Source organism: Xanthomonas sp. A1809, assembly GCF_017746015.1.
GTDB classification, from domain to species: Bacteria; Pseudomonadota; Gammaproteobacteria; order Xanthomonadales; family Xanthomonadaceae; genus Xanthomonas; species Xanthomonas euvesicatoria.
Genome location: NZ_JAGHWZ010000003.1, coordinates 317,321 through 432,663, shown reverse-complemented (window position 1 = coordinate 432,663; position 115,343 = coordinate 317,321). Strand labels below are relative to the sequence as shown.

The 115,343-nt window shown below is 65.5% G+C and carries 95 protein-coding genes and 2 other RNA genes (1 of these 97 cut by a window edge); 43 read left to right on the top strand and 54 right to left on the bottom strand.

What is annotated here, in order from left to right:
- Window positions 1-92 precede the first annotated feature (92 nt).
- Together J7396_RS02970 and J7396_RS02965 are read right to left on the bottom strand one after the other, a co-directional pair.
- Complete coding sequence (locus J7396_RS02970; protein ID WP_014089715.1) at window positions 93-263, bottom strand: hypothetical protein; 171 nt, start codon at window positions 261-263, stop codon at window positions 93-95.
- Between the two features lie 162 nt (window positions 264-425).
- Window positions 426-1,637 carry an MFS transporter gene (locus J7396_RS02965; RefSeq protein WP_031421810.1) on the bottom strand — a complete coding sequence of 404 codons (1,212 nt, stop codon included), beginning with the start codon at window positions 1,635-1,637 and terminating at the stop codon, window positions 426-428.
- 219 nt (window positions 1,638-1,856) lie between these two features.
- Between J7396_RS02965 and J7396_RS02960 the strand changes: the two genes are divergently transcribed.
- Window positions 1,857-2,975, top strand: coding sequence for an alkene reductase (locus J7396_RS02960; protein WP_071117413.1), 1,119 nt, complete (start codon window positions 1,857-1,859; stop codon window positions 2,973-2,975).
- Between the two features lie 545 nt (window positions 2,976-3,520).
- On the opposite strand, the gene J7396_RS02955 is transcribed toward J7396_RS02960, so the two are convergent.
- Window positions 3,521-3,856 (bottom strand): zinc ribbon domain-containing protein YjdM, encoded by a 336-nt coding sequence (locus J7396_RS02955; RefSeq protein WP_011346848.1) that lies wholly within the window; start codon window positions 3,854-3,856, stop codon window positions 3,521-3,523.
- A 114-nt stretch (window positions 3,857-3,970) separates the two neighbouring features.
- Here J7396_RS02955 and J7396_RS02950 point away from each other — a divergent pair, with 114 nt between their 5' ends.
- The 5 genes from J7396_RS02950 to J7396_RS02925 all read left to right on the top strand — a co-directional run bounded on the left by J7396_RS02950 (window position 3,971) and on the right by J7396_RS02925 (window position 8,730).
- On the top strand, window positions 3,971-5,020 hold the full coding sequence (locus tag J7396_RS02950) for a cation diffusion facilitator family transporter (RefSeq protein ID WP_071117412.1): 1,050 nt from the start codon (window positions 3,971-3,973) through the stop codon (window positions 5,018-5,020).
- 313 nt (window positions 5,021-5,333) lie between these two features.
- Window positions 5,334-5,807 carry a peptidylprolyl isomerase gene (locus J7396_RS02945; protein WP_014089711.1) on the top strand — a complete coding sequence of 158 codons (474 nt, stop codon included), beginning with the start codon at window positions 5,334-5,336 and terminating at the stop codon, window positions 5,805-5,807.
- 152 nt (window positions 5,808-5,959) lie between these two features.
- A complete protein-coding gene (locus J7396_RS02940) occupies window positions 5,960-7,336 on the top strand; it encodes an Hsp70 family protein (protein WP_209260934.1) in 1,377 nt (458 codons plus the stop codon).
- A 189-nt stretch (window positions 7,337-7,525) separates the two neighbouring features.
- A complete protein-coding gene (locus J7396_RS02935) occupies window positions 7,526-7,711 on the top strand; it encodes a hypothetical protein (protein WP_008578219.1) in 186 nt (61 codons plus the stop codon).
- A 425-nt stretch (window positions 7,712-8,136) separates the two neighbouring features.
- On the top strand, window positions 8,137-8,730 hold the full coding sequence (locus J7396_RS02925; RefSeq protein WP_209261007.1) for a mechanosensitive ion channel family protein: 594 nt from the start codon (window positions 8,137-8,139) through the stop codon (window positions 8,728-8,730).
- Window positions 8,731-8,913: 183 nt separating this feature from the next.
- On the opposite strand, the gene J7396_RS02920 is transcribed toward J7396_RS02925, so the two are convergent.
- Window positions 8,914-9,180 carry a DksA/TraR family C4-type zinc finger protein gene (locus tag J7396_RS02920; RefSeq protein WP_029818991.1) on the bottom strand — a complete coding sequence of 89 codons (267 nt, stop codon included), beginning with the start codon at window positions 9,178-9,180 and terminating at the stop codon, window positions 8,914-8,916.
- A 173-nt stretch (window positions 9,181-9,353) separates the two neighbouring features.
- Here J7396_RS02920 and J7396_RS02915 point away from each other — a divergent pair, with 173 nt between their 5' ends.
- The gene (locus J7396_RS02915) at window positions 9,354-9,608 is read left to right on the top strand and encodes a DUF2789 domain-containing protein (protein WP_008578215.1); all 255 of its coding nucleotides are present in this window, start codon (window positions 9,354-9,356) and stop codon (window positions 9,606-9,608) included.
- Window positions 9,609-9,766: 158 nt separating this feature from the next.
- Here the strand turns inward: J7396_RS02915 and J7396_RS02910 are convergent, their stop codons facing one another.
- On the bottom strand, window positions 9,767-9,940 hold the full coding sequence (locus J7396_RS02910; RefSeq protein WP_003489471.1) for a DUF1328 domain-containing protein: 174 nt from the start codon (window positions 9,938-9,940) through the stop codon (window positions 9,767-9,769).
- 278 nt (window positions 9,941-10,218) lie between these two features.
- Between J7396_RS02910 and J7396_RS02905 the strand changes: the two genes are divergently transcribed.
- From J7396_RS02905 to J7396_RS02890, 4 genes are all read left to right on the top strand, one after another.
- The gene (locus J7396_RS02905; protein WP_011346840.1) at window positions 10,219-10,848 is read left to right on the top strand and encodes a M48 family metallopeptidase; all 630 of its coding nucleotides are present in this window, start codon (window positions 10,219-10,221) and stop codon (window positions 10,846-10,848) included.
- A 102-nt stretch (window positions 10,849-10,950) separates the two neighbouring features.
- Window positions 10,951-11,028: non-coding RNA, sX9 sRNA (locus J7396_RS02900), on the top strand.
- A 16-nt stretch (window positions 11,029-11,044) separates the two neighbouring features.
- Window positions 11,045-12,301: a 2OG-Fe(II) oxygenase gene (locus J7396_RS02895; RefSeq protein WP_209260933.1), complete on the top strand. Its 1,257-nt coding sequence runs from the start codon at window positions 11,045-11,047 to the stop codon at window positions 12,299-12,301.
- Between the two features lie 156 nt (window positions 12,302-12,457).
- Window positions 12,458-13,558: a Glu/Leu/Phe/Val dehydrogenase dimerization domain-containing protein gene (locus J7396_RS02890; protein WP_005924809.1), complete on the top strand. Its 1,101-nt coding sequence runs from the start codon at window positions 12,458-12,460 to the stop codon at window positions 13,556-13,558.
- Window positions 13,559-13,656: 98 nt separating this feature from the next.
- Here the strand turns inward: J7396_RS02890 and J7396_RS02885 are convergent, their stop codons facing one another.
- Window positions 13,657-16,494, bottom strand: a complete 2,838-nt coding sequence (locus J7396_RS02885) for an autotransporter serine protease (protein ID WP_136732502.1) — start codon at window positions 16,492-16,494, stop codon at window positions 13,657-13,659.
- 153 nt (window positions 16,495-16,647) lie between these two features.
- Here J7396_RS02885 and J7396_RS02880 point away from each other — a divergent pair, with 153 nt between their 5' ends.
- The 12 genes from J7396_RS02880 (at window position 16,648) to pdeM (ending at window position 28,181) form a co-directional block, all read left to right on the top strand.
- Window positions 16,648-17,823 (top strand): thiolase family protein, encoded by a 1,176-nt coding sequence (locus J7396_RS02880; protein ID WP_209260932.1) that lies wholly within the window; start codon window positions 16,648-16,650, stop codon window positions 17,821-17,823.
- Window positions 17,824-17,945: 122 nt separating this feature from the next.
- Window positions 17,946-18,287 carry a hypothetical protein gene (locus J7396_RS02875; protein WP_003489455.1) on the top strand — a complete coding sequence of 114 codons (342 nt, stop codon included), beginning with the start codon at window positions 17,946-17,948 and terminating at the stop codon, window positions 18,285-18,287.
- Between the two features lie 229 nt (window positions 18,288-18,516).
- Window positions 18,517-18,843 carry a hypothetical protein gene (locus tag J7396_RS02870; RefSeq protein WP_011346837.1) on the top strand — a complete coding sequence of 109 codons (327 nt, stop codon included), beginning with the start codon at window positions 18,517-18,519 and terminating at the stop codon, window positions 18,841-18,843.
- 107 nt (window positions 18,844-18,950) lie between these two features.
- Window positions 18,951-20,660 carry a diguanylate cyclase gene (locus J7396_RS02865; RefSeq protein ID WP_014089702.1) on the top strand — a complete coding sequence of 570 codons (1,710 nt, stop codon included), beginning with the start codon at window positions 18,951-18,953 and terminating at the stop codon, window positions 20,658-20,660.
- Window positions 20,661-20,893: 233 nt separating this feature from the next.
- Window positions 20,894-21,451 (top strand): polymer-forming cytoskeletal protein, encoded by a 558-nt coding sequence (locus J7396_RS02860; protein WP_014089701.1) that lies wholly within the window; start codon window positions 20,894-20,896, stop codon window positions 21,449-21,451.
- Window positions 21,448-21,813, top strand: a complete 366-nt coding sequence (locus J7396_RS02855; protein WP_008578205.1) for a hypothetical protein — start codon at window positions 21,448-21,450, stop codon at window positions 21,811-21,813. The genes J7396_RS02860 and J7396_RS02855 overlap by 4 nt, the downstream gene beginning before the upstream one ends.
- A gap of 61 nt (window positions 21,814-21,874) precedes the next feature.
- Window positions 21,875-21,949: non-coding RNA, sX9 sRNA (locus tag J7396_RS02850), on the top strand.
- A gap of 246 nt (window positions 21,950-22,195) precedes the next feature.
- The gene (locus J7396_RS02845; protein WP_014089699.1) at window positions 22,196-23,218 is read left to right on the top strand and encodes a ligase-associated DNA damage response exonuclease; all 1,023 of its coding nucleotides are present in this window, start codon (window positions 22,196-22,198) and stop codon (window positions 23,216-23,218) included.
- Window positions 23,215-23,448 carry a hypothetical protein gene (locus J7396_RS02840; protein ID WP_029818981.1) on the top strand — a complete coding sequence of 78 codons (234 nt, stop codon included), beginning with the start codon at window positions 23,215-23,217 and terminating at the stop codon, window positions 23,446-23,448. The genes J7396_RS02845 and J7396_RS02840 overlap by 4 nt, the downstream gene beginning before the upstream one ends.
- Window positions 23,445-25,049: an ATP-dependent DNA ligase gene (locus J7396_RS02835; RefSeq protein WP_209260931.1), complete on the top strand. Its 1,605-nt coding sequence runs from the start codon at window positions 23,445-23,447 to the stop codon at window positions 25,047-25,049. The genes J7396_RS02840 and J7396_RS02835 overlap by 4 nt, the downstream gene beginning before the upstream one ends.
- The gene (locus J7396_RS02830; RefSeq protein ID WP_209260930.1) at window positions 25,046-27,547 is read left to right on the top strand and encodes a ligase-associated DNA damage response DEXH box helicase; all 2,502 of its coding nucleotides are present in this window, start codon (window positions 25,046-25,048) and stop codon (window positions 27,545-27,547) included. The genes J7396_RS02835 and J7396_RS02830 overlap by 4 nt, the downstream gene beginning before the upstream one ends.
- A complete protein-coding gene (pdeM, locus tag J7396_RS02825) occupies window positions 27,537-28,181 on the top strand; it encodes a ligase-associated DNA damage response endonuclease PdeM (RefSeq protein WP_029818978.1) in 645 nt (214 codons plus the stop codon). Before J7396_RS02830 ends, pdeM begins: the two co-directional genes overlap by 11 nt.
- A 25-nt stretch (window positions 28,182-28,206) precedes the next feature.
- Here the strand turns inward: pdeM and J7396_RS02820 are convergent, their stop codons facing one another.
- The 10 genes from J7396_RS02820 to rlmD all read right to left on the bottom strand — a co-directional run bounded on the left by J7396_RS02820 (window position 28,207) and on the right by rlmD (window position 37,999).
- Complete coding sequence (locus tag J7396_RS02820) at window positions 28,207-29,475, bottom strand: NAD(P)/FAD-dependent oxidoreductase (protein ID WP_209260929.1); 1,269 nt, start codon at window positions 29,473-29,475, stop codon at window positions 28,207-28,209.
- Window positions 29,476-29,570: 95 nt separating this feature from the next.
- On the bottom strand, window positions 29,571-29,777 hold the full coding sequence (locus J7396_RS02815) for a cold-shock protein (RefSeq protein ID WP_003488188.1): 207 nt from the start codon (window positions 29,775-29,777) through the stop codon (window positions 29,571-29,573).
- An 87-nt stretch (window positions 29,778-29,864) separates the two neighbouring features.
- Window positions 29,865-30,617, bottom strand: a complete 753-nt coding sequence (locus tag J7396_RS02810; protein WP_209260928.1) for an S-methyl-5'-thioinosine phosphorylase — start codon at window positions 30,615-30,617, stop codon at window positions 29,865-29,867.
- A gap of 87 nt (window positions 30,618-30,704) precedes the next feature.
- Window positions 30,705-31,259, bottom strand: a complete 555-nt coding sequence (locus J7396_RS02805) for a hypoxanthine-guanine phosphoribosyltransferase (protein WP_003488192.1) — start codon at window positions 31,257-31,259, stop codon at window positions 30,705-30,707.
- Window positions 31,259-32,263, bottom strand: a complete 1,005-nt coding sequence (gene nagZ, locus J7396_RS02800) for a beta-N-acetylhexosaminidase (protein WP_014089694.1) — start codon at window positions 32,261-32,263, stop codon at window positions 31,259-31,261. The genes J7396_RS02805 and nagZ overlap by 1 nt, the downstream gene beginning before the upstream one ends.
- Window positions 32,264-32,369: 106 nt before the next feature.
- Complete coding sequence (locus tag J7396_RS02795; protein WP_209260927.1) at window positions 32,370-34,010, bottom strand: cryptochrome/photolyase family protein; 1,641 nt, start codon at window positions 34,008-34,010, stop codon at window positions 32,370-32,372.
- 117 nt (window positions 34,011-34,127) lie between these two features.
- Window positions 34,128-35,162, bottom strand: coding sequence for an FAD-dependent oxidoreductase (locus J7396_RS02790; RefSeq protein ID WP_209260926.1), 1,035 nt, complete (start codon window positions 35,160-35,162; stop codon window positions 34,128-34,130).
- 16 nt (window positions 35,163-35,178) lie between these two features.
- Window positions 35,179-35,862 carry a DsbA family oxidoreductase gene (locus J7396_RS02785; RefSeq protein ID WP_209260925.1) on the bottom strand — a complete coding sequence of 228 codons (684 nt, stop codon included), beginning with the start codon at window positions 35,860-35,862 and terminating at the stop codon, window positions 35,179-35,181.
- 225 nt (window positions 35,863-36,087) lie between these two features.
- Complete coding sequence (locus tag J7396_RS02780) at window positions 36,088-36,585, bottom strand: CYTH domain-containing protein (RefSeq protein ID WP_011346823.1); 498 nt, start codon at window positions 36,583-36,585, stop codon at window positions 36,088-36,090.
- A 79-nt stretch (window positions 36,586-36,664) separates the two neighbouring features.
- Window positions 36,665-37,999 (bottom strand): 23S rRNA (uracil(1939)-C(5))-methyltransferase RlmD, encoded by a 1,335-nt coding sequence (gene rlmD, locus J7396_RS02775; protein ID WP_209260924.1) that lies wholly within the window; start codon window positions 37,997-37,999, stop codon window positions 36,665-36,667.
- Window positions 38,000-38,157: 158 nt separating this feature from the next.
- On the opposite strand from rlmD, the gene J7396_RS02770 reads away from it, so the two are divergent.
- Entirely contained in the window at window positions 38,158-38,880 is a 723-nt protein-coding gene (locus J7396_RS02770; protein WP_008574276.1) for a response regulator, read from the top strand.
- Window positions 38,881-39,280: 400 nt separating this feature from the next.
- Here the strand turns inward: J7396_RS02770 and recO are convergent, their stop codons facing one another.
- The 9 genes from recO to rpoE form a co-directional block, all read right to left on the bottom strand.
- Complete coding sequence (gene recO, locus J7396_RS02765) at window positions 39,281-40,003, bottom strand: DNA repair protein RecO (protein ID WP_008574279.1); 723 nt, start codon at window positions 40,001-40,003, stop codon at window positions 39,281-39,283.
- A 232-nt stretch (window positions 40,004-40,235) separates the two neighbouring features.
- Complete coding sequence (gene era, locus J7396_RS02760) at window positions 40,236-41,135, bottom strand: GTPase Era (RefSeq protein ID WP_014089686.1); 900 nt, start codon at window positions 41,133-41,135, stop codon at window positions 40,236-40,238.
- Window positions 41,132-41,812 (bottom strand): ribonuclease III, encoded by a 681-nt coding sequence (gene rnc, locus J7396_RS02755; RefSeq protein ID WP_008574282.1) that lies wholly within the window; start codon window positions 41,810-41,812, stop codon window positions 41,132-41,134. Before rnc ends, era begins: the two co-directional genes overlap by 4 nt.
- A complete protein-coding gene (locus J7396_RS02750; protein ID WP_014089684.1) occupies window positions 41,802-42,209 on the bottom strand; it encodes a DUF4845 domain-containing protein in 408 nt (135 codons plus the stop codon). Before J7396_RS02750 ends, rnc begins: the two co-directional genes overlap by 11 nt.
- Entirely contained in the window at window positions 42,210-43,010 is an 801-nt protein-coding gene (gene lepB, locus J7396_RS02745) for a signal peptidase I (RefSeq protein ID WP_007970507.1), read from the bottom strand.
- A 105-nt stretch (window positions 43,011-43,115) separates the two neighbouring features.
- Entirely contained in the window at window positions 43,116-44,906 is a 1,791-nt protein-coding gene (gene lepA, locus J7396_RS02740) for a translation elongation factor 4 (RefSeq protein ID WP_008576898.1), read from the bottom strand.
- A gap of 190 nt (window positions 44,907-45,096) precedes the next feature.
- Complete coding sequence (locus J7396_RS02735; RefSeq protein WP_046931935.1) at window positions 45,097-46,674, bottom strand: DegQ family serine endoprotease; 1,578 nt, start codon at window positions 46,672-46,674, stop codon at window positions 45,097-45,099.
- 109 nt (window positions 46,675-46,783) lie between these two features.
- Window positions 46,784-47,680, bottom strand: coding sequence for an RseA family anti-sigma factor (locus tag J7396_RS02730; RefSeq protein ID WP_209260923.1), 897 nt, complete (start codon window positions 47,678-47,680; stop codon window positions 46,784-46,786).
- Window positions 47,677-48,297, bottom strand: coding sequence for an RNA polymerase sigma factor RpoE (gene rpoE / locus J7396_RS02725; RefSeq protein ID WP_003488227.1), 621 nt, complete (start codon window positions 48,295-48,297; stop codon window positions 47,677-47,679). The genes J7396_RS02730 and rpoE overlap by 4 nt, the downstream gene beginning before the upstream one ends.
- 236 nt (window positions 48,298-48,533) lie before the next feature.
- Here rpoE and J7396_RS02720 point away from each other — a divergent pair, with 236 nt between their 5' ends.
- On the top strand, window positions 48,534-50,612 hold the full coding sequence (locus J7396_RS02720; protein WP_209260922.1) for a 3-hydroxyacyl-CoA dehydrogenase NAD-binding domain-containing protein: 2,079 nt from the start codon (window positions 48,534-48,536) through the stop codon (window positions 50,610-50,612).
- Window positions 50,613-50,828: 216 nt separating this feature from the next.
- On the opposite strand, the gene J7396_RS02715 is transcribed toward J7396_RS02720, so the two are convergent.
- The 6 genes from J7396_RS02715 to J7396_RS02690 form a co-directional block, all read right to left on the bottom strand.
- A complete protein-coding gene (locus J7396_RS02715; RefSeq protein WP_029818966.1) occupies window positions 50,829-51,794 on the bottom strand; it encodes a cation diffusion facilitator family transporter in 966 nt (321 codons plus the stop codon).
- A 215-nt stretch (window positions 51,795-52,009) separates the two neighbouring features.
- Window positions 52,010-52,912: a 3-hydroxyisobutyrate dehydrogenase gene (gene mmsB, locus J7396_RS02710; RefSeq protein WP_031421779.1), complete on the bottom strand. Its 903-nt coding sequence runs from the start codon at window positions 52,910-52,912 to the stop codon at window positions 52,010-52,012.
- 150 nt (window positions 52,913-53,062) lie between these two features.
- Window positions 53,063-54,250, bottom strand: coding sequence for an enoyl-CoA hydratase/isomerase family protein (locus J7396_RS02705; RefSeq protein WP_209260921.1), 1,188 nt, complete (start codon window positions 54,248-54,250; stop codon window positions 53,063-53,065).
- Entirely contained in the window at window positions 54,250-55,047 is a 798-nt protein-coding gene (locus J7396_RS02700) for an enoyl-CoA hydratase (RefSeq protein ID WP_209260920.1), read from the bottom strand. Before J7396_RS02700 ends, J7396_RS02705 begins: the two co-directional genes overlap by 1 nt.
- Window positions 55,044-56,225 (bottom strand): acyl-CoA dehydrogenase family protein, encoded by a 1,182-nt coding sequence (locus J7396_RS02695; RefSeq protein ID WP_209260919.1) that lies wholly within the window; start codon window positions 56,223-56,225, stop codon window positions 55,044-55,046. The genes J7396_RS02700 and J7396_RS02695 overlap by 4 nt, the downstream gene beginning before the upstream one ends.
- Before the next feature lie 10 nt (window positions 56,226-56,235).
- Window positions 56,236-57,741, bottom strand: coding sequence for a CoA-acylating methylmalonate-semialdehyde dehydrogenase (locus J7396_RS02690; protein WP_209260918.1), 1,506 nt, complete (start codon window positions 57,739-57,741; stop codon window positions 56,236-56,238).
- Between the two features lie 138 nt (window positions 57,742-57,879).
- On the opposite strand from J7396_RS02690, the gene J7396_RS02685 reads away from it, so the two are divergent.
- The 4 genes from J7396_RS02685 to galA all read left to right on the top strand — a co-directional run bounded on the left by J7396_RS02685 (window position 57,880) and on the right by galA (window position 66,430).
- Window positions 57,880-59,265, top strand: coding sequence for a short-chain fatty acyl-CoA regulator family protein (locus tag J7396_RS02685; RefSeq protein ID WP_209260917.1), 1,386 nt, complete (start codon window positions 57,880-57,882; stop codon window positions 59,263-59,265).
- Between the two features lie 514 nt (window positions 59,266-59,779).
- Window positions 59,780-62,473: a TonB-dependent receptor gene (locus J7396_RS02680; RefSeq protein ID WP_029818958.1), complete on the top strand. Its 2,694-nt coding sequence runs from the start codon at window positions 59,780-59,782 to the stop codon at window positions 62,471-62,473.
- Between the two features lie 184 nt (window positions 62,474-62,657).
- Window positions 62,658-63,869, top strand: coding sequence for an arabinogalactan endo-1,4-beta-galactosidase (locus J7396_RS02675; RefSeq protein WP_122273149.1), 1,212 nt, complete (start codon window positions 62,658-62,660; stop codon window positions 63,867-63,869).
- Window positions 63,866-66,430 carry a beta-galactosidase GalA gene (gene galA / locus J7396_RS02670; protein WP_209260916.1) on the top strand — a complete coding sequence of 855 codons (2,565 nt, stop codon included), beginning with the start codon at window positions 63,866-63,868 and terminating at the stop codon, window positions 66,428-66,430. The genes J7396_RS02675 and galA overlap by 4 nt, the downstream gene beginning before the upstream one ends.
- A gap of 236 nt (window positions 66,431-66,666) precedes the next feature.
- Here the strand turns inward: galA and J7396_RS02665 are convergent, their stop codons facing one another.
- Window positions 66,667-67,020 carry a hypothetical protein gene (locus tag J7396_RS02665; RefSeq protein ID WP_031421772.1) on the bottom strand — a complete coding sequence of 118 codons (354 nt, stop codon included), beginning with the start codon at window positions 67,018-67,020 and terminating at the stop codon, window positions 66,667-66,669.
- Window positions 67,021-67,186: 166 nt separating this feature from the next.
- Complete coding sequence (locus tag J7396_RS02660; RefSeq protein ID WP_209260915.1) at window positions 67,187-69,115, bottom strand: alpha-L-fucosidase; 1,929 nt, start codon at window positions 69,113-69,115, stop codon at window positions 67,187-67,189.
- 942 nt (window positions 69,116-70,057) lie between these two features.
- Between J7396_RS02660 and J7396_RS02655 the strand changes: the two genes are divergently transcribed.
- Entirely contained in the window at window positions 70,058-72,319 is a 2,262-nt protein-coding gene (locus J7396_RS02655) for a methyl-accepting chemotaxis protein (protein ID WP_209260914.1), read from the top strand.
- A gap of 356 nt (window positions 72,320-72,675) precedes the next feature.
- Here the strand turns inward: J7396_RS02655 and J7396_RS02650 are convergent, their stop codons facing one another.
- The 6 genes from J7396_RS02650 to J7396_RS02625 are packed head-to-tail and all read right to left on the bottom strand — an operon-like array spanning window position 72,676 to window position 79,012.
- Window positions 72,676-73,812, bottom strand: a complete 1,137-nt coding sequence (locus tag J7396_RS02650; protein WP_008571138.1) for a pyridoxal phosphate-dependent aminotransferase — start codon at window positions 73,810-73,812, stop codon at window positions 72,676-72,678.
- 11 nt (window positions 73,813-73,823) lie between these two features.
- On the bottom strand, window positions 73,824-74,615 hold the full coding sequence (locus tag J7396_RS02645; protein ID WP_014089672.1) for an SDR family oxidoreductase: 792 nt from the start codon (window positions 74,613-74,615) through the stop codon (window positions 73,824-73,826).
- Window positions 74,612-75,847, bottom strand: a complete 1,236-nt coding sequence (locus J7396_RS02640) for an aminotransferase class V-fold PLP-dependent enzyme (RefSeq protein WP_014089671.1) — start codon at window positions 75,845-75,847, stop codon at window positions 74,612-74,614. The genes J7396_RS02645 and J7396_RS02640 overlap by 4 nt, the downstream gene beginning before the upstream one ends.
- Before the next feature lie 24 nt (window positions 75,848-75,871).
- Complete coding sequence (locus J7396_RS02635) at window positions 75,872-77,317, bottom strand: FAD-dependent oxidoreductase (RefSeq protein WP_014089670.1); 1,446 nt, start codon at window positions 77,315-77,317, stop codon at window positions 75,872-75,874.
- Window positions 77,314-78,429 carry a tryptophan 2,3-dioxygenase family protein gene (locus J7396_RS02630; protein ID WP_267884272.1) on the bottom strand — a complete coding sequence of 372 codons (1,116 nt, stop codon included), beginning with the start codon at window positions 78,427-78,429 and terminating at the stop codon, window positions 77,314-77,316. Before J7396_RS02630 ends, J7396_RS02635 begins: the two co-directional genes overlap by 4 nt.
- Before the next feature lie 55 nt (window positions 78,430-78,484).
- A complete protein-coding gene (locus tag J7396_RS02625; protein ID WP_209260913.1) occupies window positions 78,485-79,012 on the bottom strand; it encodes a VOC family protein in 528 nt (175 codons plus the stop codon).
- A gap of 1,447 nt (window positions 79,013-80,459) precedes the next feature.
- On the opposite strand from J7396_RS02625, the gene mutS reads away from it, so the two are divergent.
- The 3 genes from mutS (at window position 80,460) to katG (ending at window position 86,596) form a co-directional block, all read left to right on the top strand.
- Complete coding sequence (gene mutS, locus J7396_RS02620) at window positions 80,460-83,015, top strand: DNA mismatch repair protein MutS (protein ID WP_343237460.1); 2,556 nt, start codon at window positions 80,460-80,462, stop codon at window positions 83,013-83,015.
- 287 nt (window positions 83,016-83,302) lie between these two features.
- Entirely contained in the window at window positions 83,303-83,917 is a 615-nt protein-coding gene (locus J7396_RS02615) for a DUF937 domain-containing protein (protein WP_008571130.1), read from the top strand.
- Between the two features lie 432 nt (window positions 83,918-84,349).
- Window positions 84,350-86,596, top strand: coding sequence for a catalase/peroxidase HPI (katG, locus tag J7396_RS02610; RefSeq protein WP_209260911.1), 2,247 nt, complete (start codon window positions 84,350-84,352; stop codon window positions 86,594-86,596).
- Window positions 86,597-86,719: 123 nt separating this feature from the next.
- Here the strand turns inward: katG and J7396_RS02605 are convergent, their stop codons facing one another.
- From J7396_RS02605 to J7396_RS02595, 3 genes are all read right to left on the bottom strand, one after another.
- Window positions 86,720-87,127: an RNA-binding S4 domain-containing protein gene (locus J7396_RS02605; RefSeq protein WP_127167941.1), complete on the bottom strand. Its 408-nt coding sequence runs from the start codon at window positions 87,125-87,127 to the stop codon at window positions 86,720-86,722.
- A gap of 224 nt (window positions 87,128-87,351) precedes the next feature.
- Window positions 87,352-88,008: a glutathione S-transferase family protein gene (locus J7396_RS02600; protein ID WP_209260910.1), complete on the bottom strand. Its 657-nt coding sequence runs from the start codon at window positions 88,006-88,008 to the stop codon at window positions 87,352-87,354.
- A 58-nt stretch (window positions 88,009-88,066) separates the two neighbouring features.
- Complete coding sequence (locus J7396_RS02595; protein WP_031421633.1) at window positions 88,067-88,762, bottom strand: YafY family protein; 696 nt, start codon at window positions 88,760-88,762, stop codon at window positions 88,067-88,069.
- A 398-nt stretch (window positions 88,763-89,160) separates the two neighbouring features.
- Between J7396_RS02595 and J7396_RS02590 the strand changes: the two genes are divergently transcribed.
- Complete coding sequence (locus J7396_RS02590; RefSeq protein WP_029818941.1) at window positions 89,161-90,654, top strand: MATE family efflux transporter; 1,494 nt, start codon at window positions 89,161-89,163, stop codon at window positions 90,652-90,654.
- 268 nt (window positions 90,655-90,922) lie between these two features.
- On the opposite strand, the gene rplS is transcribed toward J7396_RS02590, so the two are convergent.
- The 7 genes from rplS to ffh form a co-directional block, all read right to left on the bottom strand.
- Window positions 90,923-91,330 carry a 50S ribosomal protein L19 gene (gene rplS, locus J7396_RS02585; protein ID WP_003484215.1) on the bottom strand — a complete coding sequence of 136 codons (408 nt, stop codon included), beginning with the start codon at window positions 91,328-91,330 and terminating at the stop codon, window positions 90,923-90,925.
- 144 nt (window positions 91,331-91,474) lie between these two features.
- On the bottom strand, window positions 91,475-92,233 hold the full coding sequence (trmD, locus tag J7396_RS02580) for a tRNA (guanosine(37)-N1)-methyltransferase TrmD (RefSeq protein WP_014089658.1): 759 nt from the start codon (window positions 92,231-92,233) through the stop codon (window positions 91,475-91,477).
- Window positions 92,234-92,298: 65 nt separating this feature from the next.
- Window positions 92,299-92,811, bottom strand: coding sequence for a ribosome maturation factor RimM (gene rimM, locus J7396_RS02575; RefSeq protein WP_008571121.1), 513 nt, complete (start codon window positions 92,809-92,811; stop codon window positions 92,299-92,301).
- Between the two features lie 43 nt (window positions 92,812-92,854).
- Window positions 92,855-93,112 carry a 30S ribosomal protein S16 gene (gene rpsP, locus J7396_RS02570; protein ID WP_003484223.1) on the bottom strand — a complete coding sequence of 86 codons (258 nt, stop codon included), beginning with the start codon at window positions 93,110-93,112 and terminating at the stop codon, window positions 92,855-92,857.
- 97 nt (window positions 93,113-93,209) lie between these two features.
- A complete protein-coding gene (locus J7396_RS02565) occupies window positions 93,210-94,007 on the bottom strand; it encodes an aminotransferase class IV family protein (RefSeq protein WP_209260909.1) in 798 nt (265 codons plus the stop codon).
- The gene (locus J7396_RS02560) at window positions 93,998-95,068 is read right to left on the bottom strand and encodes a nitronate monooxygenase (protein ID WP_041469502.1); all 1,071 of its coding nucleotides are present in this window, start codon (window positions 95,066-95,068) and stop codon (window positions 93,998-94,000) included. Before J7396_RS02560 ends, J7396_RS02565 begins: the two co-directional genes overlap by 10 nt.
- A 187-nt stretch (window positions 95,069-95,255) precedes the next feature.
- Window positions 95,256-96,632 (bottom strand): signal recognition particle protein, encoded by a 1,377-nt coding sequence (gene ffh, locus J7396_RS02555; protein WP_209260908.1) that lies wholly within the window; start codon window positions 96,630-96,632, stop codon window positions 95,256-95,258.
- A gap of 330 nt (window positions 96,633-96,962) precedes the next feature.
- On the opposite strand from ffh, the gene ccsA reads away from it, so the two are divergent.
- Complete coding sequence (gene ccsA, locus J7396_RS02550; protein ID WP_008571117.1) at window positions 96,963-97,754, top strand: cytochrome c biogenesis protein CcsA; 792 nt, start codon at window positions 96,963-96,965, stop codon at window positions 97,752-97,754.
- A 264-nt stretch (window positions 97,755-98,018) separates the two neighbouring features.
- Here the strand turns inward: ccsA and J7396_RS02545 are convergent, their stop codons facing one another.
- Window positions 98,019-99,068 carry an aldose epimerase family protein gene (locus J7396_RS02545; RefSeq protein WP_011346786.1) on the bottom strand — a complete coding sequence of 350 codons (1,050 nt, stop codon included), beginning with the start codon at window positions 99,066-99,068 and terminating at the stop codon, window positions 98,019-98,021.
- Between the two features lie 237 nt (window positions 99,069-99,305).
- On the opposite strand from J7396_RS02545, the gene J7396_RS02540 reads away from it, so the two are divergent.
- Window positions 99,306-100,889 carry an alpha-L-arabinofuranosidase C-terminal domain-containing protein gene (locus J7396_RS02540; protein ID WP_122272229.1) on the top strand — a complete coding sequence of 528 codons (1,584 nt, stop codon included), beginning with the start codon at window positions 99,306-99,308 and terminating at the stop codon, window positions 100,887-100,889.
- A gap of 224 nt (window positions 100,890-101,113) precedes the next feature.
- Here J7396_RS02540 and J7396_RS02535 read toward each other — a convergent pair whose 3' ends face one another.
- Together J7396_RS02535 and J7396_RS02530 are read right to left on the bottom strand one after the other, a co-directional pair.
- Window positions 101,114-101,482, bottom strand: a complete 369-nt coding sequence (locus J7396_RS02535; RefSeq protein ID WP_014089653.1) for a response regulator — start codon at window positions 101,480-101,482, stop codon at window positions 101,114-101,116.
- Window positions 101,475-102,638, bottom strand: coding sequence for a PAS domain-containing sensor histidine kinase (locus tag J7396_RS02530; protein WP_046937560.1), 1,164 nt, complete (start codon window positions 102,636-102,638; stop codon window positions 101,475-101,477). The genes J7396_RS02535 and J7396_RS02530 overlap by 8 nt, the downstream gene beginning before the upstream one ends.
- A gap of 159 nt (window positions 102,639-102,797) precedes the next feature.
- On the opposite strand from J7396_RS02530, the gene J7396_RS02525 reads away from it, so the two are divergent.
- The 6 genes from J7396_RS02525 to trxC all read left to right on the top strand — a co-directional run bounded on the left by J7396_RS02525 (window position 102,798) and on the right by trxC (window position 109,858).
- Window positions 102,798-105,977 (top strand): response regulator, encoded by a 3,180-nt coding sequence (locus tag J7396_RS02525; RefSeq protein ID WP_209260907.1) that lies wholly within the window; start codon window positions 102,798-102,800, stop codon window positions 105,975-105,977.
- Entirely contained in the window at window positions 105,950-106,798 is an 849-nt protein-coding gene (locus J7396_RS02520; protein WP_008571108.1) for a CheR family methyltransferase, read from the top strand. The genes J7396_RS02525 and J7396_RS02520 overlap by 28 nt, the downstream gene beginning before the upstream one ends.
- Window positions 106,795-107,379 carry a chemotaxis protein CheB gene (locus J7396_RS02515; RefSeq protein WP_011346781.1) on the top strand — a complete coding sequence of 195 codons (585 nt, stop codon included), beginning with the start codon at window positions 106,795-106,797 and terminating at the stop codon, window positions 107,377-107,379. The genes J7396_RS02520 and J7396_RS02515 overlap by 4 nt, the downstream gene beginning before the upstream one ends.
- Complete coding sequence (locus tag J7396_RS02510; protein ID WP_008571106.1) at window positions 107,376-108,506, top strand: hybrid sensor histidine kinase/response regulator; 1,131 nt, start codon at window positions 107,376-107,378, stop codon at window positions 108,504-108,506. Before J7396_RS02515 ends, J7396_RS02510 begins: the two co-directional genes overlap by 4 nt.
- Window positions 108,507-108,872: 366 nt before the next feature.
- On the top strand, window positions 108,873-109,238 hold the full coding sequence (locus J7396_RS02505; protein ID WP_008571105.1) for a DUF1428 domain-containing protein: 366 nt from the start codon (window positions 108,873-108,875) through the stop codon (window positions 109,236-109,238).
- A gap of 173 nt (window positions 109,239-109,411) precedes the next feature.
- Window positions 109,412-109,858: a thioredoxin TrxC gene (gene trxC / locus J7396_RS02500; RefSeq protein WP_029818931.1), complete on the top strand. Its 447-nt coding sequence runs from the start codon at window positions 109,412-109,414 to the stop codon at window positions 109,856-109,858.
- Window positions 109,859-109,975: 117 nt separating this feature from the next.
- Here trxC and J7396_RS02495 read toward each other — a convergent pair whose 3' ends face one another.
- Complete coding sequence (locus tag J7396_RS02495; protein ID WP_008571103.1) at window positions 109,976-112,345, bottom strand: TonB-dependent receptor; 2,370 nt, start codon at window positions 112,343-112,345, stop codon at window positions 109,976-109,978.
- A 257-nt stretch (window positions 112,346-112,602) separates the two neighbouring features.
- Here J7396_RS02495 and J7396_RS02490 point away from each other — a divergent pair, with 257 nt between their 5' ends.
- Window positions 112,603-114,288, top strand: a complete 1,686-nt coding sequence (locus tag J7396_RS02490) for a glycoside hydrolase family 43 protein (RefSeq protein WP_209260906.1) — start codon at window positions 112,603-112,605, stop codon at window positions 114,286-114,288.
- Between the two features lie 92 nt (window positions 114,289-114,380).
- On the opposite strand, the gene J7396_RS02485 is transcribed toward J7396_RS02490, so the two are convergent.
- Window positions 114,381-115,343, bottom strand: partial view of a response regulator gene (locus tag J7396_RS02485; RefSeq protein ID WP_014089647.1) — the 3' end only. It continues 993 nt past the right edge of the window; 963 of the gene's 1,956 nt are visible here — the last part of the coding sequence; the start codon falls outside the window, past its right edge — the gene reads right to left on this strand; it ends in the stop codon at window positions 114,381-114,383.

The window sequence follows — 115,343 nt, the reverse complement described above, 5'->3', positions numbered from 1 at the left end:
GCATAATCGATATGTGAGCGATGTGGGCATCGTCCTCACGCCATCATGCATGCGATGAATTGCAATTCATCCATGCCAACAGCGGATCAAGATCACTTCGGCTGGCGACTGGCCCACATGTTGTCGACCAGATTCGGATACGGCCGCCCCGCCTCTTCGGCGCGCTGCTTGGCGGCTGCTTTTTGCGCATCGGTCAACGGTGTCGACTTCGCCTTGCCCTTGGGATTGGAGCGCTTCCACGGCGGTGGAGTGAACTCGTTCATGGCACTGTTCGGTCCGCTTGATGGAACGCGAAGTCTCGCCGGCGCCCCGTGAGATGGCTGTCGTGATGGCACATGGGCCGTGCGAATCGCTGCATGGCGGCGCAAGCTGCCACCGGAGCGAAACGGCGCCGCGGGCGCTTGACGCATTGCGGCACCGGCAACTCAGCAATTCGTCAGCACTGCACGTTGCTGATGGCGTTCCTGCCACACCGCCGCTGCATAGACCAGCAACCCGCCGAGCGCGGTGGCCGCGCCGACGTAGCCGGTGGAGGTCCAACCCCAGCCTGCCGTGATCGCCATGCCACCCAGCCATGGACCCAATGCATTGGCCGTATTGAACGCTGCATGGTTGGACGCTGCGGCCAGGGTCTGCGCTTCTGCCGCCACGTCCATCAAGCGCGTCTGTAAGGCCGGCGCCAACGCCCCCATGGTGCCGACCGCCACGATCGAGACGAACACCCACACGCCTGACTGCGCTGCCAGCGGAAACGTCAACATCACCACCACCGACCACAGCAGCAACACCGGTACGGCGCGGAACTGCATGCGATCGAACAACCAACCGCCCAGGATGCTTCCCAGCACCCCGCCCACGCCGAACGCCACCATCGCCAACGGGATGCGCGCTGCGGTCACGCCGGTCACCGCAGTCAAGGTCGGCGCAAGGTAACTGAAGACGCAGAACATGCCGGAAAAACCCACCGCCCCGATCGCCAATGCCAGCCACACCTGCGGCTGATTGAACGCGCGCAATTCGCGCAGCGGCTGCTGGCGCGGCTCCTCCGGCTGCGGCGGCAACAGGACCGCCACGGCGGCGACCGTGCCCAGCGCAATCACCGACACCGACGCATAGGCCCAGCGCCAGCTCACGATTTGCCCCAGCCAGGTTGCCAGCGGGTTGCCCACCAGCAGCGCAACACTCAGACCCAACAACACGCGCCCCACTGCAGTGGCACGTTGATTGGGCGGGCTGATCGATGCGGCCACCAGCGACGCAACGCCGAAGTAGGCGCCATGCGGCAGTCCGGCGATAAAGCGGCACAGCAGCATGGCGTGGTAGCTCGGTGCCAATGCGCTGGCCACGTTGCCCAGCGCATAGAAGACCATCAACAGCAGCAACAAGGTGCGCCGCGGCCAGCGCGCGCCCAGGATCGCCAGCAAGGGCGCACCCACCACCACGCCCAACGCATACGCGCTGATGACGTGACCGACCTGCGGCTCGGTGATCTGCAGGCCCTGCGCAATCTGCGTCATCAGGCCCATGGTGGAGAATTCGCTGATGCCGATCGCAAAGCCGCCCATCGCCAGCGCAAGCAGGATCAGCACGTAATCGCGCCGGGACACGCGTGGCGAAGAAAGGTCGGTATCGGTCATGCCCGACTCCAGAGTGGCGGGGCGGCCTATTATTGTGCAATGCAGCAGAGCAGGAAAGCGCGACACCAGGGGCGGTTCAGCGCCAGCGCCCACTCCATCACAGTTGCCACGCTTTCGACGCGACAGGGACGCTGTGTCCTATCTGCATCGCTCGAATCTGCTTGAGTCCGCCACCATCGCTACCGGGCACCGCGATCGGCGCGGCGTCGCGCCTGGCGCGTGATCAATTTCGACTGGTTGCTGATGTCCAAATCCACTCAATCCCCCTTGTTCTCGCCGGTGCGCCTGGGCGCGCTGGAGCTTGCCAACCGCGTGATCATGGCCCCGCTGACGCGCAACCGCGCGGTCGCCGGCCAGGTGCCCTCGCCGCTTGCCGCTGAGTATTACGGCCAGCGTGCCACCGCCGGCCTGATCGTGGCCGAAGGCACCCAGATCAGTCCGCTGGGCCAGGGTTACCTCGATACGCCCGGCATCTACACCAAGGAACAAATCGAGGGCTGGCGCGCCGTCACTGACGAAGTGCATCGCCGCGGCGGCAAGATCGTGCTGCAGCTGTGGCACGTTGGCCGCGTCTCGCACACCAGTGTGCTGCCGCCGGGCGAAGTGCCGGTTGCGCCCAGCGCCATTCGCGCCGAAGGCAAGACCTTCACCAAGAACGGATTCGAGGACGTGTCCGAGCCGCGCGCGCTGGCATTGGATGAAATCCCCGGCTTGATCGAGGACTACCGCATCGCGGCGCGCAACGCGATCGATGCCGGCTTCGACGGCGTGGAAGTGCATGCGGCCAACGGCTATTTGTTGGACCAGTTCCTGCGCGACAGCTCTAACCAGCGCACCGATGCCTACGGTGGCGATATCGAAAACCGTACCCGCCTGCTTGCCGAAGTGGTGCAGGCGATTGCCGATGAAATCGGCGCCGAGCGCACCGGCGTGCGCTTGTCGCCGGTGACCCCGGTGTACGGCGCGCACGACTCCGACCCGCAGCCGCTGTTCGAACGTGCGGTCGAGCGCCTGAACCTGATCGGCGGGCTGGCCTTCGTGCACGTGATCGAGGGCGCCACCGGCGGCCCGCGCGACAACATCGCCTTCGACTATGCCGCGCTGCGCGCCAAGTTCGACGGCGCCTGGATCGCCAACAACGGCTACGACCGCGGCATGTCCGAACAGGCCATCAGCAGCGGCTACGCCGATGCGATCGCCTATGGCCGCCCGTTCATCGCCAATCCGGACCTGGTGCGTCGCCTGCGCGAGAACGCGCCGCTGGCCGAGATCGACCAGGCCACCATGTACGGCGGCGGTGCCAAGGGTTACACCGACTACCCCGCTTTGCCAAAGTAATCGCCTGATCAGCCGCTGACCACGCGACCGCACCTGCCGGCTGGCACGGTGCGGTTGCCGTGGGTGACGCCGATGCACTGCATGCCTGCTGTTGGCCGATAAGCAGCGACCGGTCTTGCACGCGCGCCGCTGGCCATGCGGCCGCTCGGTGATTGCCAGGCGGACCGCTGCCGGCATCCTGCGCATCGCCTGCGCGCACCTGGTCGTGCGTTATTGGCATCGAGTTTTTTGCCGGTTGCCATGCGCGCCCGACACTCGTCACCCTGCATCATCTGATCCGCAACGCCACCCCATCACCACACGTGATTTCGCAGCGGCGCATGCGCGCTAACCGTCGCGATTGCCAGTACGCCAACGCTGCCGATGATGCAGCTATCTCATTGCCAAGGCTCTCGCGCATGCGACAGGGCTGCATGGTGGCGGCGGTGTATCCGCGCGATTAGCGCAACGGGCCTGCACTGCCCATCCGCAGGTGCGCTGCGCATTGGGGCGAGCGCGCGCCGGCTTCCGCCAACGCACACTGCCGCGCCACGGGGTCACCGCGCTTACGCCTTGCGCAGGAAACAGGTCTTCAACACCAGGCCCTTGATCTTTTCCGAGTTGCCCTCGATGTGCTCGGCATCGTCTTCGACCAGGCGAATGTTGCGGATCACCGTGCCCTGCTTGAGCGGGATCGAAGAGCCCTTGACCTTGAGATCCTTGATCACGGTCACCGTGTCGCCGGCCTGCAGCACGTTGCCGTTGCTGTCGCGCACCACCGTCGTGTCTGCCGCGGCATCGCCTGCGCTCCATTCGAAGCCGCAGTCGGCGCAGATCGACATCGCGCCATCGGCATAGGTATTTTCCAGTCCGCATTGCGGACAGGCGGGGACGGTAGGCATGCAATTCCTTGATCGAAGCGGGCGTGGATTGTAGCCGCCCGGGTGCGCGATCACGCACCCGGCACGGGGATGGGGCGATAGTGCGGCGCTTGTCGAATGCCCCGCAGGTCGCGCGTGTCCAATCAGCCAGTGTCCACTCCCCCGCGCACAACGCCGCCCTCCCCTCACACCCAACAAAGCGACCCCGCCGCCAGCGACAATGGCCCAGGCAAGCCCAAGGGTTCGCACGTGGTGGTGTACGTGGCACTGGCGGGCAATCTGGCCATTGCCGTGGCCAAGTTCATCGCCGCCGGCATTTCCGGCAGCTCGGCCATGCTCAGCGAAGGCGTGCATTCGCTGGTGGACACCGTCAACGAAGTGCTGCTGCTGTATGGCTTGCGCCGCGCTGCGCAGCCGCCCACCCCGACCCATCCGTTCGGTTACGGGCGCGAGCTGTATTTCTGGAGTTTCATCGTCGCCCTGCTGGTCTTCGCGATGGGTGCAGGCGTGTCGCTGTACGAAGGCATCGTGCATTTACGCAACCCCGAGCCGGCCAAGAGCCACCTGATTGCCTACTGCGTGCTCGGCGTATCGATCGTGTTCGAAGGCATTTCATGGGTGGTGGCGGTGCGCGAATTTCGCTCCAAGAAAGGCCGCATGGGCTATTTCCAGGCATTTCGCCAGAGCAAGGACCCCACCACCTTCACCGTGTTGCTGGAAGACAGCGCTGCGTTGATCGGCCTGCTGATGGCGCTGCTCGGCCTGGCCGGTGCGCAATTGTTCGACATGCCCGAACTCGACGGCATCGCCTCGATCGGCATTGCCGGCGTGCTCGCGTTTACCGCGTTCCTGTTGGCGCGCGAAACCAAGGGCCTGCTGATCGGCGAGCCGGCGCATGCGCATGTTACCGACTCGCTGCTGCGCATCGCCGCCAGCGACCCGGACGTGCGTGCGGCCAATGGCGTGCTCACCATGCAAATGGGCCCCAACCAGGTGGTGGCGGCGTTGAGCGCCGAGTTCGAAGACAGCCGCACCACACCGCAGATCGAGGCCTGCGTCGGGCGGATCGAAGCCGCTGCCAAGCAGCAACATCCCGAGCTCACCGCACTGTTCATCAAGCCGCAGACCCCGGAAACCTGGCGTGCACGGCGTGCGCAGATCGAGAGCGGAGCAGCGCCGGACTGAGGGAGACCGAAGCGTGCGGCATGCAGATGTCGTGAAGCATGCCCGTGGGTCACCGCGTCGCTGCGCGTTGGTCCATTGCGCGCTGCAGACGGTCGGCCCAACGCACTCCACGCTCCACTCCGTCTTCGCGCTGAGGCAGCCGGCGCGAGCCTGGTCGTGGAGGTCGTGCCGCCAAGCTGATCCCCGCCTCAACCGCAAACCTGGCTGCGGTTGCATGATCCGGTGCGATTGCCTACGGTGTGCGTGCGGCACCTCTTCGCATCGTGAATCAGCCGATGCATTCCCCTCGATCACCCATTCATGGAGGTTTCCAATGGAAATCAGCCAGGGTCGCGTTGCGACCATCCACTACACCCTTTCCGACGACAACGGCCAAGTGCTTGACCGCTCCACGCCCGATACTCCGCTGAGTTATCTGCATGGCGCCGGCAACATCGTGCCCGGCCTGGAGCAGGCACTGGAAGGCAAGCGGCTGGGCGATACGCTCACCGCCGACGTCGTGCCCGAACAGGGCTATGGCCCGCGCCACGAGCAGCTCATCCAGCAGGTGCCGCGCGATGCGTTTCCGACCGATGTCGACGTGGTACCCGGCGTGCAGTTCGAGGCGCGCACGCAGCAAGGCCCGGTCCTGGTCACCGTGACCGCGGTTGGCCCCGATCAGGTCACCGTGGACGGCAACCACCCGCTCGCCGGGCAAACCCTGCACTTCGCGGTCGAGGTGGTGGCAGTGCGCGAGGCCACCACGCAGGAATTGAACGACGGTCACGTGGCCGAGCTGGCCGCCTGACCCGGCGCGCGCCGCGCGCCCTCCTGGCTGCGGCGCGGGCCAGTGCGCAACACAGCGCTCGCGCTGGGCCATGGCGTCACCGACGCTGCCGATCTCGACGGCAGGTGCGGCGGGCGTAGTAAAGTGCGCGGCCCGCTCCCAGGCCTGTCTGCATGAAACTCGGCATCGACTTCGGTACCAGCAACTCCGCCGCCGCGGCGATCGTCGATGGGCAAGTGGTGCCGGTGCGCTTCGGCGAGGCCTTGCAGTTCCGCACCACGGTGTATTTTCCCGAGATCATGCGCGACCCGGACGATTTCAGCCTGACGCCAGCGCTGGAGTACGAGGTTGAGCGGCTCATTGACTCGGGCCGCCGCGATGCATTGGCCGCCGGCCGCACCCCCAACACCGACCGCCTGCGCCGCGATGCGATCCGCATCGTGCGGCGGCAGTGGATGGAAGAGCAGGTGCGTGAGCCACGCAGTTCCGCCGCCCTGCTGCAAAACGCCGTCTACGGCGACGAAGCGCTGGATGCGTATTTTCTCGAAGGCGAAGGCAGCCTGGTGCAAAGCCCCAAGTCGATGCTGGGCTACAACCTGCATCCGCGCGCACGCCAGACCATTACCGGCATCGCCACCCATGTGCTGGAACACATCCGGCTGACAGCCTCGCGCCAGTTCGACATCAACATCCGTCACGCCACGCTGGGCCGGCCGGTGCAATTTCGCAGTTCGATCGGTGAGGCCGGCAATGCGCAGGCGCTGGAGATCCTGCAGACCGCCGCGATCGCCGCCGGTTTCGACAGCGTGGACTTTCTCGAAGAACCTGCAGCGGCGGCGATGCATTACCACGTCAGCCATGACAGCCGCCACGACACCGTGGTGGTGGATATCGGCGGCGGCACCACCGACATTGCCCATGCCAGCGTCGGTGGCAGCGCTGCGCCGCAGGTACACCGTGCCTGGGGCATCGCGCGTGGCGGCACCGATATCGATCTGGCGTTGAGCCTGGCGGCCTACATGCCCCTGTTCGGCCGCGGCATCACGCGCGTGCCCACCCACCATTACGTGGAGGCGGCGATGGTGCAAGACATGACGCGACAGCGCGAATTCCGCCTGCACAAGTACCAGGACGTGCCCGCCCCCTTCGACAAGCGCCTGCAGGCCTTGCAGGACACCGGCAACACCGCGCGCCTGTATCGCGGCGTGGAAACCTGCAAGATCGCGCTCAGCGAGCTGGATCGGCACCAGGCCGCGCTCGACTTCATTGAGCGCGGCCTGGGCGTGGAGGTGCACGCCAATGCATTGGTTGCGTCCGCTTCCAGTTATCTGGGCGAACTGGCAGGGCTGCTGGCACAGGTGCGCGCCGACATGGCCGCCGCACCGACGACGGTGTTCCTCACCGGCGGCATGTCGCGGGCGGGCTACATCCGCGAGACCGTGGCCGCTGCGTTCCCCGAATCGCGCCTGGTGCATGGCGATCCGTCATTCGGTGTGGTCCAGGGACTGGCCTGGGCTGCCGCGCAGGTAGCCCACTCGTCGGACGATTAACACGCACTGCAACGTCATCCCCTATAATGGGCGGTTGCTGCTCGACGCTCAGCCGTCTTGCCTGCAACGGCACGTACACCGTGCCGCCGCGACGGCGCACCGAACGCCGCCGCACTCTCGACACCGCTTCCGCGCGCGCCACCCTAGCCGCACGCGGTGTCACCGCACTTCCCCGCTACAGGAGGCCACATGGCACGTCCCGCGACCAAGCAGAAATCCCAGCCCAGCATCGCTCGCAGCGAAGGTAAGTCGCAGCCGCTCAGTCGTGAGCGCATCGCTGCCGACATCGCCGCGTTCCGCAAGACCGGCGGCCGGATCGAAGTGCTCACCACCAACTTCGGCCCGGCGCGCAACGACGGCGACAAGAGCGCCTAACGCCACCAACACCGCGGCAGGTTGCAATGCATGTTGCCGCGAAGTTGGATTGTTGTATCAACGTGCCACCGCAAGGTGGCATGTTTGTGTCTGGCGTCCGCCGATGTCATTCATACGCATCGCGCAGGACTGCAACTCCAATGCGACCTCGTGTCGCTTCTGGCGATGACCCGCACAATGACTTCGCACAGGCCGCCGATGCGTGGCAACCGAACGCTGCGGACGCGTCGGCGCCTTGCGCTGCATCCGCGCAAAAACTCCAGGCGTGTACCCACGACTCCATCTGCATGCGCGCGTAGGCATGCATTGAACGCATGCAACGTGCCGCACTTCTGCATTCGCAGACGAGCATGCATTCACTTTGCACACCGACAGCGCAGAGTTGGCCCGTTACAATGGATTCCCCTTTGATTCTGCACGCCGTGATGTCTGCCTCCGATGCGTTGCCCGCCATGATCCGCAGCCTGTTGCCCCATTGGAATCCCGAATGGCTGGCGATTGCGGTACCGACGGTCAAGATCGTGCTGATCCTGGCAGTTGCCGCGTTGGTCCGCCTGCTGCTCCGGCAGTTGCTGCGGCGGCTGTGCACGCGTTACAGCGTGCCCGCCGAAATGATGATCGGCATCCGCCGCGTCGGCAGCTTCGTCATTTCGGTCAGTGCCTTGCTGATGGTGCTACGGGTCATCGGCGTCTCGGGCGGCACGTTGTGGACCGCATTCACCGGGTTCGCAGCCGTCGGCGCAGTAGCGTTCTTCGCTGCATGGAGCGTGCTGTCCAATATCTTCTGCACATTCCTGATCATCACCACGCGGCCATTTCGCCTGCACGATCACATCGAGGTACTCGAAGGCGGCGACAAGCCCGGCTTGAAGGGACGTGTGATCGATATCAACGTGATCTACACCACGCTGGAAGAAACCGGCGAGCGTGCCGGCAGCGTACTGCAAGTTCCCAACAGCCTGTTTTTCCAGCGCACGACGCGTCGCTGGCGCGAGACCGGCAGCTTCAACGCCAACTAGGCGCAAGGCCAAAACGCGATACTGCGGCGAGTTCGCCAGTGGCAGAACCCATACACGGCGATGTCGGCAAGCGGCAACCTCCGACGACCGCAGCAGGCTCCACTGCGGCGCACGCTTGCGATAGCGGCGCCGTCTGCGGGGACCGCGGTCGCGGTCGCATCGCGGACATGACCCATCAGCCACTCAACGCAGCTGACTGTCCTTGCTGCCGCGACGGTTGTAGCCGCTTTGCCCAGCCTGCTCCAGGTCATGCGCCTCTTGGCAGTGCACGCACAAGTGCACGCCGGGCACCGCCTTGCGGCGCGCCTCGGGAATCGGTGCCTCGCAGTCTTCGCAGTGCGTTAGGCTCGGGCCGTGGTGCAACTGACTCCGCGCGCGCTTGATCGCATCGTCGACAGTGGCATCGATCTGGTCCTGTACCGCTCCATCACCCGCCCATCCGGTCGCCATGATCGCCATACCTCGCTGGTCTGGACACATATATGGTCACTCGCGCAAACAAATCCAAGCCGCGTGTGCACAGTACGCTCAAGCTGGTTCAACTAGCATCAAATCAACGCCACTGGCCGCCGCGCGCGTCAGTGACCAGGTACTCCGCCATCCGCACCCACGAAGGAACAGCAATGGAACAGCCCGTCCACCCGTTTTCCGAACTCTTCGCCCAGCTTGGCCTGCCGTCCGACGAAGCCAGCATTCGCAGCTTCATTGCCGAGCACTCCCCGCTGCCGGGCGATATGCGCCTGGAAGAAGCGCCGTTCTGGACGCCTGCCCAATCCCAGCTATTGCGTGAAGAACGCCTCGACGATGCCGACTGGATCGTGACCATCGATCAGCTCAATATCGCCCTGCATACCACTGCCGACGATACCGGCGTTTGAGCCAGGCACGCACTCACGTGCGCCACGCTTGAGATCGCCTGCGGCTGACATGCTTGCCAGCGCATTGGTGAAAAAAAAGGAGCGGCCAATGGGCCGCTCCTTTGCATCGCAGGCAGGACAGCGGGCAGCCACGCGCGTGCCCGGCCGTGCAACCTGCGTCAGGTCACTTTCTTGGCAATCGTCATGCCCAGCACGAACAGCACGATGGCGATGATGATGCCCGCCCAGAACAGGAATTTGGCGATACCCATCGCCGCGCCGGCCATGCCGCCGAAGCCCAGCGCACCGGCGATCAAGCCGATAATTGCGAAAATGATGGCCCACTTGATCATGATGTTGTCTCCTCATCGGCACCGTGCCGTTGTTCGATCGTGTGCTTGCGGCGCAGCGCCGCAGAACATGCACCGCACGCTACCGATTCGAATGTGCCGCACTCGTGAATACGCCTGACACACGCTGCAATACACGCGTTGCATTCAGAGAGGAAGCGCCGTGTCCACGCGAGCGCACGCGCCCGTGGAGGGATCATCGCAGCTGCGCGCGGGGCCGTCCTTGCACGACGAAACACCACATGCGCATGGCATCGTGCAAGCCGCACTGGGCGCAACAGATGCACGCGCTTGCCGCATCGACTCTCAGCGCGCATGCGCGACTGGTTCGTAGTCACGCATCTGCACGGATGGATTGGTCAGTGGCCGACACATCGGCGATCATGCGCGCCTGCCCGCGACAGATCGCCATGGACACTCTTCGCTACCTCACCGGCTACCCGCCCGCCGTTCTGGATCAGGTGCGCGAGCTGATCGCACAGGACAAGCTCGCCACCGTACTGGCGCGACGCTACCCCGACCGGCACGCGATCCGCACCGATCGCCATCTCTACGAGTACGTCAAGGCGATGAAAGAGCGCTACATGCGCTCATCGCCGACCCTGCACAAGGCGACGTACGACAATCATCTGCACGTGGTCAAGCACGCCCTGGGCACGCATACGGCGATCTCCCGCGTGCACGGCGGCCGCCTGAAGGCCAGCCGCGAGATCCGCATCGCATCGGTGTTTCGCGACGCGCCGGAGCCGTTCTTGCAGATGATCGTGGCGCACGAACTGGCGCACCTGAAGGAGGCCGATCACAACAAGGCCTTCTACCAGCTCTGCAACCACATGACTCCGGACTACCATCAGCTGGAATTCGATCTGCGCCTGTATCTGACGCAGTTAGCCTTGTCTGGCGATCGCTGAGCGTGCAGGACACGTGCAGGACTTGGCGCGGCTGACCGAACCACTGCGCTCACCGACAGGCGGGCGCGCACGCCGTCGGTGCCCGGAATCGGCAAGTCTCCTTCGCACACTCTCGTACACTGCAGTTCCGAGCGCGCCGCCCACCTCCACCTGACGACCGCTCGCTACGCGGTGTTGGCCACTTTAGGATGCGCGCATGCAGCCCTCCTCTCTTGCAGACCTCACCCGCGCGGCGCAACGCCAGCAACCCGGCGCGATCAACGCGCTGGCCCAGGCGCTGGTGCGTGCCGGCCAACCGGAAGAAGCGCTTGTCTGGTATTTGCGCAGCGCGGCCGCCGGCGATGCGCTGGCGCAGGTCGAAGCCGGGCGCATGCGGGCCTATGGCGTCGGTTGCGAGGTGGACGTCGGTCAGGCGCGTGCGTACTGGGAGCTGGCCGAGCGGCAGGGCGCTGCAGCAGCACGCTATTTGCTGGCGACCCTGGCTGTGGGAGAGCAGCCGCTGACCCTGGCCGGCACTGCGCAGGATCGACTGCAGTCGGCAGCCAATGCCGACTACCCGCCAGCACTACGCGCCATCGCCATCCAGCACGGACGTGTGGCGCATCCGGAGCGGCAACGGCAGTGCGTCGCCTTGCTGGAACGCGCGGCGGCCGGCGGCGATGCCGTGTCGGCCGCCCTGTTGGCCGAGCGCCTGCTGCGCGGCGAAGGCGTGCCGCCCCAGCCCGATGCCGCTGCACAGCTCTTGCAGCAGTTGCAGCCCCTGGGCATGACCGCGCTACCGCCGGTGGACGTCGCGCCGCCGGACCCCGCAGACGACACCGCCGGTCACCGCATCGCATTCGCGCCGCGTGTTGGCCCGGTGCGACGCCACACAGCCCCACGCATCGAAGAATATGCCGCAGTCCTGTCGGCCGACGAATGCCGCTTGCTCATGCTGCTGGCGCGACCGCATCTGCGTGCCTCGAAGGTGATCGATCCCAACGATGCCAGCACCGGGCGCGCGCCGGTCCGCACCAGCCACGGCGCGACATTGGACCCCATCATCGAAGACTTCGCCGCGCGTGCCGCACAGGCGCGGTTGGCGGCCTGCGCGCAGCTCCCGCTCGCCCACGCAGAACCACTCTCGGTGTTGTGTTACGCACCGGGCGAGCAGTACCGCGCGCACCGTGACTACCTGCCGCCCGGAACGATCGCCGCCGACCGCCCCACCGCCGGCAACCGCCAGCGCACCGTCTGCGTCTATCTCAACGACGTCGGCGCCGGTGGCGAGACCGAATTCCCGGTCGCCGGCGTTCGCGTGCGGCCACGTCCCGGCACACTGGTCTGCTTCGACAACCTGCATGCCGATGGCCGCCCGGACGCCGATTCGCTGCACGCCGGCCTGCCGGTCACGGCAGGCAGCAAATGGTTGGGGACGCTGTGGTTCCGCCAGCAACGCTACCGGGATTGGTGAACAGATTCATACACACCCCCCTGCCGACGTGGTTTAAAATGTTGCAGCGCGACGTGATCGGACAGGATCTGCAAACGTCGCGTTTTTTGTTTCCCACGGCACGGGTGCACGCCCGGCTTCAGGGAAGGCACATCACGCAGCCCCGCGGAGCCTTCGATGCTTTTCGAAACCCTCGATACCACCGGCCACGAGCAGGTGATTTTCTGTCACAACCGCGACGCCGGGCTCAAGGCGATCATCGCCCTGCACAGCACGCGCCTTGGGCCAGCGTTGGGTGGCGTGCGGATGCGCCCCTATGCCAGTAGCGAGGCGGCACTCAACGACGCGCTGCGGCTGAGCCGCACCATGACCTACAAGAACGCCCTGGCCGGCCTGAATGTCGGCGGCGGCAAGGCGGTCATCATCGGTGACCCTCGGACCGACAAGACCGAAGCGCTGTTCCGCGCGTTCGGCCGGTTCGTCGATACCCTCGGCGGGCGCTACATCACCTCCGAGGACGTCGGCACGGACGTCAATGACATGGAGCAGATCTACCTGGAAAGCGAGTACGTCACCGGTGTGCACCAGGTGCACCGCGGCTCCGGCGACCCTGCCCCGTTCACGGCCTACGGCGCCCTGCAGGCACTGATGGCCTCGCTCAACCGCAAGCTCGGCCACGAAGAAGTCGGCAAGGCCAGCATTGCGATCCAGGGGCTGGGCCATATCGGCATGGAGTTGGTGAAGCTGCTCAAGGAGCGCGGCGCAAAACTCTATGTGGCCGACCTGAATCAGGCGCTGGTGGACCGCGCAGTGGCCGAATACGGCGCAGAAGCGGTGCGCCCGGATGAAATCCATCAGGTATCGGCCGACGTATTTGCTCCCTGCGCGCTGGAAGGCGCCATCAACGAAGACACGCTGCCGCAGCTCAAGGCCAAGATCATCTGCGGCACCGCCAACAACCAGCTTGCCAGCGCCGCCATCGGCGAAGAGCTGCACCGGCGCGGCATTTTGTATGCACCCGATTACGTGGTGAATGCCGGTGGGGTGATGAATGTGTCGCTGGAGATCGACGGCTACAACCGTGAGCGTGCGATGCGGCTGATCCGCAGCATCTATCACAACCTGGAAAAGGTCTTCGATCTATCCACGCAGCTGGACGTTTCGCCGCAGCAGGCGGCCGATCAGATTGCCGAAGCGCGCATTGAGGCCATCAGCAAACTCAAGCTGCCGCTGGGTCGTACTGCGCCGCGCTTCCTGCACAAACTACGCGGCGAATAACTGGCAACAGATAGATTGGGCGTAGCGATCAGCGCAGTACGAGATTGCCGCTGAAAACGCCACGCCCGGGCATTGCGCCCGGGCGTCATGCACGCCGATCAGAAATCGGCGCTGTACTTCAGGCTCAACGCACGGTCGTCGCCGCGCTCGCCCACCCGCTGGTCGTAACCGAAACGCAGCTGGCTCTGCTGGCCAAGCGGTGCTGCAGCGGTGATGCCGAACAGACCACCCGAACGTGCCGGTTGCATGCCACGCAGCGGTGCCCACGCATCCACCCCCACGAAGCTGGCATCTAGCGTCAAGCCATCGCTGCTCAGCGCCTGCTGCCATTCCGCATAGCCGCCCAGCTGGATACCGCGCCAGCGATACGCCGATCGCACACCGGCGAGCGCCTGCGTGCGCGATGACGTACTCGCGTCGGCACGCAAGCCGAAGCCATCGCCGCCGCTTTCGCGGAAACCGTCGCTGCGCAAACGCACGTAATCCAGGCCCATATACGGCGTCAGGCTTGCATGCGCGCCACCCAGGCGGTACCCGGTTTCCAGATTGCTGCTGAGGTAACTGCCGCTGTAGTCGCTGAAGGCGCTGCTGCGGTCTTCGCCCAGCTGCAGGGTGCGCTCGATCTGCCGATTGACGTTGCCAAAGCCCACTTGGCCCAGCGTGTACGCAGCGCCCAATGTCGTGCCCCAATACAGCTGCGCCTGCACCTGACGATCGCGCCCGCGTGCCCCATCCAGGTCGCCCAGACTACTGGAGCGCGTTTCGCCGAACGCAAAACCGGTGACCGCACCGGAAGCCAGACGCACATCGTTGCCCATCATCCAGCCGGAGGTGGCAAAGCCCGAAGTGGTTGCACCGCCCTCGCCCGGCCCGCCGAGTGCCCGTTGCCAGTTGCCCAACAGACGCGGCTGTTGCGAGAGCCCATCGAAATGCGCTGCCAGTGCGCGGCGACCCAGATCGATGGTGTCGAAGGTCATCGCCGCAGAGTCGGCATGCGCACGGCCGGACAGGCTGCGCAGCGAATCCGCCGCGGCCTTGGCGGTTGGCGATTGTTGCAAGGCAGCTGCAGCTCGAATGAAGCCGCCGCTGAGCGCACCATTGCCCTGGAACTGCTGCGCATCGACCTGCTGGAACGCCTGCTCGACGCGGATGGCCGAATCCATCGACGCGGTGCCGATCGCGCCCAGCGACGCAGCGACCGCGGTGACATCCATGCGCTGCAGCGACACATACGCGGTGTTGGCGTCGTAGCTGCGCGTGGCGCTCAGAAAGGTCACCGCCGGCCCGCTGCTCAGCGTGTCGAATGTGCCTTGCAGACCATTGGTCGCCTGCAGCACCGCGTAGGTCGTGTTGTTGGCGACGTAGTCGCGCCGACCGAGCAATTGCAGGTCGCCGGCGATGGTCGCCGTGCCCGCGACATTCAACCGGTCACCGACATTCAGTGCCAGGCGACCATTGCTGGCCTGCGTGTAGTTGCCGGCAATGGAGGCGGTCGCGCCGTTGACCTGCAAGGTCCCGGCGTTGTCGACCCGACCACCGATGTTGCCCGCGCCAACCAGGCGCGCGCCATTGGCGACGCTCACTCGCGCGCTCTGCAAACTGGCGGTCTGCAAGGTGCCGCCAAGGACCTGGGTGTCGCCGCTAAACGTATTGGCCGTGCTGCTCAATACCAAGGTCCCGGTGCCGCGCTTGGTCAGGCCGCCGGTGCCACTGATGTCGTTGGCCCACGTCGAACGCAAGGTCGTGACATTGACATCCACCGTGCCCCAATCGAAGCGTGCCGGCCCCAATACTGCCTTGCCGACGTTGAGCAGGCCGTAGCCGAAGACCGGATCCACGCCCGCAGCCCCCAAGTCGGTGGCGGTTCCCAGCAGCGTCTGGCGCACCAGATCATTGTTGAAATACGGAAATGCCTGCCACACCAGCGCAGCCGCACCGGAGACCAGCGGCGCTGCGAACGAGGTGCCGCTGCCGTAGAAATAACGGATGTTGCCGGCAGTGGCGTCCGGGTCGATGAACAGCGAAGTGCCTGGCGCGACCAGGCAGTAGCGCATCGCCACACCACAGGCGTTGGAGTACGACGCCAGTTGCGTCGGGTTGGCGGTATCCAGCGCGCCGACCACCAACCAACCGCGCTCCAGATCGGCCGCCGGTAGCGTCCCGTTCGGGCCAGGCTGACTGGGCAGCGCCGCCGTATCGGAGGGCTGCGAGCGCGATTCATTGCCCGACGCGAACACCACCAGCCCATCGTTGCTGAGGATGAAAGGGCGGTATTCCTGGGCAATCTGATTGGTCACCGTCGGGTCGTTCCAATACAGGCCGCCCCACGAATTGTTCATGATGCGCACACCGGCACTGATCAGATCGGCATGCACCGGCCCCAGACCGAGCGGTCCATCGACCTCGTTGCCGTCGCCGCTGCCGTCATCGTCCGGCGCACGGTCGCTGATGATGCGCGCAGACACCAGGCCCGCACCCGGCGCGATGCCGCCGGGCCATTGCCCGACCGCACGCCCGGCGGCCAGCTCGGCCACCACGGTCCCGTGCCCGACCACATCGCCCACTGCGGTGTTGTTGGTGCGTGGATCCACATAGATGAAGCTGTCGCTGACGCGTCCCTGCAACGCCGGATGATTGGCATTGATGCCGGTATCGATGACACCGATGCGGTACCCCGCGCCGGTAAAGCCAAGCGCCTGTGCCGCACGCGCGTTGGTCAGCGCCAGATGCGCATCGATCGCCGGCTCCGGCGTCGTTGGCGTTGTCACCGGTGGCGGCGGTGATGTTGGCGGCGGAGGCGGTGGTGGCGAGGTCACCGGCGGTGCGGCCGGGGTGCTTGGACGGATACCACCTCCGCCACCACCACCGCCACACGCGGTCAACGCAACCGCCAGCGCCGAGGCCAGCACGGTCCTGGCGACGTCTTGCTTCTTCATTGGTGTTCTCCCCGAACCCATTCCATGGATGGGGCCCAATCGGGCCCGAATAACGCTTTGCTTACTTTAATCGGAAAGCGTGCACGTGGCGCGCGTGCTGGCGCGGCGCCGCCATGAGGCAGATAATCGTTTCACTTTAAACGGTATCTGCTCATGTCCGACATCGTCATTGTTGCTGCCAAACGTACTGCCATCGGCTCGTTCCTCGGCCAATTCAACGCGGTGCCGGCACCCACGCTCGCCGCGGCTGCTATCCAGGGCGCACTCGCGCAATCGGGCATCGCGCCTGCCGATATTTCCGAAGTCATCGTCGGCTGCGTGCTGCCGGCCAATCTGGGCCAGGCACCTGCGCGTCAGGCCGCGATCGCCGCAGGCATTCCTACCTCGACCGGCGCCACCACCATCAACAAGGTGTGCGGCTCGGGCATGAAGGCGATCATGTTGGGGCACGACCTGATCAAGGCCGGCTCGGCCAGCATCGTGGTGGCCGGCGGCATGGAGTCGATGAGCAATGCCCCGCATCTGCTGCCCAACTCGCGCACCGGCAACCGCTACGGCAATTTTCAGGCGGTCGATCACATGGCCTGGGACGGTCTGACCAATCCGTATGACGGCCAGGCCATGGGCGTGTTCGGCGAAGCCACTGCGGAGAAGTTCGGCTTCAGCCGCGCCGACCAGGATGCGTTCGCCATCGCCTCGGTGGAACGCGCGCAGGCGGCGCAGCGCAGCGGCGCGTTTGCCGACGAAATCGTGCCGGTGACGGTGACCACGCGCAAGGGCGAAGTCGTCGTGGACAGCGATGAGCAGCCGGGCAAATCCGACGTGGCCAAGATTCCGACGTTGAAGCCAGCCTTCAAGAAGGACGGCAGCGTGACCGCGGCCAGTTCCTCGAGCATTTCCGATGGCGCGGCAATCACCGTACTGATGAGCGCGGACGACGCGCAACGCCGCGGCGTGACGCCGCTGGCGCGCATCGTCGGCCATGTCACCCACTCGCAGGAGCCGGAATGGTTCACCACCGCACCGGTCGCTGCGATTCAATCGCTGCTCGGCAAGCTCGGCTGGCAATTGGACGATGTGGACCTTTTCGAAATCAACGAAGCCTTCGCCGTCGTGGCGATGGCGCCAATCAAGCAACTTGGCATCGCGCACGGCAAGGTCAATGTGCATGGCGGCGCCTGCGCACTGGGCCATCCGATCGGCGCATCCGGCGCGCGTTTGGTGGTGACATTGGTGAACGCGTTGCGCAGCCGCGGAGGCAAGCGCGGAATCGCAACGCTATGCATCGGCGGCGGCGAAGCGACCGCCATCGCTATCGAATTGATTTAATTATCTTTAACGGCGATTTTGCAAAACTGAATGCGCGTGCGCTTGACACTCGTCTTGTGGCCGTCATCATGTCGGGGGCGCGCAATAGCGCGTTGCCTAATCTAACGACGAGGATTGAAACAATGACCATCAACAAGCTGCTGATCGCAATGGCTCTGGGCCTGGCCCTGACCGCTTGCTCGAAGCCGGAACAGGCTCAGGACGCTGCTGCTTCGGCTAACGAAGCTGCTGCCGACGCTCAGACCGCTGCCGACCAGGCTGCTGCCTCGGGCTCGCAGTCGGCTGACGCCGCTCAGGCTGCTGCCAACACCGCTGCTGCTTCGGCCGACACCGCTGCTGACGCTGCTCAGGCTGCTTCCGGCGCCGCGACCGACGCTGCTGCTGACCAGGCTGCCGACGCTGCCAAGACGGCTGAAGACACCGCCAAGGCTGCTAAGGACACCGCAGAAGAAGCCAAGAAGTAATCACTTCTTGACTCCAAGCGAGTTCGGAAAAAGCCGCTGGTTTCCAGCGGCTTTTTCTTTGCCTGCGGTGCAAGCCTTGCACGCCGTACCTGCCGGCAAGACCACCGACAACCTGCACGATTGCGTCTGTCTCCCCGGCGGCTGAATGGCCAGCCACGCATTGACGCAGACTGCATCGCCTCCTACATAAGCTCCGGCTTCCAACACCGGAACAGGAACAGGACCACCCATGAAGACGATCCGCATGCTGTCGTTGAGCGCCATCGCCGCCCTCACCCTTGCTGCCTGTCAGGGCCCGGATGCCGAGCAGGCGCGCCGCGATGCCGCTTCTGCCGCCAAGCACGCCGCCGCCGCGACCGAACAGGCCGCCGACCGTGCGGCAGTGGAAGCGAAGGCCGCAACTGCCGATGCACGCGTGGCTGCGCGCGAGTTGGCCGCAGACGCCAGCCGTGCCACCGCCAATGCGGCCGATGCCACTGCCGACAAGACGCGCGAAATGGCCAACAAGGCCGAACAGAACGCCGACAAGCACGACGCCGACCACGCGCAGCACTGAGTCGCTCCCCTCTCACAGCACCCGCAACGCGCCGGCCATGTGCCGGCGCGCTTGTCTCGGCCGACGGGTGGCTCGTGTTGTCGAGGCCGGCAGGCTAGCATTCGCATATGTCCTCTTCTTTTACGTCGCGCCGGCGCAACCAGCTGGCGCTGATTTTTTCTGCGCTGATCTTCGTCGTCATCGGAATCGGCATCTTCGTCGGTGCCCGCCGTTCGCTGGCCGATGCCGCGCTGGTGTCGCACACCCACGAGGTGATCGGGCGGGTCGACGAGATCCAGGCGCGCCTGCTCGATGCCGAGTCGGCGCAGCGCGGCTTCCTGCTCACCGGCAACGACGCCTACCTGCTGGGCTACCAAACCAGTGTCGAACGTCTGCCGATCCTGCTGGACAACCTGCGCCGCCTGATCGTCGACAACCCCGCACAGGAGCAGCACCTGGCGCAGTTGCAACGGCTGGTGGAAACCCGCCTGCGGCAGATTCAGCACGTGCTCGACATTTATACGCAAAGTGGGCTGGAGCCGGCACGTGCCGACATCCGGCAGAGCGCCTTCCGCACCACCAGCGCGATCCGCGAGCTGGCATTGGCGATGGTGCAGCGCGAACAGGAGCTGCTGGCACAACGCGCGCGAAGCAGCGAACAAAGCGCCAACCTGTTGCTGGCACTGGCATTGGCCGGCATTCCGTTCGGGCTGTTGGTGGTGGGCATGGTCTATGCGCTGTTGATGCGCGAACTGCGCCACCGCGCGCAGGCAGAACAGCTGGCGGCGCAGGCCAATCGCGAGTTGGGCGAGAGCATCGAGGCACTGCAGCGCAGTACCGCCGATCTCAACCTGCTCAGCCGTTACACCGGCCTGCTGCAGAGCTGCATCAGTGCCGAAGAAGCGTTGATGGTCAGCAGCCGTACCCTGGCCGGCCTGCTGCCGGGCGTGGCGGGAAGCGTGTACCTGCTGCGCGCCTCGCAGGACCGCGCCGAGGCGATCAGCCACTGGGGCGAGCCGCTGGTGCGCAGCGCGCCGCATCTGTCGCCCGAGCAGTGCTGGGCGCTGCGCCGCGGCCAGCCGCATATCGTCCAAGACCTGGGCCGGGATGCGCTGTGTGCGCATATCGAAGAACCCGCACACGATGCATCCGTCACCACCGCGTGCCTGCCGATGTCGGCGCAAGGCACCCAGCTCGGGTTTCTGTTCCTGTCTGCCGCCGGCCCGGGGCCGATGCCGCGGCTGGAAATCGCCGAGGCGGCCGCCGAACAGTTGTCGTTGGCGCTGAGCAACCTGCGTCTGCGCGAGTCGCTGCGCCGGCAGTCGATCCGCGATGCGCTGACGGGGCTGTATAACCGCCGCTATCTGGAAGAATCGCTGAGCCACGAGTTGGCGCGGTGCGCACGGCGTGGTCTGCCGTTGTCGGTCTTGATGCTGGACGTGGACCATTTCAAGCAGTTCAACGACAGCCAGGGCCATGCCGGCGGCGACCTGTTGCTGGCAGCGGTGGGCGAATTGCTGCTGACCCGCCTGCGCGCCGAGGACGTGGCATGCCGCTACGGCGGTGAGGAATTCACCGTCCTTCTGCCCGAAGCCGATGGCGAAGAAGCCATGCGCGTGGCCGAGCAGATTCGCAGTTACATCGCCGCGCTGGCGGTCAGCGACGGTGCGCGCGCCTTGCCGAAGGTGACGGCCTCGATCGGCGTGGCCAGCTTCCCTGCCGATGGCGAACAGGGTGCGAGCCTGATCCAGAAAGCCGACGCAGCGCTGTATCGGGCCAAGCATGCTGGGCGCAACCGGGTCGAGCGATACGGTGCTGCTACGGACAGTGCGGACTGAAGGTAGCTGACAAGGCCACGGCGGGCAGCCAGGCGCGGCCGCGCACGAAGCCGGGAGGTAGCACGCGGAGACTGCGGCCCTGGTGCGCCGCGCGCACCCACTTGACGGCTGCTCGCAGCGTTTGCCGACAGCTTCGGCGCGCGCGTCGTCCATCCCGGTTTGCGGAGTTCGTCACACAAAAGATCCAGTTGCGCAGCGATAGTCGGCCTCGACCCCTAAAGCGAGGCAGTCCGATGTCGATGTGGCGCGATCAAGGTCCCAATAAGAAAGACGGCGTTCCGGTCACCCCCGAGGTTCCTGCGGCCGATGGCAGGCTCTTCACCGCCGAGGCCAGCCCCGCGCCGCCGGTGCCCGCCGCCGCAGCGCCCAGCGTCGCGCCGGCAGCTGTGGCCACGCAGCGTCACAGCGAAGCGAAAGAGTCGCTGATCGCTGCCGACATCAGCATCGAAGGCAAGATCGAAGGCGCCGGCCATGTGCGTCTGGCCGGCCGCTTCAAGGGCGATGTCAACGTCAAGGGCGATCTGACCATCGAACGCGGCGCCAAGCTCAATGGCGGCGTGCGCGCCAACAAGGTGATCATCGCCGGCGAGCTGGAGGGCAACATCGAATCTGCCGCGCAGGTCGAACTGCAGACGTCCGGTGTGTTGGTCGGCGATGTCAAGGCCGGCAGCCTCACGGTGGCCTCGGGTGCGCGCATGCGCGGCCAGGCCGATTTCGGCTGGGGCGATGATGGCGGCAAGCCGGTCACTGCCAGCAAGCCAGTGGTCAGCGGAGACAGCGACGCCACATGAGTGCACCTCGCCCGGGCACGCCCGGCGCCACGCGCAGCTGCCCGCACTGCAAGGCGACGATCCTGGAAAGCGCCAGCGTCTGCCCTGCGTGCAAGCACCACCTGCGCTTCGATTCGGCGGCTGCGCAACACGCGCAGCCGGCGCCGATCGTGCCGCTCAAAGTCGACGGCACCATCCGCCACCCGGCCGACGGCGATCCGTGGGAATACACGGTGGTGGTGGTGGTGCGCAACGGGAAGGGCGAGGAGATCCGTCGCCAGGTGGTCGATGTCGGCGCCATGCACGGCGGCGAAGAACGCGGCTTCACCCTGGCGGTGGAAGCGAGCGCGGTGCGTTCGCCCGGGCGGCGTACGCGGCATTGAGAACAGCTGACAAAACGACTGCGCAGCGGCCAGGCGGGCGCGGCCGGTGCTCGGAATCGGCATGTACCACGCGTACACCGCGGCTCCTTCGTACCGTCCACGCCACCTGACGGCCGCTCGCTACGTTTTGTTGGCCGCTCTGAGGCGTCCACGATCCACGCGGCTGCCAACACTCTAAACGCGCACTGCCGGACGAACGTGGCGGTGAGTTGATCGGCATGTGCCGTGCGTGCACCCGTAGCCTCTGTGCGCCGTCCACGGCCCGTCCGGCGGCTGCTCGCGAGGGAGTGGCACCTGCCGGTAAGCGCGCGCCGCGCGAAGGCACCGCCGCACGCGGTTCCCATTCTCAGGATCTGCACACCGGCTTGGCCAGAGTTGCCGCATGCGCAACGGCAACGATGAGACATCTCACACACGCGGCGATCTGGTGGTGCTCGGGCCGGAGGGCCTGTATTGCCCGCAAGGCGATTTCCATATCGACCCGTGGCGGCCGGTGCCGCGCGCGGTGATTACGCATGGTCACGGCGACCACGCCCGCAGCGGCATGGGCGAGTACCACTGCACGCGCGAGAGCCTGTCCATCCTGCAATGGCGCCTGGGCGAACAGGTCTATCACACGCATGCGGACGGTGAAGCGTTTCAGCTGGGGCGTGCGCGCGTGTCGCTGCATCCGGCCGGACACGTGCTGGGATCGGCGCAAGTGCGCATCGAAGTGGATGGCGAGGTCTGGGTCGCCTCCGGCGACTACAAGCGCCAACCCGACCCCACCTGCAAGCCGTTCGAAGTGGTGCCATGCGACACCTTCATCACCGAAGCGACCTTCGGCCTGCCGGTGTACCGCTGGCCCGACACCTCCCAGGTTGCGGCCGATATTTCTGCCTGGCGCCGCGAATGCGCCGAACGCGGCGAAGCGGCCATCCTGTACTGCTATGCGCTGGGCAAGGCGCAGCGCGTATTGGCCGAATTGCGCGCGTGGGAGACGCAGCCGGCGTTGCTGCATGGCGCGGTCGCGGTGGGTGTGGAGGTCTATCGCCAGGCGGGCATCCCGATGCTGGATACCCAGCCGGTCAGCGAGCATGCGCGCGGCGCCGACTATGCCGGGCAATTGGTCATCGCGCCGCCATCGGCGGCCGGCAGCGCCTGGATCCGCCGTTTTCGCAGCGCACAGCAGGGGTTTGCCTCGGGCTGGATGCGCATCCGCGGCAATCGCCGCAGGCGCAATTACGATCGGGGCTTTGTGGTCTCCGACCATGCCGACTGGCCCGACCTGCTGCGCACCATCGAAGAAACCGGCGCACAGCGCGTCATTGCCACCCATGGCAATACCGATGCATTGATCCAACACTTGCGGGAACGCGGCGTCGCAGCAGAAGCCTTCCGCACCGATTTCGGAGCCGAGGAATGAACCCGCTGCCCGCACGTCGTTATGTTCGCGCGCGTCCGCGCATTCGCTTGAGCGGTGCGCTCGCGTTCCGCCGTCATGCCTTGGCGTTTTGCGTGCATCGCAACGCGCCAGCGGCCACCATCGGCCCACCGCGACCGCTGCGGCGCCCACGCGTGCTTGCCGCGTTTACCCGACGCGCACTGGAGCTGCGTGCTGCCGACAGGCGCGCAGCGACACAGGCGCTGCCGTGAAGCGTTTCGCGGCGTTGTACCGCACCCTGGACCGCAGCACCGGCACGCTCGACAAGCGCGCTGCGTTGGTTGCGTATTTCCGCGATGCGCCCGCGCTGGACGCGGCATGGGCGCTGTATCTGCTGGCCGGTGGCAAGGTGGCCAGCGCGCGCATGCGCATTGCCAGCAGCGGCGAACTGCGCGAATGGATCACCGACACCGCCGGCGTTGCCGATTGGCTGGTCGCCGACAGCTACGACCATGTCGGCGATCTGGCCGAAACCCTGGCCTTGCTGCTGGACGACCCGGTCGCCGAGGCGGCCGATCTGCCATTGGCAGAATGGATCGAACAGCGGCTGCTGCCGATCGCCAACCAGGACGTGCAAGTCCGCAAGGCCTGCATCGTGCAGGCGTGGCGCAGCCTGGCCTTCGACGAGCGGCTGGTGTTCAACAAGCTGCTGACCGGCGCATTGCGGGTTGGGGTGTCGCAACGGCTCGTGCAGCAGGCGCTGGCCGAATTGTCGGGGGTGGATATCGCGCGCATTGCGCAGCGCATGCTCGGCAGTTGGCGGCCGCATCCAACCTATCTTGCAGACCTGTTGACCAGCGAAGAACTGCCCGGCGACCGCCAGCAGCCCTATCCGTTCTTTCTGGCATCGCCGCTGGAAGCGGAGGTCGACACGCTGGGCACCATCGACGACTGGCTGCTGGAATGGAAATGGGACGGCATCCGCCTGCAGCTGATTCGCCGCGCCGGCGAAGCGGCGCTGTGGTCGCGCGGCGAAGAGCGTCTGGATGGACGTTTCCCCGAAATCGAACACGCCGCACTGCAATTGCCGGACGGCACCGTCATCGATGGCGAGCTGCTGGCCTGGCAACCCGAACAGCCCCTGCCAATGCCGTTTACTGCGTTGCAGACGCGTATCCAGCGGCTCAAGCCCGGGCCCAAGACCTTGGCCGCCGCACCTGCGCGCGTGGTGGCCTACGACCTGCTGGAACTGGCGGGCGAAGACCTGCGCGAGCGCCCGTTGCAGGAGCGGCGCGCACTGCTGGAAGGCGTGCTCGCCACGCTGGCAGATCCGCGCATCGTTGCCTCGCCGCTGGTGCAGGTCAGCGATTGGCAGGCCGCAGCGCGCGTGCGCGTGGAAGCGCGCGAACGCGGCGTGGAAGGGCTGATGCTCAAGCGCGCCAGTTCGGTGTATCAATCCGGTCGCCGTCGCGGCGATTGGTGGAAATGGAAGATCGACCCACTGACCATCGACGCGGTGCTGCTGTACGCGCAGGCCGGCCACGGCAGACGCAGCACGCTCTACACCGACTACACCTTCGGGCTATGGCACGAGGGCCAACTGGTGCCGATCGCCAAGGCCTATTCGGGCCTGGACGACAAGGAAATTCTTCAACTGGATCGCTGGATCCGTGCCAACACCACCGAGCGCTTCGGCCCGGTGCGCGCGGTCACCGCCCATCATGTGTTCGAGCTGGGATTTGAAGCGGTGAACCGCAGCGCGCGGCACAAGTCCGGCATCGCGGTGCGCTTCCCGCGCATCCTGCGCTGGCGTCACGACAAGCCGATGGCCGAAGCCGATCATCTGAGCACCCTGCAGGCGCTGGCGCGGTGAGCGCCCCACAGCAAGCGCACGGCACGCCATTGCAACAGTGGCGTGCCTGGTTCGCGCAGCGCGGCTGGGCGCCACTGCCGTTCCAACGCGATGTGTGGAAGCGCTATCTCGACGGCGAATCGGGCCTGCTGCATACGCCCACCGGCAGCGGCAAGACGCTGGCGGCATTTGGCGGTCCGTTACTGGAGGCATTGGCCGCGCGTGGGCGCAAATCCCCGCGCAAACCGGGCAAACCCACCTCCCCTGCGCGCCGCCAGCCGCAACGCAATCTGCAAGTGTTGTGGATCACGCCGCTGCGCGCACTGGCCGCCGACACCGCACGCGCGCTGCGCGAGCCGGTGGACGCATTGGGGCTGGATTGGCAGGTGGGCTTGCGTACCGGCGATGCCAGCGCGCGCGACAAGCGGCTGGCACGCAGCGGCAAGCTCGACGTGCTGGTCACCACGCCCGAATCGCTGGCCTTGCTATTGTCGTATCCGGATACCGCGCCGCAGCTGTCGGCATTGCGCTGCGTGATCGTCGACGAATGGCACGAGCTGCTGGGCAACAAGCGCGGCGTGTTGCTGCAATTGTGTCTTGCGCGCTTGCGCGGATGGACGCCGCACCTGCGCATCTGGGGGCTGTCGGCAACATTGGGGAACTTAGCGCAGGCACGCGATGTGCTGTTGCCGCATCGCCCCGAGGCGGCGCTGGTCTCCGGCGTCAAACCGCGCACGATGACGCTTGAAACCTTGCTGCCGGACAGTGGCGAGCGCTTTCCCTGGGCAGGCCACCTTGGTCTGGCGCAACTGGCGCGCGTGCTGCAAAAGATCATGCAACAGCGCACCAGCCTGGTGTTTACCAATACGCGCGCGCAGGCCGAGTTGTGGCATCAGGCCTTGAGCGCGGTGTGGCCGGAGGAGTTGGCCACGCTGGCGCTGCATCACGGCTCGCTGGATCCATCGCTACGCGCGGCCGCCGAACGCGGGCTGGCCGACGGCAGCCTGCGCTGCGTGGTCGCCACCTCCAGCCTGGATCTGGGCGTCGACTTCCCGGCCGTGGATCAGGTGCTGCAGGTCGGCAGCCCGAAAGGCATCGCGCGCCTGCTGCAACGCGCCGGGCGCGCACGCCATCGCCCCGGCGAATCCGGGCACGTGGTGTGCGTGCCTTCGCATGCGCTGGAATTGGTCGAATACGCCGCGGCACGTCGCGCGCTGGTGCACGGCCATATCGAAGCGCGTCCACCGCCACGGTTGTCGCTGGACGTACTGGCGCAGCACTGCGTCACCCTCGCCCTCGGCGGCGGCTTCCACGCCGATGCGTTGTTCGAGGAAGTGCGCGGTACCGATGCCTTCGCCGCGCTGGATAAAACCACCTGGAACGCGGTGCTGGATTTCATCGTGCAAGGCGGCAGCGCGCTGGCGCATTACCCGGACTTCCACAAGGTGGTGCGCGACGACGAGGGTCTGTACCGCGTGATCGACCGACGCGTCGCGCTGCGGCACCGGCTGTCCATCGGCACGATCACCAGCGACGGCAGCGTGCGCGTGCAGTTCCTGCGCGGCGGGCGGCTGGGCGCGGTGGAAGAACAATTCATCGGCCGCCTGCGCCGCGGCGACCGCTTCCAGTTCGCCGGCCGCCTGCTGGAACTGGTGCGCCTGGAAGACATGACCGCCTACGTGCGCGTGGCCAAGGGCGGCAGTGGCGTGGTGCCGAAATGGATGGGCGGGCGCATGCCGTTGTCGTCGGCGCTGGGCCGCGAGGTGGAAGCGGTGTTCGCCGACCCTGGCGATGCGCCGGAGATGCAGGCACTGGCGCCGTTGCTGCACCTGCAGGCGTCGCTTTCTTCGCTGCCTGGGCCGGACCATCTGCTGGTGGAAAGCGTCAAGGCGCGCGACGGCCGCCACGTCTTCGTCTACCCCTTCGCCGGCAGGCAGGTCAACGAAGGCCTAGCCGCGTTGCTCGCGGCACGCTGGGGCCGGCGCCAACGCAATACCTTCAGCTTCGCTGCCAATGACTATGGATTTGTGCTGTCGCCGGCGCAGGATGTCGACATCGATGCCGATGTACTGCAAGCCCTGCTCTCGCCGGTGGGCCTGTTCGACGATCTGCGCGACAGCCTCAATCTGGGCGAGTTGGCGCGCCGGCAATTTCGCGAGATCGCGCGCGTGGCGGGATTGTTGTCGCCCTCGTTGCCTGGGCGTGCGCCGCGCAGCCTGCGTCAGCTGCAGGCCTCCAGCGGCTTGCTGTACGACGTGTTGCAGCGCTTCGACCCCGATCATTTGCTGCTTGCGCAAGCCGAACGCGAAGTGTTCGAAGGCCAGCTCGAACTGGCGCGGCTTGCACATGCGCTGGAAGACTGCGCGCGCCGCGCGTTGCGCCTGTGCAAACCGCGCAGCCTCACACCATTATCGTTTCCGCTGTGGGCAGAACGCGTGCGTGGGCAACTGAGTACCGAAGACTGGAAGGCCCGCGTCTTGCGCGCTGCCCAACAACTGGAGCGCAAGCATGGGCGATAGCGTGCAGCTGCAGCTGGCCGGCGAAACCGTGGAATTGCTCGGCGAACGCGCGTTGTATCGGCCGGCACAACGTGCGCTGTTGATCGCCGATCTGCATCTGGGCAAGGCCGATGTGTTCCGACGTGCCGGCATCGGCTTGCCGGCCGGCGGCACCGCGCACGATCTGGAGCGGCTGGATGCGTTGCTCGATCAACGCGATGTCCAGGCGCTATGGATTTTGGGCGACCTCTTGCACGGCCCTGCCCCACGCGCGGCCTGGCACCGACGCTGGAGCGCATGGCGCGAACGGCATTGCGCGTTACGCGTGATCGCCATTCGCGGCAATCACGACCGCGCCCTGGCCAGTGCGGAGTTGCACATCGAAGCGGCCGGCGAACAGGTCGAAGATGGCCCGTTCGTGCTGCGCCACGACCCGTTGCCGCATCCCAGCGGCCACGTGCTGTGCGGGCATCTGCATCCATTGGCCAAGCTACCGGGGCTGTCGCGGCGCTGGCCGGCGTTCTGGTTGCGCGAGCGCGTCACCATCCTGCCGGCGTTCTCGCAGTTCACCGCAGGCATCGTGCCGACGCTGGCCGAAGGCGAGCGCCTGGTTGCCTGCGTGGAAGGCGATGCGCTGGCACTACCGGTGCGTTAGCCAATGACGCACGCACCGGCCGATGCTACGACTGCGCAGCTGCTTCGGCGTTAGCGTCGGCCAGCGCGACTGGTCGCGCCAAAGCCTCGACGAATTCCGGCGCCAGCGCCAGCTTGCCGAACCAACCATGCTGGGTGCCGCTGAGCACGCGCAACATGTGCCCGCGCCCGCCCGGCACGCGTCCCATCGGGCGTAGCAGCAGGTCGCGGCCATGTGCCCACAGATCGCGTTCGGACTGGAACAGCGGCGTCAGCCAGCGGCTCCAGCGGTGATAGATCGCCACGTGCGCCTGGCGTTCGCGCTGGTAGCGCTGCAAGGCAGCGTCCAGATCGGCGCCGGCGCGCAAGGCATCGCGCATCGCCAACGCATCCAGCAGCGCCATGTTCACGCCCTGCCCCAACTGCGGGCTCATCGCATGCGCGGCATCGCCTGCAAGCACGAAACGGCCGCGATGCCAGCGCGACACCACCGCATCGCGATAGCTCGCGCGCGCCAGAGCTCCATGCACCTGCACCGTAGCAAGCCGCGCATGCGCCTCTGGCCACATCTGCGCCACCTCATCGCGCCAGGCGGCAATGCCGCGCTGTTCCCACGCAACGAAATCGCTGCATGGCAGGCTCCAGAAAAAACTCAGCCGCGGCGTGTCGTCGCCCGGGCGCGTGCCCACCGGCAACAGACCGATCATCTTGCGTGCGCCGATATAGCGCTGGCGCAATTCGTCTACAAACGGCCAGTCTTCGCGCGGCAGCAGGCACCACAGCGCCCCCCATGGATACACCCGATCCAGCTGCGTTCCCTGTGCCTGCGCACGCAACGTGGAAGCCGAGCCATCGGCGGCGATAATCAGATCGAAGGGGCCATGCCACTGCCCACGTTGATCCTGCACGCGCACGCCCGCGTGATCGATCGCGGTGATCTGCGTATCCACATGCAGTTGCGCGTGCTGCGGCCAGGCCTCGCGCAGCAGCGTAAACAACGCGCCGCGCTGCATGCCCACACCCATCAGGCGCGTATCCAGATCGCGGTACTGCATGTCCATCACCGCGCGCCCGCACGGCGTGTCGCCATACAAGCGGCGCACCGGCGCGCCATGCGCGAGCGCCTGCGGCAGCAAGCCGATGTTCCAGAGCACCTGCAACCCGCTGGGTTGCAGCAGAAAACCGGCGCCCACCGGCCCGGGTGCAGCTGCGCGCTCGAATACCTCCAGCTGATGCCCATCGGCGCCCAGCAGCACGGCCAATGCCTGCCCTGCGGTTCCGTAGCCCACCACTGCAATACGTAATGCTCGTTGCATCGTCCCTGCTCTGTTTGGCTATTGCTGCCCGCGCACAACCGGCGCAAAAAAAACCCCGCCGTGGCGGGGTTTTTCAACCGCACAATCGAGTCAGATTACTCGACCGGCGTGATGTTCGAAGCCTGGGCACCCTTGGGGCCCTGGGTCACGTCATAACTGACGCGCTGGCCTTCCTGCAGGCTGCGGAAGCCCTTGGAATTGATCGCGGAGAAGTGCGCGAAGACATCGGCGCTGCCGTCCTCCGGTGAGATGAAGCCAAATCCCTTGGCGTCGTTGAACCACTTGACGGTACCGTTCGGCATGGTGATGCGAGACCTTTGCAATAATTAATGGGTGGTGTACGGCGGTGCGTACGCGCCGAGTATGCAAAGCTTATGCCCCGATGACAATCACCCGCGTGCAAGTTCGCCAATCAGCTCGGGCAGCCCGGACGACGCCGCATCGACGTTGGCCAAGACTTCGGCCATGGTGATTTCCAGCGCGTCGCCACAGCCGGCCGCCCAGTTGGCCACGATCGCCAAACACGCATATTCCAGGCCTTTTTCGCGCGCCAGGCCCGCTTCGGGCATGCCGGTCATGCCCACCAGATCGCAGCCGTCGCGACGCATGCGTGCGATCTCTGCAACCGTTTCCAGTCGTGGTCCCTGCGTTGCGCCGTAGCAGCCGCCGGCCACCAGCGTGACGCCGGTCACTTTGGCTGCCGCAATGACCTTGCTGCGAAACATCGGCGAATACGGATGGCCGAAATCCACATGCTGTACCTCGCTGCCGGGCTCTTCGCAGAAGGTGGACACGCGGCCCCAGGTGTAATCGATCAACTGATCCGGGCACGCCAACACGCGCGGGCCAAACTGTTCGGTGATACCCCCCACGGTGTTGAGCGCCAGCACGCGCGAGGCGCCGATTTGCTGCAATGCAGCGATGTTTGCGCGGTAATTGACCTTGTGCGGCGGCAGCGAGTGGCCTTCGCCATGGCGTGCCAGGAAGGCGACGCGGTGGCCGAGCAGCATGCCAACGCGGATCGGCGCGGACGGCGCACCGTAAGGCGTTTGGATGTCGTGCGACTGCACATCGTCCAGCTGCGCGAGCTTGTAGACACCAGTGCCGCCGATGACGGCCAATGCGATGGAATTTGCGGACACAACCGACCTCTGCAGCGAAAGACATGATGGGGCGCGCAGGCGTGCGCGCCGGGCTGCCCGCAACGATGCGGGCATGGATTTGCAGCGTTACTGCTTCATCGCATAGATGGCAGGAATGCCGCGCAATTGCTCGTTGACGTCCATGCCGAAGCCGAACACGTAACGGTCGGGCACTTCCACGCCCACGTAGTCGGCAGTCACGCCCGGCACGCACCGGTCGTGCCGCTTGACGGTCAACACCGCCACGCGCACGTCGGTGGCGCCCTGCTCCAGGCACCACTGGCGCACGCCCTGCAGCGTGTAACCCTCGTCGAGAATGTCGTCGACCAGGATCACGCGGCGGCCGAACAATGCGGTGGCCGGGCGGTGCTTCCACACCAGTTCGCCGCCGGTGGTTTCGCCGCGGTAACGGGTGGCATGCAGGTAATCGAACTGCAGGTCCTGGCCACGTGCGCCCAGCTCCAGCGCCAGCTGGCCGGAGAACGGCAGCGCACCGTGCATGATGGTGAGATACACCGGCACTTCGCCGGCATAGTCGCGTGCGATCGCATCGGCGATGGTGGCAACGGCGGCATCGATGGCCGGACGGTCGACCAGCAGATCGGCTTGGGCCAGGGCCTGGGAAATGGTGAGCGTGGACATCAGGCAGTTGTTCCGAAATGGGCAGAAGGAGGAGTGGTAAATGAGGCGTCGGTGCCGGCAAGCAGGCCATCCCAGCCTAGTGCGCCGCGGCCGATCAGGCCGATCAATGCAGCGGTATTGAGGCTGCGGCCCTGCACGGCCTGCAGCGATTCGGCGACCAGCTCCGGATGGCACACCAGCACCACGTCGCAGCCGGCATCCAGATGCGCATGCACCCGGCCCGCCACCCCGCCGGCACTGAACGAGGCAGCCATGCCGATATCATCGGAAAAGACCACGCCGCGGAAGCCCATCTGGCCGCGCAGGATCTGCTCGATCCAGCGCTGCGAATAGCCGGCCGGCTCCGGCGCGACCTGCGGGTAGACCACGTGCGCCATCATCACGGCGTCGGCGCCGGCCTCGATCCCCGCCACGAACGGCACCAGGTCTTCGGCCTGCAGCACCTCCAGCGGCCGTGGGTCGCTGGCGTGATCGACGTGGGTGTCTTCCAGCACGGTGCCGTGGCCGGGAAAATGCTTGAGCGTGGCGGCCATGCCGGCGCCATGCAGCGCCTGTACATAGGCGCGCGTGAAGGTCGCCACGATCTGCGGGTCGTCGCTGAAGGCGCGATCGCCGATGGCGCGGTTGCCGCGCCCCAGGTCCACCACCGGGGCAAAGCTCAGGTCCACGCCGCTGGCGCGGACCTCGCTGGCCATCAACTGCGCATGCGCGCGCGCGGCGGCCAGTGCAGACTCCGGGTCTTGCGCGTACTGCGCACCGAAGCTTTGCAGCGGCGCCAGCGCGCTGAATCCTTCGCGAAACCGCTGCACGCGCCCACCTTCCTGGTCCACGCAGACCAGCACCGGGCGTGGCGCGGCGGCGCGAATGGCAGCCGACAGCTCGGCCACCTGGGTGCGCGAGGCGAAGTTGCGCTTGAACAGCACCACGCCGGCAACCGCATCGTGCTGCAGCCAATCGCGTTCCTGCGCGCTGAGTTCGGTACCGGCAACGCCGATCAGAAGCATGTTGGGGACTCCCGGGCCAGGCGCCACGGTGGCGCAGCGCGGCATTGTCGCAGATGCGCGTGGCAGCGTCAGATCGCGCATTCAGCTGCGGGCGCTGCCGGCAGGCTTACAGCACCTCGAGGTGGGCGCGCCAATGCGCGGCCTGGGCCTGCACCTGTGCCAGCACTTCGGGGGCCATACCGTCGAGCTGGCGGTACGGCAGCGCCAGGCGTTCGTTGGCGCCCAACAGCGGGCGCTGGCGCTGCAGAAAGTCCCAGTACAACGCGTTGTACGGGCAGGCGTTCGGCCCGACCCGCAACTTGCGCTGATACCGGCAGCCACCGCAGTAATCGCTCATGCGATCGATGTAGGCCGCACCGCTGATATACGGCTTGCTGCCGAGCAGGCCGCCATCGGCGAACTGGCTCATGCCCACCGTATTGGGCAGCTCCACCCACTCGAAGGCGTCGATATACACGCCCAGGTACCAGCGATGCAGCGCCTGCGGGTCCAGCCCCGCCAGCAGCGCAAAATTACCGATCACCATCAGCCGCTGGATGTGATGCGCATGCGCATTGGCCAACGAATTGCCGATCGCATCTGCCAGGCAGCGCATGCCGATCTGCCCGTCCCAGAACCAGTGTGGCAGCGCTGCATGCTGATCGAGATGATTCGATTCCGCGTAGCCGGGCATCTGCGACCAATACACACCGCGCACGTACTCGCGCCAGCCCAGAATCTGCCGGATGAAGCCTTCCACCGCCGCCAACGGCGCATGCCCTTGCCGCCATGCCGCTTCGGCGCGCGCGATCACTTCGCGCGGGTGCAGCATCTTGACGTTGAGCGCGAACGAAAGCAGCGAATGGAACAGGCGCGGGCTACGCGTGCTCATCGCATCTTCGTAGCGGCCGAAATTGGGCAATGCATGCGCGATGAAAGCGTCCAGATGCTGCAAGGCTTCGTCGCGATCCAGCGGCCATGGCAGGGCGTGCGCATTCGGTGCGCCAAAACTGCGCACCCCGGCGGCTTCGATCGTGCGCCACAGCGCGCTGTGGTCGTGGGTCGTGCGCCAATCCTGTGGGGCAGGCGGGTCGCCCGGCCACGGCGCACGGTTGTCGTGATCGAAGTTCCAGCGCCCGCCTTCCGGCTCGCCCGCGGCATCGAGCAGGATGCCATGCTGGCGCCGCATGCGCCGATAAAACACTTCCATGCGCCACGGGCTGCCGGCGCGAAAACAGCCGGCGACTTCACTGCGTGCGGTCAAAAAATGTTCGCTGCCGAGCATGCGCGTGGCAAAGGGCTGCGCGGCGCTCCAGTGCTGTAGTGCTTCGTCCAGCCGCCATTCGTCTGGGGCCTGGTATTCCAGACGGCCGGCGCGGTAATGCGCCATCAACGCCTCGAGGTTGTGCGGGATCGACTGCCGGTTGCTGGCATTGTCGATCGTCACATAGCGCACCCGATGCCCGGCACGCCGCAGGCCGGCAGCGAACGCGCGCATGGCCGCGAAGATCGCCAGGACCTTCTGCGCGTGATGCAGCACGTAGTCGGTTTCCTGCCGCACTTCCATCAATACATAGACCACGCCTGCATCGCGCGTCGCGAACCAGCTGTGTTGCGGATCGAGCTGGTCGCCCAGAACCAAACGCAGCGTATGGGCCGGCGTTTGTGGGGTGGTTTGCGCGACAAGTGCGCTGGAATCATGCATCAAAGTGACGCCCGATGATGCGGGGCGCATGGGCGCGTCCGTGCCGACGCGGCGCGTGGGCATGTCTTGGACCCGAAAAAAACACTCGAATCACCGGCAACGCATGCACCAACGACTGCCATGACCGCGGTATGGACTTGCATCGCACTGCCCTTTAGTTCTGCGCTGCCTGGCACAGCGTCAGTGGCCAGCGCTGTACAGCACATCGCCGGCAGACACGCGCCGGGCCAACGCCATTGCGCTCTGCCATGCGCCCTCCACCTTGCCGCCGGCCAGCCAGTCGCCGCACATGCCCAAGCCCAGCTGCGCATCCCAGACGCAGCCAAGCTGCAATGCCGGGTCGCTGCTGGCAACCTTCCAAAAAAAAGCATCGCAGGACTGCGGCACTGGCAACCCGAGCGCTGCAAGCTCCGGCACCAGGCTGGCGCTGACGTGCCCAGGCATGGCATCGCACTGCGCCTGGCTCCACTCGGCCGTTGCATGCGCCAGCCAGGTCTCCGCACCCGCACGCGCGGGCTTGCTGGAGTTGCGCGCCACCCAGCGTAACGCGCCGGCATTGACGAACAGCGCATCGTAGCCCGGATCGATGGGCGCATCGAAGTGCGCCATCACCGCCCACGCAGGCTGCATGCGCACCTGCTCGGCAATCGTCGCCAACGCAGGCGCAGCCTGCGCGAGTAACCCAGCCGCACTCGGCGCCGGGACGGCCAGCAACACCGTATCGAACAGATGCTCTGCAGCGGCTTGCGACACCGACAGGCGCCATCCCTGCCGGCTGCGCCGCAGCGCGCGCACCTCGGCACTCAGACGCACATCCAGCTGCGCGGCAAGCGTACGCGCCGGCGCGGTCATCTCGGGCACACCCACATAGCGCATCAGCGCGCTCTGGGATCGGCGCAACTGCGTGCCGTCCCAGCTTGCGATGCGCGCCTGCCAGGGCGCGGCAATACCGGCATCGATCCAGGCATCCACGACCGCTGCAAATGCAGGATCGCGCGCAGTGAAATACTGCGCTCCGTGATCGCATTGCCACTGCTCGGCGCTGTAGTGGCGCATGCGGCCGCCCGGGGTCTGCGCCTGATCGAACACCGTCACTGCATGGCCTTCCATCTGCAGTTGCTGCGCGCAGGCCAACCCCGCCAGCCCGGCGCCGATCACGGCGATCGTCTGTGCGCGGTCGGGCAGTGTCATGCCATCGCGCACATGCCGGTGCATGCGGCAGGCATGCGGGTCACACCGTGCAGCCGTCAGGCCCGCAGGCATCGGGCCCGCCGACTGGCGTCGATTCGGCCGCCAACTGCAGCAGCGCCTGCGCAAAACTTTCCGGCGGTTGCGCGCCCTGGATCAGCGCACGGCCGTCGATCACGAAACTAGGCACTGCACGGATGCCCAACGCGGCGGCCTGCGCTAGCTGCGCTTGCACCTCGACGGTGCCTTCGTCCGATTCCAGCATCGCCTGCACACGCGCCGCCGTAAGGCCACCGGCCTCACCGGCACGCACCAGCGTGTCGAACGCGCCCACGTTTTGGCCTTCGGCAAAATGCGCATGGAACAGCGCTTCCATGACCGCATCCACATCGCCCTCGTGGCTGGCCAGCCAGATCAAACGATGCGCACGCAGGGTGCTGACCTGCACCTGCCCTCGGCCGAAATCCAGCGGCAAGCCTTCCGCCTGCGCGGTGGCCTGGGTCTGCGCCAGGATCTGTTCGACGCGTGCCGTACCGCCGAACTTCGACGCCAGGGCCGCGCGCAATGGCGTGGGCTCCAGGCCGGCATCCGGATCAAGCTGGAACGCGTGGTAATGAATGTCCAAGGCCGGCGCCTGCGCGCCAAGTGCCGCAAGGGCGGCCTGGAAACGGCGTTTGCCGATCCAGCACCAGGGGCACACTACGTCGGACCAGATGTCGATGCGCATGAGCTGGGATTCGTTTGTGGGATGGGATTGGAATTTGCAGAGCATAGACGGGATTCTGCAATCGCAAAGCGTTCGCCAGTGCCGAAACCGGGGAGCGATGATCAAGCGTTGCAAGGCGGCCTGGCGCCGCGCACTCATCTGTTCTACGCATCAGCGATCCACCTCACGCATCAGGCCTCCAAGGCACCGGGCTGCGTGTCCGCCTTTGCGAGTCCAGATCCCGCATCACAAATCCTCTTTCCACTGCTTGAATGGATGCGAGGCCAGGGCCAGGTTGTAATAGCGCACGTCGTCGGTGACTTCGGTCCCAATCCATTCCGGCGTGGCGAATGCTTCGTCGGAGCGTTCGAGTTCGATCTCGGCCACGATCAGGCCGGCGTTGTCGCCGAGGAATTCGTCCACTTCCCACACATGTCCCTGGTAGGCGACCAGATGCCGGCGTTTGTCGATCAGGCCGCCTACGCACAGCGCCAGCAATGCGCGTGCATCAGCCAGTGGAATCGGATATTCGAACTCCTGCCGCGTATGCCCTACCTCGCGCGATTTCAGATTGAGAAATGCGCTTTCGCCCTGAATCCGTACCCGTACCGAGGCGTTCTGCGTGCCACTGCGCAGCGCCGCCTGGTCGTTGATATAGCCCTGCGCCATCGGAATCACCGCATGCGCGGCGTCGCGCCAGCCATCGCCGGTAACCAGGAATTTGCGTTCTATCTCTACAGGCATGGGAATCGGGAATCGAGAGTCGGGAATGGCAAAAGCATAAGCCGTTCGCCGTTACGATTCCCGATTGCCTCCTCCCGATTCACCGCCTCTCAAACACCGCAATGCTTTCCACGTGCGCGGTGTGCGGGAACATGTCCATCGCGCCTGCGCAGACCAGCGTGAAGCCCTGATCGTTGACCAGATAGCCGGCGTCGCGCGCCAGCGAGCCCGGGTGGCAACTCACATAGACGATGCGATCGAACGTTTTCAACGGCAGCTGCTGCAGCACTTCCAGGGCGCCGGAGCGCGGCGGGTCCAGCAGCAGCTTGTCGAAGCCCTGGCGCATCCAGGGTGCGCTGCGCTGATCCTGGGTCAGGTCGGCGGCGTGGAACTGCGCATTGTCCAGGCCATTGCGCTGGGCGTTCTCTTTGGCCCGTGCCACAAGTCCGGCGTCACCTTCCACCCCCACCACCTCACGCACCACGCGCGCCAGCGGCAGGGTGAAGTTGCCCAGGCCGCAGAACAGGTCCAGCACGCGGTCGTCGGGCTTGGCCTCCAGCAGTGCGACCGCATGGGCGATCATCTTCTGATTGAGCGACGCGTTGACTTGAATGAAATCCAGCGGCCGGAACGCCAGTTCCACCTCCCACTGCGGCAAGCGGAACGATAGCGGCACGTCCTGCGGCCACAGCGGATGCACGCTGTCCACCCCGCCGGGCTGCAGGAAAATCGCAAAGCCGTGCTCCTGGGCAAAGGCGACCCAGGCCTGGCGATCGCGCTCGCTGAGCGGCTGCATATGCCGAATGGTCAAGGCCACCGCATCGTCGCCGGCGATGAATTCGATCTGCGGAATGTCGCGCTTGCCGTCCATGCCTTCGATCAGCGCGGCAAGCAAGGGGATCTTCTCGCCGATCTGCGGAATCACCGTGTAGCAGACCGACAGATCGGCCACGAACCGCGGGTCCAGCTCACGAAAGCCGACCAAGGTCTTGTCCTTCTTCTCGACGCGACGCACCGAGAACCTGCCCTTGCGCCGATACCCCCAGTTGTCGCCGGTCAGCGCAGGCAGCACGGCGTGCGGAGTGACGTGACCGATACGTTCCAGGTTGTCCATCAGCACGCGCTGTTTGGCCACGATCTGCTGCGACTCCTCCAGATGCTGCAACACGCACCCCGCGCAGACGCCAAAGTGCGGGCAGCGCGGGGTGACCCGCTGCGGCGAGGCCTCCAGCACCTCCACGGTCTTGGCCTCATCGAAATGCCGGCTACGGGCGGTGGGTTCGGCGCGCACCAACTCGCCCGGCAAGGCGCCGCTGATGAAGGTGACCTTGCCGCCCTCGCCGTCGCGCCGGGCGACCCCGCGGCCGTCATGGCTCAGGTCGGTGACCGCGGTCTGGAAGGGGGTACGGTCGAGACGGTTTCTGGTTCTAGCCACGTGGCGGCAAGCTGCGGGCAAAAAGGGTGCGTATTGTCGCAGATGCGACCGACGGAGGCCGCGCCGGTCAGCGCAACAATTGTCGCGCCCCGCAAACACAGGCAAACTTCCGCTGCGCGCGACAAATCAGGACGCGGCATCGCTGACAAGGAGGCAGCATGAACATGGCCACACGCCAGGAACCCCACCCACGCCTACTGCTGGTGGAAGACGACCCGATCAGCCGCGGGTTCTTGCAGGCTGTGCTTGAAAGTCTCCCGGCCACGGTCGACTGTGCCGATTCCCTTTCTTCCGCACTCGACCGCGCGCGCGAACGTCGCCACGACCTCTGGCTGATCGACGTCAACCTCCCCGATGGCACCGGTAGCGGGCTACTGCGTGCATTGCGCCTGCTGCACCCGGACGTGCCGGCACTGGCGCACACCGCCGACGCGACCATGTCGATGCAGCACAGCCTGCAGTCCGACGGGTTCCTGGAAATGCTGGTCAAACCACTGACCTCCGAGCGCCTGCTGCAGGCGGTGCGGCGCGGCCTGGCACGCGGTCGCTATAGCGTGGCCCCGGTGGGCGTGCTGGACATCGCCGCCAGCGACTGGGACGAGACCGCTGCGCTGAGCGCGCTCAACGGCCAGCAGCATCATCTCAATGCCCTGCGCGAGCTGTTCCTGGCCGAGCTGCCGGGCACCCGGGATGCGGTGGATTCGGCCTTGCAGATCAGCGACGAACAGGCACTGCGCAGCCATCTTCATCGGTTGCAGGCCAGCTGTGGCTTCGTCGGCGCGGCGCGGCTTGCCGGCGCAGTGCGCCTGCTGCGCGGCGACCCGCACTCGCGGACCGCACGCACCCAATTCCACGCGGCGGTGGCTGCATTGCTGCATTGAGCGAATCGAGCGCAGCACCTTCTTGCCAGACGAAGTGTGCCGGACGCCGGCGTCGGTGCGCTTCCGGCTCGCCGCCGCGGTCGATGCATCGTCATCCTGTCGATCGAGCTGCGTATGGCAGGTAGCACCGGCTCCAGTTGCTGGCGTTTGACTGCCTGGATGATCTACAGCTCGACGCAGGGCATATGCAGTTGCTGCTCGCCCGGTCCATGTCGGTGACGAGAGTAGCGCTCGTGGTCGAGGGCAGGCGAAGGGCTTTCTAAACCGACGGGCACGGGTGCTGCCTGCCGGTTTTCCGAGCGCCCGCTTCGCTCAATTCGCTGCTGGCTCGTGGGATCGCCGGTCGCTGCTGGACTTTTGTCCAGCGCTATCACGCATGGGCCTCCAGCACTCCGCGCCATTAGCGGCGGCGCGCCAGGTCCTCGAGCATTTGCCAGGATTTCAGACCACGCCCGCCCAGATGGTGCAGCAGTACCCCGCGCATGCTGCGCCGCAGGCCTGGCATGTCGTCGGCATCCGGCATGACGTCTTCGCCCAGCGCCAGCAGCGCCGCACCGGTGACGGTTTCGCGGCGGTCCTGGGCTAGCCGTTCGCTCAACACGCGCAAGGCGCCCTCCTGCGGATCCAGCCGATACCGCGCCGCCGGGTCGATCGGCTGCCCGTCGCTGTCATGCTGCAGATCGAAGGCGAACCCCAGCCCGTCCAGCACGTCGCGCTCGAACCGGCGCAGCCCCCACGCCAACGGCAGATCGGACGCCAGGTAGGTGCGTGCCTGCGCATAACAGGCATAAAGTTCAGGCACCGGATCGTTACGCGGGGCCAGGCGCAGCAGCAATTCGCTGATATAGAAACCGGCCAGCATGGTGTCGCCGACCAGGCGCGGCGCGGTGTCCAGCGCTTCGGCCTGGCGCAGCTGGGCCAGCTCGCCGCGCTGCACGGCACTGAACTGGATGAGCTGCAAGGGCTGCAAGGCCGCGCGCAGCGCCTGCTTGCGCGGCCCCTGCACACCGCGCGCCAGCAGTCCCACCCGCCCGTGCTGCTCGGTCAGCACTTCCACCAGCAGGCTGGTCTCGCGCCAGGCCCGTACATGCAAGACGAACCCGCGCTCGTGCTCGATCAGCATGGGGGGAAGAGCCGGGACCGGGGACACGGGACCCGGGACCCGGGAAAAGCACCGGATCGGCCATCGGAGGGCCGCGCGGGGTAGCGACGGGGGGCCGAGCCAATGCCGTCAGCGCAGCACGCGAATCTGAAAAATGCGAAAAGCCGCCTCCCCCGCAGTATGCAGACCACCTGCCTGATCCAGCTCTTCCCGGGACCCTGGTCCCGGGTCCCGGGTCCCGGCCTTCCCGGCCTCATTCGTAGCCGAACGCCTTCAGCGCAGCCTCGTCGTCCGACCAGCCTTCGCGCACGCGCACCCAGGTTTCCAGGAACACCTTGGCACCGAACAGGCGCTCCATCTGCAGGCGCGCCTTGCCGCCGATTTCTTTCAAACGGGTGCCGCCCTTGCCGATCACGATGGCCTTCTGGCCTTCGCGCTCGACCCAGATCACCGCACCGATGCGCAGCAGCGCGCCATCTTCGGCGAAGCGCTCGATCTCGACAGTGGTGGCGTACGGCAGCTCTTCGCCGAGCTGACGCATCAGCTGTTCCCGCACCAGTTCGCCAGCCAAAAAGCGCTGGCTGCGGTCGGTGATCTCGTCTTCGCCAAACATCGCCTCGGCTTCGGGCACGAGCTTGAGCAGGTCGCCGACCAACGCGTCCAGGCCCTTGCGCTTGAGCGCGGACACCGGATGCACGGCGGCGAAGGTGCGCCCCTCGCTGACCTGGGCCAGGAACGGGAACAGCGCGGTCTTGTCCTTGAGCCGGTCGACCTTGTTGACCACCAGCACCACCGGCACGCCGGCGTCGCTGAGCACGCGGAACGCCAGCGTGTCTTCCTCGTCCCAGCGGCCGGCTTCAATCACCAGGACCGCCGCGTCCACGCCCTCGAGCGAGCCGCGCGCAGCGCGATTCATCACCCGGTTCATTGCGCGCTTCTGCTCGCGGTGCAGGCCCGGGGTGTCGACCAGCACCAGCTGCCCTTCCGGGAAGGTGGCGATGCCCAGCAACCGATGACGCGTGGTCTGCGGCCGGTTGGAGACGATGCTGACCTTCGCGCCGACCAGGGCGTTGGTCAGGGTGGACTTGCCGACATTGGGCCGGCCGATCACCGCAACGCTACCGCTGCGGTGGGGGGAAGAGGTTTCGCTCACGTGTTTGAATCCAGTTGTGCGATGACAAGAGTCGCCGCCTGTTGCTCTGCGAGGCGACGCGAAGTGCCCTGGCCCTCGGCGCGGGCGACGGGCTGCTCCAGAATGCAGGCGACGTGGAACTGCTTGGCATGCTCGTCGCCGCTCTCGCTGATCAGCGCGTAGGTGGGCAGCGGCAGTTGCCGTGCCTGCAGCCATTCCTGCAGCCGGGTCTTGGGATCCTTTTCTGCCTTGCCCACCGGCAATGCCGCCAGCGACGCTTCGAACCACGGCAGCACCACTGCACGGCAACGCTCGAAACCGCAGTCCAGATAGATGGCTGCGACGATCGCCTCGACCGCATCGGCCAGGATCGAATCGCGCCGGTGACCTCCGGACTTCAGCTCGCCTGGCCCCAGCGTGAGGCGCTCGCCGAGGTTTAACGTGCGTCCGATCACTGCCAGCGCACCTTCGCGCACGAGCTCGGCACGTGCACGGGTCAATGCGCCTTCGTCGGCCTTGGGCCACCGTTGATAGAGCGCCTCGGCGATCAGCAGGTTGACGATGCCGTCGCCGAGAAATTCCAGTCGCTCGTTATGCGGCGTCCCGGCGCTGCGGTGCCGCAGCGCCTGGGCGAGCAGAGCCGGATCGGCGAATGCGTGCCCGATCGGATCACCGCGTTGGAAGGTTCTATTCGACACCGCGCTTCGTCAGATCCTGTGCCGTATCGAACTTGCCGACCACATCCAGATTGCCAACCAGCTCGCGGCGGACTTCGTAATTGACCTTCATGCGCCAGCCACCTTCGATCCGCTCGAACTTGACGTTCTCGCGCTTCACGCTTTCGGACGCATTGATATCGAGCCGCTTGAAGAACATGTCCTGCAATTTGGAAGGATCCATGTCTGCACTGCCAGCCTCGTTGGCAAGGCCCTTCATCGAGGTACGCACTGCGTAATATTCCTGATACATCGGGAACAGCTTCATCCCGATGTACAAACCGAACCCCACTACCGCCAGCACCACCACGAACGACGTCAACGTCATACCGCTTTGCTTGCGCTTCATTGTGCTTCCCCTGGCACGCCGTGCGTGCATTTACTGGATTCCAGTCCCGATCCGCGATGGATCGAAACTCCCCTTGCAGAACCACCCTTCGCAATTGAGCCAGATCAGGAACGCCTTGCCGCGCAGATTGGCCTCCGGCAGAAAGTGCGTCTGGGTCCAGAACCGGCTGTCCTCGCTGTTGTCGCGATTATCCCCCATCACGAAATAGCTGTCCGCCGGTACGGTCCAGTCGCCCTGCCCGGCCGGCATGTTGCGGTCCAGCCATTCCAGCACGGTGTGCGTGCGGCCCGGCAGGTCCTCGACCAGCAGCGTGGTGCCGGTCATCTCGGCGCCCTTGCCCTTGCCGATGTACTCGCCCTTGACCGTGTAATGCATCGGCTTGTCGTTGATGTACAGCGTATCGCCGTGGAAGCCGATCTTGTCGCCCGGCAGGCCAACCACGCGCTTGATCCAGTTCTGGTCCGGCGCGTGCGGCGGCTTGAACACCACCACGTCGCCGCGCTTGGGCTCGCCGGTGGGAATGAACTTGGTATTGGTGATCGGCAGACGGAAGCCGTAGGCGAACTTGTTGACCAGGATGAAATCGCCGATCAGCAGGTTGGGCATCATCGAGCTGGACGGAATCTTGTACGGCTCGGCCACGAAGCTGCGCAGGATCAGCACCACCGCCAGCACCGGGAAAAAGGCGCGCGAGTAATCGATGATCGCCGGCTCGCTGTCCAGCAACCCGGCACGCGCCGCACGGCGCTTGGCCAGAAACAGCTTGTCCAGCAGCCAGATGAAGCCGCTGCCCAGCGTCAGGACAACCAGGATGATTTCAAACCATTTCATTGATGTTCCTTCGGAACGGGATTCGAGATTTGAGATTGGGGATTAGTAAGAGCAAGAGGATGGGCAAGCCGTTGCCAATCCCGAATGACGAATCCCGAATCCCTGCTACTTGTCCATCTGCAGGACGGCCAGGAAGGCTTCCTGTGGAATCTCCACGCGGCCGACCTGCTTCATGCGTTTCTTGCCTTCCTTCTGCTTCTCCAGCAGCTTTTTCTTGCGCGAAACGTCGCCACCATAGCACTTGGCCAGCACGTTCTTGCGCATCGCCTTGACCGTGGAGCGCGAGATGATCTGCGAGCCGATCGCGGCCTGGATCGCCACGTCGAACATCTGCCGGGGGATCAGGTCTTTCATCTTTTCGCACAGCTCGCGGCCGCGACGATCGGCGTGGCTGCGGTGCACGATCAACGACAACGCGTCGACCTTGTCGCCGTTGATCAGCACGTCCACGCGCACGAACGGGCCGGCATCGAACCGCACGAAGTGGTAATCCAGCGAGGCATAGCCACGGCTGACCGACTTGAGCTTGTCGAAGAAGTCCAGCACCACTTCGGCCATCGGCAGCTCATAGCTGATCTGTACCTGGCTGCCCAGGTAGTTGATGCCGATCTGGGTGCCGCGCTTTTCCTCGCACAACTTGATGATGTTGCCGATGTACTCCTCGGGCGTGAGGACGTTGGCGCGAATGATGGGCTCGCGGATTTCCTGCACCAGGTTCAACTGCGGCAACTTGGCCGGGTTGTCCATGTTGATGACCGTGCCATCGGTCTTGAGCACCTCATACACCACGGTGGGGGCGGTGCTGATCAGGTCCAGGTTGTACTCGCGCTCCAGGCGCTCCTGCACGATTTCCATGTGCAGCATGCCCAAAAAGCCGCAGCGGAAGCCGAAGCCCATCGCTTCGGAGCTTTCCGGCTCGAAGCGCAGCGCGGCATCGTTCAAGCGCAGCTTGTCCAACGCTTCGCGCAGATCCGGGTAATCCTCGGCATCGACCGGAAACAGGCCGGCGAACACGCGCGGCTGCATTTCCTGAAAACCGGGCAAGGCGTGCGGCGCCGGGTCGGCCGCCAGGGTCAGCGTGTCGCCGACCGGTGCGCCGTGCACGTCCTTGATGGACGCGTTGATCCAGCCCACTTCGCCGGCGCCCAGCGCGGGCAGCTCCTTACGCTTGGGGGTGAACACGCCAACCTTGTCGACCAGATGGGTGCGCCCGGTAGACATCACCAGGATCTTGCTGCCGGGCTTGATTTCGCCCTGCATCACGCGCACCAGCGAGACCACGCCCAGGTAGTTGTCGAACCAGGAATCGATGATCAACGCCTGCAGCTTGTCGGTCTCGCGCGGCTTCGGCGGCGGGATGCGATGCACGATCGCTTCCAGCACCAGATCGATGTTCAGACCGGTCTTGGCGCTGACAGCGACCGCGTCTTCGGCATCGATGCCGATCACCGCTTCGATCTCGGCCTTGGCGCGGTCGACATCGGCGGTGGGCAGGTCGATCTTGTTCAGCACCGGCACCACTTCCAGCCCCTGCTCCACCGCGGTATAGCAGTTGGCCACCGACTGCGCTTCCACGCCCTGCGCGGCATCCACCACCAGCAGCGCACCTTCGCATGCAGCCAGCGAGCGGCTGACTTCGTAGGAGAAGTCGACGTGCCCGGGGGTGTCGATGAAATTCAGGTGGTAGGTCTGCCCGTCCTTTGCCGTGTACGGCAGGGACACCGACTGCGCCTTGATGGTGATGCCGCGTTCGCGCTCGATCGGGTTGGAGTCGAGCACCTGGGCTTCCATCTCGCGCGCCTGCAAGCCGCCGCACAGCTGGATGATGCGGTCGGCCAGGGTGGATTTGCCGTGGTCGACGTGGGCAATGATGGAGAAGTTGCGGATATTCCGCATTGAATCAGAGGACATTGAGGTGGGCGCCGGCGCAGCCGTCGTCAGGGTAACGCAGCATTATCGCACGGCCGACCCCTCTGGGGCCGGGGATTGGGGAATCGGGATTCGGGAATCGCAAAAGCAGGGGGGCCGCGTAGCGCGGACCCGCTGCTGCCAATCCCGAATCCCAAATCCCCAATCCCGGCCGCCCTTAGCCGCCGGCCTTCAAGGCCACGTAGCTGGTTGCCTTGCCGTCAGTCACCAGCAGCATGACCACGTCGCCCTTCTTGTAGCTGGACAGGGCGCGGTTGAGTTCGGCGACGCTGCCGACCTTGGTCCGGCCGACGCGGGCGATGATCAGGCCCGGCGACAGCGGCGGCTGGGTGCTGCGCGCCGCCGCGCCGGTGACCGCCGCAATGCGCACGCCCTCGCCCGCCTCCAGGCCCAGGCGGCTGCGCTCGGCGGCGGTCAGGTCGGCAACTTGCAGGCCGAGCAATTCCACGCTGGCCGGAGCGCTGGGCTTGGCCTCATCGGCGGCGGTGCGCGGTGCGGCGTTCTCGCCGCCGTCCTGCAGCGGTGCAAGGGTGACCGTCACCTTGCGCGGTTTGCCGTCGCGCAAGACGTCCAGGGTTACCTTGGTGCCAGGCGCCATCAGCCCGATCATTGGCGGCAGATCGCTGGCGACGTCGATCGACTTGCCATTCACTGCACGGATCACGTCGCCCACCTCGATGCCGGCCTTGGCTGCCGGGCTACCGGCCGGGATGTCGTTGACCAAGGCACCACGGCTGTCCGGCAAGCCCAGGCCCTGGGCCTTGAGCGAGTCGATCGGGCCGACCGCCACGCCCAGCATGCCGCGACTCACGTGGCCGGTGGCCTTGATCTGCTCGGCCGCGCTGAAGGCCAGGTCGATCGGGATCGCGAAACTGATGCCCATGTAGCCGCCCGACGCGGAGAAGATCTGCGAATTGATGCCGACCACCTCGCCACGCGTATTGAGCAGCGGGCCGCCGGAATTGCCCTGGTTGATCGCCACGTCGGTCTGGATGAAGGGCACGTAGCGCTGGTCGGCGTAGGGATTGCTACGGCCGGTGGCGCTGACGATGCCGGCGGTGACCGAGTGATCCAGACCGAACGGCGAGCCGATCGCCACCACCCACTGCCCCGGCTTGAGCGTGTTGGAATCGCCCAGGCGCACGGTCGGCAGGCCCTTGGCCTCGATCTTCAGCAGCGCCACGTCGTATTGCTCGTCACTCCCCACCACCTTGGCCTTGAATTCGCGGCGGTCGGTGAGCTTGACGGTCACCTCGCTGGCGCCATCGACCACGTGGTGATTGGTCAGCACATAGCCATCGGCCGAGATGATGAAGCCCGAGCCCATCGACTTGCCGGCGATGCCGCCGTCGTCATCGCCGCCACCCGGCCCCTGCCGCGGACCGCCCGGCATCTGGAAATCCGGCCCGAAGAAGCGGCGGAAGAATTCCGGCATCTGATCGTCATCCGGCATCGCGCCACCACCGCGACCACCCGGGCCGCTGCGCTGCTGACGCGCCATGGCGTCCTTGCGGGTGATGGTGGTTTCGATATTGACCACGCCCGGGCCGACCTGCTCGACCAGATTGGTGAAGTCCGGCAGCCCCGCCACCAGCTGCGGCGCCGGCGTGGCACTGCGGTTGGCGGCAATCGGGGCGAGGTCCTTGGCAGCAGGTGCGGGCTGCTGCGCGCAGGCGGCCAGCGGCAGGGTCATGGCGATCAGGCCGAACATCTGGGTGCGGATGCGATGGTTCATCAGGTTGCCTCCGATGGCAGGGCGACAGGGGCCAGAACCCGCGTAGCAACACGGGCCCGGCACGATAACGGGAGGGAGATTGCCGAACGGATGAAGGCCGGCGACAGGGTCAGTCCTGCGGGGCCTGCGCCGGCGCCGGCCGGTTCGGCGCCGGGCTGGTCACGGCCTGTGGCGCGGGTTCGAACGGATAGAACGCCGTGCCGGGCTGGCTCTGGCGGAAACTGGCATTGAGCGAGCTTTCGCCAGCCCCGGACAGGGCCGCGCGCGGCCACGGGCGTGCCTGCAGCGTGGTATCCGGATGCGTGAACGGGTTGGACGGCGTCGCCGCAACCGCAGATGCAGTGCCCGTGGATGCCGGTGCTGCCGCAGCGACCATACGGGTCGGCGCCTGCTGCTGACGCGCAGCCGCACTGCGTGCGACTTGCTGATTGCGGGTTGCCGCGCCGCGCCGAGTAGACGCCAGCGCAGCGGCAGGCACGGCTGCAGCAAGCGCGGCCACCTCATCCGGCGCCCCAGGAGCCGGTGCGGCCGGCACCTTCGGTGCCTCAGGTCCCTGCGGCGCTTGCGAGGCGGGCGGAAGCTGCGCAGCGGTGGCATAGACGGGGGTTGTTGCAGCACCCGGCGCGGCGGTGTCTGGCAGGCGCTCGCGCGCCAGGAACAAGGCAATTGCCGCGACCGAGGCGGCAATCGCTGCACCGCCGCCCCAGCGCCAACGTGCGCCAGGGCGGGTCGCCGGTTGCGCTTGCGGTGCCGGCTCCTCGGCAATGGCGCTGCGCACACGCGCCGCAAAATCCAGCGGCGCCGGCGCACTGGCCGCACCGCGCAGCACATCGCCGCACAACTGCCAGCGCTCGTGGCAGCCGGCCAATTCTTCGTCGTGGGCCAGACGGCGCAGCAGGAAGCGCGACTCGTCGGCGCTCAACTCGCCGTCGACCAGCGCAGACAGCTGCTGGCGATAGTGAAGCTCGAATTTGTCGGTGGTGGACATGGCAGGGTTCTGGTTCATACGCGGTGTCGCTCACGGGTAGCGCTTTCGGTCTCCAGCAGAGGCCGCAGCTCGATGTCGATGGCCTCGCGCGCCCGGAAGATGCGCGAGCGCACCGTTCCGATCGGGCAATCCATCTTTTGCGCGATTTCGTCGTAGCTCAGGCCCTCCACCTCGCGCAGGGTGATGGCCAACCGAAGTTCTTCCGGTAGCGCTTGGACCGCGCGCATCACCGTTTGTTCCAGCTCCTGTCGCATCAATTCACGCTCCGGGGTATCGGTGTCGCGCAACCGGGTCGCTCCATCGAATTGCTCGGCATCGCTGATCTCGATGTCGTCGGTGGGCGGGCGGCGGTTGTGCGCAACCAGATGGTTCTTGGCAGTGTTGACGGCAATGCGGTGCAGCCAGGTGTAGAACTGGGCGTCGCCACGAAAACTGTTGATCGCGCGGTAGGCGCGCACGAACGTGTCCTGGGCAACGTCCTGGCATTCGCTCCAGTCGGCGATGTAGCGCCCGATCAAGGCAACGATCCGATGCTGGTATTTGCGCACCAGCACATCGAACGCCGCGCTTTCGCCGCGCTGCACGCGCCGGACCAGTTCCAGGTCCAGCTCCTGAGGTGTATCGACTTCGGCCATGTCGGGCCGCACTCCTGTCAGCCCACCGAAGTCGGGCAATGAGACCGCCGTTGAAAAGAAAAGTTCATACCGATCCGTACGACCGTCACGCATCAGGGTAGCGGCAGCGATGCACCGCTGGCGACGCCGCGCGCAACGCGCGGATCTCCCCTGTCGACAGGTATGGGTATTTGACGTGAAGGAAACAACCTCTGGATGATAACGACCTTTCCTTCTATTGCCGGACGGCCAGACGCATGCTTCCAGGTTTCGACGGGCTCCGATTCAGCCATTGGCAGGCCGATCTGCGCGAGGACGGCGTGGTGGTGCTCAGCCTCGATCGGCAGGGCGCACCGGTCAACGCATTTTCGCAGGAGGTGCTGCTGGAGCTGGGCGCCGTGGTCGAGCGGCTGGCACTGGATCCGCCAAAGGGCGTGGTGCTGCGCTCGGGCAAGCCCAACGGCTTCATCGCCGGCGCCGATCTGAAGGAATTCCAGGAATTCGATCGCAAGGGGACGGTCAACGATGCCATCCACCGCGGGCAGCAGGTCTTCCAGAAGCTGGCCGAACTGCCCTGCCCGACCGTCGCGGCGATTCATGGCTTCTGCATGGGCGGCGGTACCGAAATCGCGCTGGCCTGCCGCTACCGCGTGGCCTCCGATGACGGCAGCACCCGCATCGGGCTGCCGGAGACCAAGCTGGGCATCTTTCCCGGCTGGGGCGGCAGCGCCCGCTTGCCGCGCCTGATCGGTGCGCCGGCCGCGATGGATCTGATGCTCACCGGCCGCACGGTATCGGCCAAGGCTGCGCGCGCGATGGGGCTGGTCGACAAGGTCGCCGCGCCTGCCATGCTGGTGGATGTGGCAGCCAGCCTGGCGCTCGCCGGCACCACGCGTGCGTTCAAGCAGCGCGCCACTGCGTGGGCCACCAATACCTTGCTCGCGCGCAAACTACTGGCGCCGCAGATGCGCAAGCAGGTGGCGCGCAAGGCGCGCAAGGAGCATTACCCGGCGCCCTACGCCCTGATCAACGTCTGGGAGCGGGCGGGCGGCAGCGGCATCCAGGCGCGCCTGGCGGCCGAGCGCAAGGCGGTGGTCAAACTTGCCAGCACGCCGACCGCACGCAACCTGATCCGCATCTTCTTCCTGACCGAGCGCCTGAAAGCGCTGGGCGGCAAGGACGCAGCCGGTGCGGCGGCCCCGATTCGCCATGTGCATGTGATCGGCGCCGGCGTGATGGGCGGTGATATCGCGGCCTGGGCGGCTTACAAGGGCTTCGAGGTCACGTTGCAGGACCGCGAGCAGCGTTTTATCGATACGGCGCTGACACGTGGTGGCGAGCTGTTCGCCAAGCGCGTCAAGGACGATGCCAAGCGGCCGGCAGTGGCCGCGCGGCTGCGCGGCGACCTGGCCGGCGCGGGCGTGACGCAGGCCGACCTGGTGATCGAGGCGATCATCGAAAACCCGCAGGCAAAGCGCGATCTGTACCAATCGATCGAGCCGCAACTCAAGCCGGATGCCTTGCTGACGACCAATACCTCGTCGATTCCGCTGACCGAATTGCGTGGCCACATCCAGCGCCCGGCGCAATTTGCCGGCCTGCACTACTTCAACCCGGTGGCGATGATGCCGCTGGTGGAAATCGTGCAGCACGATGGTCTGGATCCGGCCAACGTCGCGCGCCTGGCTGCGTTCTGCAAGGCCTTGGACAAGTTCCCGGTGCCGGTGGCCGGCACGCCGGGATTCCTGGTCAACCGGGTGCTGTTCCCCTACCTGCTCGAGGCGGCCACCGCGTATGCCGAAGGCATTCCTGGCCCGGTGCTGGACAAGACGGCGGTGAAGTTCGGCATGCCGATGGGGCCGATCGAACTGATCGACACCGTGGGCCTGGATGTGGCGGCGGGCGTAGGCGCGGAGCTGGCGCCGTTCCTGCGTTTGCCCATCCCGGCGGCACTGGCGACCGTGGAAGCCGGCAAGCGCGGCAAGAAGGACGGCCAGGGCCTGTACAAGTGGGAGAACGGACGCGCCGTCAAACCCGAGGTTGCCAGCGGCTACACCGCACCGGCGGATCTGGAAGACCGCCTGATCCTGCCGCTGCTCAACGAAGCGGTGGCCTGCCTGCACGATGGCGTGGTGGCCGACGCAGACCTGCTGGACGCCGGGGTCATCTTCGGCACAGGCTTCGCACCTTTCCGTGGCGGCCCGATCCAGTACATCCGCAGCGTCGGCGCAGACGCGCTGCTGGAGCGCCTGCACGCGCTGCATGCACGCTATGGCGAACGCTTCGCGCCGCGCCCGGGTTGGGACTCGCCGTTGTTGCGGGAAGCGGTGGCCTGAGGCCGGCAGGCATCTATCGACAAGTCTGATTTGCAAGAAGGCTGCCGTTGGCAGCCTTCTTTTTTGCGCCAAGACCGCAGCGTGCAGATGCTGGCACCGATTACCTGGCAGTCGGAGTCGATCTGGATATGTCGCGCCAGGGCCGGACAGGTGCGGTGGATTGCGCAGGTCGAAACGCGCTGATTCGATGACCTGCCGACCTGCTGCTACCAGAGGTTAATGATGGGAATGCCCATGCGCATGACTGTGCCCATGGTGCGCGTCATGGCCAGCGTCTGCAGCCGGCTTTGGTGTGCCGCAGGGTTCAGTGCCGCAGTGGCCGCTTTCCACCTGCAAGGTGACGTGGGCGATGTCGAAGCGGTCGTGCAACAGGGCGCCGAGCGCATCACGCAGGCGGTCGCGGTCGGTGGCCTCGTTGACCACCACGTGCGCGGTGAGCGCGGGCGTGCTGGAGGCCAGCGCCCAGACGTGTAGGTCATGCACGTCTTCGACGCCGGGATGGCTGGTGAGTGCCTGCTGCACCTGGGCCAGGTCGATCCCCTTGGGCACGCCTTCGAGCAACACGTTGATCGCTTCGCGCAGCAACACCCAGGTGCGCGGCAATACCCACAGGCCGATCAGCACGGCCAGCACCGGGTCGATCCATTGCCAGCCGGTCCAGCGGATCAGCAGGGCACCGATGATCACTGCCACCGAGCCGAGCATGTCGCTCCAGACCTCCAGATAGGCACCCTTGACGTTAAGGCTTTCGCCGCTGCCGGCGTGCAGCAGCTTCATGGCGACCAGATTGATCACCAGGCCGAAGCCGGCGATCAGCAGCATGCCGCTGTACGCGATGTCCTGCGGAGCGCGGAAGCGTTGCGCGGCCTCCCACAGGATGTAGCCACCCACTACGAACAACAGCGCGCCATTGGCCAGTGCGCCAAGCGCTTCGAGCCGCACATAGCCATAGGTGCGACGCGCGTCGGCCGGACGACGACTCAAGCGCACCGCGACCAGCGCGATCATCAGGCCGACGGTGTCGGTGGCCATATGCGCAGCGTCGGACAGCAGCGCCAGGCTGTTGGTCACGAATGCGCCGATGATCTCTGCCAGCAGGAAGGTGGCGGTCAACCCCAGTGCCCACCACAAGGGGGCTTCGTGACGGATTTCGCTGGGTGCGTGGTTGTGGTCGTGTCCCATGGGTGTCGTGGCCTGCTGCAATGCGCGCACCTTAGGCGCACGCGATGGCGGAGACTATTACACCTGCGCGTAATGACATCACATCACGCGAGTCGTGCAGCGGGCCGCACAAGGCGCAGTGGTTGCGCTATTTGCGGGGCGAAAGAAGTCACGCTCTGGAAGCATGCCCCCTCGCACCGCCAATCCAACACTCCGCGGCGCGAGCGGATCGCCTGTTATATCTTGGCGACCAGCTTGACCACGCTGGAAAAATCCAGCGCCCCGTTGCCTGCCTGGCTGTTCATCGCATACAGGTTGCGCGCCAGCTCACCGAGCGGAATCGAGACGCCGGCCTGCACCGCCGATTCGGCAACCAGGCCCAGATCCTTGAGCATCAGGTCGTTGCCGAAGCCGCCGCTATACCCACGCGACGCCGGCGCATTGGGCAGCACGCCGGGCCACGGGTTGCACACCTCGGTAGCCCAACTGCGGCCGGTACTGACCGCCATCATCTGCGACAGCACCGCAGGGTCCAGGCCCTGCGCGACGCCAAGCGCCAGCGCTTCACCGGTGGCGGCCATGATCACGCCCAGGGCCATGTTGTTGCATAGCTTGGCGACCTGCCCTGCCCCGTTGTCGCCGACATGGAAGATGTTCTTGCCCATGGCCTGCAGCACCGGGCGGGCGCGCTCCAGCGCATCGGCAGCGCCGCCGACGATGAAGGTCAGCGTGCCGGCTGCAGCCCCGGCCGTGCCACCGGAGACCGGGGCGTCGAGCATCGTCAGGCCACGCGCCTTGGCCGCATCGGCCACCCTGCGCGCAGACACCGGCGCGATGGTGCTGCAGTCGATGACTAGGGCGCCATCCGGGATCTGCGCCAGGATGCCGGATTCGCCCAGGTACACACCTTCGACGTGGCGGCTTGCAGGCAGCATCGAGATCACGACCTCGGCATCGGCCAGCGTGTCCTGCGCGGAGCTGGCAGCATGCGCACCAGCCGCCGAGGCAGCCTCCAGGGCGGCCGGTGCGAGATCGAATACCCGCAGCTGATGCCCGGCCTTGATCAGATTGGCAGCCATTGGCCCGCCCATATTGCCCAGGCCGATAAAAGCGATCTTGCTCATGGTGTCGGTTTCCAAAATAGGACCATCTTCAACAGATGGCCGGGATCATCGCGGATTGGGCGCGCGGAGCCACCGCCGGTTTTCAGCTGCGACGACGCAGGTCAGAGATGGCAACCGCACTGCAATCCGACGTGAGCCGAACGTGCTTCGCAAATTGCCAGCCACTCACTGCACACCCAGCTCGCCTGCCCCCAGATCGGCAAGCGGATGCGATGCAGGCGACCAGGGCGCAACAAAGAAGGCTGCGGCCCACTGCGCATCGGCTGCTTCCAGCGACGCCGGTTGCCAGTGCGGTTGACGATCCTTGTCGATCAACAGCGCGCGGATGCCTTCGGCAAAATCGCCGTGCGCCGCCGCATGCAATGCGACCACGTATTCGGTACGGAAGGTGTCGGCCAACGTCGTGGTGCCCGCATGGCGATGCAGCTCCCAGGCAAGGCGTGCCGAGCCCGGAGCACCCGCGGCCAAGGTGGCACGTGCAGCCTGCAGCCAGCCGTCTTGGCTTTGCAGCGCGAGGATCGCAGCGACAACGTGCTCCAGTGATTCGCCGGCCACCAACTGTTCGATCAACTGTGCGTGGACTTGCAGCGGGCCCGGCTCGGTCGGTTGCGCGATGCCATGCAGAAATGCACTGAGCTGGGTGCGGTCGTTGTCCGCATTGCCTGTCCATGCGTGCGCGCTCAGCGCATCCAGCACTGCTGCGTACTGCGCATGCTCCAGGCGCACATCTGCCAGCCCCACGTAAATGGCATCACTGGCATCCAGCGGCGCGCCAGTCAGCGCCAGAAACAGGCCGGCCCCCTGGGGCACGCGGCGTAACAGCCAGCTGCCACCCACATCGGGAAACAGCCCCACGCTGATCTCCGGCATGGCAAGTCGCGAGCGTTCGGTGACCACGCGATGGCTGGCGCCGGACATCAAGCCGATGCCACCGCCCATCACGATGCCGTGGCCCCAGCACAGCAGCGGCTTCGGATAGGTATGGATGCGGTAGTCGAGCCGGTATTCCTCTTCGAAAAATGCGGCCGCCTGCGCGTTGGCCTGCGGCGCTGCGCGTCGCGCTGCACTGTCGGGCACTGCATCGCGGTGCGCACGCATGCTCTGGTACAGGCCATGCAGATCGCCACCTGCACAGAACGCTTTTTCGCCGGCGCCACGCAACACCACGCATGCGATCTGCGCATCGTCGGCCCACACGCGCAACTGCGTCTCCAGTTGCCGGGTCATCTGCAGCGACAGGCCGTTGAGCGTCTTGGGCGCATTCAAGGTGGCAATGCCGATGCGATGCCCATCGGCGCACGCACGCTGCTCGAACAGCACCGGTGCCTCGTCGGTTGCGCTGACCTGCCCCATCAGCGGTTGCTCCACTGCGGCGCGCGCTTGTCCAGAAACGCAGCCACACCTTCGGCCTGATCGGCGTGCTCGAACAGATCGACGAAGGCTTCGCGCTCGGCAATCAACGCCGCTGCGTGGGTGCCATGGCGCGTGGACTGCACCAGCTGCTTGCACGCCGCCACACTGACCGGGCTCTGCTTGCCGGCACGTTGCGCCCATGCAACCGCCAGCGCGCGCGACTCGCCCTTGCCGACCACCTCTTCCACCAGGCCGATGCGCTGCGCGGTTGCCGCATCGATACGTTCGCCCAACAGGATCATGCGCTTGGCCCAGCCCTCGCCCACCAGACGCGGCAGGTTCTGGGTGCCACCGGCACACGGCAGCAAGCCAACGCTGGCTTCGGGCAACGCGAGCTGTGCATGCTGCTCGGCAATGCGCAGATCGCAAGCCAATGCGCACTCCAGCCCGCCGCCCATCGCATAGCCGTTGATGGCGGCAATCGACACGCCGCGGAACGCACTCAAGGCTTCGAATGCTTCGCCGAACCGGCGCGCCGCCTGGCGTGCATTGGCCTTGTCGCCGTCGGCGAACTGCTTGAGATCGGCCCCGGCGCTGAAGAACTTATCGCCTTCGCCGGTGATCACCAGCGCATAGATGCTGCGATCGGCATCCAGTGCGCGCACCAGGTCGCGCAGGGCCGCCAGGCTGTGCACGGTCCAGGTGTTGGCCGGTGGGTTGCTCAAGGTCACGATGGCCACGTGCCCATCGCGCTCGACCTGCAGACCGGTATGGAGACGTCCTTCCCAATCGCTCATCGCAAGTCCTCCTCGCCATTGAGCAGGTGACGCGCCACGATCATGCGCATCACCTCGTTGGTGCCTTCCAGAATGCGGTGCACGCGGCTATCGCGCAGCAAACGCTCGATCGGGTATTCGCGGATATAGCCGTATCCGCCATGGATCTGCAAGGCATCGTCGCAGATGGCAAAGCCGGCATCGGTGGCGAAGCGCTTAGCCATCGCACACCACACGGTGGCGTCGTGGCTGCCGGCATCGAGCTTGCGCGCGGCGGTGTGCACCATCTGCCGCGCGGCCACCAGCTGCGTGGCCATGTCGGCCAACTTGAACTGCAATGCCTGGAAATCGGCCAGTTTCTTGCCGAACTGGCGCCGCTCGCCCATGTAGCGACGTGCGGCATCCAGCGCGCCTTGCGCGGCGCCCAACGAACATGCGGCGATATTGATGCGGCCACCATCCAGCGCCTTCATCGCCATCTTGAAGCCTTCGCCTTCCTTGCCCAGCAGGTTCTCGGCCGGAATACGCACGTTTTCGAAGCTCACACCGCGCGTCGGCTGGCTGTTCCAGCCCATCTTCTCTTCCTTGCGACCGTAGCTGATGCCAGGCGCATCGGCCGGCACCACGAAGGCGCTGATGCCACGCGCACCGTCTTCGCCGGTGCGTGCCATCACCACCAGCACGTCGGTTGCGCCGGCACCGGAAATGAAGGCTTTGCTGCCATTGAGCACATAGCTGTCGCCGTCGCGCTGGGCGCGCGATTTCAGCGATGCCGCATCCGAGCCGCTGCCCGGTTCGGTCAGGCAGTACGAGCCCAGCTTGGCGCCGCTGGTCATCGCCTGGCCCCACTGCGCGCGCACCGTCTCGGTGCCGTAGCTGGCGATCAACCAGGTGGCCATGTTGTGGATGCTGATGAACGCCGAGGTGGATGGATCCACCGTGGCCAGTTCTTCGAACACCACTGCGGCATCGAGGCGGCGCATGCCCAGGCCGCCCACGCCTTCGTCGGTGTAGAGACCGCAAAAGCCGAGCTCGGCGGCCTTGGCGATGGCCTCGCGCGGGAAGTGACCTTCTGCGTCCCACTGCGCTGCATGCGGGGCGAGTTCCTTGTCGGCGAAGTCGCGCGCGGCAGCGCGGAAGGCTTCCTGCTCGTCGTTCAAATCGGCCGCGTTGGGGTGGAGCTGGATGGCTGCATTCATGGCGATCGGGTCACTTGAGGGAGATGGTGGTGTTGACGCCATGGGCCAGCGTCTGATCGTCGAACCAGCGCGCGGTCACGGTCTTGGTCTGGGTGTAGAACATCACCACCTGCTTGCCGTACGGGCCCAGGTCGCCGAGCTTGGAAGCGCGCGAGCCGGTGAAGGAAAACAATGGCACCGGCACCGGAATCGGCACGTTGATGCCGACCTGGCCCACATCGATGTCTTCCTGGAAACGCCGCGCAGCCGCGCCGGACTGGGTGAACAGCGCCGTGCCGTTACCGTTGGGGTTGGCGTTGACCAAGGCGATGGCCTCGTCCAGCGTGGCGGCTTCCAGAATCACCAGCACCGGCCCGAAGATCTCTTCGTCGTAGATCCGCATGCCGGGTTTGACGCCGGAAAAGATGGTCGGGCCAACAAAGTTGCCCTGCTCGAAACCCGGCACCTGTGGCGCGCGGCCATCCAGTTCCAGGGTGGCGCCCTGCTCCACGCCGGAGGCGATCAAGCCTTCCACCCGCTCGCGTGCGGCGCAGGAAATCAGCGGACCGACCTCGGTGCCCGGCGCGTTGCCGGCGCCGATCTTCAAACTCTTGGCCTTGGCCACCAACTCCGGAATCCAGGTACGGGCGTCACCGACCAGGACCAGCGTGGAGGCGGCCATGCAGCGCTGCCCGGCGGCGCCGAACGCGGCACCGACCATCGCATTGAGCGTCTGCTCGCGGTTGGCGTCGGGCAGCACCACGGCGTGATTCTTGGCGCCCATCATGCATTGCACGCGTTTGCCGCCCAGCGAGGCACGTCGATACACGTGCGTGCCCACCTTGGTGGAACCGACAAACGACAACGCCTTGATGTCGGGGTGATCGCACAGCGCATTGACCACTTCCTCGCCGCCATGCACGACGTTGAGCACGCCCTTGGGAATGCCGGCTTCCAGCGCAAGTTCCACCAGCCGCATGGTCACCATCGGGTCTTGCTCGGAGGGCTTGAGCACGAAGGTGTTGCCGGTCGCAATCGCCATCGGAAACATCCACAGCGGAATCATGGCCGGAAAGTTGAACGGGGTGATGCCCGCGCACACGCCCAACGGCTGCAGCAGGCTATAGGTATCCACGCCGGTGGCGACATTGTTGGCCAGCTCGCCCAGTTGCAGGTTGCCGATCGCCGCGGCGTGCTCCACCACTTCCAGGCCACGGAACACATCGCCTTCGGCATCGGCCAGGGTCTTGCCCTGCTCGGCGCTGAGCAGCGCAGCCAGTTCGGGCATGTGTTCCCGGATCAGCTGCTGGTATTTGAGAAAAATACGCGCCCGGGTGCCAATCGGCGTCTTGCGCCAGGTCACGAAGGCGCGGCTGGCCGCCGCCACTGCGGCATCCACTTCGGCGGTGGTGGCGAACGGCACCTGGGCCAGCACCGATTGGTCGGCCGGGTTGACCACGTCCTGCCACTGCGTGCTGGCGGACACCACCAACTCGCCATCGATCAGCAGGGAGACGCGGGGGACGGATTGGCTCATTGCAGGGCTCGCTTGTTGAGAAGGACATCGGGCCGTTGCAGGCCAATACTTCGCATTGTTTGCATCGACACCCTCCATTCCCAGCCCGCGATTGCTTAATCGCGCTAAGCTGGCGACACAATTTTGCGAATCTTGCGAATGCCCCAGTCGCACGCTCAACTCCGCCACCAGCTTGGGCTGCGCCTGCAGCGGCTGCGCCAGCGCCATGGCCTGACCCAGGCCGAGCTGGCGCGCCGGCTCGAGCTGTCGCCGAGCTATCTCAACCAGATCGAGCGCAATCAGCGCCCGCTCACCCTGGCCATCCAGCAGCGGCTCAAGAGCGCGCTGGGCGACCTGGACGGCCTGCTGGACCTGGACGACCCGGCCGCACTGGTCGAGCCGCTGGACGCATCGCTGCGCAGCCTGGGCCATACGCTGTTGCCGGCCGAGCTGCGTGCGCTGACCGGCAATCTGCCGCAGGTAGCGCAGGCGCTGCTGGACCTGCACCGCGCCCATCAGCATCTGCTCGAACGCAACGCAGCGCTGGAGCTGCAGATCGGGGTCGAGCACGCGGCAATCCCATCGCTATCGCCCGGCGAGCAGGTGCGCGACTACTTCAACCGCGCGCACAACTATCTGCCGGAACTGGACGAGCGCGCCGAAGCGCTTTACGCCGAACTTGGGTTGACCCCGGAAAATCTGCCGCTGCGGCTGCGCCAACGCCTCGCCGATCGCCACGGCCTGCTGGTGCAGGACGCTCCCGACCTGCACAGCGACAAACGCAGCATGGATGCGCAAGCCCGTGTGCTGTGGCTGCCGGCGCACTTGCGGCCGGGCCAGCAGGCATTTCAGATGGCCGCACAGCTGGCCTTGCTGGAGTGCGCGCCGCTGCTGGACGCGCGCATTGCCGATGCCGGTTTCGAGGACGCCGAGCGCATCGCGCTGTCGCGGATTGGCCTGTCGAACTATTTCGCCGGCGCGCTGGTGATGCCCTACAGCGCGTTCCTGCACAGCGCGCAAACCTCGCGCTACGACATCGAATGGCTGGCCGACCGCTTCGAAGTGGGCTTCGAAGCGGTGTGTCACCGGCTCAGCACCTTGCAGCGGCGCGGGGCAGCCGGTTTGCCGATCTTCTTCATGCGGGTGGACCGCGCCGGCAATGTCTCCAAGCGCCACTCGGCCACCGATTTCCATTTCTCGCATGTCGGCGGCGCCTGCCCGCTGTGGATCGTGTACGAGGCGTTCAACCAGCCTGACCGCATCCTCACCCAGATCGCGCGCATGCCCGACGGCCGGCGCTATTTCTGGCTGGCCCGCCAGGTCAGCAGCGGCCCGCCCGGGTATGGCCGCCCGCGCAAGACCTTTGCCCTGGCAATGGGCTGCGACCTGCGCCACGCCGATCAGTTGGTGTATGCGCGGGGTTGGGATCTGAACGCGGTCGACGATGCGGTACCGATCGGCCCGGGCTGCCTGACCTGCGAACGCAGCGACTGCGTGCAGCGCGCGTTTCCTGCGCTGCCGCGCCTGCCGGCACGCGCGCGTTAGCGAGTTGGCGGAAGTGGATCTGGTTGTCGGACGTAGCCGTGCGTCGGCCCGCGATCGCAACGACAGACACACTGCACCTGGGCTATTGCATTGGCCACTCTGGCGCTCCCGCCGCGTGCACAAGCGGCAACAGCCTTGGGCAATCGCATCAGTCCACGTCAGCCAAGCACCCGCCCCGATGCCAAAGCTTCTGCCGCATCACCGCCTTACCTTCAGGGGCCAAGCAAGCGCGAGTGCCGCAGCGCAGCATTCCAAGCCGAGATAGCTGCCGCAAAATGCTTCATTGGAATGGAATGGCTTGCGCTTCTACCCTGAAGCGGACACATGCAAGACAGGGGGGACGCGAGCGCGCCGCAGCGCGCGTGCGGCGTCACGCCCCGAACGACCAACAGCGACCACGCAGCACAGCACCACTGGCCACACCCGCGCAGATGCGCCCGCCCCGCTCCATGCGGCTGGCCGCACCCGCAGCTACCACCGTATTCGGTCACTTTGTCCTAGGAGGGATCAACCGATGCCTGTTCACCATACCGGCCACCCGGCCAGTCGGCGCCTGCGCCGCACGCCCGTTCGCGCCATCCTGTGCACCACCATCGCTTGCGTGCTGGCCACAGCGTTCGGCGCGCATGCACAGGACACTGCACCCGCCGCGCCGCCGGCCAACGACACCAGCAGCGCCGCCAGCAATGGCCAGGCGCCGGTCACGTTGGACAACATCACCGTGATCGGCCAGCGCGCCAGCCTGAATCAGGCGGTGCAAGCCAAGCAGATGTCCGATCATGTCGTGGAAGTGATTTCCGCAGACAACATGGGCCAGATGCCCAACGTCACCGTGGCCGAGGCGCTGGTGCGGCTGCCCGGCGTCAATGGCACCCGCGACCGCGGCAACGAGAGCCTGGCCACCGTGCGCGGGCTGGGCCCGCGCATGACCATGGGCACCGTCAACGGGCGCGAAATCGCCTCGTCCGAGCCCAACCGCGCAGTGCGTTGGGAGGTGTTCCCCACCGAGATCGTTTCCACCGTCAAGGTCTACAAGACCCAGTCGGCGGATCTGGTCGCCGGCGGTCTTGCCGCCACCGTGGACATCTCCACCATCAGCCCGCTCGACTACACCGGCCCGGGATTCGTCGGCACCGCCGGCCCGGTGTTCTACGACCACGCCAAGGATGTGGACGGCTACAGCCCGTGGGGCAGCCGCTTCGGCGCCAGCTGGGTGCACAAGCTCAACGACAACCTGGCGGTCGCCTTCGGCGCCACCTACCAGAAGCAGAAGAACGCCAGCTCGTCGATCGGCAGCTGGGGCTATACCGATGCCACCACCTCGCGCGATGTGGATGGCGACGGCACCGTGGACCCGACCCCGTGGGGCGCGGCCGACCAGCTCAAGCTGATCGACCAGACCCGCACCGGCGCGATGGGCACCGTGCAATGGCGCTCGGGCAATTTCGAGTTGAAGTTCGACGGCCTGTATTCGCGCATCGAAATCGACGAAGACCAGTTGCAGAACTGGTTCAACGGGCTGGCCTTCAGCACCTTCTCCGGCAGCACCAATCCATACACCACGCCGGGCTCGTCCTACACCATCGTCGATGGCGATGTGGTGGCCGGCACGCTGGCCAATTCGAACCTGCAGGTCGACCATGTGGTCAGCCACTACAACGAGGTCAAGACACTCACCGCCGGCGGTTTGAATGCCAAGTGGAGCGGCGATGTATGGACCTTGGGCAGCGACCTGTCGTTTTCGCAGGCCAAGCGCGACAACACCTGGCAGGCGGTGCGTTTCGGCAGCAACCCGGACACCATCTCGTTCGATTTCCGTCGCAGCGTCACCCCCACCATCAGCACCAGCTCTGACACGCCCGAATACGGCATTGCCGGGCAGACCGAGCCGCAGGCGCTGCGCGACAAGATCGCTGCGCTGGCACTCAACGCCAGCCGCGCCGTGGATGCCGGCCCGTTCACGTCGCTGGAACTGGGCGCACGCGCCGCGCGTCGCGAAAAACAGAACCGTCGCTTTCTCAGCAACCAGTCCGGCTACGATCAGCCGATCTCGGCGTATCAGGACCTGATCTACCCGGTCACCATGCCCGACTTGAACGTGCCCACGCTGACCGGCGGCAACATGGCCGAGATCGCACGCATCGGCTTTGGCGGGTTCGATCCGAGCACGCTCGACGAACAACTGCTCGACCATTGGAACGTCAAGGAAGACGTGCGCGAAGCCTTCGCCAAAGCTGTCTTCAGCTCGCAACTGTTCGGCACCGATGTCACCGGCAATGTCGGCGTGCGCCTGGTCAACACCAGGACCACCAGCGAGGGTTTCGATTCGGTCGGCAGCACCATCCAGCCCAGCACCGGCAGCAAGGAATACACCGACGTGCTGCCCAGTGCCACGCTCAATTTCCTGATCGACGACCAGCGCATCCTGCGCTTTGCAGTGGCCAAGGTCATCGCGCGTCCGCCGCTGGACGAACTGCGCACCGGCCGCCGTCTGGACGACCCCAGCGTGACCGTTGGCCAGCTCACCGGCAGCGGCGGCAACCCGCAGCTGGACCCGTTCAAGGCCACCCAGGTCGATGTCTCTTACGAGTGGTACTTCCACACCGAAGCGCTCGCCGCCCTGGCGGTGTATCGCAAGGAAGTGGATTCGAGCATCGGCTACCGCACCGACCGCGAAACGATCAACGGCCTGGATTACCTGGTCAGCGCGCCGTTCAATGGCGGTGGCGGCTACATCAATGGCGTGGAGCTCACCTTCCAGACGCCGTTCTACTTCATCCCGCACATGGAAAACTTCGGCGTCTACTCGAACTATTCGCTGGTCGATTCCAACCTCAAGGAATTCTCGCCGGAAGACAACCCGCTGCCGTTGAGCGGGCTGGCACGCAAGACCGGCACCTTCGACCTGTGGTACAGCAACGGCACCTTCGAAGCGCGCGTGGGCTACAAGTACCACAGCCCCTACACGGTGGTGTACGGCTGGAATGCCGCACGGCTGGCGCGCCTGCAAAGCGAAGGCACGGTGGATCTGAGCTTGAACTGGCAGTACAGCAAGCAGCTCGGCTTCCGTTTCCAGGCCAGCAATCTCACCAACGAGCCGTTGCGCGCCTATACCGACAACAAGCCCAACCGGCTGGCCAATCAGGACGATGGCGGCTACCAGGTATTCGGTCGCCGTTACCAGTTGGAAGCAACCTACAAGTTCTAGGCGTCGCTTGATCGGCTGCACATGCTGCTGCGCAGCCGATCTGATTGCACCTGCATAACACCGCAGCTACTAGGTGGAATCCAATCTGCAAGCCACGTTTGGACTCTGCACAGCGGCCGTGCAGCAGCACGGCCGCCTGCGGCATGCTGTCACCCGCTCCACGTTGTCTCTGTCGAGGAATTGCATGCGCTCACCACGCCGTCTCTGGACACCCGCGCTCCTGGCGCTGGCCATTTCCACCTTCGCACACGCCGCCCCGGCTCCGGCCACGTTGTATCTCGGCGCGGACCTGTCCTACGTCAACGAGATGGAAGAATGCGGTGTGCAATACCGCGAGAACGGCGTGGTCAAAGATCCGTTCGAACTGTTCCATGCGCACGGGGCCAATCTGGTGCGCGTACGCTTGTGGAACGATGCGCGCTGGACCCGCTACAGCGACCTGGCGGACGTCAAGAAGACCATTGCACGTGCACGCGCGCAAGGCATGCAGGTGCTGCTGGATCTGCACTACTCCGACGATTGGGCCGACGGCGAAAAGCAATTGATCCCCAAGGCCTGGGCCAGCATCACCGACACCGATGAACTGGCACGCACGCTGTACGGCTTCACCTATGACACGCTCAGCGCGCTCGACCGTGCCGGTCTGATGCCCGAGCTCGTGCAAGTGGGCAACGAAAGCAATTCCGACCTGATGGACAGCACGCCCTGGGACAAAAAACGCCCCATCAACTGGCAGCGCAATGCCAAGCTGTTCAACGCCGGCATCAAGGCGGTGCGCGACATGAGCGTACGCTCGGCGATCAAACCGCGGGTGATGCTGCATATCGCCCAGCCGGAAAATGTGGAGCCGTGGTTCGCCGACGCCACCAAGGCCGGCGTCACCGATTTCGATCTGATCGGCATCAGCTACTACCGTAAATGGTCCACGCAATCGATGGCCGAGCTGGGCAAGACCATCAGGCGTTTGCGCGGGCGCTACGATGCCGATGTGGTGGTAGTGGAAACCGCGTACCCGTGGACGCTGGACTCCGGCGACACCTCGCACAATCTGCTCGGCGAGGATTCGCTGATTGCCGGCTACCCGGCCACGCCGCAAGGCCAGGCGCGCTACATGGTGGACCTCACCCAACTGGTCATCGATACCGGCGGCGCCGGCGTGGTGTATTGGGAGCCGGCATGGACCAGTAGCCATTGCAAAACGCGTTGGGGCACCGGCTCGTCGTGGGAAAACGCCAGCTTCTTCGACTTCAAGCACGGCAACGAGGTGTTGCCGGCGATCGACTTCATGCGCCACCCGTATACCGGTGTGCCTGCATCGCGTACATCCGACGCGGGCAAGCATGATGCGAGCGCGCCAGAGAGTTCGGTAGATGCCGGCAAAAGGACGCAGCCATGAGTGGTATCAATCGACGCGAGTTGCTGCGCGGCATGCTGGCCAGTGGGGTAAGCGCCGCACTGCCGATGGGCGCAGCCGGCACTTTGGCATCGCCTGGCGCGACGGCTGCACCTGCGGCCAAAAACACCGTATCGACAGCGGCATTAGGCGATGCAGCACTGGCGCCGCGGGAGCGTCTGTTGTTCGACTTCGATTGGCGCTTCCACCTGGGCCATGCCAGCGATGCACCGCGCGATTTCGAATTCGGCACCTTCCAACGCACCTTCGCCAAGGCCGGCAAGGACACCGCGACCGCCGCGCAACTGGCATTCGACGACAGCGCCTGGCAGCAGGTGGACTTGCCGCACGACTGGGCCGTCGGTTTGCCATTTCGGCAGGAGCCGATCTCGGCCTTCATGACCGAGGAAGACCCGGCCGCTGCACACGGCTACAAGCCGCTGGGCACGAGTTTCCCGGAGAACAGCGTGGGCTGGTACCGGCGCACGCTGCAGATTCCGGCAAGCGATCTGGGCAAGCGCATCAGCCTGGTGTTGGATGGCGTGTTCCGTGAGTGCATCGTGTTCTGCAATGGCCACATCGTCGGCCGTCACGCGAGCGGCTACTGCGGCTTCGAGGTCGACCTCAGCGAAGTGCTCGACTACGGCAAGCCCAACATCATCGCCATCCGCGTGGATGCCACGCTGGGCGAAGGCTGGTTTTACGAAGGCGCCGGCATCTACCGGCATGTGTGGCTACAGAAGACCGACCCCCTCCACATTCCGCAAGACGGTGTGTTCGTACGCGGCAGCGTGCAGGGCGGCAACGCCACTGCGCAGCTCTCCACCGAAGTGCGCAACGACGGCACCGCGCCACGCCAGTGCGTGGTGCAGGCGCGCATTGCCGCACCGGATGGACGCACCGTGGCGCAGGCGGCCAGCGCAGCGATCACGGTCGCGCCCGGCCAGGTGCAGGTGGTCGAACAGACCCTGCCGCTCGGGCAGGCGGCGCTGTGGTCGATCGACACCCCGCAGCTCTACAGCCTGACCACCAGCGTGCACAGCGACGGCACCGCGCTCGATGCGCTGGTGACGCCGTTCGGCGTGCGCAGCATCGCCTTCGATGCGCAACGCGGTTTCCTGTTGAACGGCGCACCGCTCAAGCTGCATGGCACCAACAATCACCAGGATCATGCCGGTGTCGGCACCGCCATTCCGGACGCCTTGCACGCCTGGCGCCTGCGCCAGCTCAAGTCGATGGGCTGCAACGCGTATCGCAGCTCGCATAATCCGGCCACGCCGGAATTGCTCGCGCTGTGCGACCGCCTCGGCATGTTGGTGATCGAAGAAACCCGCCGCATGTCGACCGACCCCGAAGCGATGGGCGAACTGGAAACGATGGTGCGGCGTGGCCGCAATCATCCCAGCGTCATCCTGTGGTCGCTCGGCAACGAAGAGCCGCAGCAAGTGACCGAGCGCGGTGCACGCATCGTGACCCGCATGCAACAACGCGTGCGCCAGCTCGACCCCACCCGCCCCACCACCTTCGCGATGGACAAGGGCTTCGGTGATGGCGTGGGCCAGGTGGTGGATGTGGTCGGCTTCAACTACCGCACCAGCCAGATGGATGGCTTCCACGCGCAATATCCCCACATCCCGATCTACGGCAGCGAAACCGGCAGCACCGTGTCAGTGCGCGGCAACTATCAGCGCGACGACCAACGCGGCTATACCCGTGCCTACGACCTGGACCACCCCTGGTGGGCCAGCACCGCCGAAGCCTGGTGGAGCTATGTCGCGCAACGCCCATACATTGCCGGCGGCTTCATCTGGACCGGCTTCGACTATCGCGGCGAGCCCACGCCCTACAACCGCTGGCCGAATGTGGCTTCGCAATTCGGCGTACTCGATAGCTGCGGTTTTCCGAAAGACAACTACTGGTACTACCGCGCGCAGTGGACCAGTGAACCGGTACTGCATCTGTTCCCGCACTGGAACTGGGACGGCTTGCTGCAGCCCGACGACAACGGCCGCATCGCGGTCTGGTGCCATAGCAATCTCGAGGCGGTGGAACTGCTGGTCAACGGCGTCAGCCAGGGCATGCAGCAGGTGCCGGCCTACGGCCATGTCGAATGGCGTGTGGTCTATGCGCCCGGCATGATCGAAGCGCGCGGCTATCGCGGCGGCAAGCTGGTGCTGAGCGAGCGTCGCCAAACCACGGGCAAGCCGGCGGCGATTCGCTTGAGCTGCGATCGCAACACGCTACGTGCCGATGCCGAAGACGTCGCAGTGGTCAAGGTGGAAATCGTCGACGCACAAGGCCGCCTGGTACCGACTGCCGACAACCTGGTGCAGTTCGCGCTGCGCGGACCTGCACGGCTGATTGGGGTCGGCAATGGCGATCCCAGCAGCCACGAAGACGACAAGGCGCCGCGGCGCAAGGCATTCAACGGCCTGTGTGCGGCGCTGCTGCAAACCACGCGCAGCAGCGGCGACATCGTGCTGCAGGCCACCGCGCCTGGCCTGACCGCATCCACGTTGCGCCTGCCTGCCGAGCCCACCCGAGCGCGCGCGTCGGTGGCTTGAAACGCAGTCGCTGCGCACGACAACGGAACGTGCTGCGTTACCTGGGCCAGTGGTGGCCTCGGTAGCGTCGCGATGCCATACGCGAGTCGAAGGCCAGCCATCGGCATGTGTGCTGACGGGGATGGCCGAGCAGGTGATCCCAGGTAGAAGATCGCATGCGGGCGTTGGCCGCTGCCAGAACATCGTCGGCAGTGCTGACCGGTCAGCTCGCGACCGTTCGCGTGATACCGGCAACCTCAGGTCTGTGCACTTCCGGCAGCCGGGTCGCGCGGAAAATAGCGGTTGAGTTTTTCTTCCCACGCGCGAAATTGCTCCAAGGTCTGGGCATCCATCGGACGCGGGTCGTCGGCCAGGGCCTTCTTCTGCGCCACATAGGCGATGCGCTGGGACGACAGTTCATCCCACGCCTTCCTGAGCATGACCGGATCCGGATGCGAGACCAGCATCGCCTCCAGCAGCGTGGCCTGGGCCACGCGCGCGGCCAGCAGATCGCTGAGCGCCTCGGTCACGGCCTGCATCCACTCGTGTTGTTTCTGTTCCATATCCAGCCAACTCGCTTGCGTCATGCGCCGCGCACCATAGCGCCTGATCTGGAACGGCGGCGTGCAAGGCAGGTTGAAGATTCAGATCACCGCGTGGTGCGACTGCGGCCAGCGCCCTCTCCATCGCTTCGCTTGACGTATTTCGACGCACGAAACTGTCGCCACCCAGCAATCCCCTCCCACGCGACGCACGGCCGCGCGGGAGTGCAGGCTCTCATCGCAAGCGTGAGAACGCGCCGATCCCTGCGATCGCCAGCCGCTCGGCGGGCACGGCCGTCTCCGCGAACGACAGCCGCAGATAGCGGATCTGGCGGACTTCGGGGAAATTCAGCCGCTGGGTCGAGAGCGCATAGGCGATGTTGGAGAGCTCGCCCGCGCCGGCCGGCTGCCAGTGCTGGCCATCTTCGCTGGTTTCTGCGCGATAGCCCTTCGGCGGCGCCGCACCGGTCATCACTGCGCGCGAGGGCGTGAGGCTGAACCCGGCAACCTGACGCGAGCCGCCGAGGTCGATGGTTACCTGCACGGGATGGCCCGGCGTCGGTGCGGGCGTGATCCAGATCGTGCTGGCATCGTCGTCGAGCAACGTCTCCGCCCCTGGCGCGCTCGCCTCGACGATGCGCCAGCCGGCGGTGGACAGCACATCCGGCGCTGTCGCCATCGGACGTGCGACCGGCACCGGCGCAACGGCGCGGAACAGGGCAAATTCGCTGATCGCCGGGCAGACCGGCGCCTCGAGCACGACCAGGCGCACCCGGCGTGCGGCGATCGGGCGCTCCAGACGCACGATCCGCTGTGCACCGATGCACTGCGCCTCGGCCAGCCGCCGCCACTGCCCATCGACCTCGGCTTCGACCGCGAAGCGGGTGACGCGCACGCCCAGCGGCAGATACTCCCGCAACCGGATCAGGTCGAAGCTGTGCGCGCTCGACAGTTCCAGCGTCAGCGTCGGCGTGGTGACCTCGTCCGGCGTGGACCAGTAGCTGTCCGGCTGGCGATCGAGTACGCGCGCCGGCTCGAACCCGGCACCGCGCGAGGCGCTGGCGCTGGCCTTGGCGCCCTTGGCCAGGTCGATGGCAAAGCTGGCGCGGATCGCGTCGCCGAAACTCTGCAGCACCGTCACGTCGTGGTCGGGGATGCGGCCGCGCCGGTCGGGCGGCAGATTCAGGTTCATGTTGGTACCGCGCGCCACCGAGGTGTCGAAATAGCGCACCAGATTCTCCGGGCTCCGCACCTTGCCGTCTTCGTCGGCGTGATAGAACCAGCCCGGACGGATCGACGTATTGGTTTCGGCCGGCCACCACAACGCCCCTCCGCGCACGCCGGAATTGCCGTTTTCCTGGGTGTACGGCGCATTGGGCATGGTCGGCCAGGACGGATCGCCGGCGATGCCATCTTCGTTGCCGCCCCACCGGATATCGGCGCCAAGCGGATCGAAGGTGCATGCCATCGGCTGATGCCGATGCACCAGCTCGATCATCCGCGGCCAGTTGTAGTACGCAGGCGCATCGATCTTGCGCGTTTCGCGCGCCCCACCGTAATAACCATCGCCGCCATTGGCGCCGTCGAACCAGAACTCGAACAGATCCCCGTAGCCTGTGCAGAGTTCGACGATCTGCTTGCGGAAATAGTCCAGATAGCCAGGGCGGCCATATTCGGCGTGGTTGCGATCCCAGGGGGACAGATAGATGCCGAAGGCCAGGCCGGCGCGTCGACACGCCGCGGCCATCTCGCCGACGATGTCACCCTTGCCGTCTTTGTAGGGCGAATTGCGGATGCAATGCTCGGTCAGGCGTGTCGGCCAAAGACAGAATCCATCGTGATGCTTGGCAGTGAAAATAAGCCCTTTCAGATTGCCGGCCTTCGCAGCAGCGACGATCTGGTCGGCTGAAAAATCGCTGGGATCGAATTTGCGCGGATCCTCGTCGCCGTAGCCCCATTCCTTGTCGGTGAAGGTGTTCATCGCAAAATGCACGAAGGCATATTGCTCCCACCGATGCCAGCGCAGCTGGCGCGGGCTGGGCACCGCACCCCACGGCGCCGGCCCGCTGGCACGCGGCGTCTGCGCGATGCGCGCTGCCGACGCGCCGAAGCTGGCGGCAGCGGCCACCACACCCGTGGCAAGAAAGGTACGACGATCGATCATTGGCGACTTCCGACTTTGCACAAGTTTCGATCTTAGCTTTTCCAACGGCGAAGCGTCCTACCCCGGAGCAACGGATGGTGATGCAAGCACCGCACGCGCACTGGCGCCGTCCCGGCTGGCGTCGAAGAACGTGGAAGCATGCGACAAGCGTTCATGGTCGACGGCGAATGGTTCGCCCCACGGCGCCTTGCCAGCTCTCGCGTCATATCGCTGAGAGCGCCCGAATCGGCTCCAGTTCCAGCAAAGAACCCTGAGCGGTGATGCTGAATTTCCATCGTTCGGGCAAACCGGCAGTCATTCGGAGATTTCGCCGCGCCGCGTCTGGTGCTGACATGTATCAGGACAACAAGACACGCGATGGCACGCCTATCGCAAATCTACCTGGCACAGTGGCGCGAGACGTGGCTTCGCATGCCTTGGGTGTTCCAGGATGCCCTCATCCGCCGGTCGTTCCACCGCGGCGACAGCCTTGTTCTGTGTAAGGACGACGATCCAGGAAGACGGTTCGTATCAGGCGTTCCGAGAGACGAGTGGAACTAGATGCGAACTCAGCGTCGGCTTCAGCAGCGCGCCTGGCGCAGCGCGGCCAGCAGATCGCCCGGCGCGTCGACGGCAGCACGCCCATTCCTGATTGCAGTCCTCCATGCGCGGCTGTCGCACGGGAAGGTTGCACGCAGCAGACCCGACAACCGCAACGGGATGGACAGCAGAGGTCAGCAATGACGGCACAGAAAGCGGCCGCTGCCATGGTTTGACTCGTCATGCAGCGCTTGCCGGCGCTGGGGTCTGAACGTCGACGTTGCAACTCGGGCCTAATCCGAGCGGTACCGCGGGGAGTCAAGTTTGACGATTTCCTGTCGTTATCCCGATGCTGCCCACCTTCATGCATTCTTCACACAGCTGACCGGACGGCGCCCATCAACTTCATTCCGGGACTGCTGCATGACCGCCTTACTTCAACGTTATTCCGTCGGTCGCCGTCTCGGCGCCGCCTTCGGCCTGCTGATCGTGCTCTCGGGCTTGCTGGTCGCGACCGGGCTCAGCTCGATGGCCAGCGCCAGGAAGCAGCTGGATTTCATCGTGCTCGATCGTATGGCCAAAATCCAGATGGGCAACGGGATGCTGGACGCCAACTCGTCGATCATGATCGCCTTGGGCACTTACGCCATGGCCACCAGCGAAACGCTCAACGCACAGGCGTTGGAAGCGATCAAGGCGCAACGCCAGCGCTACAAGGAACTGCGCGAAAAGCTCGATACGCTGCCCACCTCGGAAGAAGGCCGCAAGATCCGCAAGGAAATGGATGCGCAGCGCCTGATTTCCGGAAAGATCAATGATCAGGTCATGGCACTGGCGGCCAAAGATGAAAACGCAGCCGCGCAGGCACTGCTCAACGAAACGGGGCGTCAGGCCAATGCCGCATGGCAGGACAAGATCCGCCAGCTGGTCAGCCGGCAGGAAGAACAGAGCCAGCAAGCTTACGCCGACGCTGTGCAGTCCCTGACCCGCGCCAAGTGGCTGTTGTTTCTCGGCGGCGTCGCCGTGGTCACCGTCAGCGCCCTGCTTGCCTGGCTGATCACCCGCAGCCTCACCCACCCGCTCGCCCGCGCCACCAAGGCCGCCGAAGCCATTGCCAAGGGCCAACTGGACAACCAGGTGCAGTCCGACGCGCAAGATGAAACCGGTCGCCTGCTACGTGCCATGAGCGGCATGCAGACGCAGTTGCAGTCGTTGCTGCACGCGCAGACCGACATGGCCAAGCGCCATGACCAGGGACAGATCAGCTTCCGAATCGACGCCGATGCGTTCCCCGGCGAGTACGGCCGCATGGCACAGGACACCAACGCGCTGGTTGCCTCGCATCTTGAGGTGCAGACCACGCTCGCCCGCATCATGGGGCGCTATGCCATTGGCGACCTGAGCGTGAGCATGTACGCATTGCCCGGCGAAAAAGCCGTGCTTACGCAGACCATGAACGAGGTCAAGGCCAACCTGTCGGCGATGAACGCGGAAATCAAGCAACTTGCGCAGTCCGCCGCCAATGGCGACTTCAGCGCGCGTGGCGATGCCGGCCGCTTCCAGTACGACTTCCACATCATGGTCGACAGCCTCAACCAGTTGATGTCCACCGCAGACGGCAACCTGCAATCGCTATCCTCGCTGCTGCGATCCATCGCTGCAGGCGACCTGACCGCACGCATGAGCGGCGACTTCAAGGGCGTGTTCGCGCAGATGCGCGACGATGCCAATGCCACCGCCACGCAGCTGGCCGAAATCGTCGGGCGCATCCAGCACTCGGCGGTGTCGATCAACGCGGCCGCCAGTGAAATCGCCGCCGGCAACCAGGATCTGTCGCAGCGCACCGAACAGCAGGCTGCCAATCTGGAAGAAACCGCAGCGTCGATGGAAGAACTCACTTCCACCGTGCGCCAGAATGCCGAGCACGCCCGCCAAGCCAATCAACTGGCGATCGGCGCTGCCAGCGTCGCCTCGCAAGGTGGCGACGTCGTCAGCAAGGTCGTCGGGACCATGAGCGGCATCGAGGCCTCGTCTAGGAAGATCGCCGACATCATCAGCGTCATCGACGGTATCTCGTTCCAGACCAACATCCTGGCGCTTAACGCCGCGGTGGAAGCGGCGCGCGCCGGCGAACAGGGCCGCGGCTTTGCCGTGGTGGCCAGCGAAGTGCGCACGCTGGCGCAGCGCTCCACCGCGGCCGCCAAGGAGATCAAGAGCCTGATCGACGATTCGGTACAGCGGGTGGCAGAAGGTTCCACCCTGGTGCACACCGCCGGCACCACCATGGCGGAAATCGTTGCCAGCGTGCAGCGCGTCACCGACATCATGGGCGAGATCTCTGCTGCCTCGCAGGAACAGTCGGCGGGCATCGAACAGGTCAACCTCACCGTCACCCAGATGGACGAAACCACCCAGCAAAACGCCGCGCTGGTGGAAGAAGCCACTGCTGCCGCACGTTCGATGGAAGAACAGGCCGGCGAACTCACCCAGGCGGTGTCGATCTTCAAGATCCAAGCCGAGCGGCCGGCCGCCATACGCCCGATTGCGCCCGCCGTGCTGCAGCCCAAGCGCAAGCCAGTCGCCACCGCCAAGCACGACGTCGCCACAGTAGCGGCCAAGCGTCCGGCCAGGCAGGCGGCAATAGGGAGTGTCGCAGGCAACACTACCGACTGGCAGGATTTCTAAGCGCGCGACCAGAGGCGTTGCCATTCGTCGGGCTGGCCTTGCCAGTGCGGGATTTTTTGCGATTCTCCTCCCTCCACACTCACCTGACAGCTTCACCGCGACGCCCAGTTGCACTTCCCAACCACACAAGCATCGACTGACGGCCGGCTGCGCAAGCAGCCGGACTGGCATCTCCGCGCCAGGCAGGCCGGGAACATGCAGCAGGCTGTGTCATGGGTTATGTCGTCCAAATCGGACTGAGCCGCCATAGCCCGCACTGTCGAACGGACGACAGGCACCGAACACGTCATGGCGTATCAAAAACCCGTTCGCTGATGCGCGCTGACAGGCCAGACGCGAACGCCGCCGTAGCCGGGCTACTGCCGGTCCTGCCTGATCGCCGCCAATAACTGCGCCATCCGCGCAAGCCCCAGCTCCAGTTCCGGCAGCGACACCCCGCCCGCTCCAAGACGCATATGCTGCGGACAGGCATACGCACCACCGGACATCACGAACGTGTTGTATGGCGGCGCCAGCAGTTGCCTGCTGAAATCATCGGCACCGATCGGCAAATGCAAGCGTGCAAGTCCCAGCAGCCCGGCTTGCGGCGGCGTCCATGTCAACGCAGGCTGCCCGGAGACAAAACGATCCAGCAACGCGATTCGTTCTTGCCCGACAGCACGCGAGTGCGTCACCGCCGGCCCGAAGTATTCCGGTCGTAGCGCAATCTCGGCAATGCGCTCGCCCAGCACGTTCATGATCTCGCTGGTGTTCTCGCGCAACACCATCGCCGCGTTCAGTAGCGCGCGGTCGCGCGTCACCATCCACCCGGTACGCAAGCCCTGCAAACCAAGCAGTTTGGAGACGCTTCCGGTACTGATGCCGCGCGCGTACAGCGTTGCGATACGCGGGGTCTCCTGCCCGGTCCACTCCAGTCCACGATAGACCTCGTCGGACAAGATGTACGCACCAACCCGGTCTGCGGCGGCAATGATGCGTTGCACCGTCTGCGCATCTTCCACCCGCCCGGTGGGATTGTTCGGGTTGCACAGGAAGATGAGTTTGGTCTTCTGCGTCACCAGCGATTCGAGCTGCGCGATGTCCAGCTCCCAGCCAGATGCTTCCGTCCGGTGCACCCGCTTGGCGACCGCACCGATCTGCTCGGCAAGTACGAGTGGCTGCTGCCAGCCCGGTGCGTCGATGATGAATTCGTCGTCCGCACGCAACAGTTGCGTCAGCGCCAGATAGTTGGCCTCCTGCGCACCGGCGGTGATCAGCACATCGTCCACATCGCAGCTCGGACGGTAGCCGTACTGCTCAAGCACCCGCTCGCGCAAGCTGGGCAAGCCTTGGTAATCCTCACCCGTCCAGTCCAGCGACGACGCTGGATCTAGTTGCGACAGGAACGGCTGCAACGGCGGCGGGGGCGACAACGAGTAGGTCACGCAGGCCTCGGGCTTGGCACGATGCGCGGTGAGCCATTGCTCCCAAAAACTGTTCGACGGTACAGGCATGCGTGCGGTCCTTATCCCATGACGGCCGGGCAGACACCCAGGCCAAGCGATGCATCGATGACGGCGCCACGCAGGATGCGCGCCTCCTCGCGACAGAGGTAGAAGCAGAGATCGGCGATCTCGCGTGGATGAATCAACCGTCCCCCCGGCAGCGAGGCTTCGAGCACCCGTCGTTGCTCGGACGACAGCGCGTTCAAGGTACTGGCCTGAAACATCGGCGTATCGGTCGCGCCTGGACAGACGGTAAAGACATCGATGCCGGTACACGCGTACGTCGCAGCCAGTTGCCGGCCCAGAAACGCCACCGCCGCCTTGCTCATGCCGTCGGCGGCACGGAAGCGTGGGAAATGTGTGATGCCGCCATCCACCGAACTCATAAACAGGATCTTCCCGTGCCCGCGCGCCTGCATGCCGGGAATCAGATCTTCGCTCAACCACAACGGCCCGAGCGTATTGACGCGGAAGAACACCTCGTCCTGTTCCTTGTGGCTTGCCGCTGCGCGCTCCACGGTCTTGGTGCCGACGCCCGCATTATGGATGACGATGTCGACAGGCTCGCGCAGGGCCTGCATGAAGTGTGCGTGGCTGTCGCGATCGCCAACATCCAGAACGCGTGCAACCACCCGATCGGCACCGATCGCCTCTACCAGCGCGCCTGCGCGCAAGCGACTGTCTTCGCCCGGCCGGTAGGTAAAGGTCACCTTGCACCCCGCATGCGCAAAGACCTTGATCAGCTCGATACCGATCCCGCCTGCGCCACCGGTGATCACGACATGCTTGTTCTCGAAGCCGGGAATGCTCATGCCAGCACTCCTTGCGTCTGGGCATCGCTTGGTGCCGCAAGGCAGTGAGCCAATGCCTCCCCCAGCCGGGCATAGTCGTCCAGGGCGTTGTAGACCTGCGCCGATAGCCGGACCAACTGCCCCGATGGCATTGCCCAGGCGGCTACTGCGACATCGATCGCGTGGGCGTCGTACAGCCGATCCTGCAGTTGGGCGGCGGTGATCGTCGGAGCTTGGCACTCCATCAGCAACGCCACCATGCTGCCCACCATCGTATCCGGGGCCACGCGCATCAACGGCAACGACTGTGCAAGACGCGCAGCTGCGCTGGTGGCCAATGCATGGTTGCGTGTGTACAGGGCGTCCAAGCCGCCAGGCAGCAGGCCGGCCAGAAACTGCAGCGCGGCGGGAATGCAAAGCAGCGCGGTCGGATCCGAAGTGCCCAGCCAGTCGAACTCGAGATGCAGACGCGGCCTACGTGTCGCCGTATCGCCGTAGCCGCGACTGATCACTGCCGGATGCAGGCCCTGCTGGCGATCGCTTCGTACATGCAGGAAACCCGCGCCGCGCGGGCTGCACAGCCATTTGTGGCAATCCCCTGCGTAGTAGGCCGCCCCAATGGCGCGAAGATCCAGCGCCAGCATGCCCGGTGCATGCGCACCGTCCACCAGCGTGTCGACCCCCATCGCGTCCAGGCGCTGCACCAATGCTGCGATCGGGAACACGATGGCGGTCGGGCTGCTGACATGGTCCAGCACCGCCAAGCGTGTCCGCGTGGTCACGCGATCGAGCACCGCATCGAGGATCTCATCGGGATGACTGACAGGCACCTGTACCCTGGCCACCACCACCACCGCCCCGGTGGAACGCGCAATGAAATCCAGCAGATTGGCACAGGACAGATAGGCGTGATCGGTGGTGAGGATCTCATCGCCCGGCACGAAGACACGCGAGCGCAGCACCGCGCTCAACGCAGTGGTGACATTGGGGACAAGAGCCAGATCCTCGGGATCGGCGCCGATCACCTCGCACAGGGCCTGACGAGCCTCGTCCAGCAACAGCGGAAGTTCGCGCAGGACAAACGCCGCGGGTTGACGTTCCATGCGCGCGCGCAGCTCGGCTTGCCGTTGCAGGACCATGACAGGACAGGCGCCCAACATGCCGTGATTGAGACAGCGCACGTCGGGATCCAACGCAAAGTAGCTCCGAAACGGGCTTGGACTGCGGTCCAGACCCCAGGTTGCTTGTTGCATGAAGAACTCCAGGTGACCCGGTCATCAGGCAGGCGGGTGGACACAGTTGGCGGAGCGGTGCCGGTCGATGAGCTGTAGCAGTGCGTCTCGGCCAGGTTGCGATGGCGGCATGGGCTGCACGCCCAATGCGCGCACGCGCGCCAGCACATCGGCCCGCGCAAAGATCGCATCGGGCGGGTCCAGCATCCCTGTCCGGCGCGCCAGTGCCTGCCAGACCACTGCGTCATGGCGCGCGGCGGCGGAGATGTGCTGCAGCGTGATCTGCCCCTGCGGCGGCGGGGATGGCGTACCGGCCCACAGCGCGCTGCGCGTACGGTCCTGCATGACGCTGTCGTCGTGCCATGGCCGAATCCACTGTTGTACGAGAGCATCGGCCTGCGCCGCGAAGCGATGCGGATCGTCCAAGCCGTCTTGCTGCACTAGATCGGCAAGCGCGAACGCATGACGCATCGCCAACGACATGCCGCGGGTATAAGTGGGATTGGTCGTGCACAACGCATCGCCAACGGCGACCACACCCAGCACCACCGGCTGCCCATCGACCATGAAGTGTCGGAAGCGGTTCTCGCAGACAGGCCAGCGCAGCACGTCCGATACCGGCTCGCAGACGCCAGGCTGCAGCCACGCTGCGATGCCGACGTGTTGCCGCGCCGCAGCGGTGAACAGCTCCGGCGCATCGAACGCATGCAGCGCCTTGTCGCCCTGCGGCACCATCAGGGTGATCGACGCGTAGCCATTGTCCGCAGGACAGACGATGCACCCGCTTGTGGCGGCATACCCGCCTGCGGAGAACCCTGCGTCAAGCCGAACCGTTGGCCGACGGATCAGGTGGTACCAGCGGGTGTAGTAGGCAAGCCCGCAGTTCTCAACTGATTCCGAGGGGGGTGCAGCACCTGCCGTGCGCAGCCACTTGCAAAGCGCGGACCCGCGGCCAAGCGCATCGATGGTCAGATCCGCGCGTACCTCGCCGTTGCCGGTCTGCACGCCGTGCACCATCGCAATCCCCTCCCCTCCAACAAGCAGCCCGCTTACCGCGGTCTGCGCGAGCACGGTGACGTTTGGCTCGGCCAGCACGATCGGCCGCAACACCGTCTCGACGAAGGCCCGACGCACCGACAACCCGAACAGGTCCGGATCGTCGCAACGCGGTGTGGCGGCAAGGCCCTGCAACTGCGCACCGAAGGGCATTTCGATGGCGCCTGCGGCGATCAATGCGCTCCACACGTCCGGCGCACGCTCTCGTAGCGTCCGCCGCCCGAGCGCGGCCAGCGCGTGCGTATGTCTGGCATGCGGCACCCCCTTGCGCCACCCATGATCGACCGACCCACCACCGGCAGCACCCGAAGGAAGCGCTGCATCAACCGCGTCCCGCTCGATCAATGTCACCCTGGCACCACTGCGCGCGAACGCCAGCGCGCTCGTCAACCCCGCGATACTGCCGCCCAGCACGGCAATGTGCTTGCCTCTCATTGGGTGACGTCCTCGCCATGCCGGACAGCATCCAGCGACGGTAGGCAGTCCTTGCGCAACAGCAGCGAACGCACGGTCCACAGGTCGGAGAACACGCGATACTGCAGCGCGGTCTGGTCCAGGTAAGCGACCCCGGGCGATCCACCGGTACCTGCACGGTGACCGATGAAGCGCTCCACCATCCGCGCATGCCGCTGGCGCCAGATCAGCATGGCCTGTTCCAGCGCGATCACGCCTTCAAGTAGCTCGCGTGGCCAGGCCATCTGCGGCAGCTCGCGATAGCTTTCCACGAAGATCATGGCCGTGCGCACCGCACGGCGTTGCGCACGCACGTGTGCCGGTGCCGGCGGATCTTCCTCTGCACGCAGGAAGGCCGCTGCACGCGCGTCTTCAAGTGCCAATCGCGAGCGTTGCTGATCGATGGCCTGCGGCGGCGTCCCGTTGTCCTGCGCCAACTTCAGGCGCCAGCGGCCTTCAGCACGCAGGGCATCGAGATAGCGCTGCGCAAACCGCTCGGCGACCGCCGGATCGGTCGATCCAGCGATCGGCAGACGTTCCAACCACGCGTACAGGCATTGTTTGAGACTGGGACCACCTGCGATCCGCGCTTCGAGACGGCGCGCCGATGCCGAAAGGGCGCCATCGGGCAGCCTGAGGGCATCCTTGAACGAGTAGCCCTGCCCGGTGGCAAGACGGTCGGAATCCTCCAGACCCAGCAACACCTCGATCTCGCGCAGCTGAGCGGACTGAAAGCCGCTGGCAGGCGCCAGACGGCCGCGGAACTCCAGGAAATCGCGCGCCGTCATGGTCTCCATCAGCTTGAAATGCAGATTGGCCTGCTCGAACACCGCCGTTGCACGGCCCAGCGAGCGAACGGCGGTGACGATACGTTCGTCGTCCGGCTGCAGTTCCTGCAGCAAGTCGCGTGTCGAGCCGAGCTCACGCAGGATGAGCTTGAACCACAACTCGTAGATCTGGTGCACTGCGATGAACAGCGCCTCGTCGTTGCCGACGGCCGTCTCGTCGTCTCCCAGCCCGCCCTGCAGCGCCAATAGTTGCTCCACCTTGATGTAGTCCCAGTAGTTCATTGCGCCACGCTCGGCTCCGGTCACTTGCACCGCGGCGCGCTCGGAACTGCCTGCTGGCCGCTGAGTGAATGCAGGGCGCTCATGCTGCGGCGCTCCTCTTCAAACGCTCCCACCTGGCAAGATTGGCGTAGGCATTTTTATGCAAGTCGCTCCAGATGCCGGTCTGGGCAATGGCCGGCTTGACCAGCAGTTCCAGTCGATGTCCGTTGGGATCCTGGAAGTACCAGGAACGCGCGAGCTCGGCATGGGTATCGTCACCGGCCACTTCATGGATCACCGGTCCCTCGACCTGAGTGCCGTGTGCGCGCAGCCTGGATGCGATCAGTTCGGCACGCGTCTCATCGCTTACCTCCAGCGCCAGATGCTGCGCCCAGTCATCGGCAACCGGCACCATTGCATCGTCGCTTCCCAGGATGTCGAAGAAGCAGATGTAACTGCCGTCTTCCATTTCGAAGAAAATATTGTTGTTGATCGGCCGTGCCCCACTCGATGGCACGTGATCGATCATGGCAGCGGCAAACTTCAAGCCGATAACCTGCGTATAGAACGCAACGGTCTCGCTGGCGTCCCTGCAGCGGTATCCGACGTGATGCAGTTTTTTCAACATGAACTAGCGCCTCTTGATTGGATGGAACCACTGCATGCAGGCATCCGTACATCACGCTGCAACCGAACGCAAAACCTGGAACCAATGGCATTGGAGAGCGGCAGCTCGCGCGCGTTCGGTCGACAAGCCTTTTGAGAAATCAGTCAATTCCCAGAGCGCAAATCTATGCCCATCGATCGCGCCGGTATGCGTAGTTGCTGCAAAAGAGTCTTGTGACGCCGCGACAAACGCCAGATGTTTTTTATTATCGAAACCGCACAATTGCGCCCGGAATTTCAATCATGGAAAGGCAACCAGTTTTTCGGAATCCAGCACGGAGCATGTTTTTTCACAATCCGCGATTGATCGCGATCACACAGGCCATTACAAAAATCCTTTCCCATCGCGAAGCAAGCGCTGCGCGTCACCAAATCGCATTCCGACGATGATCTGATAGCTGTTACGCCTGTTTACTACTAACGAAGTCGTCGAGGGTTTCGCCGTCTTTCCATGCAATAGCCAGACGCACGCTACGAAACGGCGTCGCAAGCGGCGACATCGCCGCTGCCTGACCGATGCGGCGGGCGTGTACGCATCGGTATCGCGACCCGGCAAGTCACCGCCTTGGCCCCCAATAGCCACGCAGCCCGCCAGTAGGATCTCGCTACCCATCGGCCGCGGCGTGGCCGCACGCTGGCGTCGGTGAAGCGGCACGCTTGCGGGGCGTCCGATCAGTTGGCAGCAACCGGGCGTATAAGCCATGTCGCCGACGTCGTGCCGCACTGGCCGTGCCTGTCCATGACATGCAGCCGCGTGCAGCGTGTCAGGTCGAACGCGATTGCGTCATCGTCCGTATCCGTTCACAGCGGCGGTCGGGTCAAGGCACTCAAGCGAGTCCTTCGCCGGCGCCCACATCTCGGGGCATTGCCATTGCGCCTGTCTTCGCACGCGCCGCATCGCGCGGGCGTGGAGCTTCCGCGTGCGGTCTCGTCGCCTTTTCTGCCGGGCGGCAGTTGCATGCGTCGCGACAACGGTTGGTCATCGCGTCCGCACCAGCGGATCTGCAGCAAGGACGGGCTCGCATTCCTTTAACGACGGGCCGTCCAACGATGTTCGCAGCGCGGGGGCGCGTCGACAGGGAAGCCCGTACAGCGCCCGGAGGCAGCAGCTCTGAATGCCACGCGGATGAACCGACCGAGACCGCCTTGCGCCCCAGGGATGCGGGCGCCAGGCCGCCAACGAGAGTCCAGGATCTGGCCACTACTCGGCTAAACTGACGGCTCGCAGGCTGATGGCCCCACGGCCGCCGCAGCGCCGAGAGGGCGGGCACCATCGCAGCGTCACTCGCGCAGTGTCCCCCCATCGTGTTTGCGCCAACTCGCCCCGATTCTGGAAGACCTTCTTGCAAAGCTCCAACGCCAAAGACACCTCCAAGCCCAGCACGTGTACTCCCGAGCACACGCCGCTGATGAAGCAATTCTTCGCAGCCAAATCGGATTACCCCGACCTGCTGCTGTTCTTCCGCATGGGCGATTTCTACGAGCTGTTCTACGACGACGCGCGCAAGGCCGCGCGGCTGCTCGACATCACCCTGACCCAGCGCGGTAGCTCCGGCGGTGCGCCGATTCCCATGGCCGGGGTGCCGGTGCATGCGTATGAAGGCTATCTGGCGCGCTTGGTGGCACTGGGCGAGTCGGTGGCGATCTGCGAGCAGATCGGCGACCCGGCGCTGGCCAAGGGGCTGGTCGAGCGCAAGGTGGTGCGGATCGTCACGCCAGGCACGGTCACCGACGAGGCGCTGCTGGACGAGCGTCGTGACACCTTGTTGATGGCGATTTCGCGCAGCAAACACGGCTACGGCCTGGCCTGGGCCGATCTGGCCGGCGGGCGCTTCTTGGTCAACGAAGTGGACAGCGCCGATGCGCTGGAAGCGGAAATCGCGCGCCTGGAACCGGCCGAGCTGTTGGTGCCCGACGAAGACAACTGGCCGGACTTCCTGCGCGGGCGCATTGGCGTGCGGCGGCGGCCGCCGTGGTTGTTCGATGCCGACAGCGGCCGGCGTCAGCTGCTGGCGTTCTTCAAGCTGCACGATCTGTCCGGCTTCGGCATCGACGACAAACCCTGCGCCACGGCCGCCGCCGGCGCGCTGCTGGGCTATGTCGAAGAAACCCAGAAACAGCGCCTGCCGCATCTGACCTCGATCGCGATGGAAGTGGCCAGCGAGGCCATCTCGATGAACGCGGCCACGCGCCGGCATCTGGAGCTGGACACGCGTGTGGATGGCGACACCCGCAACACCTTGCTCGGCGTGCTGGACAGCACCGTCACGCCGATGGGTGGGCGTCTGCTCCGGCGCTGGCTGCACCGTCCGCTGCGCCTGCGCGATGTGCTGGTGCAGCGCCACCATGCGGTCGGCACGCTGATCGATGCAGGTGCCGATGCCGATCTGCGCGAAGCCTTCCGTGCGCTCGGCGATCTGGAACGCATCCTCACCCGCGTAGCGCTGCGCTCGGCGCGGCCGCGCGATTTTTCCACCTTGCGCGATGGCCTGGCGCTGTTGCCGAAGGTGCGCACGATCCTGGCACCGTTGGATTCGCCGCGCCTGCAGACGCTGCATGCCGAACTCGGCGAGCACGATGCCACCGCGCATCTGTTGATCAGCGCAGTGGCCGAGACGCCGCCGCTCAAGCTCAACGACGGTGGCGTGATCGCCACCGGCTACGACGCCGAGCTGGATGAGTTGCGCCGCCTGTCCACCAATGCCGATCAATTCCTGATCGACCTGGAACAACGCGAGCGCGCCAGCAGCGGCATCGCCACGCTCAAGGTCGGCTACAACCGCGTGCACGGCTACTACATCGAGATCAGCAAGGGCCAGGCCGAGAAAGCCCCGTTGCACTACAGCCGCCGGCAGACGTTGACCAACGCCGAACGCTACATCACCGAAGAACTCAAGAGTTTCGAAGACAAGGTGCTGTCCGCGCGCGAGCGTTCGCTATCGCGCGAAAAACTGCTGTACGAAGGTCTGCTCGACGCACTCGGCACCGAGCTGGAAAGTCTCAAGCGCTGCGCGGGTGCCTTGAGCGAACTGGATGTCCTGGCCGGCTTTGCAGAACGCGCGCAGGCGCTGGATTGGTCGCAGCCGGAACTCGATCATGCGCCGTGCCTGCGCATCGAACGCGGCCGTCACCCGGTCGTGGAGGCGGTACGCGAGCAACCGTTCGAGCCCAACGATCTGGACCTGCACAGCGATCGCCGCATGCTGGTAATCACCGGCCCGAACATGGGCGGTAAATCGACCTACATGCGGCAGAACGCGCTGATCGTGTTGTTGGCGCATATCGGCAGCTATGTGCCGGCCAGCCGTGCGGTGATCGGGCCGATCGACCGCATCCTCACCCGCATCGGCGCCGGCGACGACCTGGCGCGCGGGCAATCCACCTTCATGGTGGAAATGGCCGAAACCAGCTACATCCTGCATCACGCCACGCCGCAATCGTTGGTGCTGATGGACGAGATCGGCCGCGGCACCTCCACCTACGATGGCCTGGCACTGGCCGATGCCGTCGCGCGCCATCTGGCGCAGACCAACCGCTGCTACACGCTGTTTGCCACGCATTATTTCGAGCTCACCGCGCTGGCCGACGAATCGCATGCCGGTGGCACCAGCGGCATCGCCAACGTGCATCTGGATGCGGTCGAACACGGCGAGCGCCTGGTGTTCATGCACGCAGTGAAAGATGGCCCGGCCAATCGCAGTTTCGGCCTGCAGGTGGCGGCGCTGGCCGGCCTGCCCAAGGCGGCAGTGACGCAGGCGCGGCGGCGGCTGGTGGAACTGGAACAACGCGGCGGCGAAAGCCACAGCGCGCAGATGGCGCCCACCGCGCTGGATGCGCCACAACAGTTCGGGCTGTTCACCGCACCCTCCTCCGCTGCACAGGAAGCCTTGCAGGCGCTGGACCCGGATGAGCTCACTCCCAAGCAGGCGCTGGAGGCGCTGTATCGGTTGAAGGCGTTGCTTTGAGGTGCCGGGATTGGGGAGTCGGGATTTGGGATTCGTAGGAGCGGGGCTGCATGGCTGACGTTTGCTGCGCGTGCGGATGCTTTGCCATGCGGGAATTGGTGATCGGCTTGATGCTGTTTTGCGGAGGTTTGTTAGCAGAATTTGGAAGCCGTCGAGGCATGGTTGCGTGATTGCGATGTCCTGCATCGCGCCGTGCGTAACGCGCGGCGTGTGCTTGCCGCCGGATTGATCTGTCGGCGCGACGGGCGCACCCTGCCGCAACGCTTCGCCAGACAGGAAACCTTCCGATGACCATGTCCGCTTCGTTGACCGATCAACTTGCCGCGCAATTGCAGGGCCCGCAGCTGCAGCAACTCGCCGGCCGCCTGGGCATTGCGCCTGAGCAGGCGCAGTCGGCAGTGCAGGCCGCGCTGCCGTTGCTGATGGGTGCGCTGGGCCGCAATAGCCAGCAGGCCGGTGGCACCGACGCGTTGCTGGGCGCACTGCAACGCGACCATGCTGCCAGCCCGGACCTGGGCAGCTTGCTCGGCTCGTTGTTGGGCGGCTCGGCCACCGGTGCGCAGGGCAACGGTGCCGGCATCGTCGGCCATCTGTTCGGCGACAAGGCGCCGCAGGCCGCTGCCGGCCTGGGCCAGGCCACCGGGCTGGAGACCAGCAAGGCCAGTCAGCTGTTGCAGTTGCTTGCCCCGATCGTGATGGCATATCTGGCCAAGCGCTTTCTGGGCGGCGATGCCACAGCCAGCAGCCAGCTCGGGCCTGCGCTGGCACAGGAACATCAGCAGGTGCGCAGCCATCCCGGCGCCGGCCGGTTACTGACCAGCGTGCTGGACCAGGACGGCGACGGGCAGCTGGGCCTGGGCGACGTCATGAAGCTGGGCGGCAGCCTGTTCGGCAAACGCTGAGCCGGCAGGCCAACCGGGCGGCCGCCTCTGTTGCAGATGCGGATGACGGCCTGCAACCCCCATGCAATAGGCGTGCGGCACGCCGGTCGGGCACCGGCGTGCTATCCATAGTGGCACGCTATCGATATGGTTGAATAATTCGAATTCACCAAATGATCGATGCTCCTTATCGTGTGCGCAACGCCGCCATGATGAGCCCGCCTGATGCGCGTCCTTGCGATCTCCGCCCGCTCCCGGTCGACCTATTCCGGGCCTTCCAGGCAGGCGCTAGCATCGACGAACGCAGCGGCCACGTCAGACCGGTATCGCTCGTACCTTCCCGCAATCCCGATGACCCAGCCTTAAGCCCCGTCCGCCACTTCGACTCCAACAGCACGTGTCTGCAACCTTCGGCACGCAGCTCCCCAAGTGCTCCCGCACACAGGTATTGCCATGACCACCGAAGCAAAGTGCCCGTTCAACCACGCCGTCGTCGGTACCGGAACCACCAATCGCGATTGGTGGCCCAAGCAGCTGCGCGTGGATCTGCTCAGCCAGCATTCGAGCAAATCCAACCCGCTGGGCCAGTCGTTCAACTATGCCGACGCATTCAAGCGCCTGGACCTGCAGGCGCTCAAGCGGGACCTGCATGCGTTGATGACCGATTCGCAGGACTGGTGGCCGGCCGACTTCGGCCATTACGGCCCGCTGTTCGTGCGCATGGCCTGGCATAGCGCCGGCACCTATCGCATCGGCGATGGACGTGGCGGTGGCGGACGTGGGCAGCAACGCTTCGCCCCGCTCAACAGCTGGCCGGACAACGTCAGCCTGGACAAGGCGCGTCGCCTGCTGTGGCCGATCAAGCAGAAGTACGGCCAGGCCATTTCCTGGGCCGACCTGATGATTCTCACCGGCAACGTCGCGCTGGAATCGATGGGCTTGAAGACCTTCGGTTTCGCCGGTGGCCGCGAAGATACCTGGGAGCCGGATCAGGACCTGTACTGGGGTCGCGAAACCAAGTGGCTGGGTGGCGACGACCGCTACTCGCGCGGTTCGCCGGGCGTGGACGAAGCGCACGGGGTGCTGGTGAAGGACGACGACAGCCAGGTGCCGCATACCCGCGACCTGGAAAACCCGCTGGCCGCAGTGCAGATGGGCCTGATCTACGTCAATCCGGAAGGCCCGGACGGCAACCCCGACCCGATCGCCTCCGCGCGCGACATCCGCGACACCTTCGCGCGCATGGCCATGAACGATGAAGAGACCGTGGCGCTGATCGCCGGCGGCCACACCTTCGGCAAGACCCACGGTGCCGGCCCGGCCGACAACGTGGGTGCCGAACCCGAAGCCGGCGAGCTGGAAAGCCAGGGCTTGGGCTGGCACAACCGCTATGGAAGCGGCAAGGGCGCCGACACCATCACCAGCGGCCTGGAAGTGACCTGGACCACCACACCGGCGCAGTGGAGCAACGATTACTTCGACCATCTGTTCGGTTTCGAGTGGGAGCTGAGCAAGAGCCCGGCCGGCGCGCACCAATGGGTGGCCAAGAACGCCGACGCCATCATTCCCGATGCGCACGACGCCTCCAGGAAGCATCGCCCGACGATGCTGACCACCGATCTGGCGCTGCGCTTTGACCCGGCGTACGAAGCCATCTCGCGGCGTTTCCAGCAGCATCCCGAACAATTCGCCGATGCCTTCGCACGCGCCTGGTTCAAGCTCACCCACCGCGACATGGGCCCGCGCTCGCGCTACCTGGGCGCTGACGTGCCTGCTGAAGAGTTGGTGTGGCAGGACCCGGTGCCGGCGGTCGATCACCCACTGGTCGATGCGCAGGACGCCGCCGCGCTCAAGCAGGCCATCCTGGCCTCGGGCCTGAGCGTGGCGCACCTGGTATCCACTGCGTGGGCGTCGGCCTCCACGTTCCGCGGCTCGGACAAGCGTGGCGGCGCCAACGGTGCGCGCATCCGCCTGGCCCCGCAGAAGGATTGGCAGGCCAATCAGCCCGAGCAACTGGCCAAGGTGCTCGCAACGCTGGAACGCATCCAGGCCGACTTCAACGCTGCGCAATCGGGTGGCAAGAAGATCTCGCTGGCCGACCTGATCGTGCTGGCCGGTAACGCCGCAGTGGAACATGCAGCGCAAGCCGCCGGCCACCAGGTCACCGTGCCGTTCGCACCCGGCCGTACCGATGCGTCGCAGCAACAGACCGATGTGGAATCCTTCGCCGTGCTCGAACCGGTGGCCGATGGCTTCCGCAACTTCGCCAAGCGTCGCTACGCAGTGCCGGCCGAAGCGCTGCTGATCGACAAGGCCCAGCTGCTCACCCTCACCGCGCCGGAGCTGACCGTGCTGGTCGGCGGCCTGCGCGTGCTGGGCGCCAATGTCGGCGACTCGAAGCATGGTGTGTTCACCAGCCGTCCCGGTGTGTTGAGCAATGACTTCTTCGCCAACCTGCTCGACATGCGCACCGAGTGGAAGGCCACCTCGGAGGCGAAGGACGAGTACGAAGGCCGCGACCGCAGCACCGGCGAACTTCGCTGGACCGGCACGCGCGTGGACCTGGTGTTCGGCTCCAACTCCATCCTGCGTGCGGTGGCCGAGGTCTACGCCAGCGCCGATGCGCAGGAGAAGTTCGTGCACGACTTCGTTGCCGCCTGGACCAAGGTAATGCAGCTGGATCGTTTCGATCTGGCCTAAGCGTGCTCACTCTCACGCACCTGCCAACACGCAGGTGCGTGTGCCACCTAATGCAAACGCCCCGAATCGCCGGGGCGTTTGCATTTGCGGGTCGATTGCATGACAGCCTGCGCCGACAGCGCGCTACAACGCGTCGATATCGCCCAATGCCGTGATCAGGCGGCGCGCACGCTTGTCCGGTTTACCCTCGGGCGCACGGTAACCGGTGCGCTCGGCCGCGCGCTGCAGGCGCCATTGCGCGCGGGCCTCGCGCGAACTGTCGGTTTCGATGTAAAGCGCCTGTGCGACCGGGGCCGGGCCGCGCACATCGCTGAGCGCGGCAACGGTGATCTCGAAGATTTCGCCGCCGCGGTCGATACGCAGTTGTTCGCCGCTGCGCAGCGCACGCGACGGCTTGGGACGCTGGCCGGCCACGTCGACCTTGCCGGTCTCCACTGCATTCTTGGCCAGGCTGCGCGTCTTGAAAAAGCGCGCTGCCCACAGCCAGACATCCAGCCTGACCGTCATCGCCTGTTCCAGCTCTAGATTCATTCGTCTCGCGGTCTCGTGTCGTGCGTTGGCTCGCGCAGCACGCCTTGCATGCGTGCAAGCGCTGCGATCTTGCGCAAACGCCGGCTCGCTTGCCGGCGCCTTCGGCGACGATGGCGTGCGCCACACCCGATGTTTGGGCAACGACTGCGGAACTCAAGCGGGCAGAACCAGGTGCGGCCTGGTCCGCACCGCAGGGCAGCACCGCCAGCGGACCGTCGCCGCCGCTAGGTGTTCGTCGTGTCCACGGTGCGCGGCATGTCCGGGTTCGGATGCGCCGCAATCAACGCATCGTCGGCAGCGTTGGCACGCAGTGCCGCAGGTCGGGCGGCATGCCGTTGCGCGAAGGCAGTAAACGCAGGCCGCGGCTCCAGCATGCCGGTACGCGTGTAGAAACCCACCACCGCCGCCATGTACAGGTCGGCCGCGCTGAAGCACGCGCCGGCCAGGTATTCGCGGCCCGCGATGGCCTGTTCCAGGGTCTGCAGAAGGTCCGCTTCGTGGCCGTAGCCGGCGCTGCGTGCCGGTGCCAGCACGCCGCTTTCCTTCGCGGTCAGCAGCGCCTCCACTGGGCCGGCCAGGAAAAACAGCCAGCGGTAATAATCGGCGCGCGCCGGCGATCCCGGCGGCGGCGCCAGATGCCGCTCCGGCACCAGGTCGGCCAGGTAGGCACAGATCGCCGCGTTCTCGGTGACGACCGTCTCGCCATGGCGCAGCGCCGGCACCTTGCCCATCGGGTTGATCGCCAGATAGTCCGGCGCCTTCATCGTGGTGCCGTAGTCGAGGATGACCGCCTGGTACGGCAGGCCGGTCTCCTCCAGCATCCAGCGGGCGACACGGCCGCGTGACAACGGGTGGGTGTAGAGCACGATCTCGGTGGACATGAGCAGACTTTCCTGGTGGACAGCCTGCAGTCTGGTCCTGCCCTGCTGACAGGTGCTGTCAGCAGTCGGCTCCGTAGCCGGTCGCCGCGCGCCAGCGCTTGATCAGCAGATGCCGGCGCGAGGGATAGCGTTCGCCATCGTCGGCCAGGGCCAGCACCCGGTCGGCGCGGAAATGGCGGAAATCGCCGCGCAGTTCGCACCACGCGGCGATCATGCCGTAGCCGCCAAGAAAGGCCATCGCGAACGGCCAGACCCGCCGTTGCGAGGCAGCGCCTTCGGCATCGGCATAGTCCATCCGCAGCACGTGTTCGAGCCGGATGCCGCGACGCAGGATCGGCAGCCACGGTGCGGGCGGTTGCGCGGCATCGGCCGCAGGCACCAGCAGCCCGCTGGTCTCGATCGATGCGCGCAGATTGCCGGGCAGCGTGGCGGTGATGCGCGCTACCGCACGCTGCGCCGCCTGCGCCAGTTCCGGATCGGCCTGGCGCGCCACCCAGCGCGCGCCCAGGGTCAAGGCCTCCAGTTCGTCCTCGGTGAAATTCAGTGCCGGCAGCAGGAAGCCTGGACGCAACACATAGCCGACGCCGGGATCGCCGAGGATGTCGGCGCCCTGCGCGCGCAAGGTGGCGATATCGCGATACAGCGTACGCAGGCTGACGCCCAGCGCAGTGGCGAGCTGCGCACCGGCCACGGGCCGACGCCGTCCGCGCAGGGCGTCGAGCAGATGCAGCAAACGGGTCGCACGGATCACCATCGCGACAGCATAGTGGGCTTTGCGTCCTTGCTGCCTTGGGCAGCATAGCGATCCTGCATTCGGTTCTTAGACGAACGGACGCACCAATAGGAATCCAACCGCGATGCAGCGATCGGCCGGCGCATCAGCAGGCCAGCTGTCGAACACGTCCGACCTGGCTGCGCCCCAGCCGACGCGCACTCCCCCATCCTCGCCAGGCTGCACCTGCCGCGTTGCCTATGCGGGCGCAAGCCTGCGGCAACTTCGCATGCCGCCGCCAGACAAAATGCGCAGCGTGCTCCACGATCAGCGCGCCCCACGCCGCCTCGCCGCCTCGCCGCCTCGCCGCAAGTGCGCTGCATCCGGGCTCACCTGGGCAATGCTAGTGTGCGCACCTTCTGCGCGACGATACGACTGCGATGCCCAAATCCGCTGTCCTGACCGAAGGCCCGATCGGCAAGAACCTGCTGTTGTTCGCGCTGCCGATCATGGCCGGCAACATCGCCCAGTCGCTCAACGGCTCGATCAACGCGATCTGGATCGGCCGCTATCTCGGCGAAGAAGCGCTGACCGCGGCGGCCAATGCCAACAGCATCATGTTCTTCCTGATCGGCTCGGTGTTCGGCATCGGCATGGCCTCGACCATCCTGATCGGCCAGGCGATGGGCGCACGCGATATCGCCCAAGCGCGCAAAGTGATGGGCACCAGCGCAAGCTTCTTCGGCGGGCTGTCGGCCGTGATTGCCGTGCTCGGCTGGTACCTGGCGCCGCATCTGCTGACCGCCATGGGCACGCCCGCCGCCTCGCAAACGCTGGCCGAAGACTATCTGCGGGTGATCTTCCTGGCGATGCCCACGCTGTATCTGTTCGCCTTCCTGTCGGCGGCCTTGCGCGGCACCGGCGATGCGCGCACGCCGTTCCGTTTCCTGTTGCTGTCGGTGCTGCTGGATATCGTGTTCAACCCGCTGCTGTTGTTCGGCATCGGCCCGTTTCCGGCATTGGGCATTGCCGGTGCGGCCTGGGCCACGTTGATCGCGCAGGTCGTCGCACTGGCCGGGTTGCTGGTGTATCTGCGCAACAAACGCCATGTCTTGTGGCTGGGCCGGAGCGACTTGCGCCTGTTTCGCATCGACCCAGCCATCCTGCGCGCGTTGATCGTCAAAGGCGTGCCGATGGGCCTGCAGATGGTGATGATCTCGCTGTCGATGATCGCCATGTTGTCGCTGGTCAATGGCTTCGGCACCGAAACCGCTGCGGCATTCGGCGCAGGATTGCAGCTATGGAACTATGTGCAGATGCCGGCCATGGCGGTGGGCGCCGCTTGTTCGTCGATGGCCGCGCAGAATGTGGGCGCCGGCCTGTGGCCACGCGTGGATGCGGTCGCACGTACCGGCATCGCCGCCAATTTCCTGATGACGGGCCTGCTGATCGTGCTGCTGATCCTGTTCGATCGCTGGACCCTGGCCCTGTTCCTGCCCGAAGGCAGCGCTACGCTGGAGGTTGCGCGGCACCTCAACCACATCGCGATCTGGTCGTTCCTGCTGTTCGGTGTCAGCTTCGTGGTCTCGGGCGTGGTACGCGCCACCGGTGCAGTGATTCCGCCGTTGTTGATCCTGGCGTTTTCGCTGTGGGGCGTGCGCGTGCCGTTGGCCAACGCGCTGCTGCCGCATCTGGGCGCCGATGCGGTGTGGTGGAGCTTTCCGATCAGTTCGGCCTGTTCGATGCTGCTGTCGCTGGCGTATTACCGCTGGGGCGGCTGGCGCAAGGCGCGCATGCTGACCGCACCCGCGCATCCGTCGGAGCTTGCGGCTGCAGCGGAAGTGCCCGCGCATCCGGCCTCACCGGTCGCCGACCCGGCCCCGCTCACCGACGCACCAGGCGCGCAGCAAGTACCGCGGACACCGCAGCGTTAGTTACGTTGGCGGCAGGCGTACCGCCGGCTCCGCAGCCATCCCGGGCGCATGCGCTTGGAACCGTCATGGGATCAGGGTAGCCAGCCTCCGTATCTCGACCACCCGCGATCGAGAACACGGGGTTGCTGAAGAATTCCCGCAAGGCCCAGTGTGCATCATGCGTGGATGCCGCAACCGGACAGGCATTCCCAAAAACCATTCCCACAAACGCAAACAGCCGCCCGAAGGCGGCTGTTTGGCAGTGGCGGGACAGGCCCGCCAATGTGGCTTACTCGGCCTTGGCAGCAGCCTGGCGAGCGGCCTTGGCCTGCGCAGCGGCGGCCAGATCTTCCTTGATGCGGGCAGCCTTGCCTTCCAGACCACGCAGGTAGTACAGCTTACCGGCGCGCACCTTACCGCGACGCTTCACTTCGACCGAGTCGATGATGGCGCTATGGGTCTGGAACACGCGCTCGACGCCGAAGCCGTGCGAGATCTTGCGCACGGTGAAGGAGGAGTTCAGGCCGGCATTCTTGGTCCCGATCACCACGCCCTCATAGGCCTGCACGCGCTCGCGGTTGCCTTCCTTCACCTTGACGTTCACCACAACGGTGTCGCCCTGGTTGAATTCCGGCAGCTTGCGCTGGATCTGGGCGGCTTCGAAGTCAGCCAGGATGGTCTTGTTGAGTTTGCTCATGGTGGGCACCGCGTGTCTGGTGATATTGGACCGGCAGTCGCCGCACGGCGATTGCTCGAGGTTCGTAGGAGGCCAGACGCAAGGCTGGCCAGCAAGCCGCATATTGTACCCCAATCAATCTTGCAAGAGCTAGGGGTGAGCCCTTTATTTCTCGTCGTCCGGGGCGAGTTCGCGGCGAAACTCGTCCAGCAGACGGCGATCGTTCTTCTCCAGCCCCGCCTCGTCGAGCAGGTCCGGGCGGCGCAGCCAGGTCCGGCCCAGCGATTGCTTCCGGCGCCAGCGCGCAATTGCCGCATGGTTGCCCGAACGCAATACATCGGGCACATCGCCCCATGCATGGGTCGCCGGATGGCTGTAATGGGGGCAATCGAGCAGGCCTTGCGGGCCTTCGAAACTGTCCTGGGCGGCAGATTCGGCATCGTTCAATACGCCGTCCTGCAACCGCGCCACCACGTCCACGACAACCGCTGCACCCAATTCACCGCCGGACAATACGTAATCGCCGATGGAGATTTCCATCTCCACCGCCTGCGCCAGAAAGCGCTCGTCCACGCCTTCATAGCGGCCGCACAACAACACCATGCGCGGCAACTGCGCCAACTCGCGTGCGAGCGCCTGCGTGAGCGGACGCCCCTGCGGGCTGAGGTAGATCACGGGCGCTGGCCGCGTATCTGCGGCCTGCACCGTCTCCAGACAGGCCCGCAACGGCTCGATCAGCATCACCATGCCGGGCCCGCCACCGAACGGACGGTCGTCCACGCGGCGATAGTTGCCCTGCGCATGCTCGCGCGGATTCCAGCCCTGCAATTCCAGCAAGCCGCGCTCCTGCGCACGCCCGACCACGCCGAACGCCGCGCATTGCGCGATGAACTCGGGAAACAGGCTGATGACGTCGATGCGCACTGGAGAATCGGGAGTCGAATTGGGGAATGGGTAGAGTCAAGCGCAGCGCCGAAGCACCGCTTTGATCAGAAATCCGGATCCCAGTCCACCACGATCAGGTTGGCGTCGAAGTCGACCGACTTGACGAAATCCGGGAACACAAACGGAATCATCCGCTCGCGATCGCCACGCACCACCACCACGTCGTTGGAGCCGGTGGAGAACAAGTGCGAGACCGTGCCCAGCTTGACGCCTTCGACGGTTTCCACCTGCAACTCTTCCAGGTCCACCCAGTAATATTCGTCGGGCTTGGGCGGCGGCAACGCACTGCGCGCGACGTAGATTTCAGTCCCGTGCATGGCTTCGACCGTGTCGCGGTCGGTGACGCCGGGGAACACCGCAATCAGATTCTTGCCCTGATCGCGCCCACGCACGCCGCTGACCACCGACTCCTGTCCGGATGGCGCGCGCACGATCCACGGCTGGTACCGGAAGATGGCGGTTCGTGGCTCGGTCCAGGATTCGAGCTTCAGCTCACCCTTGACACCAAAAGCGCCGACAATCCTGCCTAACAGGATGCGGCGCTCGGTCTGCTTCATCTGCGTCGACTCTGGGCCAGGTGGCGACACCCGGCCCTCAAGATCAGGCCGCAGCGGCCTGAGACTTGGCTTCGCGATACAGGTTACGCACCTTGTCGGTCAGCTGCGCGCCGTTGCCGACCCAATGGTCGACGCGTGCGACGTCCAGCACGATGCGCGGCTCTGCGCCCTGGGCAACCGGGTTGTAGTAACCCAGGCGCTCGATGTTGCGGCCGTCGCGCGCGCTGCGCACGTCGGTCACGATGATGTGGTAGAACGGACGCTTCTTGGCGCCGCCGCGGGTCAGTCGGATCTTGACCATGGTGTTGTTTTCCTGAGTTGCCCAGTCGCCAGAGTGGCGCGGTAAGCCGACGATTATAGCGGGCTCCGGCGGCGAAGCCAAGTCACCCCTGAACCGCTCAGATCGCTTGCCAGGCCTGGGTTTGCAGGGCCTGCTCCAGAATTGCCAGCTGGGCGGCGGCGTCCGGCCACTGCACAGACCCGACCGCCGCCAACGCCTGTTGCCCACGCGCATTGCAGCTGAAGCCGCCATCGAAACCGTGGAGTTCGTCCAGCGTGACGGGGCGCGTGTCCTGCTCGACGCCAATCGCTTGCAGCCCGGCCTGCAGCAGCCGCTGCCGGGTGCCGGGCAAGGCCGGCCCCCGTGGCCACACGACCCTGCCCTGCTGCCACAGGCCCAGATTCCAGAATGCCCCCTCCACTAGCCGGCCTTGCGGATCGATCAGCAGCGCGTCGTCGAACCCGGCAAGCATTGCCTGACGGCGCAGTTGCAGCAGCGCAAAGGTGCCGACGTGCTTTAACAGCGGCTGCTCGCGCACGTAGCAGGCCGGCTGCGCGCGCACAGCAGTTGCTGGCATCTGCGCAGCGGGCGAGAGCGCGATCAACACATCCAGTGCAACGACGCGCGCTGGATCGCGCAGGTCGAAATCCTGCGAAAACACCGTGATGCGCACGCTCGCATCGGCACTGCCGGCAACCGACAGTGCGGCCCGCAACTGCGCGCGGATGGCCTCAATATCGACGGCAGCACCAAACAGGGCTGCGCTGTCGTGCTGCAGCCGTTGCAGATGCAGGTCCAGCCCAAGCGCAGCGTTGTTGCGCACCTGCAGCGTGGTGAAGTGGCCGTAATTGTTCAACGCCGCGGCACTGAGCTGCTGCGCGGTGGCGGCCATGCCATTGCAGAAGATCAACGGCACAACAGCGCCTGCGCCTGTTCCCACCACTGCGTCACGACATGCGCAGCCGGCTGTGCAGGCGCCATCCAGGCGGATTGGCCGGCCCAGGCCTGCATCGCATCCAGACGGTTATCGCGCGCGGCCGCCTGGCGCATCGGCGCGGTGAGCCCGCGCTGCACCGGGTACGGCGCGGGTGGCGGTGCGTCTGCAGCGCTTGCTGCACTGACATACGCTGTGGTCAGCGCGCGCCCCAACCGGCCCGAGAATGCACGGGTTGGCTGGGTGTGCTCCGGCTCTGCCTGAGATAACGCGTCGGCCCAGGCGCTCGGCAATGCAGCTTCGGGCGTGCGTAGCAAGCCGGTGCCGATCTGTACCGCGCTTGCGCCCAAGGTCAGCGCTGCCGCGATGCCGCGCGCATCGGCGATGCCGCCGGCCGCGATGACCGGGACATCGAGACGATCGACCAGACGCGGCAACAGCGCCAACAGCCCGGTCATCTGCTGCGCTGCGCGGCCGGCCTCGAACGCACCGCGATGACCCCCGGCCTCGGCCCCTTGCGCAACCACTGCATCGGCGCCTGCTGCCTGCGCCGCAAGGGCTTCGTCCAAGGTGGTCGCGCAGGCGAACCAGGCGATCCCGGCATTCTTGAGACGCTCCACCTGATCGGGCCGAAAGACACCCATGATCGATGAGGCAACTGCTGGCCGCGCAGCGAGCAAGGCATCCAATTGCGCATCGAAATCGGCAGGTGTCGCATCGCCCGCTGTCTCCGCCACCGGTGGCCCCCACTGCGCAAGAAACGCGCGCAGCCGCGCCTCGGTGGCCGCATCGCGTGCAGGTGCCGGGTCGGGAATCCAAAGATTGATCTGCGCAGGCCCTGCGCTGGCCTCACGGAATGCCGCCATCCACGCCACGATGTCGTGCGGCTGCGATAACACCGCACCCATCGCGCCCATGCCACCGGCGTTGGCAACCGCCGCCGACAACGGCACCGGGCAGGCGCCGGCCATGGGACTGAGCAGGATCGGCAAGCGCAGCCCAAAGCGCTGCTGGAAGGCATCGACGTTGGAAAACCTGGTCATCAATCACTTCGCACACCATGAGATTGCGCATGGTAACCGCGATGGAGAAACGCTGATGCCGGCACGGGCACGGGCACCTGCCGCGCCCGTCTACCTTGAAGTGGTCTGCCACGCCAGCACAAGGGCCAGCGCAAGATGCACGCACTGCGCCTGCGAATGTCTTCGCAGCGCGGCGTACGCAGGTTGCTCAGCGGAACGGCATGCCGCCGCGGCCGCCCATGGCGCCCATCATGCCCTTCATGTTGCGCATCAGGCCCTTCATGCCGCCGCCGGCCAGCTTGCCCATCATCTTTTCCATCTGCTGGTACTGCTTCATCAGCTTGTTGACGTCGGCCGGCTGCATGCCCGAGCCGCGGGCGATGCGGGCGCGGCGCGAGCCGTTGAGCAGCGCGGGGTTGCGGCGCTCTTTCTTGGTCATCGAATTGATGATGGCGATCATGCGCGGCACTTCCTTGCCGGTGACCTGCTGCTTGACGTTGTCCGGGATCTGGCCCATGCCCGGCAGCTTGTCCATCAGCCCATGGATGCCGCCCATGTTCTGCATCTGCTCGAGCTGTTCCTTCATGTCGTTGAGGTCGAACTTCTTGCCCTTGGCGACCTTGGCGGCGAGCTTGGCGGCCTTTTCCTGATCGACGCTGTGCTCGACCTGCTCCACCAGCGACAGCACGTCGCCCATGTCCAGGATGCGGCTGGCAACGCGGTCGGGATGGAACACATCCAGGCCGTCGGTCTTTTCGCCGGTACCGACGAACTTGATCGGCTTGCCGGTGATGTAGCGCACGCTCAGTGCCGCGCCGCCGCGCGCGTCGCCGTCGGTCTTGGTCAGCACCACGCCGGTCAGCGGCAGCGCCTCACCGAACGCCTTGGCGGTGTTGGCCGCGTCCTGGCCGGTCATCGCATCGACCACGAACAGGGTTTCGGTGGGGTTGACCGCGGCGTGCAGCGCCTTGATCTCGTCCATCATCGCCTGATCGATCGCCAGGCGGCCGGCGGTATCGACCAGCAACACGTCGACGAACGACTTCTTCGCATCGGAGATGGCCGCGCGCACGATGTCCACCGGCTTCTGCGAGGCGTCGGAGGCGAAGAACAGCACGCCCACCTGTACGGCCAGGGTCTTGAGCTGCTCGATCGCGGCCGGGCGGTAGACGTCGGCCGAGACCACCATGACCTTCTTCTTGCGCTTTTCCTTCAGGTGCTTGGCGAGCTTGCCGACCGTGGTGGTCTTGCCTGCGCCCTGCAGACCGGCCATCAGCACGATCGCCGGCGCCGGCACGTTGAGGTTGAGGTCGGTGGCGGCCGCGCCCATGACGGCGGTGAGCTCGTCGCGCACCACCTTGATCAGCGCCTGGCCCGGGGTCAGCGACTTGAGCACTTCCTGACCGACTGCGCGCACCTTGATGCGCTCGATCAGCGCCTGCACCACCGGCAGCGCCACGTCGGCCTCGAGCAGCGCGATGCGCACTTCGCGGGTGGCTTCGCGGATGTTCTCCTCGGTCAGGCGGCCGCGGCCGCGCAGGCGCTCCATGGTGCCGGAGAGACGTTGGGTAAGGGACTCGAACATGCGCAAAGGACCGCGGAGGGGAAACGGGTGCCGATTATAGCGGCACCGGCTGGCGGCCGGCCCCAGCCCCGGAAACGTGACCTTTTAAGGAACTCTTCGACCGCACCGCGCGGCGGGCAATCCGCCGGGACCGGGACTGCGACGAGCAGAACGGCAGCAAGGCCGGTAATAGACGCTCTACTGCATACCCGGCGCACCCCCGCTTCATGCGAGGTACCGCCCCCCTTGCCGGCCAGCAAAACCCAAGCGACCCATTGCCAGGCTTCCCCGATTCCCCGATTCCCGATTCCCCAATCCCCAATCCCGGCCCCACCATGCGAAACTTCCACGATGACAATCGTTCTCATCGCGTTCGCCCTGTATCTGCTTGCCACGGCACTGCTCACCCGGGCGGTGTTGCGCGATGGCAACCAATCGCCTGCGCACTGGCTGGCGCCCGCATTGGCTGCAGTGGCCTTGCACGCCGGTTACCACGTGCTGGTGGCCGTGCGCACCGCCGGCGGGCCGGACATGCACTTCTTCGCGGCCTTGTCGTTGTGCGGGCTGGGTATGGCTGCGCTGACGGCGGTGTTCGGCGGCCGCGGGCGGATGGCGGCGGTGGGTGTGGTGGTGTTCCCGCTGTCGGCGATCCTGCTGGCCAGCTACCACGCCTACGGCCATGAGCCCAGTTCGGATCTGGGCTGGCGACTCGAATTGCACGCGTGGCTGGCCTTGCTGGCCTACGCCACGCTGGGCATCGCTGCGCTGCTGGCAATCATGCTGTGGCTGCAGGAACGCGCGTTGCGGCGGCGCGATTTCCATAGCTGGCTGCGCGCACTGCCACCGCTGACCGAGCTGGAAACGCTGCTGTTCCGCACGATCACGGTGGGCTTTGTGCTGTTGAGCCTGACCCTGCTGACCGGCCTGTTGTTCGTGCAGGACTTCCTGGCGCAGCGGCTGTTGCAAAAGACCGTGCTGAGCATCCTGTCGTGGATCGTGTTCGGTGCGCTGCTGATCGGCCGCTGGCGCAATGGCTGGCGCGGCACCAAGGCGGTGCACTGGACGCTGACCGCGATGGCGCTGCTGGTGCTGTCGTTCTTCGGCAGCAAGTTCGTCATCGAGCTGGTGCTGGGGCCGCGTTGAGCGCGGTTGGCCTAGCCCAGCGTCTCTGATGTGAAATCGAACACGGCGAAGTGCGATCGCCTGGATTGCACATCCTGGCCGGTGCGCTGGCCGCGCGCACGGATCGAACTTCTGCGGCCTGCTACGGGCAGGCACACCAGAGCATTGGCAACCCAGGCTTGCGGCAACTGAAGGTCTTGCAACTTCAGAGTGGGCACTGCGATCAGCGGTGCCGGGTCGCGCCCGCACGACGCAGCTCAGCCAACCCCCAAGCGCTGAAATCTCTCACGCATCCAGCGCGGCGCGCACGGCGTCCCAGGGCTGGTCCGGCCCCGCCTTGGCAAAGCGATAGCTGATACTGCGGCGGTAGGTCTGACCCGGCCGCAGGATGGTCGAAGGGAAGTTGGGGTGGTTGGGAGCGTCCGGATAGTCCTGCGGCTCCAGGCATACGCCACGGCCCAGTCCGGGATGGTGGGCGTCCAGATGCTGGCCTTCGTACACCTGCACCGCCGGGGCATCGCTGCTGATGCGCAGCGCCACGCCACTGTGCGGGGAGTACAGCTCGGCAACGCAGTCCGCGTCGGCGGCCAGCACCAGACACTGGTCGTAGCCCTTGCCGAGGATGATCTGGGGATGCGCCGGCTGAATGTTGTCGGCCAGCGCAGCAGGCTGGCGGAAATCGAATGGCGTACCGGTCACCGATGCGATCTCGCCCGTGGGGATCGACTCGGCATCCACCGGCAGGTAGCGATCGGCCGGCACGCGCAGCACCTGCGCTGCGGCCCGCAGCTGCGGGTCGCCGGACAGATTGAAATACGGGTGGTGGGTAAGGTTCAACGCAGTCGCGGCATCGCAGTGCGCTTGGAAGTTCAGCTGCAGGCTCAGCCCGTGAAGCTGTAGGTGCGCGCGCACATGCAGATTGCCGGGGTAGCCCTCTTCGCCATCGGGTGAGTCGTAGCCCAGCAGCACCTGGTCCGGCGCCTGCTCCAGCACGCTCCACACCCGTCGCCCGAAACCGCGCAGCCCGCCGTGCAACTGGTTACGCCCCTCATTGGCGGCCAGCACGTGGGTGACGCCCTCCAGGGTGTAACGCGCACCGGCGATGCGGTTGCCGAAGCGGCCCACCAGAATGTTGAGGCTGTCGCCATCGGCAGCATAGGCGGCTAGATCCGGCAGGTTCAGCACTAGCGGCACGACACCCTGTGCGGTGGTCAACTGCAGCGTATGCAGGATGCCGCCGTAGGTGAGCACCTCCGCCTGCAGACCAGCCTGGCTGCGTAGCGTGAGCGCATGGATTTCGACACCGTCTGGCAACTGCCCGAACACTCGCTGCATGGATCGTCCTGCCGATGAGGTAGCCCGCGAGCATAGCCGCATGCGATGGCTGCCGACCATGCCGCCGCGCACATCCTGGCCGGCGAGGCGATTGCAGTGGCGAAGCGACTGCCGCGCTCGCCTGCAGCGGCCGCGCTGCAGCAATACAAAGGGCGGCCACCGGCACTACGCTAGCCGCGCACTTCCCATCGCAGCAGCACCCACCCGACCATCGACCAGCACAGGAGCACCGACCCGATGCAGTGGATTTCCCCCGCGTTGCAGGCATCGCGCAGGCAGCTGTTGAACGCCGTTTTCGTCGCCGCCGCGCTTGCCAGCGTGCCGGCCAGCTTCGCTGCCGAGGTCAAGGTCAGCGGCACCTTGCGCGTGGACCAGCCCGGCGCGCAGGTGTCACGGCAACTGTTCGGCCAATTCGCCGAGCATCTGGGCACCGGCATCTATGGTGGCGTGTGGGTGGGCGAGGAATCGTCGATCCCCAATACGCGCGGCTATCGCAACGACGTGGTCGCCGCGCTGAAAGCCATTGCCGTGCCCAACATCCGCTGGCCTGGAGGTTGCTTCGCCGACGAATACCACTGGCGCGATGGCGTCGGCACGCCGGGCAAGCGCCCGATCCGGGTCAACACGCACTGGGGCGGTGTGGAAGAGTCCAACCGTTTCGGCACGCACGAGTTCATGGACTTCACCGAATTGCTCGGCACCCAGGCCTATGTCGCCGGGAATGTGGGCGATGCTGCGCCGGAGGAGATTGCGCAGTGGACCGAATACATGACCGCGCCGACACGCTCGAGCCTGGCCAACGAGCGCCGCGCCAATGGCCGCGATGCGCCCTGGCAGGTTCCCTACTTCGGTGTGGGCAACGAGCTGTGGGGCTGCGGCGGCAATATGCGCGTGGAGTACGCAGCCGATGTGTTTCGCCGCTACCAGACCTTCGTCAAGTCGCCGGCCAACCAGAAGATTTTCAAGATCGCGCCCGGCCCAAGCGACGACGACTATCACTGGACCGAGGTGATGATGCGCGAGGCCACCAAGTTCATGGATGGGCTGAGCATGCACTACTACACCATTCCCGGTGGCTGGCCGCCGCGCGCGTCTTCGACCACGTTCGACGAAACCGCGTGGATCCAGACGTTGTCACGCACGCTGGTGATGGACGAGCTGATCACCAAGCACAGCGCGATCATGGACAAGTACGACCCGGCAAGGAAAGTGTCCCTGGTCGTGGACGAATGGGGCACCTGGTATGCGCCATTGCCAGGCACCAATCCCGGCTTCCTGCAGCAGCAAAACAGCCTGCGTGACGCGCTGGTGGCGTCGCTCAACTTCGACATCTTCAGCCAGCATGCCGAGCGTGTGCGCATGGCCAACATCGCGCAGATGGTCAATGTGCTGCAGGCGATGATCCTCACCGATGGCGAGAAGATGGTGCTGACGCCGACCTATCACGTGTTTGCGCTTTACAAGCCCTACCAGGACGCCACACACCTGCCGCTGCAATTGCAGACACCTGCGTATCGTCATGGCGACACGCAGGTGCCGGCCGTGCACGGCTCGGCGGTCAAGGCGAAGGACGGCCATGTGTATCTCGCGCTGACCAACCTGGACGCGACTGCGGCGGCGGCTGTGAGCGTGCAGGTGGAAGGGCTGCCGCTGCGTGCGGTGGAGGGACAGATCCTGACCGCACCGGCGATCACCACGTACAACACCTATGCGCAGCCACAGGCCGTTGCGCCGGCGGCATTCAAAGGCGCACGTGTCCAAGGCAAGGCAGTGAACGTGGCGCTGCCGGCGCATTCGATCGTGATGCTCAAGTTGCGATGAGCGATCGGATGCAATGCACAGGGCCTGCCCAGGCGCATGACGTGTCGGGCACAGCCAGCCGTGTGGCGCCGCGTTGCCGCGTGCGGGCGCGCCTTCGAACCGGGCGATCGTTGCATCTGATGTGCCTGTGGTCACGTCGCCGTGCCGGCGTGACACTCCGGGTTGAAGGCGCCATCAACAAGGCGCACTAGCAGCGCCGTCGATGCCGCACGCCCAGCCAACGTTTACGCGTTGGCGGCGGTACTCTTGAGCATGTCGATGAGCTGGCGCAGGCGGTAGGGTTTGGGCAGGAAATCGACCTGAGCCGGCAACGGCGGCAACTGCGCCTTGGCAAATCCCGAGGCCAGAATCACGCGTGCCTGCGGCAGCAGTTGCGCCACCTGCTCGCTCAGTTCAATGCCCGACATGCCGTTGGGCATGCGGATATCACTGAACACCACATCGTACGGGCCGCTGTCGCGCACCATGCGCAACGCGCTGTGACCATCATCGGCGGTGTCGACGCTGATGCCGGCATCGCGCAGCGCTTCGCCGATCAGTTCGCGCAGTTCTTCTTGGTCTTCCACCATCAGCAGGCGAAGGGATTCAGTCATGCTCGGCCTCCTCGACGGCCGGGAGAAACACGGTGACGGTGGTGCCGCGTCCAGGTGCGGTCTCAAGCTCGACGAAGCCACCGGACTGGGATGCGAAGCCATAGACCTGGCTCAAGCCCAGGCCGGAGCCCTTGCCGACATCTTTGGTGGTGAAAAAAGGTTCGCTGGCGCGCTGTGCAACGTGGGCGGACATCCCCGGACCATCGTCGCGTACCGCAAGGGCGACGTACGGGCGAAGGACGCCTTGGTGGCCTGAGGGTTCGGGTCGTTGCGCAGCAGAAGCAAGCAACACGATGCTGCCGCCAGCGGGCATCGCATCGCAACTATTGAAGACCAGGTTGAGCAGCGCCGCCTCCAGCTGTCCAGGGTCGACGCGCACATGCGGCAGTGCGTCGGCGAACTGCAACGCCAAGCTCACACCCGGCGGGCAGGCACGCCGTAACAGTTCCAGCGAACGGGTCACGATGTCGTTGACGGGGTGGCGCTCGGGGTTCAGCTGTTGCCCGCGCGCGAAAGCGAGCAGTTGCCGCGTCAACAAGGTGCCGCGATCCACCGCAGTTTGCGCCACTTCGATCAACATGCGGGTGCGCGCATCTTCACCAGCGCTCAGCGCTATCAGGTCCAGGCTGGTCACCATCACCGTGAGCAGGTTGTTGAAATCGTGGGCCATGCCCAGCGTCAACCGGCCCAAGGCTTCGACCTTCTGCGATTGCAGCAACGCCTGCTGCGCCTGTTGCAGCAACTGCTGCGCTTCATGGCGCTCGGTCAGATCGCGGGTGACTTTTGCAAACCCGACCAGCACGCCGAATTCCAGCACCGGTTCGATCACCACGCTGGCCCAGAACCGGCTGCCGTCCTTGCGCAGGCGCCAACCTTCGGCAGCGAAGCGCCCTTCTTGCTTGGCAATTTCCAGATTGCGGCTGGGTTCGTCGCGTTGCGCATCCTCGGGCAGGTAGAACCGCGAGAAATGCGTGCCCAGGACCTCGCTTGCGCTGTAGCCCTTGATGCGCTCGCCGCCGGGGTTCCAGCTGCGAATATGCCCACCAATATCGAGCATATAGATCGCGTAATCGGACACGCTCTGTACCAACAGCTGACACTGCCGGCTGTCGTAAGAAAGCGGCCCTGCGCTGTCGACGGCCGTTTCCGCATCCATCGCGCGATGATTCTCCGGAAAAGCGCGGGACCATATTGATAGCGACGTGAAGGCTGCGTGCAAGCCAACCCGGCAGCAAAAAGCGTCAATTTCCCGGCGATTTGTGCGTGAAAGTTATCGGCTACCATGACCGCCCTTCCAGTTCGGTCCACGCACCTTATGCACACCATCTCGACCACACGCGACCGCTGGGTGTGGGTCATCGCGGGGGCCTTGATGGCTGGAACGCTGGGCATGGAACTGGTAACCCCGCTCGGTTATGCAGTGTGGCTGACCTACTTCGTGGCAGTGGGCGTGACGGTGTTTCAGAACCGCCCGCAGGTGCCACTCATCGTCGGCGTGCTGTCGTGTGTCTTGCTGGCGATCGGTTTTCAGCTCGCGCCACCAAGCACGAATTCGAGCTTTTCCTCGGTCAATCGCAGCATTGGCGGCGTGTCGTTCCTGGCAATGGCGTTGGTGGTGATGCAGGCGATCCGCGCACGCCGCCAGGCCGAATTCGCACTGTGGCTGCAGCAGGCAGAAAACACGGTCGAAGCCAGTTTGCGCGGCGATCAGGCACCGCAGGAGCTGGCCGATGCCGCGGTGCGCGCACTGTGCCAGACACTGGATGCGCAGGTCGGCGCGCTGTATCGCATCGAGGGCGACCGTCTGCGACTCACCGGTGGTGCCGCGTTGCCGCCGGATCTGCCGCAGACGCTGCCCACCGCAGCCGGCCAGCTCGGCGAAGTGCTGCAACGTGGCACGGTGCGTCGCATCCGTGGCATGGACGCCGGGCATCTGCAGATCGCCTCCGGGCTGGGCCAGAGCAGCTGCCAGGAGCTGCTGCTGGCGCCGATCACCGCCGACGACCGGGTGATCGGCGTCATCGAGCTCGGGCGCGTGACCGACCCACGCACCGCCGGCTCGCGCGAAGAAGAACTGCTGGCACGCTGCGGCGAGAACATCGGCCTGGCACTGCGCACCGCATTGCTGCGCGCGCAGCTGGTGGCGTTGCTGGAAGAAACCCAGCGACAGAGCGAGGAACTGCAGACCCAGCAGGAAGAACTGCGCGTGGCCAACGAGGAACTCGAAGAACAGAGCCGTAGCCTGCAGCAATCGCAAAGCGACCTGGAAATGCAGCAGGCAGAACTGGAACAGACCAACGTGCAGCTGGAAGAGCGCACGCAGGCGCTTGAGGCGCAAAAGCAGGCCTTGTTGATCGCGCAGAATCAGCTGGTGCGCAATAGCAACGAGTTGTCCACTGCATCGCGCTACAAGTCGGAATTCCTGGCCAACATGTCGCACGAGTTGCGCACGCCGCTCAACAGCGCCTTGATCCTGGCCAAGTTGCTGGCCGACAACAAGGACGGCACGCTCAGCGCCGAGCAGGTGAAATATGCGCAGGCGATCCTGTCGTCCAACAACGACCTGCTGGCGCTTATCAACGACATCCTGGACCTGTCCAAGATCGAAGCCGGGCACGTGGAGCTGGCCGACGAAACGGTCGTCACCGATTCGGTGCTGCAACGCCTGCGCGAAACCTTCGAACCGCTGGCGCGACAGAAGGGTCTGGCATTGGAGATCGCGGCAGCTGCCGGCGCGCCGGCACAGTTGGTCGTCGACAACCAGCGCCTGCAGCAGATCCTGAAGAACCTGTTGGCCAACGCCATCAAGTTCACCGAACACGGCAAGGTCAGCTTGACGGTCCAGGCGCATGCGCCCGGCCGTGTGCACTTTGCGGTGACCGATACCGGCATCGGCATCGCGCGCGAACAGAGCGAGGTGATCTTCGAAGCGTTCCGTCAGGCCGACGGCAGCACGCGCCGCCGTTATGGCGGTACCGGGTTGGGTCTGTCGATTTCGCGCGACCTGGCCCAACGCATGGGCGGCAGCATCAGTGTGGACAGCGAGCCCGGGCGCGGCAGCTGCTTTACGCTGGAATTGCCGACCGATGGCGCACCTGCGGAGGTGACCGGCCCTGCCGATGCAGCTGCGAACGCCGCCGCGGTCGCAGGCCCGGCGTCTGCTGCCCATGTGCAACAACGCAACGGCAGCGCGATGGGTGCGCAATCCGGCGCGACTGGTCGTGCGGTGGCCCACACGGTGCCGGTGCCGGTGCCGATCGCATCGCCCAACGCTGCACCGATCCAACGGGCCGACGACGATCGCGACCAACGCAGCCGCCCCGGCCGGCTGATCCTGGCGGTGGAAGACGACACCCGCTTTGCGCAAGCACTGGTGGAACTGGCCCACGAACTGGATTTCGATTGCGTGGTGGCCCCCAACGCAGAAGAGGCCCTGCGCCTGGCCGCCGAGATGCGCCCGAGCGGCATCCTGCTGGACATCGGCCTGCCGGATGCGTCCGGTCTGAGCGTGCTCGAACGCCTCAAGCGCGATCCGGCCACTCGCCATGTGCCTGTCCACGTGGTGTCCGCGCTGGAACGCAGCCAGATTGCGCTGGAGCTTGGTGCGGTTGGCTACCTGATCAAGCCGGCCACGCGCGAACTGCTGGCCGGTGCGATCCGCCAGCTGGAAGAAACCAATGCACGCGCAGTGCGTCGTTTGTTGATCGTCGAGGACGACAGCGCATTGCGCGCGAACCTGCAATTGCTGCTGGCGCGCGACCAGCTGGACATCGTCGCGGTCGGCAGCATTGCCGAGGCGATGGATCAGCTGGCAGGCTCCACCTTCGATTGCATGGTCACCGATCTGGCCCTGCCCGACGGCAGCGGCTACGACCTGCTCGAACGCATGGCCGGCAACGATGCGGTCGCCTTCCCTCCCGTGATCGTCTACACCGGGCGCGCCCTGACCCGCGACGAAGAACAAGGCCTGCGCCGGTATTCCAAGAGCATCATCATCAAGGGCGTGCGCTCGCCGGAACGCCTGCTCGACGAGGTGACGCTGTTCCTGCACAGCGTGGAAGCCTCATTGCCCAGCGATCAGCAGCGCCTGCTGCGCGAAGCACGCCGCCGCGACGCGGTGCTGGACGGCGCCACCGTGTTGCTGGCCGAAGACGATGTGCGCAACATCTTTGCGCTCTCCAGCGTGCTCGAACCGCTGGGCGTCACGCTGCAGATCGCACGCAATGGCCGCGAGGCGCTGGAGCACCTGGCCAAGCACGAGGTGGACCTGGTCCTGATGGACATCATGATGCCGGAGATGGATGGCATCACCGCGATGCGGCAGATCCGTGCGAACCGTCAATGGCAGGATCTGCCCATCATCGCGCTGACCGCCAAGGCCATGGCCGACGACCGCGAACGCTGCCTGGAAGCCGGCGCCAACGACTACATCGCCAAGCCCATCGACGTGGACAAGCTGGTCTCGCTGTGCCGCGTGTGGTGCTCGCGGCAATGAACGCGGTAGAGCTGTTCGACCTGGAACTGCGCGTGCTGCTGGAAGCGGTCTTCCAGCGCTATCACTACGACTTCCGCGACTATGCAGTGTCGTCGTTGCGACGGCGCATGCGCCACGCGATGGCGCGTTTCGACTGCGCGCGCGTGGCCGATCTGCAGCACCGTCTGCTGCACGAGCCGGACACCTTCGCGCAGGCGATGCAGTTCTTCACCGTGCAGGTCTCGGAGATGTTCCGCGACCCGGCATATTTCCGCGTCCTGCGCGAGCATGCGGTGCCGGTCTTGCGTACCTATCCCTCGATCAAGCTTTGGGTGGCAGGCTGCAGTACCGGTGAAGAAGTCTGGTCCCTGGCCATCCTGCTGCACGAAGAAGGCCTGTTGGAAAAGGCGGTGATCTACGCCACCGACATCAACCCCGAAGCGCTGGGCATGGCCGAAGCCGGCGCCTATGGCATCGATCGTATCGCGCAGTTCAGCCGCAATTATCTGGACGCCGGTGGCCGCACCTCGCTGTCGGACTACTACACCACCGCTTACGACGGTGCGGTGTTCGACCGGCGCCTGAAACGCAATATCGTGTTCGCCGATCACAGCCTGGCCACCGACACGGTGTTTTCCGAAGTCCACTTGGTGTCGTGCCGCAACGTGCTGATCTATTTCAACCGCAGCTTGCAGGATCGCGCGGTGGGGCTGTTCTACGACGCATTGGTGCATCGCGGATTTCTCGGATTGGGCAGCAAGGAGTCGCTGCAGTTCGGCGCGCACGCGCAGGCCTTTGAAGCCTGCGCGCGTGAGCAGCGGCTGTATCGGAAGGCCGCATGAGCCGCGCGTCTGCAGCCCAGTGTTTCGATGCGATCGTGATCGGTGCCTCCGCCGGTGGCGTGATGGCCCTGCAGGCGTTGTTGTCCGGGCTGCCGGCAGATTTGCCGATGCCGGTGTTGGTCGTGCTGCATCTGCCGCGCGACCGCCCCAGCCACATCGCCGAGCTGCTGGATGCGCGCTGCGCGTTGCCGGTGCGCGAGGCCGACGACAAGCAACCGCTGCTACCCGGCACCGTCACCATCGCCCCGCCCGACTACCACCTGCTGGTGGAAACCCGCCACAGCCTGGCGTTGTCGATGGATGCGCCGGTGTTGTTTTCGCGCCCGGCGATCGACCTGCTGTTCGAATCGGCTGCCGATGTCTTCGGCGAACGCCTGCTGGCGATCCTGCTCACCGGTGCCAGCAGCGACGGCAGCGCCGGGGTGGCCGCGGTGCGTGCGGTGGGCGGTACCGCCTGGATCCAGCGCCCCGATGACGCTGCCGCCTCGTTGATGCCCGCCTCCGCTCTCGCCCACGCCGGCGCCGATGCGGTGCTGACCTTGCAAGCCATCTGCACCCGACTGGAAGCTTTTCACGCATGAACCTCACCGCGACCGGCCTGGCTGCAAGCAGCGACGACACCGAATCGACCAAGATCCTGATCGTGGACGATGTGCCGCAGAACCTGGTGGCCATGGAAGCGCTGCTGCAACGCGACGGCATCCGCGTGCTATGCGCGGCTTCCGGTGCGCAGGCGCTGGAACTGCTGCTCGAACACGACGTGGCATTGGCGCTGCTGGACGTGCACATGCCGGAAATGGACGGCTTTTCGCTGGCGGAATTGATGCGCGGTTCGCAGCGCACCCGGCATGTGCCGATCATTTTCCTGACCGCCTCGCCAAACGATCCGATGCGCGCTTTCCAGGGTTATGAAACCGGCGCCGTGGATTTTCTGCACAAGCCGATCGAGCCGCACGTCATCCTGAGCAAGGTCAACGTGTTCATCGAGTTGTACCAGCAGCGGCGGCTGCTCAAGGCGAGAAATGCCTCGCTCGAACGCGCGCTCACGCTCAACGAAACCATGATGGCCGTGCTCACCCACGACCTGCGCACGCCGCTGTCGGTGATCCTGCTGTGCGCCGACAAACTCGGCCTGGATGTTGATGCCGACAGTTCGGCGGCGCGCACGCTGGAACACCTGGAAAATAGCGCGCACCGCATGTCGCGCATGGTCGAGCAATTGCTGGATTTTTCGCGCCTGCGCACCGATGGTTTGCCGATGCAGTTCGGCCCATGCAACCTGGGCGAGGTGGTGCACAGCGTGGTGGGCGAAGTGGCGCAGGCCAATCCGCACACTACGATCGACCTGCGCACCGAGGGCGACCTGGATGGCGATGGGGATGGCGACCGGTTGGCGCAGGTCGTGTCCAATCTGGTCGGCAACGCCGTCCTGCATGGCGGACGCCATCCGGTGCAGGTGCATCTGGATGGACGCGAACACGACACCCTGCGCCTGTCGGTGCGCAACGCCGGCAGCATCCCCGACAGCCTGATGCCGCGCCTGTTCGAACCGTTCAAGGCCAGCTTCCATGCCAGCCAAGGACTGGGACTGGGCCTGTTCATCGCCGACCAGTTCGTCAAGGCACACGGCGGCACGCTGCAGGCGCGCAACGAGGACGGCGATGTGGTCTTCGAAGCACGACTGCGCCGCCACAACCTGGCAGCCTGACCGCCGCACGTTCCCGGCAACTGCAGTGCCGGTGCGCACGCGGGTGTAGTACGACCAGCGCATCTTGGCCGATGCATTGCCACGGCCTCCAGCAAGAGGGGCCAACAGCGCGCTGCCGTCGATCGACGCACAACAGATCCGCTGCCGCCGTGTCAGCGAGCCCGACAGCCAGGGTCTTGGCAGTGCGCCAGGCGGCCCAGGTGACAGCCAACTCAAGCAGTGCCGTTGCACCCCATGCGCCGTATGCTCGTGCGGCCAGCGCGCTGGACGCACGCTCCTGCCCCACTGCTCTCCAGTTCTTGGTCGTACCAACATCCCTTGGTCATCCTCGGGTGCACACCGTGCACCCCGTCTGCGGAGGTGGTTATGTCGTATATCGATGGTTTTGTGCTTGCCGTCCCCACGGCCAACAAAGAAGCATTCATCGCGCATGCCCGCATGGGCGATGCGGTCATCATGGAATACGGTGCGCTGCGTGTAGTGGAGTGTTGGGGCGACGATGTCCAACCGGGGCAATGGACCGATTTCTATCGCGCCGTGGATGCCACCGCCGAAGAGACCGTGGTGTTTTCCTGGATCGAATGGCCGGACAAGGCCACCCGCGATGAGGGCATGCGCAAGATGATGGAAGACCCACGCATGGACCCGTCAGTCAATCCGATGCCATTCGATGGCAAGCGCATGGTCTACGGTGGCTTCGTGCCGATCGTGGCGCTGGGCCAATCGGCGTGAGCGGTGTGGCGCGTGGCGGCCCGCAGGAGCTTGGCCAGGCATGCGCAGGCTGGTGCCGCCGCTGGCATTGGGCACGGAATCGCTGGTGGTGATCGCTACACTGGCCGCATGCAGCATGCGCCGCCAGCGATGGCCGAAGACAGCGCAGGCAGCGCCGCCGACTGGAGACCCACATGACCGATGCACCACTACTGATCGCCTGCCCGAGTTGCGCTGCGATGAACCGTATTGCGCCCACGCGCCTGCGCGATGCGCCCAACTGCGGCAGCTGCCATCAGCCGCTGTTCCTGGGGACGCCGGTGGCTTTGTCGGCTGCAGATTTCGACAAGCATGCGGTGCGCAGTGCACTGCCGCTGGTGGTGGATTTCTGGGCACCTTGGTGCGGGCCATGCCTGAGCATGGCGCCGCAATTTGCCGCAGCCGCTGCAGCATTGGAACCGCAGGTGCGCCTGGCCAAGGTGGATACCGACCTGCATCCGGCGCTGGGCACGCGCTTTGGCATCCGCAGCATTCCCACCTTGCTGGTCATCCAGGGTGGGCAGGAACTAGGCCGTCATTCCGGCGCAGTGAGCAGCGCGCAAATCGTCAACTGGGTGCGCTCTGTCCTGAGCAAGCGGTGAAACGACACGACGGCCAGCTGCGCATACACGCAGTTGGCCCATCCACCTGCAGGAAACATCACTGCGGCGCAGTTGCCGCAGTGACTGCATCAGCCGATCAACCAGGCGATCAACCGGTTACTGCCAGTTGACATTGACCGACACCCCAACGACACGCGGCTCGTTGTAGACCGCGGCCATGTAGTTTTCGATCACACCCTTGAGGTTCTTTTCGTTGGTGATGTTGCGCGCGAACGCTGCCACTTCCCAGGCACCGTAGCCACCGGTGTAACCCAGCTTGAGGCCACCTTCGAAATTGCCGTCGGAACGGAACTCGGTGGAGTCGTACAGCACGAAGCTGGTCTGGCCCTGCTTGTTCCAGTCGGTGGACACGAAGAACGCGCCGTCGTTGCCCACCGGGATGTCGTAGCGCGCGGCCAGGTTGAGGTTGTACTTGGGCGCGTTGGGCAGCGGGTTGCCGTCGATCTGGGCGAAGGTGTTGGCACCTACGCGGATGGTCGGGTCGTTGACGGTGCACACCACCACGCCATTGAGCGCGCAGGCCTGCGCAAACACGCGCTTATCGTGGATTTCGCTGTGCAACAGGCTCAGGCCGGCGGTGATCGACAGGTTGGAGATCGGGCGCCAGTCCAGGTCCGCTTCCATGCCGTAGGCCTTGGCCTTGTCGGCATTGAACAGCACGCCATTGCCGTCCGAGTCGTTGCCGTTGAGCTGGATATCGTCGACCGTGTAGGTGAAGCCGCTGACATTCAGGCGCAGACGGTTCTCGAACAGGCTGCTCTTGATGCCGGCTTCCCACGACAGGATGGTTTCCGAATCGGCGGTAGTGAAGTCCGAATTGAACACCGCGCTGCGGCCCTGGATGGTGGGGCCACGGAAACCGCGCGCCACGCGCGCATACACGCTCAGCTGGGGGTCGATCTCATACATCGCGCTCAGATCCCAGCTGGGCTGGGTGTCGGACATGCGCACATCGCGCCGACCGCGGTAGGTCACCACACCGGCTGCGGTATCGGCGGTCTTGAGCAGACGGGTTTCCTTGGTGTCCTTGGTCTGGCGGATGCCGGCGGTGAGCGTCAGCGCGTCGGTCGCCTTGTAGCTGATCTGCCCGAAGCCGGCCCACGAGGTATTGGTATTGCGCAGGCGCACCCAGTTATTCGGGTTGCGCGCGGCGGTCTGCAGGAAATAGGCACGCTGATAGAAATCGGTGGTGTCGCGGCCGTCGAAATAGAACGCGCCCACCTGCCACTGCAGGGCCTCGTCGCCTTCGCTGGCCAGGCGCAATTCCTGCGTGTACTGGTCCAGGTCGCGGATCTGTCCCATCGACTGGCCAAAGCCGTTCGGCACGCCATTGACCGGGTAATTGGCGGCAGCACCGCCATCGGTGTCGCCACGGCTGTAGCCGGAAGTGGTTTCGTAGGCGGTGATGGAGGTCAGCGACACGCCACCGAAGTCGTAAATCGCCTTGAGCGAGCCGCCATCGGTTTGATACGCCTGCGGGTTGTCGTGCCCCTCATCATAGGCCACACGGTCGCGCGGCACGTCCACCTTGTCGCTGCCACGCGTGATCGCGTTGCGCAGGAACAAGGTGGAAGTGCCGTCGTAATCGCGCGTGTGCACCGAGCCCAGCAGCGAAAACGCATCGTTGGGCTTGAGCAAGACCTGCAGGCGCGCATTGCGGTCGTTGTAACCGCCCATCGCGTCCTTGCGTGGGGTGCGCGTGCCATCGGCGCTGCTGCCGGCAAAGGTGTTGTCCACCCAATCGTCGCGGTGCTGGTACAACGCGGACACGCGGAACGACAGCACGTCGTTGATGGGGCCACCGAAGCCGCCATCCAGCGAGATGGTGTTGTAGCTGCCGTAGCTGGCGTTGACGCGACCGGTGTAGGTGTCGCTGGGCTTGACGGTGTCGAACTTGACGATGCCGGCGGTGGTGTTGCGGCCGAACAGCGTGCCTTGCGGACCGCGCAGCACTTCGACCTGGTCCACGTCATAGACCGGATTGGATTTGAGCACGACATGCTCCAGCACCACATCGTCCTGGATGATGGAGACCGGCTGCGAGGCACCCAGGTAGAAATCGATATTGCCCAGGCCACGGATATAGAAGCGCGGGAAGATGCGCCCGGTGGTGGTTTCGGCATAGAAGCCCGGCACGCGGCCGGACAGCGCCAGCAGCGTGTCATCGCCACCGGCGGTGTAGTCGCGCATCGCTGCGCCCTGCACCACGCCGACCGAGACCGGCACGTCCTGCAGGTTCTGCTCGCGGTGCTCGGCGGTGACGGTGACCGTGTCCAGCGCGGTCGGGCTGGCTTCGCCCTGGGTCGCCGGCGCTTGCTGCGCAGACGCGGTTGCCGCCAGCGAGGCTAGCAACAGGCCGGCGCAGGCACGTGCCAGCGGCGTGCGCTGCAAGGCGGTGCGGCGGCGCGCAGCGACCTGTGCAATAGCGGACACCGGCGACGGAAAGACAGGCGAGTACAACGACATGCGGGTTGATCCTAGGTAGTGATGCGAGGTGATGACACAGCGTCGAAGCCGTTTGGCATGGCACGCCGGTTGGCGGCGCCGCTTGGCGCCGCGCGCACGATATGTCAGCAATGTTGCAGCGAAGTGGCAGCGCCCGTTCCACACACCCCGCCACGCGCGTGGAGGCATGCCACCATGCAGCGTTGGCATCGCAAAACGTCATGCCACGCCGCCCTGCGTGCTGTCATGCTGGTGTCGTACTGGCGTTGCGCCAGGGCATGGCACGAGGGGATCTCTTGAAACGACTCGCATGGGTGGCCGGCCTGCTGGCCGCATTGAGCTGTCAGCTGGCGCATGCCGGCACCGCGTTGATCACGCAGATCGATTACCAGGGCGACGACGGCGGCCCCGCGCCAACCGCCGCGCAGTACCGCAACCCGGTCGTGGCCGGTTTTCATCCGGACCCATCGGCGGTGCGCGTCGGCGACGATTTTTATCTGGTGAATTCCAGTTTCGGCTATTTCCCCGGCCTGCCGGTCTTCAAGAGCAGCGACCTGGTGCATTGGAACCAGATCGGCAACGCGATCGACCGTCCAACCCAGATCAACTACGGCAACGACGAACTGACCCGCGGCCTGTTTGCCGCCAGCATCAGCTACCACGCTGGCACTTTCTATATCGCCAACACCTGTTTCTACTGCGATGGCGGCAATTTCCTGATCACCGCCACCGATCCGGCCGGGCCGTGGTCGGATCCGATCTGGCTGGACGCCAAGGGCATCGACCCCTCGCTGTTTTTCGATGACGATGGCAGTGCCTGGCTGGTCAACAACGACGTGCCGGCCGGCAAGCTGCGCTACGACGGGCACCGCGCCATCTGGCTGCAGCGGCTGGATCTGGCCAGCATGAAGTTGGTCGGCACCCGTCAGGTGATCGTGGATTCGGGCTTCAAGCCGGCCACCAATCCCGAACACATCGAAGGCCCGCACCTGTTCCGCCGCGATGGCCACTACTACCTCACCGCGGCCGAAGGTGGCACCGGCGAGCAGCATGCGCAGATGATCTACCGCAGCCGCCAGATCACCGGGCCATACGAAACCTGGAGCGGCAATCCGGTACTCACCCAACGCGACCTGGACCCATTGCGCAATGCGCCGATCACCTCGGCCGGGCATGCACAGTTCGTCGAACTCAAGGACGGCACATGGTGGGCGGTGTTTCTCGCAACGCGCCCTTACCGCGGCAATCACTACAACCTGGGCCGGGAAACCTTCCTGTTGCCGGTGCAATGGCGCGATGGCTGGCCGGTGGTGCTGCCGCACGGCGCCGCGGTCCCTGTCGTGGCAGCGCGCCCACCCTTGCCGGCGGGCACGCAGCCCCTGCCGACCACCGGGCCAATGCAGTGGAGCGAGCGCTTCGGGGATGCGCGCGTGCCGATGCAATGGATGACCATCCACCCACCCATCAGGCCGTGGTATCAGCCCGGCGCACAAGGCTTGCGCGTGACGCCGGCAAACATTGCGCTGGGCGATATCGGCCGTGGTCAGCCGGCCTATCTGGGTCATCGCCTGCAGCATCATCACGCCACCTTGGTCGCCAGCGTGGATGGCAGTGCGCTGGCACCAGGCGAACAGGCCGGTCTGGCGATCGTGGCCAAGGAGAGCAACTTCCTGGCAGCAATGCTGGTGCGCGAGGACAGCGGCGCTGCGGTGGTGCTGTATTGCCGCGCCGGAGCGCAACAGCCCGGCACCGGCACCGAACTGGCACGCGCGCCACTGCCCGATGCCACGCAACCGGTGAAACTGCGCTTTGCGCTGGATGCCGCACGCGTGCGCGTGGATTACGCCGTCGGCCAGGGGCAGTGGCAGACGCTGCTCGAACAAGGCGATGCAAGTGTGCTCAGTACCGAGTCGGCCGGCGGTTTTCTTGGCGCCACATTCGGGCCGTACGCGTATGCGCGCTAAGCCAAGTGCAGGAACGTGGCTGCACGCCCGCTGCATGCGCAGGCCGCGCCCGCCCCGCAGCGACGCATGCGTGTTTGGAGCCGCTTAACGCCCTACGCCCGCGCCAGGACGCTGCTGTCGAGCATCTGCACCACCGTGTTGAGCAGATCGTTGAGGCTGAAAGGCTTGGGCAGCAAGGCCATGCCCTCTGCCAGAAATTCTTGCCGCGTGGCCGCGTTTTCGGCATAGCCGGTAATGAACAGGATCGGCAGACCCGGGCGTAGCGTGCGCGCCACATCGGCCATGTCGCGCCCGTTCATGCCGGGCAGGCCGACATCGGAGACCACCAGATCGATGTGCGCCTCGGTGCGCAAGTGTTCCAGCGCGCCGTTGGCATCCTCGGCTTCGATGACCTGGTAGCCGGCATCGCTGAGCACTTCGCTCACCATCATGCGCACCACGTCGGTGTCGTCCACCAGCAGGATGCGCTCGTTGCGCGTGCGCGGCGCGCTGGGCGCCGGTGCCGGCAGCATTTCGTTGGCCGAGAGCCCGCGCGGCAGCAGGAGCGCCACCGTGGTGCCACGACCCACATCGCTGGTGATGCGTGCGGTACCGCCGGATTGACGTGCGAACCCGTAGGTCATCGACAGGCCGAGACCGGTGCCTTCGCCGATGGGTTTGGTGGTGAAAAACGGCTCGAACACCTGGTCGAGAATGGCCGGCTCGATCCCGCTCCCGTTGTCGATCACCTTCACCGCGACATAGTCGCCGTCGTCCAGTTCCGGATCGTTGTGCGCGGTGTAGGCCGCGCTCTGGATGCGGATGGTGCCCTGCCCTTTCAAGGCATCGCGCGCATTGATGACCAGGTTGAGCACCACGTTTTCGAGCTGGTTGGCATCGGCAATGGCCACCAGCGGCGTGGACGCAAGATCCAGCTCCAGCGCGATGTTTTCGCCGATCGAGCGTTGCAGCATGTCTTCCAGCGAACGCACACGGGTGTTGACGTCGAACGGTTGCGCGTCCAGCGATTGCTTGCGTGCGAACGCCAGCATGCGCTGGGTCAGCGCGGCGGCGCG

Bases quoted from the DNA above. Each gene is read 5' to 3' on its own strand.
- J7396_RS02530 (WP_046937560.1), bottom strand. From the start codon at position 102,638: ATGGATGCGGAAACGGCCGTCGACAGCGCAGGGCCGCTTTCTTACGAC.
- J7396_RS02945 (WP_014089711.1), top strand. From the start codon at position 5,334: ATGGAAATCAGCCAGGGTCGCGTTGCGACCATCCACTACACCCTTTCC.
- J7396_RS02970 (WP_014089715.1), bottom strand. From the start codon at position 263: ATGAACGAGTTCACTCCACCGCCGTGGAAGCGCTCCAATCCCAAGGGC.
- J7396_RS02915 (WP_008578215.1), top strand. From the start codon at position 9,354: ATGGAACAGCCCGTCCACCCGTTTTCCGAACTCTTCGCCCAGCTTGGC.
- J7396_RS02540 (WP_122272229.1), top strand. From the start codon at position 99,306: ATGCAGTGGATTTCCCCCGCGTTGCAGGCATCGCGCAGGCAGCTGTTG.
- J7396_RS02935 (WP_008578219.1), top strand. From the start codon at position 7,526: ATGGCACGTCCCGCGACCAAGCAGAAATCCCAGCCCAGCATCGCTCGC.
- J7396_RS02640 (WP_014089671.1), bottom strand. From the start codon at position 75,847: ATGCAACAAGCAACCTGGGGTCTGGACCGCAGTCCAAGCCCGTTTCGG.
- J7396_RS02785 (WP_209260925.1), bottom strand. From the start codon at position 35,862: ATGCGCATCGACATCTGGTCCGACGTAGTGTGCCCCTGGTGCTGGATC.
- ccsA (WP_008571117.1), top strand. From the start codon at position 96,963: ATGACAATCGTTCTCATCGCGTTCGCCCTGTATCTGCTTGCCACGGCA.
- J7396_RS02780 (WP_011346823.1), bottom strand. From the start codon at position 36,585: ATGCCTGTAGAGATAGAACGCAAATTCCTGGTTACCGGCGATGGCTGG.
- J7396_RS02870 (WP_011346837.1), top strand. From the start codon at position 18,517: ATGAAGACGATCCGCATGCTGTCGTTGAGCGCCATCGCCGCCCTCACC.
- J7396_RS02680 (WP_029818958.1), top strand. From the start codon at position 59,780: ATGCCTGTTCACCATACCGGCCACCCGGCCAGTCGGCGCCTGCGCCGC.
- J7396_RS02495 (WP_008571103.1), bottom strand. From the start codon at position 112,345: ATGTCGTTGTACTCGCCTGTCTTTCCGTCGCCGGTGTCCGCTATTGCA.
- J7396_RS02730 (WP_209260923.1), bottom strand. From the start codon at position 47,680: ATGAACCAGAACCCTGCCATGTCCACCACCGACAAATTCGAGCTTCAC.
- lepB (WP_007970507.1), bottom strand. From the start codon at position 43,010: ATGAAATGGTTTGAAATCATCCTGGTTGTCCTGACGCTGGGCAGCGGC.
- nagZ (WP_014089694.1), bottom strand. From the start codon at position 32,263: ATGCTTCTGATCGGCGTTGCCGGTACCGAACTCAGCGCGCAGGAACGC.
- J7396_RS02920 (WP_029818991.1), bottom strand. From the start codon at position 9,180: ATGGCGACCGGATGGGCGGGTGATGGAGCGGTACAGGACCAGATCGAT.
- pdeM (WP_029818978.1), top strand. From the start codon at position 27,537: ATGGGCGATAGCGTGCAGCTGCAGCTGGCCGGCGAAACCGTGGAATTG.
- J7396_RS02940 (WP_209260934.1), top strand. From the start codon at position 5,960: ATGAAACTCGGCATCGACTTCGGTACCAGCAACTCCGCCGCCGCGGCG.
- J7396_RS02560 (WP_041469502.1), bottom strand. From the start codon at position 95,068: ATGACCAGGTTTTCCAACGTCGATGCCTTCCAGCAGCGCTTTGGGCTG.
- J7396_RS02535 (WP_014089653.1), bottom strand. From the start codon at position 101,482: ATGACTGAATCCCTTCGCCTGCTGATGGTGGAAGACCAAGAAGAACTG.
- J7396_RS02815 (WP_003488188.1), bottom strand. From the start codon at position 29,777: ATGCCGAACGGTACCGTCAAGTGGTTCAACGACGCCAAGGGATTTGGC.
- rplS (WP_003484215.1), bottom strand. From the start codon at position 91,330: ATGAGCAAACTCAACAAGACCATCCTGGCTGACTTCGAAGCCGCCCAG.
- J7396_RS02615 (WP_008571130.1), top strand. From the start codon at position 83,303: ATGACCATGTCCGCTTCGTTGACCGATCAACTTGCCGCGCAATTGCAG.
- J7396_RS02600 (WP_209260910.1), bottom strand. From the start codon at position 88,008: ATGTCCACCGAGATCGTGCTCTACACCCACCCGTTGTCACGCGGCCGT.
- J7396_RS02820 (WP_209260929.1), bottom strand. From the start codon at position 29,475: ATGCAACGAGCATTACGTATTGCAGTGGTGGGCTACGGAACCGCAGGG.
- J7396_RS02845 (WP_014089699.1), top strand. From the start codon at position 22,196: ATGCGCAACGGCAACGATGAGACATCTCACACACGCGGCGATCTGGTG.
- J7396_RS02655 (WP_209260914.1), top strand. From the start codon at position 70,058: ATGACCGCCTTACTTCAACGTTATTCCGTCGGTCGCCGTCTCGGCGCC.
- J7396_RS02860 (WP_014089701.1), top strand. From the start codon at position 20,894: ATGTCGATGTGGCGCGATCAAGGTCCCAATAAGAAAGACGGCGTTCCG.
- J7396_RS02720 (WP_209260922.1), top strand. From the start codon at position 48,534: ATGCTTCCAGGTTTCGACGGGCTCCGATTCAGCCATTGGCAGGCCGAT.
- mutS (WP_343237460.1), top strand. From the start codon at position 80,460: ATGAAGCAATTCTTCGCAGCCAAATCGGATTACCCCGACCTGCTGCTG.
- rimM (WP_008571121.1), bottom strand. From the start codon at position 92,811: ATGAAGCAGACCGAGCGCCGCATCCTGTTAGGCAGGATTGTCGGCGCT.
- J7396_RS02905 (WP_011346840.1), top strand. From the start codon at position 10,219: ATGCACGCGCTTGCCGCATCGACTCTCAGCGCGCATGCGCGACTGGTT.
- J7396_RS02515 (WP_011346781.1), top strand. From the start codon at position 106,795: ATGAGCCGCGCGTCTGCAGCCCAGTGTTTCGATGCGATCGTGATCGGT.
- J7396_RS02675 (WP_122273149.1), top strand. From the start codon at position 62,658: ATGCGCTCACCACGCCGTCTCTGGACACCCGCGCTCCTGGCGCTGGCC.
- J7396_RS02805 (WP_003488192.1), bottom strand. From the start codon at position 31,259: ATGTCCACGCTCACCATTTCCCAGGCCCTGGCCCAAGCCGATCTGCTG.
- J7396_RS02625 (WP_209260913.1), bottom strand. From the start codon at position 79,012: ATGTTGAAAAAACTGCATCACGTCGGATACCGCTGCAGGGACGCCAGC.
- J7396_RS02595 (WP_031421633.1), bottom strand. From the start codon at position 88,762: ATGGTGATCCGTGCGACCCGTTTGCTGCATCTGCTCGACGCCCTGCGC.
- J7396_RS02525 (WP_209260907.1), top strand. From the start codon at position 102,798: ATGCACACCATCTCGACCACACGCGACCGCTGGGTGTGGGTCATCGCG.
- rpsP (WP_003484223.1), bottom strand. From the start codon at position 93,112: ATGGTCAAGATCCGACTGACCCGCGGCGGCGCCAAGAAGCGTCCGTTC.
- trxC (WP_029818931.1), top strand. From the start codon at position 109,412: ATGACCGATGCACCACTACTGATCGCCTGCCCGAGTTGCGCTGCGATG.
- recO (WP_008574279.1), bottom strand. From the start codon at position 40,003: ATGCTGATCGAGCACGAGCGCGGGTTCGTCTTGCATGTACGGGCCTGG.
- galA (WP_209260916.1), top strand. From the start codon at position 63,866: ATGAGTGGTATCAATCGACGCGAGTTGCTGCGCGGCATGCTGGCCAGT.
- J7396_RS02545 (WP_011346786.1), bottom strand. From the start codon at position 99,068: ATGCAGCGAGTGTTCGGGCAGTTGCCAGACGGTGTCGAAATCCATGCG.
- lepA (WP_008576898.1), bottom strand. From the start codon at position 44,906: ATGCGGAATATCCGCAACTTCTCCATCATTGCCCACGTCGACCACGGC.
- J7396_RS02700 (WP_209260920.1), bottom strand. From the start codon at position 55,047: ATGAGCGATTGGGAAGGACGTCTCCATACCGGTCTGCAGGTCGAGCGC.
- J7396_RS02650 (WP_008571138.1), bottom strand. From the start codon at position 73,812: ATGCCTGTACCGTCGAACAGTTTTTGGGAGCAATGGCTCACCGCGCAT.
- J7396_RS02750 (WP_014089684.1), bottom strand. From the start codon at position 42,209: ATGCACGCACGGCGTGCCAGGGGAAGCACAATGAAGCGCAAGCAAAGC.
- J7396_RS02880 (WP_209260932.1), top strand. From the start codon at position 16,648: ATGTCCGACATCGTCATTGTTGCTGCCAAACGTACTGCCATCGGCTCG.
- J7396_RS02705 (WP_209260921.1), bottom strand. From the start codon at position 54,250: ATGGGGCAGGTCAGCGCAACCGACGAGGCACCGGTGCTGTTCGAGCAG.
- J7396_RS02690 (WP_209260918.1), bottom strand. From the start codon at position 57,741: ATGAGCCAATCCGTCCCCCGCGTCTCCCTGCTGATCGATGGCGAGTTG.
- J7396_RS02770 (WP_008574276.1), top strand. From the start codon at position 38,158: ATGAACATGGCCACACGCCAGGAACCCCACCCACGCCTACTGCTGGTG.
- J7396_RS02840 (WP_029818981.1), top strand. From the start codon at position 23,215: ATGAACCCGCTGCCCGCACGTCGTTATGTTCGCGCGCGTCCGCGCATT.
- rpoE (WP_003488227.1), bottom strand. From the start codon at position 48,297: ATGGCCGAAGTCGATACACCTCAGGAGCTGGACCTGGAACTGGTCCGG.
- J7396_RS02855 (WP_008578205.1), top strand. From the start codon at position 21,448: ATGAGTGCACCTCGCCCGGGCACGCCCGGCGCCACGCGCAGCTGCCCG.
- J7396_RS02795 (WP_209260927.1), bottom strand. From the start codon at position 34,010: ATGCCCACGCGCCGCGTCGGCACGGACGCGCCCATGCGCCCCGCATCA.
- J7396_RS02890 (WP_005924809.1), top strand. From the start codon at position 12,458: ATGCTTTTCGAAACCCTCGATACCACCGGCCACGAGCAGGTGATTTTC.
- J7396_RS02895 (WP_209260933.1), top strand. From the start codon at position 11,045: ATGCAGCCCTCCTCTCTTGCAGACCTCACCCGCGCGGCGCAACGCCAG.
- ffh (WP_209260908.1), bottom strand. From the start codon at position 96,632: ATGTTCGAGTCCCTTACCCAACGTCTCTCCGGCACCATGGAGCGCCTG.
- J7396_RS02490 (WP_209260906.1), top strand. From the start codon at position 112,603: ATGGCACGAGGGGATCTCTTGAAACGACTCGCATGGGTGGCCGGCCTG.
- J7396_RS02590 (WP_029818941.1), top strand. From the start codon at position 89,161: ATGCCCAAATCCGCTGTCCTGACCGAAGGCCCGATCGGCAAGAACCTG.
- katG (WP_209260911.1), top strand. From the start codon at position 84,350: ATGACCACCGAAGCAAAGTGCCCGTTCAACCACGCCGTCGTCGGTACC.
- J7396_RS02955 (WP_011346848.1), bottom strand. From the start codon at position 3,856: ATGCCTACCGTCCCCGCCTGTCCGCAATGCGGACTGGAAAATACCTAT.
- J7396_RS02925 (WP_209261007.1), top strand. From the start codon at position 8,137: ATGTCTGCCTCCGATGCGTTGCCCGCCATGATCCGCAGCCTGTTGCCC.
- J7396_RS02505 (WP_008571105.1), top strand. From the start codon at position 108,873: ATGTCGTATATCGATGGTTTTGTGCTTGCCGTCCCCACGGCCAACAAA.
- J7396_RS02635 (WP_014089670.1), bottom strand. From the start codon at position 77,317: ATGAGAGGCAAGCACATTGCCGTGCTGGGCGGCAGTATCGCGGGGTTG.
- J7396_RS02510 (WP_008571106.1), top strand. From the start codon at position 107,376: ATGAACCTCACCGCGACCGGCCTGGCTGCAAGCAGCGACGACACCGAA.
- J7396_RS02715 (WP_029818966.1), bottom strand. From the start codon at position 51,794: ATGGGACACGACCACAACCACGCACCCAGCGAAATCCGTCACGAAGCC.
- J7396_RS02790 (WP_209260926.1), bottom strand. From the start codon at position 35,162: ATGCACCGGCATGTGCGCGATGGCATGACACTGCCCGACCGCGCACAG.
- J7396_RS02910 (WP_003489471.1), bottom strand. From the start codon at position 9,940: ATGATCAAGTGGGCCATCATTTTCGCAATTATCGGCTTGATCGCCGGT.
- J7396_RS02965 (WP_031421810.1), bottom strand. From the start codon at position 1,637: ATGACCGATACCGACCTTTCTTCGCCACGCGTGTCCCGGCGCGATTAC.
- J7396_RS02865 (WP_014089702.1), top strand. From the start codon at position 18,951: ATGTCCTCTTCTTTTACGTCGCGCCGGCGCAACCAGCTGGCGCTGATT.
- J7396_RS02695 (WP_209260919.1), bottom strand. From the start codon at position 56,225: ATGAATGCAGCCATCCAGCTCCACCCCAACGCGGCCGATTTGAACGAC.
- J7396_RS02605 (WP_127167941.1), bottom strand. From the start codon at position 87,127: ATGAATCTAGAGCTGGAACAGGCGATGACGGTCAGGCTGGATGTCTGG.
- J7396_RS02875 (WP_003489455.1), top strand. From the start codon at position 17,946: ATGACCATCAACAAGCTGCTGATCGCAATGGCTCTGGGCCTGGCCCTG.
- J7396_RS02645 (WP_014089672.1), bottom strand. From the start codon at position 74,615: ATGAGCATTCCCGGCTTCGAGAACAAGCATGTCGTGATCACCGGTGGC.
- J7396_RS02660 (WP_209260915.1), bottom strand. From the start codon at position 69,115: ATGATCGATCGTCGTACCTTTCTTGCCACGGGTGTGGTGGCCGCTGCC.
- J7396_RS02885 (WP_136732502.1), bottom strand. From the start codon at position 16,494: ATGAAGAAGCAAGACGTCGCCAGGACCGTGCTGGCCTCGGCGCTGGCG.
- J7396_RS02685 (WP_209260917.1), top strand. From the start codon at position 57,880: ATGCCCCAGTCGCACGCTCAACTCCGCCACCAGCTTGGGCTGCGCCTG.
- J7396_RS02735 (WP_046931935.1), bottom strand. From the start codon at position 46,674: ATGAACCATCGCATCCGCACCCAGATGTTCGGCCTGATCGCCATGACC.